The sequence below is a fragment of the Roseovarius sp. BRH_c41 genome, from assembly GCF_000961715.1.
Taxonomy (GTDB): Bacteria; Pseudomonadota; Alphaproteobacteria; order Rhodobacterales; family Rhodobacteraceae; genus Roseovarius.
Genome location: NZ_LADY01000065.1, coordinates 1 through 112017, shown reverse-complemented (window position 1 = coordinate 112017; position 112017 = coordinate 1). Strand labels below are relative to the sequence as shown.

The window sequence follows — 112017 nt, the reverse complement described above, 5'->3', positions numbered from 1 at the left end:
TGACCACCAATGCGCTGATCATATTCTTGTCGACAACAGGAATGACGAACTGGTTGTTCAGTTTTACAATTTCAGTTGGGTCTTCTTGAGGCGACGCTTGCTCCGAGTGGTCCGGGTGTGCGGCGTCTGGGGCATGCGACGTGTCTGTACCCGGAGACTCCGGATCTGGCTTGAGAAAAATTCCCGCCCCGGCGCCCGCCGCGACTCCGATGGCAAGCAGGAGGATCGGTAGCAATTTTGCACTCATCGTCTCGTTTCCTTTGAGAAAGAGTCAGAATGGTAAAATGGCGTCGAGAACTTGTTGGCCAATCCGGGGTTGCTGCACATCAGTGATCTGACCGCGCCCTCCGTAAGAAATCCGCGCGGCGGCAATCTTGTCATAGGTGATCTCATTCTGCCGTGAAATGTCCTCGGGGCGGACAAAGCCAGAGACCAGCAACTCGCGCAGTTCGAAGTTTACCCGCACCTCTTGTGATCCTTGGATTTCCAATACGCCGTTTGGCAGGACCTGCATCACCGTGGCTGCTACCCTAAGGGTCAACTCTTCGCTCCGGCTGACCGACCCATCCCCGCCTGATTGGCTGGAAGAGCTTATGTCGACCGCAGACTCAAGGCTGGCCCCTTCAGGCAAGCTCCGATTGATCCGTTGTGGGAGGCCAAAAAGACCGGGGATTGCAAGGTCCTCAGTGCTTCCGCGGGAGCGCGATGTAGAGTTCGAGATTTCCGCCGCTTCGTCGATCTCTATCACGACTGTCATGATGTCGCCGCGCTGTGCCGCGCGCCTGTCGCCCAAAAGGGATTGCTTGCCCCCACTCCAGAGTGACGCGCGTTGGAACGGCGTGTCGTGCGGTGCCGTGAGAGGCAAGCCGGGATTAAGCATTGCAAGCTGCTCGGTGGAATTCATTGTTGGAGTGAAACTGGGAGGCTTGCCTATGTGATCCATACGGTCGCAGGCGGCAAGGAACGAAAGCAATCCGATTAGAATTGGATATCTAAGGTCAAGCATCGCCGCTCCTATCGTGAGACCAGGATGTGACCGGTCTGAGTGACACGGCCCGAGACAGTGGCGCGCGACGCAAGGTTCATCACGCGGACATAATCACCGACCCCTGCGCGCGAGAGAGAGCGGCCTTCCGTCTCGATTCTCAGGCCACTGTGTGCGTAAACCAGTGGCACGATCTGGTTGCGTTCGATGACGGTGGGCGGTCCCACGTCCACCGCCCGGATTTGACGCCCGGGATACAGAGCGACACGGACTTCCTGACCAATCAGATCGTGCAGCGTGACATCGGAGATGCCTTCGCCTGGTTTCAGTAAAAGATCGGCGGGGCCAAGAACCTCCTGAGCGCGGATCGTGCGGGTGGCCACGACCATATCGGCGAGAGCTGGGTTGGCGATTATAAGCATCAGAAAAGACGTGAGAAACCGCATCATCGTACCTGCGTTGTCGCGCTGAGCATCTGGTCTGCAGCGGTGATCACCTTGGCGTTCAACTCGTAACCACGCTGCGCCTCGATCAGTTCGGTAATCTCGCGCACCGGATCGACCGAGCTATCCTCGAGGTAGCCTTGGCGCAGGGTGCCAAGCCCGTCTTGTCCCGCGGTGGTGACATTTGCAGGGCCAGAGGCCTCAGTTTCGACAAAGAGGTTACTGCCGATCGCCTCAAGCCCTTTGGGATTGCTGAACCCGGCTAGATCCAATTGGCCAAGTTGTTGCGCCTCGGCATTGTCTTGAAAGAACGCGAATACTTCGCCTTCGGCGTTGATGGTGATACTGCGGGCATCCTCTGGGATGGTGATTTCAGGCGCGACAGGAAAACCCTCGGAGTTGACGATAATCCCGTCAGCTGAGCGTTTGAGCGCGCCGTCACGGGTATATGCGGCCTGGCCAGAGGGCAAAGTGACCTCTAGATAGCCATTGCCTTCGATCGCCACGTCCAGATCGCCGTTGGTCTGCGAGAGTGATCCCTGAGCAAGTTGTACGGAAATCGCCGCAGGACGTACGCCAAGCCCAAGCTGCACACCGGTGGGCAGGACCGTGCCATCGGTGGCATTTATGGTGCCCGCGCGGGCCAGTTGCTGATAATGCAGATCAGAGAATTCGGCCCGTCGTGCATTGTAGCCGGTGGTGGACATATTGGCGAGGTTGTTAGAGATGGTCTCGACCCGCATCTGCTGGGCGGCCATGCCGGTTGCGGCGATCTTGAGGATATGCATGATGCGTTCCTTGGTTAACGGACAAGGGAGTCGAGCGCGGTCATCACCCGCTCGTTTTCAGAATCAAGAAAGCTCTGGCCCATCTCATAGGCGCGCTGGACCTCGATCATGCGGGCGATCTGGCCGATTGGATCGACATTGGCACCTTCGAGAAAGCCTTGGAGCACGCGTCCGTCTTCGACCGGCTCAAAACCGCCGTTGGTGCGGAACAAGACACCGTCCTCGCGGATCATGTCCAAGCTGTCGATCGGGCGCACGAGGCCAATCTGGGCCAGGGGGCGGCCATTATCGCTGAGCGTGCCATCCGGCGAGAGACCAATGCTCTTGGCGTCTGGTGGTACAAAGACTGGCGCGCCGCCCGCATCCAGAACGCGGAACCCGTCCGGCGTCACAAGATCACCCTGCGCAGAAAGCGTGAAAGCTCCCGCGCGTGTGAGGCGTTCGCCCGAAGGCGTTTCAATCAGAAAGAATCCCTCGCCCTTAATGGCCAGATCAAGCGTGCCGCCGGTCGGCGTCAACGGCCCTTGCACTGTCGAGGTCATCCGCACATTGCCCTGCGCCATCGAGAGAGACGGGCCACCCTCGGAACGCTTGACGAACTCGGAAAAAATCAGCCCCTCCTGACGGTAGCCGGTGGTCGCAGCATTGGCGATGTTGTTGGCGACCACCTGCAATTCGCGCAACAGGCCCGATTGCCGGGTGAGGGTCGTATAGCCTGCAGTTTCCAACTCAGCCTCCTGTAATGATCGGGATCAGCCGGTCCTGAAAGAACCTCACCAGCGTTTGTGTCATGAACCCCATGGTGACCCAGAACACGACGATGATGGCCCCGAGTTTGGGGACAAAGGTCAGCGTCAGTTCCTGAATCGAGGTGAGGGCCTGAAAGAGCCCGACAACGAGGCCCGCCAGAAGTGCAACGGTCAGGATCGGAAAGGATATGATCACTGAAATCCAAAGCGCCTCGCGCAATGTGTCAAAGAACAGAACCTCGTTGAGCATGGGATCACACCGGCATCCGTAGGATTTCCTGATATGCTTCCACCACTCGATCACGCACCGTGATCACAGCCTCGACCGCCAGTTCTGTTTGTGCCAGTGCCTGCACGAGACTATGGGGATCGGCTTTGCCGATCATGGCTGACTTGGCGACTTCCTCGCCCTCTTTGAGCGTTGCGGCAAAGTCCTTGGCGATGTTCTGAAATGCCGCTCCTCCGGTTCCCTGTCCAAGTGCCGGTTCTGTCGCGGTGCGTGTGGCAGTGTACTTTTGGGCGGCAGTCAGTGCTGTGATATCCATTCTGGCTCTCCTTTAACGGCGTAATAGGTCCATCAGCCCGGCAGACATTTGCCGGACTTGATCGAACATCTTGAGATTGGCCTCGTAGCTGCGCTGCGCCTCGCGCGCGTCGGCAATTTCGATCATCAAATCGACGGTCGACCCTTGATAATGGCCGGTTTCATCCGCGAGCGGATGACTGGGATCATAGATTTTCTGAGGCTCCTGCCTGTCGAGGTTGACGCGGCTCACCTCTACGGCACCAGTACCCTCCGATCCTGCAAAGGCCGTCTCGAAGGAAACGGTCTTTCGGCGGTATCCGGGGGTGTCGGCGTTGGCGATGTTTTCAGACACATGAACCAGTCGCTGTGCCTGAGCCTTGAGGCCACTGGCAGAAACTGAGAGGGCGTTGGAGAAATCGCTCATCCTGCGCTCCTATCGCCGCCCGATCGCCGTGCGCAGCACGGTGAGCGAAGACTTGTAGATCGCAAGTGCGCGGTCGTGTTGACGTTTGACATCGACCGCCCGCAACATCTCAGTTTCAAGAGAGACAGAGTTGCCATTGGGGTCTTTGATCGCGGTTGGGTCTTCAACCACGTCAAATCCGAGACGATGATCTTGTCCAAGAAGATGTCCGTTGCGGGTAGCACGGGAAACATGGGTCGGCTTGTCCGTCTCATAGGACTCCGCGAAGGCGACGATATCTCGTGCGGCGTAATGCGGAGTATCGGCATTGGCCATGTTCTGTGACACGACAGCCTGACGCGCTCCGGCATGGCGGGCCATGGCATGGGCCATGCGAAAGATCTCAAGTTTTTCAAACATCGGGGCTTCTCCCTCGATTGGCTTCAACCAAGGCTTAACCCTGATTCCTTTAGAAATTGTTTTCAGGACATGATTGGAGCGTTCGATGATCAGACAGGACATGGCAGGCCTCCGGGCAGAAATATCGGCGCTTCGGCCGATACGGATGATGGGGCGGGTCTCTGCGGTGCAAGGAAATGCTTTGCAGATCAGTGGTTTGTCTTCCGAGGCCCGGCTCGGGGATCGGGTCGTGGTCCAACGCCGATCTGACGGGGAATTGCACGGAGAGGTGATCCGGCTAGAGGCCGCGTCCCTCGTTGTGTTACCTGATACCAGTCCGGATGGTGTGGCGCTCGGGGATCGGGTGATCTTGGGCCAAGAGAATTCCGTCGCACCGTCACACTCGTGGTTGGGCCGGATCATCGATCCGTTCGGGCAGCCACTTGATGGGCGACCGCTGTTGCGTGGGGCAAATATCCGAGCGTTGCGCGCTGACCCGCCAGCCCCTACGCGACGACGCACGCTTGGCGCGCGGCTGGAAACCGGAATGGTGGCGTTCAATACCGTGCTACCAATCGTTCGGGGGCAGCGCGTTGGATTATTTGCCGGATCAGGGGTGGGAAAATCCATGCTTCTGGGACATTTGGCGCGTCACATGCAGGCTGATGTCGTCGTGATCGCATTGATTGGAGAACGCGGGCGTGAGCTGCGGGAGTTCGTCGAGACTGTGCTGGGGCCGGAGGGAATGCGGCGTTCTGTGATCGTGGCCGCGACATCTGACCGGTCACCCCTCATTCGCCGACGCTGCGCCTGGACCGCGATGGCGGTCGCGGAGTTCTTTCGTGACGAGGGGAAGCAGGTTTTGTTTCTTGCCGATTCGATTACTCGGTTTGCCGAAGCGCATCGAGAGGTCGCGACAGCGGCTGGTGAAATGCCTGCCCTGCGTGGGTTTCCATCATCGACATCACATCTGATCATGTCGCTCTGTGAACGGGCGGGGCCAGGTGCCGAAAGCATGGGTGATATCACCGCTCTCTTGACGGTGCTGGTGGCGGGGTCTGACATGGACGAGCCGATTGCCGATATTCTGCGCGGAGTGCTGGATGGGCACGTGATCCTGGATCGTCAGATCGCCGAGCGGGGGCGATATCCTGCGATTGATCTATTGCGCTCCGTGTCGCGGAGCCTGCCGCGTGCTGCAAGTGACGAGGAGAATGCGTTGATCGCGCGCGCGCGCGCGCTACTGAGCAGCTATTCCCGCTCTGAGACCATGATCAGGGCCGGGCTCTATGCCGAGGGAAGCGATCCGGAATTGGATCAGGCGATTCGAATCTGGCCAGACCTAGACGGATTTCTCGCAGATAAAGAGGCGGTTTCGGTCAAGAACAGTTTTGCCCGCCTCGGTGTCATCCTGAGGCGGGCTGGAACGCCGGTTGTGCGGGCTTCGTCGCGGTGAAGGCGCTTAGGCTGTCATGTGCCGCGCCCGCGCGCCCCGCTCGATGGCCGCAGCATGGAGGCGGTCGATGTCGAGCTCGTAGCGGATTTCTTCGAGCAGGCGCAACTCGCGCTCATTGAGTGTCCCATCTGCGGCGGCCACATCGCAGGCGAGCGCATAGGCGGTTTCGAACAGCCGCTCGGGAAGGTTTGCTCGCACAAGCCCAAAGAGCGCATCGAGCCCCTCTTCGACCGTGAAGAGATCGAGCACGGTCTGCGACATCACTCGGAGCCGGTCGAGGTCGTAATCGGCAAAGATCGGCAGGTTGTTCACCGTGCTCTCGATCTTGATGAGTTCTGCGGTGCGCATATCCTCATCCGAGGCCGAAACGGCGATCATCACCGCCACAAGGCAATCTTGCGGTGTGAGGGGATGTGGGATCGGATCAGACATCTGCGGGCCTTTCGCACGGGGCTATGTTGCGGCGCAGAATATTGACTGTTCGGTCCCCCGGCAATAGGTAGCGGCGATGCCTTGCCGGTGTTTCGGCCAAGGGAAACTGGAGAGTGACCAATGTCCGATCTGCGCGATGCCGCTATGAATTCGAAAGCCTGGCCTTTTGAAGAGGCGCGCCGCGTGCTCAAACGCTATGAAAAGGCCCCGCCGGAAAAGGGCTATGTGCTGTTTGAGACGGGTTACGGGCCGTCTGGCCTGCCGCATATTGGAACCTTTGGAGAGGTCCTGCGCACCACGATGATCCGGCGCGCGTTTGAGGTGATCAGCGATATTCCTACGCGTTTGATCTGCTTTTCCGACGATCTTGACGGGATGCGCAAGGTGCCGGGGAACGTGCCGAACCGCGAGATGCTCTTGGAGCACCTGCACAAGCCGTTGACGAGCGTCCCGGACCCCTTTGGCACGCATGAAAGCTTTGGTCATCACAACAATGCGATGCTGCGGCGGTTCCTCGATACGTTCGGCTTTGAGTATGAATTTTACTCAGCGACGGATTTCTATCGCTCTGGTCAGTTCGACGAAGTCCTGCTGCGCGCGGCAGAACGCTATGACGACATCATGAAAATCATGCTCAAGTCGTTGCGAGAAGAACGACAGCAGACCTATTCGATCTTTTTGCCGATCCATCCGGAAACTGGTCGCGTCCTCTATGTTCCGATGAAGGAGGTGAATGCCAAAGACGGCACCATCACCTTTGATGATGAGACAGGCCGTGAATGGAAGCTGCCGGTGACAGGTGGCCACGTCAAGCTACAATGGAAACCTGATTTTGGTGCCCGATGGGCCGCCCTTGGCGTCGATTTTGAGATGTATGGCAAGGACCATTCGACCAATACGCCGATCTACGACGGCATCTGTCGGGCGCTCGGCGCGCCTGCGCCAGAACATTTCACGTATGAACTGTTTCTGGATGAAGGCGGGCAGAAGATTTCCAAGTCTTCCGGAAATGGTGTCTCGATCGACCAATGGCTGACCTATGCCGCGACCGAGAGTCTGTCCTATTTCATGTTTCAAAAGCCCAAGACCGCCAAGCGGATGCATTTTGACGTGATCCCCAAGGCCGTCGATGAATATCACCAGCAATTGCGCGCTTATGCGGATCAGACGCTGGACCAGCAGCTGGCTAACCCAGTTTGGCATATCCACGGCGGGGCTGTGCCAGAAAGCCGGATGGTCGTGCCATTCTCGATGCTTCTCAACCTCGCCTCGGTTTCGGCCGCGCGGGACAAGGAAACTCTCTGGGGCTTTATCCGTCGCTATGCGCCTGACGCAACGGCACAGACACATCCTGATCTCGACGCAGCGGCGGGGTATGCGGTCAAGTATTACGAGGATTTCGTCGCACCGGCCAAGACCTACCGCGCGCCCACGGATCTGGAGCGTGAGGCGCTGATGGATCTGCGCAACCACCTCGCCGCCTATGATGGCCCAGCTGAGGATGAGGCACTTCAATCCATCGTCTATTCGGTCGGACGTGATCGGTTCGATCCGCTGCGCGACTGGTTCAAGGCGCTCTACGAAGTGCTGCTCGGCGCGTCTCAGGGGCCACGGTTTGGGGGGTTCATTGCCCTCTATGGCGTGGCCGAGACTGTGACGCTCATCGACAAGGGGCTTGCGGGCGAGTTGTCGTAATCAGGATCGTTGCGCGGGTGGGATGCGCTTGCTACCCTTGCCGAAAAACAAAGGGGCGAGCGATGCGTACAATGACAGTTCTGATCGCATTGGCTGTGGCGGCCTGCGCCCAGACGATTTCGATGCCGGATGCCAGCGAAGGCGCGGTAATTTACAATGCCAATTGCGCACAATGCCATGGGGCATCAGGCAAGGGCGATGGTCCTTGGGCGACCGATCTGTCGCCGCGTCCTGCGGACCTGACACAGCTCTCCAAGGCCGGTGTCTTTCCGCGTGCGCGTGTTTTGTCGGTGATTGATGGCTATGACCGCACAGGTCTTCCGGGACAGGAGATGCCCGAGTTCGGTCTCTTACTGGAAGGCGATACCGTACCCGTGGATGTGGGGGATGGTGTTTTCACTCCGACGCCACGACCGTTGGCTGCTCTTATGGCCTATCTTCAGAGCATTCAGGCTCAGTAACGCAGAATGTGACTGACCAGAGGGCGATCAGTCACATTCTTCGATCTCACTTACCTTTAGGCATTCGGCAGAATAACGATCTCGACCCGGCGATTCTGCGCCTTGCCTTGGGGCGTCAGATTCGAGGCGACCGGTTGATCTTCGCCTCGACCGAATGCCCGGAGCCGGCCATAGGACACGCCCCCGCTCGCCAGGACATCCGCAACGGCGTTGGCGCGACGCTCTGACAGGCTCTGGTTATAGCTGGCGGCACCGTCGCTGTCGGTGTGGCCCACGACCTGCACTGTCGTATCGGGATAGGCTTGGAGGCTTTGAGCCACTTTGAGGAGGTCATCTCTCAGGACGGATGCCACGGTAAAGCTATCGACCGGGAACAGGATATCCTGTGGCATTGTGAGGATTAGGCGATCCCCTGTGTTGACGATCTGGACGTCATTGTCGAGTTGTTGGCGCAGTTCCGCCTCTTGGCGGTCGAGTGCGTTGCCGATAGTGGCACCGCCTGCTGCGCCAAGAATACCACCGATCAGCGCGCCTTTTCCTTTGTCGTCGCTGACAATCGCACCTGTGCCAGCACCAATGATACCACCAAGGATGGCTCCCTGCTTCGTCTTTTGGTTGGTATTGTTACCGGTGACATAGCCTGGTTCGGTGCAAGCCGCAGCCAGAAAAAGGGATGCGCCTGAGAGCAGCAGAAGGGATTTTTTCGCTCGGATCATTGGATGTTCGCCTCTTTGATTACACTGGCCCTAGGTTTCGGGTGTTGGGCGATGATATGCAATAACATGAGCTCACCCAAGATCAAACGAGGGGAAAACGGGCGGGAAGTCGCGCAGATTTCCGCCTACACGTCGGCTCTGGCACTCTCCCATGCGAGAATGGCGCGTTTGACCGGCAAGCCCCAATGATAGCCGCCAAGTGCGCCGGATTTGCGCAACGCACGGTGGCACGGGATGAGAAAGCTGACAGGGTTGCGTCCCACCGCAGTCCCCACAGCACGTACCGCACGCGGATGGCCGACGGCAGATGCGATTTCTGAATAGGTGGTTACATGGCCTGATGGTATTTGAAGAAGGGCCTCCCACACCTTGATCTGAAAGGGCGCGCCGATCATGTGCAACGCGGCCTCTCCCTTGCCCCCAAAAGCTGCGTGAACCCACGCTGCGATCCGGTCAGGGGCTTCGTTGTAGATTGCATTCGGCCAGCGAGACTGCATATCGCTCATTGTGACCGTCCGACCGAATTCCCCGACAAAGGCCAGACCGCAGAGTCCACGCTCGGTGCCCATAGCGAGGGCTTCGCCAAATGGGCTGTCGAACCAGCCGAAATTGATCGTCACCCCGGAGCCCTGACGGGCGAACTCACCGGGGCTCATCGCTTCCCACCGCAAGAACAGATCGTGCAGCCGCCCCGACCCCGAAAGCCCTGCTGCATCAGCCGCTTCAAGTGTGGTAAAGCGCTGTGCCAGCATTTCCTTGGCATGGCCAAGCATCAGATACTGTTGATAGCGTTTTGGAGAAACGCCGACCCACTGTGAGAAAAGTCTTTGAAAATGGGCCGCACTCATGCCCATTTCCCGTGACAATTCTTCCAGCGTCAGCGTCTCCCCGCCGCTATCAATCAACGCGATGGCGCGTCGCATGACGTGATAATGATAGCTGGGTTCGGAATGAGCGGTCATGTTGGTGTTCCTGTCGTTTCACCCTCAAGATAAAGCGGTGGTCCTGAGCATGCGACCCGAATGTTGCGCATCCGTATTTTTCCCGGCATAGAGCAGCCATGGCAGGCCAACTCGATTACCACGCGATGTGCGAAATATTTACCCGGTTTCAGGCCGCAGAGCCTGAGCCTATGGGTGAGTTGGACCATGTCAATGCTTATACCCTCGTCGTGGCTGTGGCGTTGTCGGCGCAGGCGACGGATGTGGGGGTGAACCGCGCCACGCGGGATCTCTTCAAGATCGCCGACACGCCCCAAAAGATGCTGGATTTGGGCGAAGAGGGGCTGATCCAGCATATCAAGACCATTGGTCTTTATCGCAATAAGGCCAAGCATGTGATGAAACTCAGCCGTATCCTTGTTGAGGACTATGGCGGCTGCGTACCCAATTCCCGCGCCGCGCTACAATCGTTGCCGGGCGTCGGGCGCAAAACGGCCAATGTGGTGCTCAACATGTGGTGGCACTATCCGGCGCAGGCCGTTGATACGCATATTTTCCGCGTAGGCAACCGCAGCGGCATCTGTCCGGGTCGCGATGTGGTCGCCGTCGAACGCGCCATCGAAGACAACGTGCCGGTGGGTTTTCAGCGCCACGCGCATCATTGGCTCATCCTGCATGGGCGCTATACCTGCAAGGCACGCAAACCCGCCTGCGGCACCTGCCTTATTCGTGATCTCTGCTTATTCGAGGACAAGACCCTATGACCAAATATCAGGCCGTCGGCATCGGCAATGCCGTGGTGGACGTGATCAGCCAATGCGATGACACCTTTCTGGAGCGCTTGGGCATCGACAAGGGCGTGATGCAATTGATCGAGACCGAGCGCGCCGAGTTTCTTTATGAAAACATGGCCGACCGGCGGCAGATGCCGGGGGGTTCGGTCGCCAATACCATCGCGGGACTGGGCGCGCTTGGCCTCTCGACCGGGTTTATCGGACGGGTCAGTGATGACGAGCTGGGGCGCTACTATGCGGCGGCCATGGCCGAGGTCGGCACCGATTTCGTCAACCCGCCGCGGAGCAATGGCGCGCTGCCCACTTCACGCTCGATGATCTTTGTGTCGCCCGACGGCGAGCGGTCGATGAACACCTATTTGGGTATCTCGACCGAACTCGACGATGCGGATGTGCCCGAGGCGGCGGCCGGGCAGGCAGAGCTTTTGTTCCTTGAGGGCTATCTCTTTGACAAGCCCAAGGGCAAGGCGGCGTTTCAAGCGGCGGCGCGGGCCGCACGGGCAGGCGGCGGCAAGGCCGGGATCACCCTCTCTGACCCGTTCTGCGTCAATCGCCACCGCGACGATTTCCGGGGTCTCTTGCGCGAGTTGGATTACGTGATCGGCAACGAGCACGAATGGTGCGCGCTCTATGAGACCGAGGATCTGGGGGCGGCGCTGGAACAGGCGGCATCTGAGAGCGGGCTGATTGTCTGCACCCGATCGGGCCATGATGTCGTGCTTGTGCAAGGCGATGAGACCGTCACCGTGCCGGTGCACCGCGTGACCCCGGTTGATACGACCGGCGCGGGCGATCAGTTTGCCGCGGGCCTGCTCTACGGCCTGGCGACCGGCCAGTCCTTGGCTGTGGCCGGGCGTATGGGCTGCATCGCCGCCGCCGAGGTGATCGGCCATTACGGCGCGCGGCCCGAGGCGGACGTCAAGGCGCTCTTTGCGGCAGAAGGGCTGATCTGAGGCGTTTGTCTACTCAACCAGCGTCGGATTTGAGTATTTCTGCCAAGAAAAAGCGCAAGGCTTTGTTAACCCTGACATGCGATGCTTGTGCTGCAGTACAGGCTGGAGAGCTGATGACCGCCCAAGGACAAGTCGCGCCCGGGTGTTGCGTGTGTCAAACCCGGGCGCGCATTGCGCGCGCCAAACGGCGTCACTTGTCGCGGAACTGTGCCTCGCGTTTTTCGGCAAAGGCGGCCATGCCTTCTTTCTGATCTTCGGTGGCAAAGAGCGAGTGGAACACGCGGCGCTCAAAGAGCAGTCCCTCGCGCAGCGTGGTCTCATAGGAGCGATTGACCGACTCTTTCGCTGCCATCACCGAAATCTGGGATTTCTCCGCAATCTTCTGAGCGGCGCTTAACGCTTCTTCCATCAGCTTTTTGACGGGCACGACCCGGCTGACCAGCCCAGAACGCTCTGCCTCTTCGGCATCCATGAAGCGGCCTGTGAGATTCATGTCCATCGCCTTGGATTTGCCCACCAGCCGTGTCAGTCGCTGCGTGCCTCCAAGGCCCGCGATCACGCCAAGATTGATTTCGGGCTGGCCGAATTTGGCGGTATCAGAGCAGATGATGAAGTCACACATCATTGCCAGTTCACAGCCTCCACCAAGCGCATAGCCCGACACGGCGGCGATAATCGGTTTGCGCACCCGGCAGATGGCGGCGCTGTCAGCGGTAAAGAGATCTTCTGTGAAGACATCGACAAAACTCTTTTCGCTCATCATCTTGATGTCGGCCCCGGCGGCAAAGGCTTTTTCCGAGCCGGTCAGGACGATGCAGCGCACCTTTTCATTCTGTTGCGCTTCGCCCAATGCCTCTGCGAGTTCCGACATCAACTGCGCATTGAGCGCGTTGAGCGCATCGGGGCGGTTGAGCTTGATGAGGGCGACGTGGTCTTCTATTTCGACGATGATCGTCTCATAGGCCATGAAATCAGCTTTCATTTGTTTGCATCAGGGGTGATTCATTACCACTGTTGGCTGCGCGTTCAACCTATCTTTGACACTTCGGGCAATAGAAGCTGGATCGGCCTGCCTGAATGACGCGCGTGATCAGGCCGGTGCATCCCGAGTTGCGGCATAGGTCGCCCTCACGCCCATAGACGTCAAAACTATGTTGAAAATAGCCTAGTTCGCCATCGGTTTGCCGGAAATCCCTCAGCGAAGAGCCGCCCGCGGTAATGGCGTCCCGGAGAACGTCTCGGATGATTGGCACCAGAGATGCGGCGCGTTTGGCCGAGAGCGTCCCGGCGCGTGTCAGGGGCGAAATGCCTGCGCGATAGAGAGTTTCACAAACATAGATGTTACCCAAGCCTGCGACGATTCGCTGATCCAAAAGCGCGGATTTGATCGGGGTATTGCGACCCTTGAGTGCGGCGGTCAGATAGAGTTCGTTAAAGTCGTTGCCCAGCGGTTCTGGACCGATCCGAGCTAAAAGTGGATGCGATTCTGCCGTGATCGTGGGCATCAGGTCCATTGCCCCAAACCGGCGCGGGTCATTGAACGTGATCCGCGCGCCGCCCGCCATATCAAGCACAACATGGTCGTGCTTTTCAGGGGCTGGATGCGCGTGAACAAACTGGCCGAGGGGATCACCCGATATCAGCATCCGACCTGACATGCCCAAGTGAATGAGCAATGTCTCACCCGAAGCAAGGTCTGCAAGAAGGTATTTTGATCGCCGCCGCAGCGCCAGCACGCGCTGACCCGTCAGGCGTGCCGACATTTCGGGTGGAAAGGGCCAGCGCAGGTCGGGGCGGTTCACGGTGGCGCGGGCGATCACCTGTCCCTCCATGATCGGGGCAAGGCCGCGGCGGACTGTCTCAACCTCGGGTAATTCGGGCATATCGGACCTCGATGGGCACAAGGGGCGCATTGTAACCCCCTGTCATAGCCCTATAAGAAAGGCGAGACACAAGAGCGGCAAGGCCCATGATCGAAAAAACCACGCATTTCGGGTTTCAAGACATCCCCGAGTCAGAGAAGGCCGGGCGCGTGCGCGGCGTTTTTGGCAGTGTTGCCAGCAAGTATGACGTGATGAACGACGCAATGTCGCTTGGCATCCATCGCGTATGGAAAGATGCGATGATGGATTGGCTGGCACCACGCTCGGGTCAACGTCTGCTCGATGTCGCGGGGGGAACGGGGGATATTTCCTTTCGCTTTCTCAAGCGGGCAGGGCAGGCGCACGCGACAGTGTTGGACTTGACCGAGCCGATGCTCATTGAGGGGCGCAAGCGTGCCGAGGCAGAGCAGATGGCTGAGAGCCTCGATTGGGTGGTGGGCGACGCGATGGCGCTGCCGTTTGAGAACAACAGCTTTGATGTCTACACGATCAGTTTTGGCATCCGCAACGTGACCCGCCCGCAAGAGGCGCTGAACGAGGCGTTTCGCGTGCTCAAGCCCGGCGGGCGGTTGATGGTGTTGGAATTCAGTCAGATCCCCAACGAGTTGATGCAAAAGGTCTATGACCTTTATAGCTTCAACATCATCCCGCGTTTGGGGCAGATGATCGCGGATGATCGCGACAGCTATCAGTATCTGGTGGAATCTATCCGACAGTTTCCTGACCAAGCGACATTTCTGCAGATGGTGCGGGCGGCAGGATTCGAGAATGCAAAGTACCGCAATTTGAGTCTCGGAATTGCCTGCTTGCACTCCGGTTGGAAGATCTGAGATGCGCGGACCGCACAATATTCTGCGGCTGATCCGTACGGGTGCGACGCTGGAACGTACGGGTGCCATGGGTCTGATCATGGATGCATTCGAGGCTCCGCCGATGGTGCGTGGGACGATGCGGTTTCTGGCCTGGCCGTTTCAATGGTTGGGCTACAAGGGAGACCCCTCGACGCCACCTGCACCTCGGGCGCTGACCGCCCTTGGGCCTGCTTATATCAAGTTCGGGCAGATTCTGAGCACGCGGCCCGATCTTGTTGGTGACAAGCTGGCTGGCGAGTTGCGCGTGCTGCAGGACAAGCTGCCGCCGTTTTCGGTTGAGCTTGCAAAGGGCAGCATCGCTTACGAACTCGGGCGGCCGGTTGAAGATATGTTTGACGATTTCAGCCCACCGGTTGCTGCGGCTTCTATTGCGCAGGTCCACAAGGCGCGGCTGCGGGATAGCGGCGAAGCAGTGGCGGTCAAGGTCCTGCGCCCCGGGATTGAGCGGGCTTTCCGGCGCGATATAGACGCGTTCTATTTCGCCGCGCGGATGATCGAATTGCTGGCCCCGGGTGCGCGCCGACTTCGCCCCACGGATGTGATTGCCCATTTCGAAGGTGTGGTGACGGGCGAGTTGGATTTGCGACTTGAGGCGGCTTCGGCCTCTGAGTTCGCGGCGAATACGGCGCAGGATGCGGGATTTCAACTTCCCACCGTGCAATGGAACCTGTCGTCGCGGCGCGTGATGACCATGGCTTGGGCGGATGGGCTGCCGTTGGGGGACAACGCCGCTCTGGATGCTGCCGGACACGACCGTTCTGAACTGGGTGAGCGGGTGCTACAACTATTTCTCAACCATGCTTTGCGGGATGGCTATTTCCATGCCGACATGCATCAGGGAAATCTCAAGGTGGCCGCCAATGGCAATGTCATCGCCTATGATTTCGGTATCATGGGGCATATTGATGAATATACCCGTCGGGTTTATGCGGAAATCCTCTACGGATTCATAAAGCGGGATTATCGACGTGTAGCCGAAGTACATTTCGAGGCAGGCTATGTACCTGCAGATCGCGATGTCGATGCCTTTGCGCGTGCATTGCGGGCAGTTGGCGAGCCGATCTTCGGCATGGATGCGAGCAAGATTTCGATGGGGAGCCTGCTGAGCTATCTCTTCGAAGTGACCGAGCGTTTCGGCATGGAAACGCGCACTGAACTGATTCTGCTTCAGCGGACCATGGTTGTGGTTGAGGGGGTGGCGCGTAGCCTCAACCCTCAGATCAATATATGGCAGGTCGCCAAGCCAGTGGTCGAAGATTATATAAAACAGACCATTGGTCCGCGGGCCGCTCTCAGGGATTTGGGGCGGACAGCGATGGTTTTGTCACGCTACGGCCCGAGGTTGCCGGGGCTGGTAGAGGCGGCTCTTATTCGTCAAACTGCGCCACAGGTGCCGCCTAAGCGCTCTGTTTGGCCTGAGCGCGCGCTCTGGTCAGGTCTGGGCGTTGTGATCGGTATTTTGGGCGTGGCGATTGCCGCGACTCTGATCTGAATGTGCGATGTTCGCGCTTTTGTGGGTCAAAGCCGATTGATTTATAAACGCACATTGCTGAGTTGCACTGTGACGGTTATTGTCCCCCAAGAGAAAAGTGAAGGCGCTCGGAGCAGGTGAACAGTCGATGACAGGCAGATTGCGGAACATGTTCGGCGCGACGGTGGTTTTGGTCGCTGCTTCGAGTGCGTCGGCGAATGATCTGACAACAACCGTGACAAACAATTACGGAACACCCGGTGGTCTTTGGGATATGCCGACGGCGGAAATGGCCCCGGATGCGCAGCTATCCACGACAGTTGCCTATTTCGATGGCTTCAGTAAGACCACGCTCAGCTTTCAGATTGCACCTTGGATCACAGGCAGCTTTCGCTACTCGGGCACGCGGGATCTTACGCCACAGTTCAGCACCTTCTATGACCGTAGTTTTGATTTGCGGTTCCGACTGTTCAAGGAAACCGACTATTCACCGGCAATCGCGATCGGACTTCAGGACTTTCTAGGGACGGGGGTTCTCGGAGGCGAGTACCTGGTTGCCACGAAATCCTATCGAGACCGTTTGCGTGTAACTGCGGGCTTGGGTTGGGGGCGGTTTGGCTCGAGCAATTCAATTGGTGGGTTCGGAACCCGCACGCCCTTTAACTTTGCCGGTGTCGGAACCGGTGGCGATGTGAGCATCTCAAACTGGTTCAAGGGGGACATCGGCTTCTTCGGTGGATTCAGCTACGATATCAGCGAAAAGCTGGCTTTTGCTGTCGAGTATTCATCCGATAACTACGACACGGAGAAGACGGCGGGCATCTTTGATCAAAGCACACCGATCAATTTTGGATTGACCTACAAGCTGGGCCAAGATGCCACCATGCGGGCCTTTGTCCTGCACGGTGAGGAAATTGGTGTGAACCTTTCCATAGCGATCAACCCGCGCCGAATGCCAATTCCTGGCGGGTTGGAACCTGCACCATTGCCTGTTGCGGTTCGTGATCCGGACGCGGCGCGTGACCTTGGTTGGGCCACTGTGCCAGCCGCGCGGGCGCAAGTCAGCAAGGCGCTTGATGAGACCCTTGCACAGGATCAAATTGACCTGATCAGGTTGCGGCTAGAAGATCGCGCCGCCTATGTTGGAATTCAGAACGAAACCTATGACCAGACCTCGCAGGCACTTGGCCGAACAGCCCGCGTGATGACACGGGTTTTGCCCGCCTCTGTCGAGGACTTTCATATCACCCTCTACGTAAAGGGAATTCCCGCCAGCACGGTCAGTTTCGCACGCAGTGATATTGAGCGGCTGGAACATACGGCCGCTGATGACGCTCTGGCGGCGGCAACTTTCAGCGACAGTCTGCGATTTGGAAATCTGCCCGAACCTTTGCCGGGCAAGTTTCCGCGTTACGGTTGGGGGATCAATCCCTTTACGCGGATCAGCTTGTTTGATCCTGATAATCCGGCGCGGATCGATGTTGCGCTTCGGTTTCAAGGTCAGGTGGAATTTGGGCGAGGATGGGTGGCGCGTGCGGCGACATCCGTCAAACTCTTTGGCAACCTTGATAAATCGAACCGAGTCAGCAATTCGCGCATACCGCGGGTGCGCTCCGATGCGGCGCTTTATGCAAAATCGGATGCGCCTCGTCTCGACTGGCTGACCCTGAGCAAGTATCAGCGCCTTGCTCCGGACGTCTACGCCCGGGGGACTGTGGGGTATCTGGAGCAGATGTATGCTGGGGTCTCGACAGAGGTGCTGTGGCGGCCAGTAGACAGCCGGATCGCAATAGGCGCTGAGTTGAACTATGTCCGACCACGTGATTTTGATGGTGATTTTGGCTTGCGCGATCGGAACACGATCAGCGGCGCGATCCCCGAGTTCAATGGGCATGCGTCGGTCTATTATGATTTCGGTGGCGGATATCACGCGCAGGTTGATGCCGGGCGCTATCTGGCAGGGGACTGGGGTGTAACGCTAGGCCTCGACCGCGAATTCGCCAACGGTTGGAAGGTGGGTGCGTTCGCGACGAAAACTGATGTTTCGGCTCAGGATTTCGGCGAAGGATCGTTTGACAAGGGCATTCGCATAACTGCGCCAATCTCTTGGATCTTGGGCAAGCCGACACAGCAGGCGCCGACGGCCGTCATCCGCTCGCTAACCCGCGATGGTGGTCAGCGTTTGAATGTCAGCGGGCGTCTATATGAAACAGTTCGGACATCGCACAGACGCGACGCGGCCGCGAGTTGGGGGAAGTTCTGGAGATGATGTGCCGATCGCTGCCCCAAGTTTTCCTATTGGGAGGTCTCATGGTGCTGGCTGCGTGCTCCAATCAGCGGAGTTCGGAGAACGTTTTTTCGGTCGCCAAGAGCTTGATCAATCAACAAAGAGTCAAACCTGTTGCCCCTGACCCTCAGCTCGTCTCGTCGGTTGCGATGAAAGCCTTGGCGAATACCACAGGCCCAGTTGCGCTCTATGCCTTGGAGGATCGTAAGGCGGCTGCTGTTTTACGCCCAATCGAGCAGAATGGGCCGCACCAGACGTGGGCCTCTTATGGCAGTTCAGATCGGCGCAGTGCGACGACACGCAATGGTGTGTTGGTTGCGACGCGGGGGCTTGGGAATGATCTGATGTCGTCACGGATTGAGCCGTTGCTTGATGTTGTGACCCGCCGGGAGAACGGCGTCGCAAAGATTCAGCAGCGCTATCTCGATGGGGAAAACAAAATCGTGACCCTGAAATCAGATTGCAAGATCACGCGCGGTGACACAGAAACCTTGGCGGGTGCCAATGGCACTGCATTCGTGGTTCGAATGACAGCAGAGTGCTGGCAATCGGATCGAAGTGTGGTCAATTCCTATCTGGTAGATTCAAGTGGCAGGATATTACAATCTCGCCACTGGGCTGGTCCAACTATGGGATATAGCGCCATCCAGAGACTACGCTGACGGTTCAGGCCACGCCAGTCGGGAGGTCGGGCTGTGGTGGGCGCGTGAAGTACTCGTCATCTGTTGGCAATGCACGCCGTCCTGCAAGGTAATCGCGTGTGGTTTCGCAGCGTATGCCACCATAGAATTTCGCCAGAACATCGGAGAAAATTTGCTGACCTCCAGCCTCTGCAAACAAGGTGGCGCAGGATTGTAGCTTGAGTGCGTCTATGCCGCCCAAGACGCGTTCTGCGGAGGTGTTTTGCAATGCCAACATGGCCGCGCAGGTTTCGATCAGACGGGGACCAAGGACCGGATGCGCCAGGTAGGCGCGCGCGTGATCGAGATCGTCGATTGCAAAGGATTTCGCAAACTCGGACCGACCCAGCCCTTTGACCTGTGGCAACACGAACCACGCCCAATGCTGGCGCTTTTTGCCGCATGCGATCTCTTGGAGTGGGAGCGGCCATATTTTGTTCTGTGCTAGTACAAACCGCTCTAAAGTCATCATGTTATCCTCAATGCGTCAATCATGGGTCAGGTTAAAATGCTCGGGAGATTTAACCCGTGTTCCCTCGCGCAATCCAGTGCAATCTCATATCCCGCATCGGCATGGCGCATTACACCAGTCGCGGGATCATTCCAAAGCACCCGTGCAAGACGCCGGTCCGCCTCTTCGGATCCATCGCAGCAGATCACCATGCCGGAATGCTGGCTGAATCCCATTCCCACGCCGCCGCCATGGTGAAAGCTCACCCAAGTGGCGCCTGACGCGCAGTTCAGCAGCGCGTTGAGAAGCGGCCAGTCGCTCACGGCGTCAGATCCATCCTTCATGGCTTCGGTTTCGCGGTTGGGGCTTGCCACTGAGCCGCTATCGAGATGGTCGCGGCCAATGACAATCGGGGCGCTCAACTCACCGCTGCGCACCATCTCATTGAACGCGAGACCAAGTTTGTGTCGCACGCCAAGTCCTACCCAGCAAATCCGTGCTGGCAGACCTTGAAACGCAATCCTCTCGCGCGCCATGTCGAGCCAGTTGTGCAAATGTGGATCGTCAATCAGTTGCTTTACCTTGGCGTCGGTTTTGTAAATATCCTCGGGGTCGCCGCTTAGGGCACACCAGCGAAACGGCCCAATCCCACGACAAAACAGCGGTCGGATATAGGCGGGTACGAATCCGGGAAAGGCAAAGGCAGTATCCAACCCTTCCTCAAGCGCTACTTGGCGAATGTTGTTGCCATAGTCGAGGGTCGGAACACCAGCGTTCCAAAAATCGACCATGGCCTGCACCTGCACCCGCATGGAGGCACGCGCGGCACGTTCAACCATTCTAGGATCGCTTTCTTGACGCGCGCGCCAATCGGCGACGGTCCAGCCCTGAGGCAGATAGCCATGCAGGGGATCATGCGCACTTGTCTGATCGGTCACGATATCGGGCTTCACGCCGCGCCGCACGAGCTCTGGAAAGATGTCGGCGGCATTGCCAATCAAGCCCACGCTCTTGGCCTCGCCCGCTTTGCACCATCGGTCGATCATGGCGAGCGCCTCGTCCAGATCATGGGTGATTTCGTCCACATAACGGGTGCGCTTGCGAAATTCGGCGCGGGTCTCGTCGCATTCCACGGCCAGACAACAGGCTCCTGCCATCACCGCCGCCAAAGGTTGCGCGCCACCCATGCCGCCAAGGCCCCCGGTCAGGATCCAGCGACCAGTCAGACTGCCATGATAGTGCTGTCGGCCCGCCTCAACAAAGGTCTCATAGGTGCCCTGCACGATCCCCTGAGATCCTATGTAAATCCACGAACCGGCGGTCATCTGACCGTACATCATCAGCCCTTTCTTATCGAGTTCGCTGAAATGATCCCACGTGGCCCAATGCGGTACGAGGTTGCTATTCGCAATCAAAACCCGTGGCGCGTCCTTGTGAGTGCGAAAAACACCTACCGGCTTTCCGGATTGGACCAAAAGTGTTTCGTCCTCTTCAAGCGATCGCAACGCGGCGACGATGCGGTCGAAATCCTGCCAGGTGCGCGCCGCGCGCCCAATGCCGCCATAGACCACAAGTTCGTGTGGGTTTTCAGCCACATCCGGGTGAAGGTTGTTCATCAGCATCCGGAGTGGGGCTTCGGTCAGCCAGCTCTTGGCGGAGATTTTTGTGCCTGTGTCCGGATAGATGTCGCGGGTATTGTGACGCGGATCGGTCATTTCGGTTCCTTCCCAGTCGGATAGTCAGGTGGTGAAGATTGTGGGTCGACTGCCGAGGAGGGTCCACTGACCCAAAGCGTACGGTAGCGTATGTTCAATGTTGATGTGCGCAATGCGAATGACATCAGCGCACAAGGCGGGTGTATTCGGGCTCAAATCCATCATTCTCAAGACACCCGGGTCTGCGCCGGACCACTCAGCGGCAGATCCAGCCCGCTCGCCACGACTAGTTCCCCGGCACGCACCATCTGTGCTGCTGCGTTCAAATCGGGAGCAAGGTAGCGATCTTTGGTCAGCGGAGGTATCTGCTCACGCAGACGGGTGATAACTGCTTGGAGTGCGGCGCTTGTCTGCATTGGCGAGCGAAATCCGATGCCTTGCGCCGCGCAGATTGCCTCGACCCCCAGTATCACACTCAAGTTGTCATTCATGCGCTTGAGGCGTCGCGCGGCATGTGCCGCCATGCTGACGTGATCCTCTTGATTGGCAGACGTCGGCGTGGAATCGGTCGTGCAGGGATTGGCCAGATGCTTGTTCTCGCTCATCAACGCGGCGGTCGTCACTTCTGCAATCATGAGACCTGAGTTCAGACCCGGATCAGGAGTCAGGAAGGGCGGGAGATCAAAACTCAGCGTCGGATCGACCATCAGCGCCACGCGACGTTGCGAAATCGCCCCAATCTCTGATATCGCCATTGCGATCTGATCAGCGGCAAAGCCGACTGGTTCGGCGTGGAAATTACCGCCCGAAACGATCATGCCACCCTCTGGATGAGTTGGGTCCACCAGAACCAAGGGATTGTCGGTTACGGCGTTTGCCTCAATCTCCAACACCGCGCCAGCTTGGCGCAACAGGTCGACAGCCGCGCCGGAGACCTGTGCCTGACAACGAATGCAATAGGGGTCTTGGACACGCGTATCGTTTTCGCGGTGGCTTTCACGAATCTGGCTGCCTGTCATAAGTTCAGATTGGGCGCGGGCCATGTCAATCTGACCCCGATGGCCGCGTAATTCATGGATCATTGCCACCAATGGCGCCGTGGACCCCATGATGGCATCGGTCGAGAGTGCTGCCGTCACCACACAGTTCTGGGCGTTGCGCCACGCCGTCCAGAGTCCGGTCAGCGCGCAAGCCGTTGAAAACTGGGTGCCATTGATCAGCGCCAATCCTTCTTTTGGGCCGAGGGTTATTGGGCTCAGACCGCAAAGGGCAAGCGCCGTGTCACCGGGCATTCGCGTATCGTTCACCCAGGCTTCGCCCGCACCAATCATCACCGCCGCCATATGAGCCAAGGGCGCCAGATCCCCCGAGGCGCCAACCGACCCCTGATCCGGAACAACAGGTGTGACGCCGCGTGCGAGCATGGTTTCGAGCAACGTGATGGTAGACCACGCCACCCCAGACGCCCCGCGCCCAAGGCTGAGAAGTTTCAACACCATCATCAACCGAGTGGTCGCGATATCCAACGCCTCTCCGACGCCGCAACAATGTGACAGGATAAGATTGCGTTGTAACTCGGCAGTTTTTTCCGGTGGTATCTTTACGCTGGCGAGCTTGCCAAAGCCTGTGTTGACTCCATACACAGCCGTATGTCCGGATGCAGCCCGTGCAACGAGCGCGTGTGCGGCCTCGACATCGGATTTGACGCCGCGATTCAGTTCCACTGCAAGGTTTTTCCGCCAGATACTCTCAAGTGCGGCGAGCCGTTCTTGTCCTGGTGTTACGATAACTGTCACGCCCTGCCTCCGGAAATGCGCCGCCAGAGCGGGTTGTACCCAATGCGATATGCCAATTCGGCTGGATGCTCGACGTCCCAAACGGCAAGGTCTGCGCGCATGCCCGTCGCAAGCATCCCGCAATCATCAAGCCCCAAAGCGCGCGCTGCATGTCGCGTTACCCCCGCGAGCGCCTCTTCGGGTGTCATCCGGAAAAGGGTGCATCCCATGTTCATCGTCAACAACACTGACGCCAAGGGCGACGAACCGGGGTTGCAATCGGTGGCCAAGGCCATTGGCACGCCCGCGGCGCGAAAGGCGTCGATCGGTGGCATTTGCGTCTCACGAAGAGTGTAGAACGCCCCTGGCAGAATGACCGCCACGCTGCCAGACTGTGCCATTGCCTTGGCATCCTCATCGGTCGCGTATTCCAGGTGATCCGCAGACAAAGCCCCGTAACGCGCGGCCAATTGCGTGCCGCCAAGGTGGCTCAACTGCTCTGCGTGAAGTTTGATTGGCAGGCCAAGGGACTGCGCCCTTGCGAAGAGAGGCTCCAGATCCTCGGGCGAGAATGCAATTCCCTCGCAGAACCCGTCCACAGCATCGACGAGGCCGGCCGCATGCGCTGCATTGAGTGCGGGAATGCAAACCTGCTGAACATACGTGAGCGTACGTCCATCAAATTCCTTTGGAACTGCGTGGGCTCCGAGAAAGGTGGTTTTCACACGAATGTCACGCACATCCTCGATGGATCGCGCCACACGCAGCATTTTCAACTCCGTGTCGATGTCCAGCCCATAGCCGGACTTCACCTCTAGGGTGCAAACGCCCTCGGCAATCAGCGCGTCAACAAAGCGTAAAGCCCCGTTGAGCAGCACCTCTTCCGAGGCTGCGCGAGTCGCGGTAACGGTTGAAACGATCCCTCCGCCAGCGCGGGCAACGTCCTGATAGCTCGCCCCGTTTAACCGCATCTCAAATTCACCAGAACGGTTGCCGCCATGGACGATATGGGTATGACAGTCGATCAACGCAGGGGTGACGAGACGTCCTTCAAGATCTTCTTCCGGTCCTTGGTATCCCCTCCGGACATCCGCGTCTTTCCCGAGCCAGACAATACGACCAGCATCAACGAGGATTGCTCCCTGAAGAACCAGGCCATAGGGGTCATCCCCGTGCATTGTTGCTAAAGTTGCGTTGCGCAGAAGCATGCAGAGCACCCTTGTGATTTTCTGAACCGCAATTGAATATTATGTCTATACATATTAATCTGTCAAGACGGTATGCGCTGACACATCCACGGCCTGGCTGAGGGGGACTTGCCTTCTGTTCGGGGTCGTGGCGTAACAGACAAGGCTTACCGAGAAGGGCGCGCAATGCTGCGGAACGGCAAAGTTGCCGTCCTTGCCAGAGTACGAAACCGCGTTGGAATGCCCCATGACAGAACCACAGTTCAAAAGTTGGCAATCGATTCAGGACGAGGTCTTGCGCCGTATCCATGCGCGTGAGTGGCCGCCAGGTGCCGTGATTCCGAACGAGGCCGATCTAGCACAGGAATTTGGGTGTGCGCGCGCCACCGTCAATCGCGCTCTGAGAGCATTGGCAGAACTTGGACTTGTCGAGCGGCGGCGCAAGGCGGGGACACGCGTTGCTTTGCACCCTGTGAGCCGCGCGACCGTGGACATTCCGGTGATCCGGCAGGAAGTCAGCGCCCTTGGGAAGATATACGAGTATCGTCGTCTGAGCCGTGCCCGTGCCGCGCCGTCGCTTGGTCTGGCGCGTCGGTTCTGCGCCGAAGGCTCCATCCAATGTCTGCATGTGACGGCCCTGCATCTGGCCTCAGGTGAGCCCTTTGTCTTTGAAGATCGCTGGATCAATCTTGAGACAGCCCCCGCCGCTGATGCTCAGGACTTTAAGGCGCTGAACGCCAATGAGTGGTTGTTGGCCAATATCCCCTATACCCATGGTGAAATCCGTTTGGCGGCCCAAGCTGCAACCGAGGCTGAGGCCATGATCCTGGACACGCGTCCCGGCGCACCTCTGTTTGTGATTGAGCGCCTGACATGGGATCATGCGCGGGCCGTGACCTTTGCTCGCCTGTGCTATGCACCGGGGCACAGCATCGTGACCCAACTGGGTGCCGCTCCATAAAAGGCGGCGCGGCAAAGATCATGGACGGGTGCCCCAGCTTGGGCTATTGGGCGGATAACACAGACTATTCAAGAGGCACATCATGTCTGGCCACGGCACTCCGACCCCAATGACATCGCACCGCTCTGGGCCTCTTTCCGGTGTTGCTGATGTGCCGGGAGACAAGTCGATCTCGCATCGTTCACTGATCCTTGGGGCGCTGAGCGTGGGAGAGACCGTGATCACGGGGCTGCTTGAAGGTGAGGACGTGCTGGATACGGCCAAGGCGATGCGGGCCTTTGGGGCCGAAGTGACGCGCGACGAGACTGGCTCTTGGCATGTTCACGGCGTTGGCGTTGGAGGCTTTGCCGAACCTGATCATGTCATTGATTGCGGAAATTCGGGCACAGGGGTGCGCTTGATCATGGGCGCGATGGCGACCTCACCCATAACCGCAACGTTCACTGGCGATGCCAGTTTGAACAAACGGCCCATGGCGCGCGTGACGGACCCTTTGGCGTTGTTTGGAACACGCTCTGTTGGACGGGCGGGAGGCCGGCTGCCGATGACCATCGTGGGCGCTGCTGATCCGGTGCCGATACGCTATGTCGTGCCTGTGCCCTCGGCGCAGGTCAAGAGTGCCGTGCTTTTCGCGGGGCTGAACGCGCCCGGACAGACCGTGGTGATCGAGCGGGAAGCAACGCGCGATCATACCGAGCGGATGTTGGCTGGGTTCGGGGCCGAGATTGTCACAGAGGAAACCGCCGAAGGGCGGGTGATTACGCTGACCGGGCAACCCGAACTCAGGGCTCAGACCATCGTGGTGCCGCGCGACCCAAGCTCTGCGGCCTTCCCGGTCTGCGCGGCGCTCATTGTCCCGGGGTCCGATGTTCTGGTTCCAAATATCGGCCTGAATCCAACGCGCGCCGGGCTCTTTACAACCTTGCGCGAGATGGGGGCCGATCTGGAGTATGAGAACCTGCGCGAAGAAGGCGGTGAGCCGGTAGCCGATCTGCGCGCCCGGTTCTCTCCTGACCTCAAGGGAATAGAGGTGCCTCCCGAGCGCGCGGCAAGCATGATCGACGAATATCCCGTTCTGTCGGTGGTCGCTTCATTCGCGACAGGTGAGACCGTCATGCGCGGGGTCAAGGAACTGCGTGTCAAAGAAAGCGACCGGATCGAGGCAATGGCGGCCGGATTGCGCGCGGGGGGCGTCGAGGTCGAGGACGGTCCAGATTGGTGGATTGTGCATGGGCGAGGACACGGAAATGTTCCAGGCGGGCAGACCTGCGCCAGTCATCTCGATCACCGGATCGCGATGTCGTTCATGGTGATGGGCATGGCGACAACGGCTCCGGTCAGTGTCGATGACGCAAGCCCGATCGCAACCTCCTTTCCGATTTTTGAGCATCTGATGGCTGGTCTAGGCGCTGACATTCGAAGGGTATGAGTCACACTGGCTGACATAACTCCGGTCTGAGTGATCAGAGCAGGTTGAATGGGCTGAGATAGATCTGCAGTTCGCCCGTTGAAGCAAATGCGTGTGATCTCGGTCCGCGGGCCATTGTGGAGACCGGTGATTGAACCATAGACTCGGCTATGGACAAAAACGATCTACCAATTCTTGAAACGCCGGTCCCGCCCCCTGTCAAAATCGGGCTGTTCCGGACTGCGCTGCGCCTTGTGGCGCTCGTGATCCTGGCCATCTTGCTGCACGCGCTTTTTGTCTGGGCGCAAGACTGGATCACACAAAATAACTTTGGCTGGGCGATACCGAGCGTTCTCGCGGCGGCGCTCTTGATCTATGCGGTTCTGATCGCCATTCCGTTTGTGCCGGGCATTGAAATCGGTCTCATGGTTCTGGCCGTCGGTGGCCCGGATATTGCGCCATTGGTGTGGCTTGCAACGGCATCTGGTCTCGTTTTGGCCTATATGGTCGGATGCAAGGTCCCCTATCGTTGGCTTAGCCGCATTCTGCTCGATCTGCATCTTACGCGGGCCTGCGTGATGTTCGAAAGGTTTCAGGCACTGCCCCTCGATGAGCGGGCCAGCTTTGTGCAAGCGCAGTTGCCCGCGCGCTATTTGGGCTGGGTTGTCAAATATCGCTACGTCAACCTCGCGCTCCTTATCAACATTCCGGGAAACTCGATGATCGGGGGCGGAGGTGGTATTGCATTTGTGTCCGGGTTATCGGGCGTGTTTCGGGCGCATTTGGCAATCCTGACTCTTGTGATTGCGACCGCACCTGTGCCTCTCGCAATCTGGCTCTTTGGCTGGACTCTCTCTTAGGGGCTTTCTCATTCTCAGGTCATGCCGCGCGACGACGATTTTCTGACGCTTGTGGGCTGTCGGGCAAGCGCCTATGCCTTATGTTCCGCGCAAGCGCAGCGTCAGAAGCAGGATATTCGTTATGTCGACAGACCCTCTCGTCGTATTCACCCCGTCCGGCAAACGTGGGCGATTTGCCATAGGCACCCCGGTCCTGACGGCCGCGCGGCAGCTTGGTGTCGATCTTGATTCCGTTTGCGGTGGGCGTGGGATATGCTCGAAATGCCAGATCTCGCCGGGCTATGGTGAGTTCTCAAAACACGGTGTTACCGTGCATCAGGACGCGCTGTCGGAATGGAACGCCGTTGAAGAGCGGTATGACCAGAAGCGTGGCCTGAAACCGGGACGTCGGCTGGGCTGTCAGGCAAAGATCATGGGCGATGTTGTGATCGACGTGCCCCCTGAGAGCCAAGTCCACAAGCAGGTGGTGCGCAAAGCTGCTTCGGCCCGCGTGATCGAGATGGACCCGGCAACTCGGCTCTATTTCGTTGAAGTCGAAGAGGCCGACATGCACGAGCCAACCGGAGATTTCGAACGCCTCAAGCGCGCGCTCAAATCGCAATGGGAGATTGACGATATTCGTGCTGATCTGAGCTTGCTGTCGAAGCTGCAACCCGTTCTGCGCAAGGGCAAGTTTCAGGTAACAGTGGCGCTGCACCGCGGTCACGCTGACGCGGCTGCGCAAATTCTGGAGATATGGCCCGGACTGCACGAGGGTGGGCTATTTGGTCTTGCGATTGATCTAGGCTCGACCACGGTCGCCGCGCATCTGACGGATTTGGAAACCGGCGAGGTCAAGGCCTCGTCTGGTATTATGAATCCGCAGATCCGCTTTGGCGAGGATCTGATGAGCCGTGTCAGCTATTCCATGATGAACCCCGGCGGTGACAAGGAAATGACGGCGGCCGTGCGCGATGCGCTCAACCTGTTGGCTGAGGAGATCGCCAAGGAGGCGGGAATTGATGCAAAACTCATCGTCGAGACGGTGTTTGTTTGCAATCCGGTCATGCATCACCTGCTTTTGGGCATTGACCCGGTTGAGCTCGGGCAGGCGCCCTTTGCGCTTGCGACGTCGGGAAGCCTGACCTTGGGCGCCAAAGAATTGGACCTCACGGCGGTAAACCCGCGGGCGCAGGTCTATGTGCTGCCCTGCATTGCGGGACATGTGGGCGCGGATTGCGCCGCTGTGGCGCTGAGTGAAGAGCCCGGCAAGTCCGAAGACCTGGCGCTGATCGTCGATGTCGGCACCAATGCCGAAATTTTGCTGGGCGACAAGACGCGGGTTCTGGCCTGCTCGTCGCCCACCGGACCGGCCTTTGAGGGCGCGCAGATTTCCAGCGGGCAACGGGCAGCACCCGGCGCGATTGAGGCTATCCGCATTGATCCCGTGACCAAGGAACCAAGGTTTCGGGTTATCGGATCTGACAAATGGTCGGATGACGATGGTTTCACCGAAGAGGTGGGCGACGGCGGTATCACCGGCATTTGCGGCTCCGGCATCATCGAGGCGGTTGCCGAAATGCGGATGGCCGGTCTCTTGGACGATTCCGGTCTGATCGGATCGGCGGCGGCCACGGGCACCGCGCGGATGATCGAAGACGGCCGCACCCATTCTTATTTGGTCCACGATGGGAGTGCCACGGGCGGTCCGGTCATTACCGTAACCCAAGGCGATATACGAGCGATCCAGCTCGCCAAATCTGCGCTTTACGCCGGCGCGCGCCTCTTGATGGATGAGCGCGGTGTGGACAAGGTAGACCGGGTGGTTCTGGCTGGGGCATTTGGAGCGCATATCTCGCCGCTACATGCGATGGTGCTTGGCATGATCCCCGATGTACCGCTCGACAAGGTGACATCGGCGGGCAATGCAGCGGGCACCGGGGCGCGCATCGCGCTCTGCAATGTTGCGGCCCGGCGCGAGATTGAGCGCGTGGTGGGCCAGATCACCAAGGTCGAGACCGCCATCGAGCCGAAATTCCAAGAGCATTTTGTTGCGGCAAACGCGATCCCACACAAGACCGACCCGTTTCCCGAATTGGCCAAGATCGTGACCTTGCCAAATCCGAGTTTCAACACCCATGGAGATGGAAGCGATGGTGGGCGCCGCAAGCGTCGGCGAGGCTAAAGTGAAATTGCTGCTTTTCATCGTCTTAGGAGCCGGGTACTGACGCGAACACTCTGTTAAAAGGTAATCAGATGAACCAGTTGTTAGCTCCTGCCCTCCTGTCCATTGTCGTGTTGAGCGGTTGTGGTGGTCGTGCCCCCGATCCTGTTGACGAAATTCAGTCCGGCGACGGCGCGCTCTCTTGCTCCCAGTTGCGCACCGAGATCACGGCCAATACCCATGCTATTCAAGGCCTCATCAAAGAGCAGCAGGCCAAAACCACGCAGAACATCGTTGCCGGGACAGCGGGTGCTTTCCTTCTTGTTCCTTGGTTCTTTATGGATCTCAAGGGGGCTGCGGGCGACGAGGCTCGTGCCTATCAGCGCCGTAACGAATCGTTGGTCGGCCGCTACAACGGCATGGCGTGCAAACCCGAAATGAAGCTCGAAAAGCAAGCGGCGAAGACCGAGTGATCATCCTCTGACGGCAAGCCCGTGGTCGATGATTTTGGCTCAATGGGCTTGCTCTTGGCTACCCTCCGCGCGACACTCGCTGCATGTCGCGGGGGGCGTAAACATGTCAGATCTCGAACAACGGATCGCACAGGGGCTGGGTGATGACCCCGCTGATCTGGTGCTGCGTGGGGCGCAGGTGCTTGACCTCGTCACGGGGGATTTGATCCCCGGTGATGTCGCGGTCTGCGGCAATACCATCGTGGGCATCGGGGCCGCCTATGAAGGGTGCGCTGTGATCGACGTTTCAGGCCTCATCCTTGTGCCGGGCTTTATCGACACACATCTGCACATCGAAAGTTCGCTGGTCACACCTTATGAATTCGACCGTTGTGTCACGCCGCGTGGGGTGACCACGGCTATTTGTGACCCGCACGAGATCGCCAATGTATTGGGCCTCGACGGAATTCGCTATTTTCAAGCCGCCTCCGAGCAAACCTTGATGGATATTCGGGTTCAATTGTCGTCCTGTGTGCCCTCGACGGATATGGAAACCTCTGGCGCCGAAATTGCGGCAGAGGATCTCTGCTCTGTGATGGGTCATCGTTCTGGCATCGGGTTGGCCGAGGTGATGAATTACCCGGGCGTCATCCACCGTGATCCGGGCATGATGGCCAAACTGCGGTTGTTTGAAGGGGCGCATGTCGACGGACATTGTCCGCAGCTCTCGGGTCGCGATCTCAACGCCTACTGTTCGGCCGGCATTCGCACCGAACATGAGGCGACAACGCCAGAGGAGGCGCGCGAGAAACTGCAGCGCGGCATGCGCATTCTGATCCGCGAGGGCTCGGTCAGCAAGGATCTGGATGCTCTACAAGCGCTATTGACGGATGTCACAGCCCCCTACATGTGCCTGTGTACGGATGACCGCAACCCGCTCGATATCGCCGAAGAAGGGCATCTCGATCACATGATCCGACGTTTGATCGCGCTCGGATCTTCCCCATTGGCAACCTATCGTGCGGCGTCGCTGTCCGGAGCAGAAGCATTTGGGCTAAAAGATCGCGGTTTGATTGCGCCGGGGCGACGTGCCGATATCGTAGCCGTTGGGACGTTGGAGGCGTGCGATGTGCGATTGGTGCTCTGCGGTGGTCGAGTGGCCGATGCCAGTACATTCGCCGCGCGTTACGAGATACCACCAATCGGGCGGAACTCTGTAAATGCTCCCAAAGTTCGGCCAGAGGATTTTCGTCACGCGGGCAATCGGGCCGAAACCGATGTGATCGGTATCTTGAATGGCAAAATTCTGACGGAGCATCTGCACGAAGAAATCGCCCCGCAGAATGGTGACAAGTGTCCAGACGTCGCGCGGGACCTGGTACGGATTGCGGTTGTCGAGCGGCACGGAAAGAATGGCAACATCGCAACAGGATTTGTGCAGGGTTTTGGCTTGCAGGCCGGGGCAATTGCCTCGACTGTCTGTCACGATCATCACAATATCGTTTGTGTTGGCGTTGATTATGCGGACATGGCTGTTGCCGTGAACCGACTCGGAAAAATAGAAGGTGGTTTTGTAGTCGTCGAGGGGGGGCAGGTGCGTGCAGAACTGGCGTTGCCCATGGCTGGGCTGATGAGCCTTGAGCGCTTCGAACTCGTGCGTGATAGGCTCATTGGTTTGCGCGCGGCGGCTAAATCCCTGGGGGTCACGTTGCAAGAGCCGTTTTTGCAACTGGCGTTTCTGGCGCTACCGGTCATTCCGGCACTCAAGATCACCGATCGTGGGTTGGTCGATGTCACGCGGTTCGAGATCCTCAGCTAGAAGGCCTTGAATGTCAGGGTCGTTTCGGTTCTTTCGATGCCTGCGATATCGAGCACGTTATCGTTGATGTATTTCCCGATATCCTCACTCTCGGGAACGTAAAGCTTCATCAAAAGGTCAAACGGGCCGGACGTGGAATAAAGCTCTGAATGAATCTCGCGCAATGCAATCGCCTCAGCAACGCGGTACGAATGCCCCGGTTTGCAGCGAATGTTGATAAAGACGCAGCGCATTTAACTTTCCTTCTGTGTAGACGCAGAGACTGTTTTCGAGAAAGTCGAAAGACCTTTTCGGCTTCAGGCTGCGCCAGATCATAGGGCTATAGGGCCGTCATGTCCTTACAATTGCAATGGGAAATTTGAAATGACGTTTGGACCTGACCTGTGAAACCCACCTCACGGTCTGCGACTCAAGATCGGGGAGGGACCGATTGCAGCAGGGTCAGCGCGATGGACTGTGATGATTGCACGTTGATGCTCGCCATCTGATCACGCAGTAAAAAACGCCGGAGCAATTGTTCCTGAACATCTGTGTCGGCAAGGTCTGATAGCGAACCGATGTTCAATTGGCGCGCCGCCCGAGATTTTATCTCGTCCAACTGTCGATCCAGATCCGCTTGTGCAAAACTCTCAGGTAATCCTAGCGCCACCTCGAATACGCGGCGCAGCGGGGTATTTCCAAGAATACGGAACCACCGCGTATCCTCTGCCGCATCGTCGCCTGCGATATCACCTAACTCGCGCCGCGCGTTCAGGGCGAGGCGTAGGGATTGATCCTGATCACCGACCGCCACCTCAAACTCCCTGCGGCGAAATTTTTCAGTGATCTCGGAGCCGAAAGCGGACAATTGAGTGCGAGGGATGGGGCGATCTGCAAATGCAAAGGCTTCGGCCAGCTGTTTATAGCGATCATCGGCGAGGCGATTGGCCAATGAATCCTCGTTGATCGTGCCGCCCTCAAGGATAGCGCGGATGAAGGCACGGCTGTCGATGTCCTCCTGAAGCCCGAATGCCCCAAGCGCGACCCGCAACAAGCGGCGGTCAGACACGAGATCCTCAGCGGTGGTGATCTTGCCGATGGTTTGCTCGAAATAGTCTGTATCCCGAACAATCTGCGGGGATTTATTGAAGAGATCTGACTGGCGCTCAAAGGTGCGAGCCAAGAGTGCCCATCCTGACAATCCGCTCAGGGGAAGAACCGGCGCAAAGTTCATGACATTCGATGCGCCAATAGCCGTTCTTCTCGTGGAATTAGTCTACGAAGGGCCTTGAGACATTGATAATACTCCCCGCCTAACAGGGCTCTTGTTGCGAGTGTCAGCTGGATTCGACTGTCGGAATCGCGCAGGACCTGACTTAGCTCCTCAATGTGTCGCAAGAGTTGGCGACGCGCCTGTTGCGGATCGCCGTCTCCTGACAGGAGAAGCTGTGTGACATAGCATGCCCGACGCACCGGCGTGGTCGCACTTTCAGGGTGTATTGCGTCACGCAGGCGCAAAATATGTGCGTTCGGGGTCATAATTGACAAACGCGAGCGACGATCCCCGTTTTCAACCACCGCTCCGTTGATCAGCACGCGCTCTTTGGGACCAAGCTTCAGTACAAGACCGCTCATTATACGATCTGCCTGTTACTCAGCCCGCGCATCATGGCTGTATTGATGTCGATGAGAGGCTGGATAGACGCGTCGCCATTGAGCACCATAGTGCTGTGATGGTGCGAAAACTGCGCCAGATAGACAATTCTCGCGCGCAATTCTTGTGGCAAGGGGTTTTCCGGATCTGCGACGTCTGTCGCTAGAATTGTCCAAAGGCGCCGGTTGTCATGTAGCGCTGCGGCAAGGTTGTGAATATCCTCACGACCCTTGGCTGCAGCTAAGCCGAGGCGATGCGTTATCCGGGCAAAGGCGTCGTACTCCAGCCCTCGCTCAGTCCGAATGGTCTGCGCTTGGTTTCGATAGGCGGTCTGCGCCAGCTGGGTCGCGTTCACGTCATGTCCTTTCAAGTAGGCGGTCTGTCACTGAGCGGAGGTTGGGGGGCCCTGAGGGCGCCCCCAGTTGAGCTTAGTTTCTGAACAGCGAGAGGATCGCCTGTGGTGCCTGATTGGCAATGGACAGGGATTGGGTTGCCAACTGCTGCTGTACCTGAAGAGCCTGAAGACGCGCCGAGGCCTCTTCCAGATCGGCATCGACCAGTGCGCCGATTCCGGACTTCATGGCGTCCGTGACTTTGCTGACAAACTCGTTCTGATCAGATATCCGTCGCGCCGAAGCGCCAAGGGCGGCTGCCCCGTCAACGGCCGTCTGGATATGGACTTCGATCGCAGCCAGCGAACTGTCTGCTGCAGTTGCGCTCGACACGTCAATATTGCTCAGGTCAAGGTTGGTCTCGAAATCGACGGACGCCACGGAGATATTCGATGCTGTTACCGTTCCAGTCGCGTCCCGATCAAGCGAGGACAGCACCGTAATGCCAGCATTGCCTGCCGTGTCGAGCAGGTTCGCCCCGTTGAACTGAGACGCGCCAATGATCGAATTGACCTGATTGACCAGTTCATCAACATCGTTCTGTATTTTGGCATGATCGACGTTTTCACCGGTAGCGGCAACGACCTTTTCCTTGATGTCATTGAGAATATTGGTGATTTGTTCCGCTCCGGCAGAGGCAACGGCCACGGTCGATTCACCCAAGGACAAGGCGTCAGAGACGGCCTTGAAGCCACTGACGTCGGATTCCATCACCTTGGAAATTGCAAAGATCGCCGAGTTATCTTTGGCCGTCGCAACAGCTTTGCCTGTTGAGATCATATCCTGCGTCTTGGCTAGATTCGAGTTGACCGATTGCAGGGTTTGAAGCGCCACCATGGCACTGTTGTTGGTCAGAATACTTGACATTGTATGTTCCCTTTGATTTTGACGCTTTTCGCCATTTAATGTCCCACGCCCGTATCGGGAGCGGTCTGATGTCATTCTGACATGTGCAGCGAAGGGTATGATCCGTCTGCGCCATCCGGTGTGGATGCAAGACCGAGAGTGCCGCCAAGGTCCTAATGGAGTGCTAAACGCGGCATGAGATAAGCGGCGAATTTTAACGAACCCTGCCTAGGCGCGTTTTTCGATGGTATGGACGACCTCGCCGCGGATACAGAATTTGCGGCCATGTTGGTCGTATGTCTCCGTCGAGCGGCGAATGCTGCGGTGAGCTGCGAGCCGCGCGGCGACGGTTCGAATACCTTGTAAGGTGCCGTTGAGCAGGTCCTGATTGCGCGACAGCTTTTTCTGGAGGCTGTTCAATGCATTGACCGGTTGATGGTCGAGCGCATTGAGACGTTCAATCAGGCGTTCCTTTTCTGGAATGAGCGCGGTGATCCTTGCAATATCACTCGCCAGCAGCGCGTTGCGCTCGTCTTCCAGAATCGCATCGAGATCAGTGATAATCTGGGCTTCAATTTCATGAGCCATTGGAGCGCTCCATCATGGACTGAAAAAAGACGTCCGCCAGTCCGATACCGCCTGCTTTGACCATCTCGCGTGCCAATGCCTCTCGATGGAAGGAAGCAAACTGTGATTCTCCAGTGCTGCCAGCAAAGCTGCTTTCTTTTGGTTCGAGTCCTCCAAACTTGAACATCTCTGCCAGAAAGCTGGCTTCCAGGCGCTCTGCGACGATGCGGGTCGGGTTTTTGAGGGGGGTGTCTGAACCCCTTATTCCCGACGGTAACGATACTGGGTTGGGCATGGGTATTCCTCAAATTGATCGAACTAATCACCAGAAGACTCGAAATCGGTAAAGAAGCAGTAACCGGTTTCGCCATATTCAGGGACATGGTCACAGACAACTGGAGGGCGCAGATGTTCGAATCACTTTCCACTGGGCCAATGCACTCCAACACGCGGACGTCTGCGCCGCCGATGACCGTGAGGGGCATTGAGACTAAATCGTCCGATGCTGCGCGTGCGCCGCAGGATTTTGGAGAAGTGTTCGAGAAAGTTCATGATTTGTCTCGCGATGACATCAGTGACGACGAGGCGACGACATTGATTGAGAGTGACACACCAGAATTAGATGTCTCGCTATCAGAGGCGATGCAGAGTGGGCGGCCAGAAACCGTTTCGACCAAAGACATCTTGATGTCCTCATCGGTGGGCCTCGATGAGGGGCGGCAGGATAGCGGGGCGGAACATGTCTTGGTGCCATTGGATGATGTGCCGGAGTTTCCCAAGACCCACGGTTTTGATGGAGAGTTTGATGAGCAATTGACCACGTACGCACGGCCAGAAGCGGCGGCAGGGGTTAACAAGGCGCTTATCATGGCGTCCGACGGTGGGAGGGTGCCGGTTCTGAATGGCCTTGACGAAAGTTTGGACCCTGTGGTCCCCGATGGTGCAATTTCGCGACTGGGGGGAAAACACTCTGTGGCTTTACCAGATGGGCCGGACGGGCTGTCATCTCTGGATCAGGGGCGCGATCTCGGACAGAAGACCCATGTGCGCCAGACCATAGATGTCGCGGGAAAGATCCTGATAGCTCCCGAGGCACCGATTATTCCAGGCAAGGCCACCGGTGCCGCGACTGTGCAAGAGATGCCCGACGTTGTTCATAACGCTCCGGCTATCATGCAAGAGAGGGTGATCGCCTTGGGTCTAACCGCATCTGCGTCAAAGTCGGTCCATGAAGACCTGAGTTCTCGCGACGCCGGGCTGGCAAGGAACGCATATAGTGTTGAGCGCGTTTATCCTGACTTGTTTGATCCGACACGCGCCGTCTCGCGACCTGAGATCAGATTTCCCCTTAGCCAGAACCATGAAATACTGACTGACGGTCTTGTGGACCTTGTCCTGAACCTTGATGTTGAAATCGGTCAGGACGGTCAGAATGATGTCATGGGTTCGGAATTCCCTGTGGCGACATCACAAGAGAACCCCAGCATGTTCCGAAACAGTGCTCTGTGGCATCGTTCGGAGTTGCCTTCGGCTCTTGCGCAGCACATCGCGACCGCTGTGCATCAATCAGGGGATGGTGAACGCTCGGTAGAATTGCTTTTGTCCCCCGATGAAATGGGCGGGATACGTCTGAAACTGTCATCTCAAGATGGCGTGATGACTGTCAACCTTTTGGCCGATCGACCGGAAACTCTCGATCTCTTGCGACGCCATATTGATACTCTGGCCCGCGCCCTCCTCGACGTCGGATATGAGCGCACGCATTTCTCATTTGGCGGCCAAGACTCGGCCAACGGCTCCAATACTAAGTTGCACCACCGACGAGACCCTGCTCAGGAATCGGTTCAGTTCGATACTGCCTCAGGGGCTGCCGCAATTCCCTTGGCCTCTCCGCAGTCAATGCACGGAGAGCGGCTTGATGTTCTGATATAAAGGAAACCTAGATGGACGTGACGTCTGCCAGTCAACCCAGCTTCGAGGCGGGCGCTCTACAGCGCGGCGCGACAACCTCGGACAATTCCCTTGAGAAAGCGACTGGTGGCTTCAGCACCGATTTTGAAACCTTTCTCAAAATGCTCACAACTCAGTTGCGCAATCAGGATCCGCTCAACCCCATTGAGTCGTCGGATTTCGCTGTGCAGCTGGCGACATTCTCGACGGTCGAGCAGCAGGTCCTCACCAACGATCTCCTTACTGATCTGGGCGCGCGGATTGGCGCGCAGGGTCTGTCACAGGTATCTGGTTGGATCGGGATGGAGGCGCTCTCAGAGCTGCCCGTCACCTTTAGCGGTGAGCCAGTTTCGCTCTTGGCTACGGTTGACCCGCAAGCAGAAGCGGCCGAGATTGTGGCAACCAACGCCCAAGGCATTATTGTTAATCGACAACCCATCCCGACCACCTCCGGACAGGTTTTGTGGGCTGGGCTTGATCCTATAGGTCTGCCCCTCGCCCATGGGGACTACGCTCTTTCGGTCCACTCGCTGGTGAATGACGACATCATCGCCCGGCATAACGCGCGTGTGCCTAGCCGCATCGTTGAGGCCCAATTCGAGGCTGGTGAGGCAGTTTTGGTACTCGAAAGCGGGCAGCGGATTTCACCAGACCAAGTTCTAGGCCTGCGTCCGAGTTCTCAGTAATCCTGGACTTGTCGAATGGGCCCAATCCCTCTAGCGTCACTCGACCCATTTCCCTGCAACAGGTGACACACCATGCCGTTCGGTTCGGCAATCGAGACACAGACAGACTTGTTGCGGGCGCTGAAAGGCCGGGGCTTTGATGTCGCAGCCGCGGCTTGGACCCAATTGGTCGGTGGGCGAACGAACAGGAGTTGGAAAGTGGAATCCCACGACCAATGCATTGTCGTCAAACTGTTTAGCCCCGGTGGACACAACCCCTTGTTTCCGAATGATCCGGATGGAGAGGTGGCGGCCTTGCGGCATCTCGCTGGCCGAGACCTTGCTCCAGCTTATGTCGATGATTTTCCGACCGACCATGGGCATTGCCTGATCTATGAGCATGTGCCCGGCCGGACATGGCAGGACGGGCCGTTACAAATTGCGGAACTCTTGTACCGTGTTCATTGCGTGACCGGCCCCCCTCATCTCCGCATCACACCTGATGGAAGTGGCGAAATTGAACATCAGACCAAGAGTATCCTCGCTCTTTGCCCTCAATTCCGTGCGCAGAGTCTCTTGGGTCTCAGGCCAAAAGGTGCCGTTCAACCATCCGGAAGGCTCTCTTTTCTGCATGGTGACCCGGTTCCGGGGAATATTGTTGGCATGCAAGGCGCATGGCGGCTGATCGACTGGCAATGTCCGGCATTGGGCGATCCCTGTGAAGACCTCGCGCTCTTTTTGTCACCCGCGATGCAACTGGCGTATCGCCAACAGCCTCTTACAGAAACCGAACGAGAGACATTCCTCTTGAGCTATCCTGATCAGGATCTGGTCCCTCGCTACCTGTCCCTTGCGCCCTGGTATCACTGGCGCATGGCGGCCTATTGTCTTTGGCTCGAATCGCGGGGTGACTGCTCCGCCAGCAGTGCCGGAGCGGCGGAAATCGCTGCAATGGCGATGGTAGTGAGTTGAAACTGCCTAAAAATCATCCAAAACGTGGCAAGTTTGCGCCGATCCAGCGAGATTGCGTTGTGGCTGCAATTATTGGTTCCATTGAACCATGAGGTATGGCATAACCGGACCAAGTCCTTGTAGGGCGTTATGGTCCATTATGGATAGGAGAATGGTATGAACAAGATTTCGATGTTTGTTGCTGCGGCTGCAATTGCATGCTCTGCGGCTGCCCCTGTGTTCGCTGACGACGCAAAAGTGAATGCTGACCCCTTTGTGTCGACCCAAAGCGAGTCGACGACTCCGGGTCTTGGTGTGACTGCGGCAACGGCTACAGCTATCGTTGTTGGCGCGATCATTATTGGGGCTGTAGCTGGGGGCTCGGACGATAGCTCCAGCACGACCACAACCACCAACTAATACATCTCTGCGCTGCCAAGAGGCACGTGAGATGCACAGAATAAGAACGGGCCTTAGGGCCCGTTTTTTGTATCGGCGATACAGATCGAGCGACACGTCTGTCTGCCGCAATTTCTCTCGATTGAGTGAGAGCGCGGTCTCGCACTTGACTCACGCAAGCCAGCCGCATTGATGCCGATGTTCAAGTAGATTGCTTGCAGTCAACAAGCAGATGAGTTCGGATTTAAGTTTGTACGGCTGCTGATAGGGTTCGATGATGAGGCACCGCCCTAAATCAATCCGTTGCGTACCACCTTTGTGGTCTGCGTTGCTTGGACAGGCGTTCTGATCGACACGTCCAGCAAAGGGATAGAGGCGTTTGTCCTGATAGACTTCTTAATGTCGGTGTCTTGATCTTCGGCCACAAAAGTGGTGCGTCTCTTTCGGATTTGGGAAAGAGCGAAATGGTTCTCTTTTCCACCGGGCATTGGAGTAGGGGTGTATCCCGTAAACTTTTTTGATGGCGGGCGGGGCCACGCCGAGCCAGACCTGCGTCTAGGAACCAACACGCCGCGCATCAATCCTATGACGACCTACATCGTTGTCAATGAAACCGTTTTGAACCGTCATGTCCTACGGTCGTCAAGACTTTGGCCCCGGAGAAAGCTTGCCGGGGCCGCCAGACTTTATATCAGGGCGAAAATTCGTGCCGGTCCGCCCGAACCACCGCGATGTTTGGGCGCTCCGATCACAATCGTCGCCCCGGCCGCGGGTACCTTATCCAGGTTGGCCAGACATTCGATGCCAAACCGGCCGGTGGGGAGCCAAGCATAATGGGTGGCAAAATCTGCCGAGGGCCCATGGTCGAGCGAGAGCGTATCGCTGGCAATCGAACGTGCGCCGGTCTCCTCAATCAGCATCTGCGCCGACTCGATATGAAAGCCGGGGTAATGTTGCTTTTCGCCGTCAAAGCCGCGGAAGGCCTCGGTTCCGGTCTTGGATCCCCAGCCAGAATGGAGCGCCACACAGGCCCCATCCGGGATCGGCCCATGCGTTGCAATCCAGGCTTTGAGATCGTCAGGTGTCAGCAGCGTGTCGGCGTCGTTAGCCGCGCGCGCCGCGATATCCACGACACAGAGCGGGGCCACCAGATCTCCCACCGGGATTTCATCGACCGAGGCGCCGTCCGCAGAGAAATGCAGCGGCGCATCCACATGGGTGCCGGTATGTTCGTTGATCGTCAACGTCATAAGATTGAAGCCATGTTCGGCGAAGTTGAAAGTCTGCTCGGTTGAGATGCCGGGCGCGCCGAAATAGGTCGGGAAACTGGCGTCATAGGCATGGGTCAGATCCTCGACCGAGGAATGACCTGAGGCCATCGCACGAGTTGTGCCCCCGGTTGTGAGGGCCGCAGCCGCACCGGATGCCGCGGCCGTGCTAAAGAAAGCGCGGCGAGACAGCATCCGGTCTTTGACTGCGTTGATGATACAGGCGTCACACATGGGGTAGTCCTTTCATTATTTGAGGGATACGGGGTGCAGCCTAGCATGATTCTGAGTTATGCAGAGCGTGGCTTGATCTGCGGAAACCAAAAGGGAAGACTGTTATGCTGGCGTTGATGCGATTGCTGATTTTTGGGCTGATCGTGCTGACGCTGCTCTATCTGGGGATATCGTGGTACTCGCGATCGCAGCGCCGCCAGAAAATGGAGCATGATTGGGAAGAGGCCGGTCGTCCGGGTGATCGTGAGGCCTATATAGAGGCAGGAATGATCCAATATCAGCACTCCCTGCGGCGGCGTCTGATATTGCTGGTCTATATCGTTCCGGTGACGACGGTGGCTGTCGTCATCTATATGACGAATTTCAGGTAAGGAGCCGGATATGGTCTATGTCAAATGGGTGTTCTGGGGTCTGTTCTGGACCGTGTTGATTGCGTTTCTGCATTATACGTTGCCACAGCATGACGTGGTGCGGATCACAGACACCTATGAAAAGCGGGTCAATCCGGGCGATAACTCGCTCTTTTGGTCCAATGCCGATACTGGTGAGCGCACGGATGTTGCGGAGCGGGATGTGTTTTTCATCCAGACCTTTCGCGCCAATGACAAGCCCATGATCTATCGCAATGAGGATACTGGCTGGGGCTGGCCACCCTATTTCAAGTTCGATACATCGAACTTGCAGGCGCAGGCGTCAGACATGATGTCAAAGAAGAACGCCGAGAATGCGCAATGGGTCGTGGTGCGCCATTATGGATGGCGTAACGAATTCTTTTCGATCTATCCCAACGCCGTCACGATCTGGGCCGTTGAGGGCCCGGACGTGCAGATCATTCCTTGGGTCAAGATTGTGATCTTGATCCTTTTGGCCGCACTATTTTGGGCCATCCGCGCGCGGTGGAAACGGTTCTGGCATGGGCGAGGAGAGTCTGTCGACGAAGAATGGAGCACCGGGCGCTAACGCGCCCGCGCCCTAGCGTTTCCCGTAATAGAGGCCCACGACATGCTCTGCCTCGGCGAAGAACAGCCAACGCGACGCGGCGATACCAGCGACGTGGGCGATCACTGCGATGAGGGCTAATATATGAGTGAAAGGCGCGAGCAACAGCAGCACGGGCAGTGCGTAGCCAAGGCCGAAGGCGATACCGCGTAGCTTTAGCGAATGTTTGCGCCCCACCTGAAACACAAGTTCGCGCAATAGGTAATTGGGTCCGGTGTGCGGCGCCTCAAACGCGCGGACTTGGCCGATTTGACCTAAGCCAGTGGCTGTAGCCATGGTCGTACCACTTTGCCCAAAGGCCCCGTCGCCACGAACCCACCATAGAATTTGCAGCACACCGGCAACGGGGATGAGAACCAAGGCGGCGCTGACTTGACCTGCCAAGAGCGCACCGCCTGCCAAAGAAATCGCAATCAACAACGCGGGCGTCAGGGGGGTTTTCCAGCGCGGAACGGTCGTGAGTTGCGCGTAGATCATCGAGGTCGTGAAAACAGTCGCCACCGAAAGGAGCGCCCCGATCAAGCCCACCACCGCAAGCCGGATGTCAAAAAACACCAATCCCGCCGCATAGACCCCCATGACCAAGAGAGCGGCAACCGCACAGACGCCTTCTCGGCTGAGCCAGCTGGAACGCCATTGGCTAAAGGCCTTCCAGGCTCGTTCAGGGTGGCCGAGGTGAAATGTCGAGGCCATCAGGCCGCCAACGGCAAGAGCATAGGCAATGACGAAGAAAACAAAGGCCACCCAGCCTGAAACGGCAGGCAGGCCTAAACCAAGCCAGACAAGTAGGCCAAAACCCAACCCAGAGAGCGTGGTGAAGACGATGACGGATGGTGCGGGGTGCATCAGAGCTTCTCCAAGGTCTTGTCGAGCCATCCAAGAAAGCCCTTGGGTTCTTGGATTACAGGGGCGAGAAAGGGGGCGAGAACGTCGATTTCGCCGACTGGTTTAGGCTGATCGAGCTGATCCTTGAGGCGCGGCGGTAAGTATTTGTTGACCGGTTTGGTGGCCTGCTCGGGCATGAGATCGATCCCACCGCGCTCTGCGGTTAATTTCGACACATTGCTCTCAGGATCCGCGAAATCGCCGAAATGCCGGGCACCCGCAGGGCAGGTGCGCACGCAGGCGGGCACGCGGTCCACCTCGGGGAGGTTTTCGTTATAGATGCGGTCGACGCAAAGGGTGCATTTCTTCATTACCCCTTCGGCCGCGTCCATTTCGCGCGCGCCGTAGGGGCAGGCCCAGGCACATAGGCCACAACCGATGCAATCGGTTTCGTTGACCAGAACGATCCCATCCTCCACCCGCTTATAGCTGGCCCCTGTCGGGCAAACCGTGACGCAGGGCGCGTCCTCGCAATGCAGGCAAGACTTGGGGAAGTGGATCAATTGTGCGGCAGGGTGCGGCATCGTCGAGGTTGCCAACGGCTGCACCTCGTAGCTGTGCACGCGGTTGAGGAAGGTGCCCGAGGGGTCAGCTCCGTAGGGCTGCTGATCGCTCAGCGGAGCACCGTAGTTTTCGGTATTCCAGCCCTTGCAGGACACGACACAGGCATGACAACCTACGCAGGTGTCGAGGTCGATCACGAGGCCCATCTTGCGCTGTGTCGATTTTGGAAGCGAGGTCATGTGATGCGCTCCTCAATGGTATATGCCGGTGCAATCAGAGTGACCGGTTCTTCCTTGGCCTTATCCCATGTGACAATGAACCAGACGAATGATCCGACCGTCACCGCGACAAAAGTCAGAATTGCGAGCAATGTCAGGGTTTTTCCGCTCATTTGCCAACCTTCCATTCAAGATGTGAGGGCCCTTGGGGAACGGGGGATTTGAGTGGGGCGAAGATGGGCTTCGCCTCTGATGGGGTGTCGGTCCTGGTGATCTTGACCCGCAGGTCAAACCATGCGGCCTGTCCGGTGATCGGGTCAGAATTCGACCAGCGCAACCCGTCGCCCTTGGGTGGCAAAAGCTCATGGATGAGGTGGTTGAGTAGAAAGCCACGGGTGGCCTCTGGGGCATCCTCACTTAGAGCCCAAGCGCCTTTTCGTTTGCCGATGGCGTTCCATGTCCAGACGGTATTCTCATTGAGCGCGGCCATGTGGGCGACCGGCACAGTGATTTCGCCATGAGCAGACGTGACGCGTGCCCAATCGCCGTCGGTGAAACCGTGCTGTTGCCAGATTTTCGTGGGTAAATAGAGTGGGTTATGCCCGTGGATCTGGCGCAGCCATGCGTTCTGCGTGCCCCATGAGTGATACATCGCCATCGGGCGTTGGGTCAGAGCATGGACCGGGAATTCATCCGTACTGACGCTGTCGTCTTCAAACGGCGGATACCAGATTGGCAGGGGATCGAGCGTGGACTTGATCCGTTCGCGCAGGTGGTCGGGCGGTTGACGGTCGCCATGACCCTCAGCGGCAAGCTGGAATCTGCGCAGCGTTTCAACATAAATATCAAAGACATAGGGCTGCGGCGTGTCAAAGAGTCCCATGCCGACTGCCCAATCCTGATAGGCCATATTCCACGGTTTGTAGTAATTCGCCCCCTCAGGAATATGGCTGACATAGAAACCCCCGTTCTCGATATAGCGGTCAAGCTGCGCGGGATTGGGTGCGCCGCGCCCGGTCTCGGTTCCATCGCCGCGAAAGCCTGCGAGTGGGCCAATTCCCGGTTTTCGCTCGTGGTTGACAATGTAATCGGCGTAATCGGCGTATTTCGCCGAGCCATCCTCAGTGGTGAAGCCGGGCAGCTTCAGCTTATTGGCCAGTTGCACAAGGACGGTCTGAAAGCCGCGCACATCACGGTCAGGGGCGATCACAGGCCAGCGTATCGCATCGGCGGCTGCATCCGCTTCGCATATGGGGCGATCAAGCAGCGAAATGCAGTCATGCCGCTCCAGATAGGTCGTATCAGGCAGGATCAGATCGGCATAGGCAACCATTTCCGAGCTATAGGCATCCGAATAGATGATGCGGGGAATGACGTATTCACCCGTTTCGTCGGTGTCCGTCAGCATGTCCATCACACCGCTCGTGTTCATGGATGAGTTCCAGGACATGTTGGCCATATACATGAAGAGCGTGTCGATTTTGTAGGGATCCCCCGCGTGGGCGTTGGAAATCACCATATGCATCAGCCCGTGGCTGGACATCGGGTTTTCCCATGTGAACGCCTTGTCTATGCGGGCCGGCGTGCCGTCTGGCTTGAGCGCCAGATCTTCGGGACCGCGCACGAAGCCCAGATGCGGTCCGTCGAGCGGGCAATCAGGCTGCACGCCGCAATGCGGTTTGGGATGTGCGCTGACGGGTTTCGGATAGGGCGGTTTGAAGCGGAAACCACCGGGCACCTCGATCGTGCCGAGCAGGATTTGCAGTACGTGCAAGGCGCGGCAGGTCTGGAAACCGTTGGAATGGGCCGAAATCCCGCGCATGGCGTGAAAGCTGACGGGCCGCCCAATCATTGTCTTATGGGTTTCGCCGCGGAAATCGGTCCATTCGTGATCTAGGGCGATCTCCTCCTCGAAAGCCACACGCGCGATTTCGGCGGCGATGCGGCGGATTTTGTCGGGGGTGATGCCGCAACGCTCGGCCACCGCTTCGGGCGCGTATTGCGGATCGAGATAGCGCTCGGCCATGAGGTGCATCACCGGGCGATGCGTGATGCCATCGGAATCGTATGTGGCGCTGAGATCGGGGCGCACACCGGGTTTGTCGAAGGCCGTGAGCTGGCCCGTCTCGCGGTCGATCACCAGAGGTTTGCCATCGGTGTCGCGCAGGAAGAGGCCATGATCGGGCGAGGCGGAATCGGCATTCACCAGGACCGGCGCATTGGTGTAGCGGGCGAGATAATCGAGGTCGATCTTGCCTGCGCGCATGAGTTCGTGAATGAGTGACAGGATGAAAAGCCCATCGGTTCCGGGGGTTATGCCCACCCAATCATCGGCCACGGCATTATAGCCCGAGCGGATCGGGTTCACGCCAATGACGCGCGCGCCACGCGCCTTGATCCGGCCAATGCCCATCTTGATCGGGTTTGAATCGTGATCCTCTGCCACGCCGAAGAGCATGAATAGCTTGGTATGGTCCCAATCCGGCTGGCCGAATTCCCAGAAGGCGCCGCCCATGGTGTAGATGCCCGCCGCAGCCATATTGACCGAGCAAAAGCCGCCGTGTGCTGCATAGTTGGGGGTGCCGAAATTCTGCGCCCAGAAGCTTGTGAAAGACTGCGATTGGTCGCGGCCAGTGAAGAAGGCCAGCTTTGATGGGTCCTCATGGCGGATCGGTTCGAGCCAGTCGCAGGCGATTTGCAGCGCCTCATCCCAGGATATTTCCACGAATTCGCCGGAGCCGCGCGGGCCGACCCGCTTGAGTGGAGCGCGCAGGCGTGAGGGGGCGTTGACCTGCATGATACCTGCCGAGCCCTTGGCACAGAGCACGCCCTTGTTCACCGGGTGGTCGCGGTTGCCTTCGATGTAGGCGACATGTTTTTTGCCGTCGGGGCCGGCCTTCATATGCACATTGATCCCACAGCGACAGGCGCACATGTAGCAGGTGGTTTTGCGGACCTCATCCGAGACATGCGGCGAGGTGTCGATGCGGGGCTGATGTGTCATGGCTGGCCTTTTCCTCCGTCGGCGTCACGTTATGGCAGGAGAACCCAATTCGCGACCATCTTCTCGTTTCTTTTCATTTCCTGAAAACATGTCTCGGAATTTCCGAATTTACAGGTCTGTTTTCCCGATATGAAACCTCATTAGCGAGACAAAAGACGCTGTGCGCCGCCTGCGATCATGCGTTCTTCTTGGGCCGGGATGATCCAGCAGGCGATGCCAGAGCTGGGGGCGTGCAAGCGGGTTTCGCCCGTAGCATTGGCGCGGGCGTCGATCTGTGCCCCGAGCCATGCCAGTCCGTCCATGATCCGGGCGCGCACGGGGGCGGCGTTTTCGCCGATGCCGCCGGTAAAGGCCACGGCATCCAGCCCCTGCATCGCGGCGATGAGCGATCCGGCGTGGCGGATGGCCCAGTAACAGAAATGTTCGACGGCGAAGGCGCTTGCCTGGGATGGATCAGCGAGCAGAGCGCGCATGTCCGAGAGGCCGCCCGAGAGGCCGCGCAGCCCGCTTTCCTTGTTCAAGAGGTGGTGGGTGGCGGCGATACCGTCCTCCTCGGCCAATCGCAGCACCGCGTTGCCGTCGATCATGCCGGTGCGGGTGCCCATGGTCAGCCCCTCAAGTGGCGAGTATCCCATTGATGTCGATATGGATTTTCCGTCGCGAATGGCGCAGATCGACGCGCCGTTGCCAAGGTGAAAGGCCAAGAGCCGTGCGGGCAGCGGCGTGCCGGTCAGGGCGGGCAGGCTGTCGATGAGAGAGGCATAGGAGATGCCGTGAAAGCCATAGCGCCGGATGCCGCGCGCCTCGATTCTTGGTGGCAGGGCGTAGCGGGTGGCGACCTCGGGGTTGCTCGCGTGAAAGGCGGTGTCGAAGCAGGCCACCTGCGGTAGATCAGGGGCGAGGGCGGCCAATGTCTCGATCGCGGCGATGTTGTGCGGGTTGTGGAGGGGGGCGAGCGGCGTGCAGGCTTTGATCGCGCTGAGCACCTCAGGCGTGATGCGCGTGGGTTGGGTCAGCGCAGTGCCGCCATGCACCACACGATGCGCGGCGGCAGCAAAGCGGCTGATTGGAAATCCTTGATTTTCAAGCACTTGCAGGATGACGTGCAGGGCTGTTGCGTGGTCGGGGAAGGCTTGGGTCGTTTTCACATGGCCCAGTTTGAGCGTGCCGGGGCCGCCGATACCATCGGCGATCCCGGTCAGGATCTGGGTCAGTGCGCCGTCAAAAACGGCCAGCTTGATCGAGGACGACCCGGCATTCAGGACCAGAACAAGATCGCTGTCGCCGGGTCCCGACATGGATCAGACCTGCTGCTCGCGCATGTCGGCGGGGTCGATCCCCGCGACGGCCACGGGTTTCTTCATCGCGTCACGGCGGAAGGGCTCGCCCAGTTCCTGATTGATCATGGCCTCGATGAGCGTGGTCTTGCCATGCTCCATCTGGTCCTTGATCGCGGTGTTGAGCGCGTCTGTCAGTTCCTCCATCGTGCGGGCAATCACGCCCTTTAGGCCACAGGCCTGCGCGATGCCGGCATAGCTGACCTGTTGATCCAACTCTGTTCCGACGAAATTGTCGTCAAACCAAAGGGTTGAGTTACGCTTTTCGGCGCCCCACTGGTAATTGCGGAATACGATCTGCGTCACAGCGGGCCATTCGCCGCGCCCGATTGCGGTCAATTCATTGACCGCGATGCCAAAGGCACCGTCGCCCGCAAATCCCACGACCGGCACGTCAGGTTGGCCGATTTTCGCGCCAACGATGGAGGGCAGGCCATAGCCGCAGGGGCCAAAGAGGCCGGGGGCGAGGTATTTGCGGCCCTCTTCAAAGGACGGGTAGGCGTTGCCGATGGCGCAGTTGTTGCCGATATCCGAGGAAATGATCGCCTCGCGCGGCAGGGCGGATTGGATCGCGCGCCAGGCCATGCGGGGGCTCATCCAGTCGGGTTTGTCGGCGCGGGCGCGCTCGTTCCAGCTTGTGCCGGGATCGTCATCCTCGTGATCCATCGAGCTGAGCTGTTGCGCCCATGTCGATTTTGTCTGTGCGATCAAAGCCTTGCGATCTGCGCGGTCGGTATCGCCTGCACTCTCGCTCAAGTGGGCGAGGATCGAGATCGCGACCTTTTTGGCGTCGCCGACGATGCCAACGGTCACTTTCTTGGTCAGGCCGATGCGGTCGGGGTTGATATCGACCTGAATGATCTTGGCCTCTTTGGGCCAGTAGTCGATGCCATAGCCCGGTAGGGTCGAGAACGGGTTGAGGCGAGTGCCGAGGCAGAGCACGACATCGGCGCGGGAAATCAGCTCCATCCCGGCCTTGGAGCCGTTATAGCCCAAGGGACCGGCGAAAAGCGGGTGCGAGCCGGGGAAAGCGTCATTGTGCTGATAGCCCACGCAGACCGGCGCATCGAGCCGTTCGGCCAGTTGCCGCGAGGCGTCGATACCATCGGCCAAAACGACGCCCGCGCCGTTGAGGATGACGGGAAACTTTGCCTCGGTCAGCAGTTTGGCCGCCTCGGCAATCGCGGTCTCGCCGCCCGAGGGGCGCTCGAACTCGACGATGGCGGGCAATTCGATGTCGATGACCTGGGTCCAGAAATCGCGGGGGATGTTGATCTGGGCCGGTGCTGAGGCACGTTTTGCCTTTAGAATCACACGGTTGAGGGTTTCAGCGATGCGTGTGGGATCGCGCACCTCTTCCTGATAGGCGACCATATCTTCGAACAGTTTCATCTGTTCGACCTCTTGGAAGCCACCCTGACCGATGGTCTTGTTGGCCGCCTGTGGGGTGACGAGCAGGAGGGGGGTATGGTTCCAGTAGGCGGTTTTGACGGCGGTCACGAAATTTGTGATGCCGGGGCCGTTCTGGGCGATCATCATCGACATCTTACCGGTGGCGCGGGTGTAGCCATCGGCCATCATGCCGGCAGAGCCCTCATGTGCGCAGTCCCAAAAGGTGATTCCGGCCTTGGGGAAAATATCCGAGATCGGCATCATGGCAGAGCCGATGATCCCAAAAGCGTGTTGGATTCCATGCAGTTGCAGGGTTTTGACAAAGGCCTCTTCGGTGGTCATCTTCATCGGCTGGGTCCTCTGGATCGGGCGCACAGTGGCGGTTGAATGGGTGTCTGAGGCGAAACTAGCCTTCTGAGGGGCTTACTTCTAGGGCCAGACGGTTGTGGAGGATAATACCAGAATATATTAAAAATGAGAATGATGGTATCAAAAATGAATTTTCGTAGAAGAGGCGCTCTTGATTGTGTCACAAAGAAATTAGTCTATATATTTGTTTTTATTGATAAATGTTATACGTTTAGCCTAAAGAGCTATGTTCTGAAGCCAAGGCCAATTCGTGAGCGATATGGGCTATTCCTTGCGGGATGCGTTCTGAGGGGATCGAAGAATAGGCGAGGCGGTAGAAATTGCGGGGCCGGTCGGCACCGTGGAAGAACGGGTGACCCGGCTCAATCAACACGCCCGCTTGACGGAGGGCGTTGTCAATCAGGCCCATGTCGATGTGATCGGGGGCCTGCATCCAGATGGAAGATCCGCCAAAGACGCCGCGCCCGGCGACGTCGAGGCCGTGTTCGGTCAGTGCGCTCTCCATCACGCTGCGGCGGCGGGCAAAGACTTGACCCATCCGGCGCACGAGGCTGTCGTAATGCCCGAGCGAGAGGAAATAAGCGGCAGTGCGTTGGATATGGCCCGGCGGATGGCGCAGAACTGAGGCGCGCAGCGCCCGACACTCGCGGATAAATGATTTGGAACCAACGAGATAGCCAAGGCGCAGACCGGGAAAGATCGACTTGGAGAAGGAGCCGACATAGATCACCCGCCCTTCGGTATCGAGGGATTTCAGGGCGGGCAGGGGCGCGCGGAGGAAGGAGACCTCGAACTCGTAATCATCCTCGACGATCAGCGCCTCCATCTCGGCGGCGCGGGAGAGCAGCGCCTTGCGCCGGGCGAGGGGCATGGTGGCATTGGTGGGCGCCTGATGGCTGGGCGTCGTAAAGATCACGTCGGCCTCATCGGGCAGGTTTTCGGGCGGCAGGCCATCGCGGTCGACGTCCACCGGCATCAGATGACAGCGGGATTGCATGAGAATGTCGCGAAGGGCGTGGTAGCAGGGGTTCTCGATTGCTGCGGTGCGGCGTTGGGTCAGGAGCACCTGCGCGGTGAGCCACAAAGCGTTCTGGGCGCCCATTGTGACAAGGATTTCATCGGGTTGCGCGATGATGCCGCGGCGGGGCAGGGTGTGGCGGGCGATGAACTCTATGAGCTTGGGATCGTCCTGATCGTAGTAATCGGCGGTCAGGGCCTGAAAATCCTTGGCGCCGAGCGCCTGTAGCGCGCAATGGCGCCAGTTGGCATGGTCAAAGAGCGCCGGGTCTGTCTGGCCGTAGATGAAGGGATAGGGGTAGCGCGCCCAATCCTGCGGTTTCTCGGGCGTGTCGCCGCCAGTGAAGCGGCGGCCAAGCGCGCGGGACCAGTCAATCGTGTCGCCGCGCGGCGCGGGGGCCGTGAATGCCGGGGGTTCTGGTGCGTTTTCAGAGACATAGTAGCCAGAGCGGTCGCGCGAGGCGAGGTAGTCATTGGCCTGTAATTCGGTCAGCGCGAGGGTCACGGTGATGCGGCTCACACCCAAATGCGCGGCGAGTTTGCGGGAGGAGGGGAGTTTCTCGCCCTTGCGAAAACGGCCCGACAGGATGCCCTGCGCGATCATCTGCTGGATCTGCGCCTGAAGCGTGCCTTCGGCCTCGGGGGCAAGAAAGAAGGTTTCGACTGGAATCGCCATGTCGCGAGATTAGACTGGACTTATGTGCTGTGCAATCTGGTCTGGTGATGCGTCGAGGGCGCTGTGTACCGGATGTTCATTATGTACACGGCTTTTGTACACAAGCTCAAATCTGCGGAAAGGCGCTGTCAAAGGCGGACACGCCCGCCGGAGTGAAGCGGATGATCCGGGTGTCCGGAATGCGGCGGGCCCAGCCCACCCGCTCGATATGTGAGAGCAGGCCGCGCCCGAGACGCCCGGCGAGATGGGCGCGGCGTTCGGACCAATCGAGACAGTCGCGGCACAGGGGCGTGCGCGGCGACGGAAGCGTGGCAAGGTCGAGCCCGAGCGCCGTGATAAAGCGGTGGCCGCTGTCGGTGAGCGTGAGGGCCGCGTGATCGCGATGGAGAAATCCGCGTGCGAGCAGGCTGTCATACATCCGGGTGCCCATGTCGCCGGCAAGGTGGTTGTAGCAGACGCGGGCGCGGCGCAATTCCGGGTCGCGGGGACCGGGGCGGGTGCGCAGGTGGCCAGCACCGGCGGCAATGCCCATCAGGGTTTCAAGCAGATGCGCCACGTCATCCGAGGCGAGGCGGGTGTATTTGTGCCGCCCCTGCCGCCGCTGGATGACGAGACCGCCGGTTTCAAGGCGCGCCAGATGCGCGGAGGCGGTTTGTGGGGTCACGCCCGCCTCGGCCGCCAGTTCGGTGGCGGTCAGGGCCTTGCCGCTCATCAAGGCGGTGAGGATGTTGGCGCGGGCCGGGTCGCCGATGAGGGCGGCGATGCGGGCGATGTCGGGACCGGTTTTCATAGTTCGATGATAGCCGAAGCATTAACGCCGCGCAATCGGGTAGATTCGGGCTGCAACCATTTGGAAAGGAGTTCCGTGCCATGCTGACTTGTGTGATTCGCTATCATATCGACCCAACCAAGAGGGAGGAGTTTGCACAATATGCCCGCAATTGGGGTGAGGCGATCCCGCGCTGTGGGGCGGATCTGATCGGCTATTACGCCCCGCATGAAGGCAGCAGCACGCTGGCCTATGGCATTTATAACATCCCCTCTCTGGCGGCGTATGAGAGCTATCGCGCGCGGCTGGCCGATGATCCGCTGGGGCGCGAGAATTATGCCTTTGCGCAGCGCGAGCGGTTTTTGTTGCGCGAGGACCGCGTTTTCCTGAAGCTCGTGAGCGGAGGGGGATGATGGGACGTGCCGAGGCGGAGCGGTGGGATCCAAGCGGCGGGCCGGGGCAAGACGCGGAGGCTGAGACTTACTGCCCAAGCGGATTGCCGGGGCAAGATGCTGTGGAAGCCGTGGCGGAGAGCCGAGGGAATAGGCTAAGGCTGGCAGCCAAGGGAAACGGCGCAGCCAAGTGGGAGGGCGTGACATGATCGCGGTAATATTCGAGGTGATCCCCGGTGAGGGACAGAAGGAGCCGTATTTGGAGATGGCGGCCAAGATGCGACCGCTGGCCGAGGCGATCCCCGGCTTTATCAGCGTCGAGCGGTTTGAGAGTTTGACCCAACCCGGCAAGCTCTTGTCTCTGTCGTTCTGGGAGGATGAGGCGGCGGTGATCCGGTGGCGGCAGTTGGCGGCGCATCGCGGGGCGCAGAAGGCGGGGCGCGAGGTGATGTTTGACGACTACCGGCTGCGCGTGGTCAGCGTGATCCGGGATTACGGCATGCATGAGCGGGACGAGGCGCCCGAGGACAGCCGCGCGGCACATGGGGGCTGAGGCCGTTGCCGCAGCGGAGGATAAGGGGCGGCAGATGGCAAAGGGCTAAGGGTTACGGCCAGAGGAGGACCACGGCGGCAGAGGATGAAGGACACGAGGACCACGGCGGCAGCGGGCGGCGGATAGAGAAGGCGCATAGGCGGCGGGCGGCGGATAGGGAAGACGCATGGGCGACGGTGGCAGGGCTGAGCGCAGCTGACACAATCTTCGCCAAGCTGTGATTTGAATGTGGGAATTTATGCCGTTAGCCAGAAGCTGTTTGGAACGGGGATAGGTTCAGATGGCATTGCACGAGAAAATCAATCTGTCGCCGCAGGACAAGCTGGATGCGCTGGCGGTCTTGGTGTTGCGGATGGGGTTGGCATGGTTCATCTTCCTGTGGGCGGCGCATAAGATCATCACGCCGGGGCAATATCAGAGCCTTGCGCGCAATTTCGATGGGATCGAGGTGAGCCTGACCCAAGTCTATCTCGCGGGGGGCGCGCAGATTGCGCTCTGCGGTCTGGTGGCGCTTGGGGTCTTGCGGTATTTTTCCTATGGCGGCCTGCTGATTATGCATTTCTTTACCGTGACGCGGCGCTGGGAGGGGTTCTTTGACCCTTTCGCGGTCAATGCCCAAGGGTTTCCGATCCATCGCAATCAGGTGATTGATCTGGCGGTTCTGGCGGCGTTCATCGCCCTTGTGCTGCTCATTCGGCGGGATCATTTCAGCGTCGGTGGCTGGCTGGCGCGGCACGACCGGGCGCGGTGGTGGATGTAGCGATTGGCACTGGCGCGGGCTGGGCGGGCTGCCTAAAAGGGGCAGGACCACATCTGAAAGGACATCCCATGAGTGAGATTACCCGTCTTCATACCGGCCCCCGCATGAGCCAAGCGGTTGTGCATAACGGCATCGTCTATCTGGCGGGGCAGGTTGGCAAGCCCGGTGACACCGTGACCGAGCAGACCAAAAGCTGTCTGGCGCAGGTCGATGCGCTGTTGGCCGAGACCGGAAGCGACAAGACGCGCATTCTGCAAACCATCGTCTGGTTGGCGGATATGACGGATTTTGCCGAGATGAACGCGGTTTGGGATGCCTGGGTGCCGCAGGGGCACACGCCTGCGCGCGCGGCGGGGGAAGCCAAGCTGGCGACGCCGGATTATCTGGTCGAGTTCATCGTGACAGCGGCGCAAAAGTAAAGCCAAGCTTTGATGCTCGCATGTGAGGCCGCCCCGGAGCGATCCGGGGCGGTTTTTCATTGCGTCCTGTGGTGACTCAGCCGCGCAGGGCGGGCAGGCCGATGCCCGTGGCCTCGAACCCGCCATCGACGGCGATGATCTGGCCGGTGACATAGCTGGAGGCCGGAGAGCAGAGGAAGGTGATGACCGATGCGATTTCATCCTCGCTGCCATAGCGGTTGAGGGGGATCGCGTCATGGTAGGCCGCGACGATGTCGGGGGTATGCACGGCCATGGCAAGCTTGGTCGCCACCGGGCCGGGGCAGACGCAATTGGCGCGCACGCCGAATTCGCCCAATTCCGCCGCCTGTTGCAGGGTCAGGTGTTTGACGGCGGCCTTGGAGGTGCCGTAGGCCACGCGCAGGGTCGAGGCGCGCAGGCCCGAGATCGACGCGATGTTGACGATGGCCCCGCGTGCGGCACAGAGCGCCGGGCGCAGCGCCTGCGACATGAGAAACACGCCGTCGAGATTGGTGTCCATCACGCGGCGCCAGCGGGTGAAATCGGTTTCTGCCAAGGGGCCGAAATCGGCCACGCCGGCATTGTTGACAAGCGCGTCGATGCTGGGGGCGGTGGCGGTCACATGGGTGGCCATGCGGTCCACCTGATCCGGCTGCGAGACATCGCAGAGCACCGGGTCAACGCCGGTGAGCGCGCCTGCGGCCTCTTGCAGGGCTGGCGCGTCGCGGTCGATCATCACCACGCGCCAGCCCATGGCCAGAAATTGCCGGGTGGTGGCCAGGCCGATGCCGCGCGCGGCGCCGGTGACAACGGCGGTTTTTGGGGTATCGCTCATGGGATGTTCAGTCCTGCTGGGGGATCGTGTCGTGGCGGTAGGGGGTCCGCCCAACGCTGTCATAGGCGATGAAGCCCGCGCGTTTGACATCCTTGACCGAATAGATGTTGCGCAGGTCAGCCATGCGGGGGCTGGTCATCTTGCGGGCCAGACGTTTGAGATCGAGGGCGCGGAATTCGTTCCATTCGGTGAGGATGACCAGAAGATCCGCCTTGTTGGCGCATTTGTAGGGGTCGTCCTGCCAGACAACGCCGGGCAAGAGCGCCTCGCCTTCGCGCTTGCCCTGGGGGTCGGTAACGCGGACGCGTGCGCCGCCGCCGACAAGGGCGGGAATGATGGTGAGGGCGGGGGCATCGCGCATGTCGTCGGTATTGGGTTTGAAGGTGACGCCGAGAACCGCGATGGTCTTGCCGTTGAAGGAGCCGTCGCAGAGATCAAGCAGCTTGTCGATCATGCGGCGCTTCATTTCCTCGTTCACGGTGATGACCTTTTCGGTGATCTGCATCGGCAGGCCGTGATCCTGACCGATGCGGGCAAGCGCCCGCGTGTCCTTGGGAAAGCAGGAGCCGCCATAGCCGGGGCCGGCGTGCAGGAATTTGTTGCCGATGCGGCCATCGAGGCCGATGCCGTGGCTGACCTGTTTCACATCCGCGCCGGTGCGTTCGCAGAGCGCCGCGATTTCGTTGATGAAGGTGATCTTGGTCGCGAGAAAGGCGTTGGCGGCGTATTTGATCATCTCGGCGGATTCGAGATCGGTGGTGACGATGGGAAAGTCGCGCAGGTAGAGGGGGCGGTAAATCTCGGCCATGACATCAGCGGCGCGTTCGGTCTGGACGCCCACGACCACGCGGTCGGGTTTCATGAAATCGTCGAGGGCGGCCCCTTCGCGGAGGAATTCGGGGTTGGAGGCGACATCGAAGTCGAGGGCCGGGTTGGTCTTGTTGACCACCTTCTTGACGGCGCGGTTGGTGCCGACGGGGACAGTGGATTTGGTGACGATGACCACGTAATCCGATGCGGCGTGGGCGATTTCCTCGGCTGCGGCCATGACAAAGCTGAGGTCGGCGTGCCCGTCGCCGCGCCGGGTGGGGGTGCCCACGGCGATGAAGACGGCCTCGGCCCCGTCGATGGCCTCGGCCAGATCCGTGGTGAAGCGGAGGCGACCGGCCTCGACATTCTTGGCCATCAGGGCATCCAGACCCGGCTCGAAGATTGGCACCTCGCCGCGCAGGAGCATCGCGATCTTGTCAGGGTTCTTGTCGACGCAGGTCACGTCATGGCCGAAATCGGAAAAACAGACCCCCGAGACAAGGCCAACGTAGCCCGTTCCGATCATCGCAATTTTCATGTTACATTCCCTTTGACGCAAGACCTCTGCGTTTGACTGTATTGGGGGTCGAATCGGGTGTGTCAACGCGTTGCAGGGTCCTGTAGGGGAAAACAGGTCAAGCCTGTGGCGTTGAGTGGATAAGGAGAGACACGATGGGGGCAAAGCTGTTTGGGACCGATGGGGTCCGGGGGCAGGCGAATAGCTGGCCGATGACGGCGGATGTGGCGCTGCAATTGGGGGCGGCGGCGGGGCGGTATTTCCGTCGCGACAAGCAGGAGCATCGCGTGGTGATCGGCAAGGACACGCGCCGGTCGGGCTATATGATCGAATATGCGCTGACAGCCGGATTCACCTCGACGGGGATGAACGTGTTTCTGCTGGGGCCGGTGCCGACGCCCGCGATTGGCTATCTGACCCACTCTTTGCGGGCCGATGTGGGGGTGATGATCTCGGCCAGCCATAATCCGGCCTCTGACAACGGGATCAAGCTATTTGGGCCGGATGGCTACAAGCTGAGTGATGAGGTGGAGGCGGGAATCGCGCAGTTGCTGGATGAGGGCGCGCGCCTCGCGTCGCCGGAGAACATCGGTCGGGCCAAGCGGATCGATGATGCGCGCGGGCGCTATGTGGAATATGCCAAGACCACCTTTCCGCATCGGCGGCGGTTGGAGGGGCTGAGGATTGTGCTCGATTGCGCCAATGGCGCGGCCTATCGCACCGCGCCGGAAGTGTTGTGGGAGTTGGGCGCTGAGGTGATCACCATGGGGGTGGAGCCGGACGGGTTCAACATCAACCTCGATTGCGGATCGACGAAGCCTCAGGCCGCCGCCCGCAAGGTGCTGGAGACGCGGGCCGATCTGGGAATTTGTCTGGATGGCGATGCCGACCGGGTCGTGTTGATCGACGAGGAGGGCAAGATTGCGGATGGCGATCAGTTCATGGCGTTGATTGCGATGCGCTGGGCACGTGAGGGTCGGCTGGCGGGCAATACGCTGGTGGCGACGGTGATGTCCAATCTGGGGCTGGAGCGGCATCTGGAGGCGCAGGGGATTAACCTCAGGCGCACGGCGGTAGGGGATCGCTATGTGGTCGAGGCGATGCGCGCCGGCGGGCACAATCTGGGCGGAGAGCAGTCGGGCCATATCGTGATGACCGATTATGCCACCACCGGCGATGGGTTGATCGGGGCGTTGCAGTTTCTGGCGGCGATGGTCGAGACGGGTGAAAAGGCCAGTGGTCTGGCGCAGGTCTTCGAGCCGGTGCCGCAGAAGTTGATCAATGTGCGCTTTGCCAAGGGCAAAGACCCGATGGCGTCCGATGCGGTGCAGAGCGCCATGGCGGCGGCGGAAAAGCTGTTGGGCGGCGATGGGCGGCTGTTGGTGCGGCCCTCGGGCACGGAGCCGTTGATCCGGGTGATGGCGGAGGCGCTCAATCCGGCGGTTCTGGATCAGGTGATGGATGCGGTGGTGGGGGCTGTGCGGCAGGAAAGTTGAGGGGGGAATGCTGGCCTAGGCCGCATGCACCCCCGCGCGGAATCAAGGCGCGTAGCGCCGCCGCGCAGTGCCCGTCCGCCCCCTCGGGCGGGTGCTTTTGCAACGTCGTAGTCTCTTGATAACGCGGAAGTATTTTGCGGATATAAAATGCCAGCCGATAGCGTAGCAGCGCCCACCCGGCGGACGGGCACCGCGCGGCTCATCGGTGGTCGATAGATGTCCGGTCATTGATATCCCCCCCCAAACGCAAAACGGCCCCGCCGGATCGGTGGGGCCGCTTCGTATTTGCGAACCTGCAACCGGCGTGATGCCGGTTGCGGTCTGTTTAGCGGTCGCCCTTGAGGGCTGCGCCGAGGATGTCGCCGAGCGAGGCACCCGAGTCGGAGGAGCCATACTGTTCGACGGCTTCTTTCTCTTCGGCGATTTCGCGGGCCTTGATCGAGAGGCCAAGACGGCGGGTCTTGGCGTCGACATTGGTCACGCGCACGTCGAGCTTGTCACCGACCGAGAAACGCTCGGGGCGCTGATCGGCGCGGTCGCGGCTGAGGTCGGAGCGGCGGATAAAGGACTTCATGCCCTCGTATTCCACTTCGATGCCACCATCCTCGATTGCGGTCACGGCCACGGTGATCACCGAGCCACGCTTGACGCCACCGACGGCCTCGGAGAACTTGTCGCCGCCCAGAGCCTTGATCGAGAGCGAGATACGCTCTTTCTCGATGTCGACTTCGGACACGACGGCGTGAACCATGTCACCCTTTTTGTAGCTCTGGATGGCATCTTCGCCGCGCTCGTCCCAGCTGAGGTCCGAGAGGTGAACCATGCCGTCGATCTCGCCTTCGAGACCGATGAAGAGACCGAATTCGGTGATGTTCTTGACTTCGCCCTCGACCTCGGTGCCCTCGGGGTGTGTTTCTGCAAACACTTCCCACGGGTTGCGCATGGTCTGCTTGAGACCGAGCGACACGCGACGCTTGGCACCGTCGATTTCCAGCACCATGACTTCGACTTCCTGAGAGGTCGAGACGATCTTGCCGGGGTGGACGTTCTTCTTGGTCCAGGACATTTCCGAGACGTGAACAAGGCCTTCGACGCCCGGCTCCAGCTCTACAAATGCGCCGTAATCGGTGATGTTGGTCACGCGGCCCGTGTGGGTCGATTCCAGCGGGTATTTGGCGGCAACCAGATCCCACGGATCTTCTTGCAGCTGCTTCATGCCCAGCGAAATGCGGTGGGTGTCTTTGTTGATCTTGATGACCTGCACCTTGACGGTTTCGCCGATTGTCAGGATCTCGGAGGGGTGGTTGACGCGACGCCATGCCATGTCGGTGACATGCAAGAGGCCGTCCACACCGCCCAGATCAACGAAGGCACCGTATTCGGTGATGTTCTTGACCACACCGTCAACGGTCTGGCCTTCGGTCAGGTTGCCGATCACCTCGGCGCGCTGTTCGGCGCGCGATTCTTCGAGGATGGCGCGGCGCGACACGACGATATTGCCCCGACGACGGTCCATCTTGAGGATCTGGAACGGCTGTTTGAGACCCATCAGCGGGCCAGCGTCACGCACGGGGCGGACATCGACCTGAGAGCCGGGCAGGAAGGCCACGGCACCGCCGAGATCGACGGTAAAGCCACCTTTGACGCGGCCAAAGATCGCGCCATCGACACGCTCTTCGTCGGCATATGCCTTTTCAAGACGGTCCCATGCCTCTTCGCGGCGGGCCATCTCGCGGCTGATCACGGCTTCGCCACGGGAATTCTCTGCCGAACGCAGGAAAACTTCGACTTCGTCGCCGACGGAAATGTCGGGGGTCTCGCCGGGATTTGCGAATTCTTTCAGATCAACGCGGCCTTCCATTTTGTAGCCGACGTCGATGATGGCCTGTCCCGCTTCGATTGCGATGACGCGGCCTTTGACAACAGACCCTTCCTCGGGTGTGTCCATTTCGAAGCTTTCGTTCAGGAGGGCTTCGAATTCCTCCATAGATGTATGTTGAGCCATGTGGTCTCTGGTTTCCTTTTAACGGTTTTCTGGCCGCGCGGTTGTCTCCGCCGGTCTTTGCGGGTTTCATTGGTCGGGCGGGTCACAAAACAAAGAGGGCCGGTGGTCCCGACCCTGCTCGATCTCTTGTGTCCTGTGGCCTTATTCGCCTTTGGTGACAGGCGCGCGTATACAGCGGCTTGGTGGGATAATCAAGCCTGTGAGGATGGAATTTGGCGTGATCCAGCCTCTGGAGCGGGCCTATTGGCAGGAGTCGCGCGACAGTTCACCGTCGGGCATCACGGTATTGCAGAGAATCGCCCCGTCAAAGCGGGCATCGGTGATGTCGGCATCCTTGAGCCGCGCCCCCGAAAGATCTGCGCCGCGGAAATCGGCCCCGCGCAGGGACGCCCCGACAAAGGTGGTCGCCTTGAGCGAGGCGTTGCGGAAATTGACGCGGTCGGCGCGGGCGTCGTCCAACTGGGCCAAAAAGAGGTTGCTGGTGGAAAAGTCTCCGTCCTCCAGTGTCGCTCCGGTGAGGTTGGCACCGACCAAGGCCTGATCCGCAAACCCCGCCTTTGACAGATCGCACCCCGGGCAGGAGCCGGTCTCGCTGAGTTCAGTTGAGTCGCTGAGAGCGGGGCTGGCGAGCGCCATGAGGCAGGCGGCGAGGGCAAGGGGGCGGGTCATGGCGAAGTCCTTTGCAGCTTGCGGCAAGCGGTCCGGGGGCAGGGTTGCCCCCGGTTGTCGCAGTTTATTGAACGGCCGTGTCCTGCGCCTGAACGCGCTCGACGATCCGTTTGTTGAGGGCCTGATCCGTGCTCGCGGCCTGTGCAATCTCGAGATAGCTGTCCATTGTCAGCCCTTCGGTGCCCTCGATCACTTCGGTGATCTCGGTGTTGGCCTCTTCGACGATGGAGGCCTTTTGATCCTCGGTCTCCGCGCTTTGCACGAGAGGTGTGTATTTCTCGCGCACGCTTGCCACTTCGATCAGGGCGCTGGTGAAGGCGTCAAGCTCTTGGTCGGAATAGTCCCCGGCCTCTTGCGCCGCAGCGCTCTGGGCGGTGAAGGCGGCCATGGGGGCCGCTGCGAGCGCCAAGGCGATGGCGGTGGTGGATGCGGTCAGTGTCTTGCGGAAGGACATGGTGCCTCCTTTCGGCTCTGGTTTGCGGTTGGCAACAGGCGGGCCTGTTGCCAACAAACGTAAGAGCCATGCCGGGGCATGCAACCGGATGGGCGGCATCCTGCCAGTTGCGAGGGTCAGCGCAGTGCGGCGACGACGATCGCGATGGCGCGTTTGGTGGCCTCTTCGATGCTCATCTCGGAGGTGTCGAGCAGCACCGCATCGTCTGCGGGTTTGAGGGGGGCGGTGGCGCGGGCGCTGTCGCGGGCGTCGCGTTGTTGCAGGTCTTGGGCGACCTCATCCAGCGTGACGTTGTGGCCCTTTTGCGTCAGTTCGAGATGTCGGCGGCGGGCGCGCTCCGTGTCGGAGGCGGTGACGTAGAGTTTGACCTCGGCGTCGGGGCAGATGACGGTGCCGATGTCGCGCCCGTCGAGCACGGCCCCGCCCGCGCGCCGGGCAAAGGCGCGCTGAAAGTCGAGGAGTGCCTGGCGCACTTCGGGGATGGCGGCCACCCGGCTGGCGGCCTGACTGACGTCGGGGGTGCGCAGATCATCGGCGTCGAGATCCTCGGCGCGCAGGGATCGCGCTGCCTCGACCGGGTCCAGCCCGGAGAGCATGCGCCGTCCGGTGGCGCGGTAGAGCAGGCCGGTGTCGAGATGGGCAAAGCCGAAATGGCCGCTGAGTGCGCGTCCAATGGTGCCCTTGCCCGCCGCTGCGGGTCCGTCAATTGCGATGGTGAACGCCATGGGCTGCCCTTTCGTGATCGGACCCTCTGACTAGCCGATTGGGGCGGCGGTCTCAAGCGCCGCTTGACTGGAGGTCGGGGTCAAGGCATCACGCCTGCATGATGATATACAAGATATTGCGTGGCCCGGAATGGGCCGAGTTGCGGGCGGCGGGCGAGAGTGCTGGCGCGCCGGTCGATCTGGCCGATGGCTATGTGCATTTCTCGACTGCCGAACAGGCGGCGGAGACAGCGGCCAAGCATTTTGCCGGGGCCGATGGGTTGATGCTGGTCGCGGTTGCGGCGGACCGGTTGGGCGAGGCGCTGAAGTGGGAGCCGTCGCGCGGCGGCGCGCTGTTTCCGCATCTCTACCGCGAGATGAGACTGTCGGATGTGGCCTGGGCGCAGCCCTTGCCGCTGGTGGACGGGATGCATCAGTTTCCGGCAGGTCTCGAATGAGCGGGATGGAGCGTCTGGGTCTTGGCCTCTTGCACCGGGTCGATCCGGAGCGGGCGCATGGTCTGGCGCTCCGCGCGTTGCAACTGGGTCTGGTGCCCACGCCGGGCGCCTATACCAGCGCACGGCTGCGGACCAATCTGGCGGGGTTGCGCCTGCCCAATCCGGTGGGATTGGCGGCGGGGTTTGACAAGAACGCCGAGGCGCTGGGGCCGCTTGCCCGTGCCGGGTTTGGCTTTATCGAGGTAGGGGCGGTCACGCCGCGTGCGCAGCCGGGCAATCCGCGTCCGCGTCTCTTTCGGCTGAGCGAGGACCGCGCGGTGATCAACCGATTCGGTTTCAACAATCTTGGGATGGAGGCGGCGGCGGCACGGTTGGCGGCACGGCCAAGGGATGCCTTGATCGGCCTCAACCTAGGGGCCAACAAGGACAGCGCCGACCGGGCCGAGGATTTCGCCCGCGTGCTGGCGCATTGTGGAGCGCATCTGGATTTCGCCACGGTCAATGTCAGCAGTCCGAACACCGAGAAGCTGCGCGATTTGCAGGGGGCAGAGGCGTTGATGGGCCTCTTGAAAGGGGTGATGGAGGCGCGCGATTGGTTGCCGCAGCCGATCCCGGTCTTTCTCAAGATCGCGCCGGATCTGAGCGATGTGGACTTGAGTGAGATCGCCGATGTGGCGCGGGCGTCGGGCCTGAACGGGATCATTGCCACCAATACGACGCTGGGCCGTGAGGGGCTGGTAAGTGCCGCGAAGGGCGAGGCGGGGGGGCTGTCGGGGCAGCCGCTCTTTGAAAAGTCGACGCGGGTATTGGCGCGGCTGTCGCAGTTGACGGCGGGTGAGATGCCGCTGATCGGGGTGGGGGGCATTGCCAGTGCCGAACAGGCCTATGCCAAGATCCGCGCCGGGGCGAGTGCTGTGCAGCTCTATTCGGCGCTGGTCTATCAGGGGATGTCTTTGGTCAGCGAGATTGCGCGGGGGCTGGATCGGTTGCTGGCGCGGGACGGGTTTGGCAGCGTGGCGGATGCTGTGGGCACGGGGCGGGACGCGTGGCTGTGATCACCTATTGGCACAATCCGCGCTGTTCCAAGTCGCGCGCCGGTCTGGCGCTGTTGGAGGAGCGCGGGGTTTCAGTGGAGGTGCGGCGGTATCTGGAGGATGCGCCGGATCTGGCGGAGTTGCGGGCGGTGCTGGACCTGTTGGGCTGTGCGGCGGTCGAGATGATGCGCCCCTGCGAGCCGCAGTTCAAGGCGCTGGGGCTGCACGGCGAGAGTGCGGCGGAGGATCTGCTGGCGGCGATGGCGGCGCATCCGATTCTGATCGAGCGGCCGATTGCGATCGGGGCCGCGCGCGCGGTGATCGGGCGGCCACCGGAGGCGGTGCTGGGGGTGATTGGGGTCTAGTCCGTATTGAATGCCATCCGCGCGGAACAAGGCGCGGAGCGCCGCCGCGCGATCGCTGGGCCGTCCCGCGGCCTAGCGATTTTGACAGGGAGCGCTATCCTGTGAGGTTAGACAGACTTGGCAGGCATTAAGTGCCAGACAGTGCAGTTGCTTCGCTAGACCCCGGCCCAGCGACCGCGCGGCTCCTCAGCCGATGCTTGGCCAGACACAACGCTCAACAATTCGGGATATTGACCGCGAGACCACCCAAGGACGTTTCCTTGTATTTCTCGCTCATGTCGAGGCCGGTCTGGCGCATGGTCTCGATGCAGGCGTCGAGCGGCACGAGGTGGGTGCCGTCGCCACGCAACGCCAGAGAGGCGGCGGAGACCGCCTTGATCGCGCCCAAGCCATTGCGCTCGATGCAGGGCACCTGCACCAGACCGCGCACCGGGTCGCAGGTCATGCCAAGGTGGTGTTCCAGCGCAATCTCGGCGGCGTTTTCGATCTGGGCGGGGGTGCCGCCCAACACGGCGGCAAGGCCAGCCGCACCCATGGCGGCGGCAGAACCCACCTCGGCCTGACAGCCTGCCTCGGCCCCGGAAATCGAGGCGTTGTATTTTACCAGACCACCGATGGCGGCGGCGGTGAGCAGGAATTCCTCGATCTGGCCTTCGTGGGCGCCGGGCACATGCTCCAGCCAGTATTTGATCACAGCCGGCACCACGCCCGCCGCGCCATTTGTCGGCGCGGTGACAACCTGCCCGCCGGCGGCGTTTTCCTCGTTCACCGCCATGGCATAGGCGCTCATCCAGTCGTTGATCTTGTGCGGGGCGGTGAGGTTGGTGCCGCGCTCGGCCACCAGCGCGTCGCGGATGCCCTTGGCGCGGCGTTTGACCTTGAGACCGCCGGGCAGGATGCCTTCGGCGTTGAGGCCGCGCTCGATGCAGTCGTTCATCACCTGCCAGATGCGGGCCACGCCGGAGCGCAGGTTTTCCGGGCCACCGCGCGCGATTTCATTGGCGCGTTTCATCTGGGCGATGCTCTTGCCGGAGCGTTCAGCCATTTCCAGCATCTCGGCGGCGGATTTGAACGGGTAGGGGATGGGCGTGCCGTCGTCGGTGGCCTTGCCTGCGGCCAATTCCGCCTCGGTCAGCACAAAGCCGCCGCCGATGGAATAATAGGTCTCTTGCAGGATCACGTCGCCTTGCGCGTCGGTGGCCATCAGGATCATGCCATTGGCATGGCCGGGCAGGTTGGGGCCGAAGTCGAAGATCAGGTCTTCCTTTGGGTGGAGTTTGAGCCTCGGCAGGCCGGGGGGTGTCACGCTATGGGTTTCGCGAATGTCCTCTAGCGTGGCCTCGGCGCGGTCGTGATCATAGGTGTCGGGCAGATAGCCCGCGAGGCCAAGGATCGTGGCGCGGTCACTGGCATGGCCAACGCCGGTAAAGGCGAGGCTTCCGTGCAACGAGCCACGCAACCCGGCGTAATGGAAGGGCGAGGCGCGCATTTTGTCCAAGAAACGCGCGGCGGCGACCATCGGCCCCATGGTATGCGAGGAAGAGGGGCCGATGCCCACCTTGAACATATCGAAGACGGATAGAAACATGTGGCGCGCTCCCTGATTGCGGGTCTTATCGCCGCTTGCCCTTTGATCTACTTGTCCGAAAGCGACGATTCAAGGCCGCCGCATTGTCATCTGATCGGATCAGGTGGCGCTGCCCTCGGGCGGATTGCAATAGTCCGGGGCCGTGAAGGGCTGTGCGCCCAGACCTTCAGCCAAGGCGGCGCGCTGGGTGGCGGGCCGGGTTTCCAGATGCTCCAGCAGGCGGTAGAGGCGGGGCCATGCGTTTGCGTCATAGCCAGAGCACAGGCCCTCGGGATAGAGCGCGCGCCAGCGCATGAGGCAGGCGAGGTAGTAATCCAGAACCGAGGGGCAATCCGTGGAAAACCACGGCGTAGCGCGGGTTTCGAGGATATCCAGATGGCCTGCAAAACGCGCCTGCATCGTGGCGCGCAAGAGGTCTTGTGCGCCTTGATCTGGGCCCACGTATTTCTCTGGATAAAAGCTCATGCGCAGGGCGGTGTGGGCTGTGTTCGCGAGATAGAACAGCCATTTGAGAAAATCGCCGCGCGCGGGCGCATCGGGGGCAGGGGCAAGCCGCCCATGCCGGTCGGCGAGCCAGAGGAGAATTGCCCCCGTCTCGAATATGGTTCCCTCCGGGGTTTCCAGCGTCGGGATCAGCCCGCCGGGGTTGAGCGCCAGATAGGCGGGAGCCGCCTGCGCCTGTTTCGAGCGTTCGAGCAGCGCCGTTTCATAGGGCACGCCCAGTTCCTCAAGCGTGAGGCGGACAATCACCGAGGCGTTGTCGGGGGCGTAGTGCAGGCGGTAGGGCGCGGTCATCGGACACTCTCGGGCGGGGGCATTTTGAGTATTTGAAGAACGATGAAAGACGGGTTCAGTCCTTGGGGCCGACATTCTCGGCGAAGGATTTGGTGAAAGCCGCCTGTTTGTCGGCGCTGGCCTCGGTCTGGTTCTGCGCCTTCCAGTCATCATAGGGCATGCCGTAGAACATTTCGCGGGCGTCTTCCTTGGACATCTCGATGCCACGCGCGTTGGCGGCCTCTTGCACCCAGCGGCTGAGGCAGTTGCGGCAAAAACCTGCGAGGTTCATCATGTCGATATTCTGCACATCGGCGCGTTTTTCCATCAGATGCGCGCGCAGGGTGCGGAAGGCGGCGGCCTCTAGCTCAAGTCTGGTCTGGTCGTCCATTGTCACACTCCTTTGGGGGATGGGCCTTTGGGGGATGGGTCAGAGGCCGGTCTGGGCCGCGACCTCTTGCAGGATGGGGGCGAGGCGGAGCGCCCAAGCGGTCTGTTGCGCGGGGGTTTCAATCAGGTCGTTGCGCAGTTCAATCAGCACATTGGGCCGCTCGTAGGCGATGGCATGGCGGGCGATGGCATCGCCGGGCAGATGGCCGGTGTAAGGCTCGTTATCGCCGACGCAGAGGTCAGGCTCTTGGCTGAGGCGCGCCAGAAGCGGCTTGGCCAGGCGTGCATCGGCGGCATAGAGCAGGCCGATATGCCAGGGGCGGGGCGGGCGGGCGCGCAATTGCGGCGTGAAGCTGTGGACCGAGACAATGACCGTATCGGCGCGGCGCGCGGCCAATTTGGCCAAGGCCGTATGATAGGGGCGGTAGAGCCGGTTGAGGCGGCGGTCTATATCCTCGGGCGCCGCGTGGCGATTGGCGGGGATGATCGTGCCGTCATAGAGGCGCATGACAAGGGTCGGATCATCCTCGCCGCGGTTTGGGTCGATCACGAGGCGCGAGAAATTGCTGAGGATGGCGGGGCCGTTCAAGGCCTCGGCCAAGGCGCGGGTCACACCGGCGGCACCCACATCATAGGCAATATGGCGGGCCATGTCGGCAGGGGCCACGCCAAGGCAGCCGTCATTGACGAACTCCGGCACGCAATTGCTGGCGTGATCGCAGGTCACGAGCCAGCGTTCGGGACGGTCCTGCCCGTCGATCTGGAAGGGGTGATACATCATTGGCTTGGTTTTTCCTGTCATCGTCCTTTAGAACAGTTGCGAGACAATGTGAATTGCGCGATAAGGCGCGAAAGGGCGATGTTAGCGTTAACATTGCTGGCGATGCAAGAGATGAAGGACGCATGAAATGAGACGCAACCGCAATGTCAAGATCGTGGCCACGCTGGGCCCGGCCTCGTCCGATTATGATACGATCCGGGCGCTGCACGAGGCGGGGGCGGATGTGTTTCGTCTCAACATGAGCCATGGCACGCAGGCCGATATTTCCGAGCGGCATCGGATCATCCGGCAGGTCGAAGCGGATCTGGACAGCCCGATTGCCATCTTGGGCGATTTGCAGGGGCCGAAGCTGCGGGTTGGGGTGTTTGCCAAGGGCGAGGAAGAGCTGATCGCGGGGGCGGCCTTCCGCCTTGATCTGGACGAGGCGGAGGGGGATGTGACCCGCGTTTGCCTGCCGCATCCCGAGATTTTCGCGGCGCTGGAGCCGGGGGCGAACCTGCTGGTCAATGATGGCAAGATCCGGCTGCGCGTGACCGCCTGTGGGCCTGAGTTTGCCGATTGCGACGTGATTGCCGGCGGCACGATTTCGAATCGCAAGGGCGTGAACGTGCCTGATGTGGTGCTGCCGCTGGCGGCGCTGTCGGAAAAGGATTTGTCGGATCTGGAGTTCATCTGTGATCTTGGGGTCGATTGGCTGGCGCTGAGTTTCGTGCAGCGGCCCGAGGATGTGACCGAAGCGCGCGACCTGGTGCGGGGTCGCGCCGCGATCATGTCGAAGATCGAGAAGCCTGCCGGGGTGACGCGGTTTGATGAAATCCTAGCTGTCAGCGACGGGATCATGGTGGCGCGTGGCGATTTGGGGGTGGAATTGCCGGTGCAGAACGTGCCGCCGATTCAGAAGCGGTTGATCCGGCGGTGTCGGGCCGTGGCCAAGCCTGTGATCGTGGCGACGCAGATGCTCGAGTCGATGATCGACAGCCCGATGCCGACACGCGCCGAGGTTTCGGACGTGGCGACCGCGATTTATGAGGGATCGGACGCGATCATGCTCTCGGCGGAATCGGCGGCGGGGCATTATCCCGTTGAGGCGGTGCGCACGATGGATAATGTGGCGATCGAGGTTGAGGGCGATCCGATTTACCGCGAGGTGATCGAGGCGAGCCGCCGGGTGGATCGACAGACCGTGGCCGATGGCATCGTGGCCGCCGCGCGCGAGATCGCCGAGACCGCCAATATCAAGGTGATCTGCTGCTATACGGAGTCGGGCACCACCGCGCTCTTGACCGCGCGCGAGCGGCCGCGTGTGCCGATTCTGGCGCTGACCAGCCTTCTTGGCACGGCGCGGCGGCTGGCGCTGACCTGGGGTGTGACCTGTGTGATGACCGGGGAATTGACGCGGTTCAAGATGGCGGTGATCAATGCCGCGCGGGCGGCGCGGGCGCATGGCTATGCCACCGAGAGCGATCAGATCGTGGTCACCGCAGGTGTGCCCTTTAACGTGCCGGGGACGACGAATATCCTGCGCGTGGCCCCCTGTCAGGAAAGTTTGATTTACGCCACCGATCCGGGCTAAACTGTAACGGTTTAGTTAAAGATATTTTCCGGAGGTGTGGAATGGATCCTGATCTGGCGATGGCAATCGGCATGGTGTTGGGGGTGTTTTCGATACCTTCGATTCTGTCGGCCTTTTCCGAGGGTCGTCCGCCGCGGGTGGCGGCCTTTACGCTGATCGCATCGGGGGGACTCGTGGTCTGGGCGATCAACAACAAGCCGGGTGGTTACAGCTTTGGCGACTTGCCGGAGGTGCTTGTGCGGGTGATTGCGCGCTACGTGGGCTGAGCGGCCCGGCGTCGGGGTCAAAGCCTCTTGAACAATATTTCGTGGGCGCGTATACGGCGCGCTCATCCCGCACGACCGGCCCGATGTGGCATGCCGAGTCGTGTGGTCCTACCGACCTATTAGAGGAGCCGGAAATGCCCAAGATGAAGACCAAGTCGAGCTGCAAAAAGCGGTTCAAAGTGACGGCCTCGGGCCGCGTGGTGGCCGCACAGGCCGGCAAGCGCCATGGCATGATCAAACGCAGCAACAAATTCCTTCGTAACGCTCGCGGTACGACCACGTTGTCAAAGGCTGATGAAGGTATCATCAAGCCAATGATGCCCTACGCGCGCTAAGGAGGATTTAGGATATGTCACGCGTCAAAGGTGGGGTTGTCACCCACGCCCGTCACAAGAAAGTCATCAAGGCCGCCAAGGGTTACTATGGCCGCCGGAAAAACACCTTCAAGGTGGCTGCACAGGCCGTCGATAAGGCCAACCAATACGCGACCCGCGACCGCAAGAACCGCAAGCGCAATTTCCGCGCGCTGTGGATTCAGCGGATCAACGCGGCTGTGCGCGCGCATGATGAATCGCTGACCTACTCGCGGTTCATCAATGGTCTGGCACTGGCCGGGGTCGAGGTAGACCGCAAGGTCCTGGCCGATCTGGCCGTGCACGAACCCGCTGCGTTCGGCGCGATCGTGGATCAAGCCAAGGGTGCGCTGGCCGCCTGAGCCGGTTTGCATCGAGAGTGAAACCGCCGTTCGGATGTCTCCGGGCGGCGGTTTTTTCATGTGCGCAGGATGCTGGAATAGAGCAGGAGGCCGTGATCGGCCAAGTCGCGCTCGATCCCGGCCCAGAGGCTGCCAAAGGCGATGGGGTCGGTGCCGGTGGCCTGCGCGATCTCGGTCAGGTTGCGCCGTCCGTCGATGGCGGCAAGGAGGGGGGCTGCCTGTTTCGGCAGGGAGAGTCGGACCTCCAGCCCGTTGAACCGCAGCGTGGGCTTTTGTCCGGCGGCGACAGCGCGGGCCAGATCACTGGCGCGCAGGCCCTTGAGATGGGGGATGAGCCCACGGTTGCGTCCGTGTGCGGGTGCGCGCGCCTCGGAGGCGCGGCAGGCATAGCCCACATGTGTCTTGATCGTGCCGCGCAGTTTCTCGGCCACGGCCATACGCTGCGTCTGGTTGAGGTGATCAGGGGCTGTGGTGATCCGCGACAGGTCATAGAGGGCGGGCAAGGTAAAGCCGGTGAGGGTCCAGCCGGTTTGGGTGAGGGTCTCGGATAGGGAGGTGACGTCAAAGGAGCGGTCTTGTGAATGCAACAGCAGGTCGTAAAAGCCGGCGTCGCTGTCCTTGTGATCGCCAAGATTGGGGTTGGATGTGAACGGATGACCCTCGGGCAGTTTGGCCACGACAGTCTTGGCGGCCCTGAGCCGCGCCTCGGGGGGCAGGCCCGCGTAGAGCGCGCCGAACGCCTCTTGCAGCGGGTAGACGCCCGCGCGCCCGTAGGGGGCATAGACCATGAAGCCCATACCGCCGCCGGGGGCGAGCGCCGCAAGCAGCGCGGCAAACCCCGCCGCCGGGTCGGGCAGGTGATGCAGCACGCCGCAGCAATCTATGTAATCGAATTGCCCGAGCGTGGCCGCGTCGAGCAGACTGCCGGTGACAAAGCGGATTTCGGTAAGGTCGCGCACACGGGCGCGCTCTTGGGCAATGGCGCGCGAGGCGGTCGAGAGATCGAGATAGGTGATCTCGGTCTCGCGCCCTGCGTCCTTCATGTGCTGCGCCAGTTGGATCAGCCCGTCGCCGGTGCCGCCGCCTGCGATGAGCGCGCGCAGAGGCTTGCGCCAGTCGCGCTGGCCCTGAAAGAGAAAATGGTCAATCTCCAGCACATGCGAAGGCGAGCCGGTGATCAGGCGCTTGCGCTCGTCCTCGGGGTTGCGGGCGGGATAGGGATAGGTCTCGTATTGTGCCTTGACCTCGCTCATTGGCGCGGCCTGTGTTTCATCGTTCCAAAAATACTCAAAATCCCCGCGCGCCTCACTCGAAGAGTTTGCGCAGTTTGCGCGCCGCTTTTTCCTCGAGACTTTGCCGTAAGGCATCTTCGAGATTCTGGCCCTCTTGCGGGGTGACGTTCAGCCGTTCCTGAACCTCGCGTTCCAGCCGGTCCTTGGCGTCTTGTTCCAGCTTGTCGCGTTCGGCCTTGAGGTTCATGCGCACCGCCTTTTCCAGATCCGGTTTGATCCGAGGGTTGGCCCAGGGCCCCTCGATCCGCACCGGGATGGCGAGGCCGCGGGTGTTCTCGCCCTCGAGCAAGACAGGGGTAAAGAGATAGTCGATGTCGCGCGCCCCAAGGCCGACGCGTCCCTGACCCGAGGCGCGGGCGAGAGGTAGTTTCATGGCCAAGTCCTGATTAAAGAGATTTCCCTTGTCCATGGTGAAACTGGCCGTCATCGCGTCAAAGATCGTGGTGCCGCCCGTCACATCGCCCGCACGCATCAGGCGGTCGAGGTCAAACCCGGAAATCACCCCGCGCCCGGTGCGCAAGCTGCCCTTGCCCGAGAGCGATTGCATGATCGTCTGCATGGAATTGCCCACGCCCAAGAATTCCAGCTCGCCGCTGCCAGCGGCGGCAAAGCGGGTGATGTCCATCGCGTCCGTGAGAAAGCGTTCGAGGTTGAGGTCGCTCACCGCAAGGGTGCCACCGACCGAGAGGCCGGAGCGGTTGTTGGCGATGAATTTCCCGGTGACGAGGCCGTCATAGGCGCGCAATTCGCGCAGGTCGAACACGGCGCGGGCGTTATCCAGTGTCATCAGGCTGCGGGTCTTGCCGAGTTTCAGATCGCCCAGATTGATGCTGTCGGCGATCAGGGCGACCTCGCCATTGGCGAGGGCAAGGGCGCTGGCGTCAATCGGGCTGGTGGACCAGCCGCTGTCGGTGCTGCCGGAGGCGGTGCTGTCAGCCCCTGCAAAGCGTGAGAGGTCCAGCGCGCCTGCGTTGAGTTGGGCGTTGATGCGTGGCACATCGCCCGCGAGGGCGATATCCGCCGCCCCGGCAATCGCGTTGCCGCCCAAGTTGAGCGCGAGGTTGCGCAGCGAGAGATCGAGCGCATCCGTGAGGGTGAGATCCGTGCCGCCCTTGACGCTGGCGCCGAAGCCGGGGGGCAATTCCAGCCGGTCAAGGCCAAGCGCTGCCAGAAAGGCATCGGTATCGCCAAGGTCGATGTCGAGCCGCCCTTGGAGTTGCGGTTGCGCCCCGCCGCGCCCGGCAAAGGCCACGCTGCCGCCCGGCCCGGAGAGCCGCGCCGACAGGCCCGTCACCGCCCCGTCGATGAATTGCCCCACCTGATCGAGTTGGCCCGCGAGGGTCACGGGGTTTGCGGTCTGGCGCAGCACCGCCTCAAAGGTGGCGGTGCCGTCGTAATCGGGCCAGCGCAGATCGAAATCCATGTTGCGGAATGCTTGCACCGTGCCGGTGGTGTGATCGGTATAGCTGAGGCTGGACCCGGTGATGAGCGCGCGGTCAAGCGTGAGGGCGAGCCGGTTGGAGGTGGCCAATGTCTCGCCTGATTGACCGGAGGGGGCCACGCCTTCGACGCCCAACTCCCAGTTCACCCGCCCATCGCTTGCACGTTCCAGCCGGATTTCGGGATTGACCGCCTCGAGCCCGGTGATGCGGATGTCGCCGCCAAAGAGCGCTTGCGGTTCCACGCCGATCTTGAGGCTGTCGGCGCGCAGCATCGGACCCGCGTCGGACCAGTCGGCATTGGCCACCTCGACCGCCCCGGTGGAGACGCCGAGGATGGGATAAAAGCTGATCGTGGTGTCGCCGGACATGGTGACCTGTCGGCCTGTCGCCTTGGAGATCTGGTCGGCGGCGATGCGGGCGATGCGTTCGCCGGGCAGGAAAAAGAGCGCGCCAAGGATGATGGCCAGCATGACCACAACCAATCCCAACAGTCGAAACAGCCACCGCATGGCATTGCCCCCTTTGCCGCTCCACTCGGACGCAGTCTAGGCGTGTGGGGTGGCGGGGGGCAACCGATTTTGGGCCTCGGCAATTTCAGAAAAGCTCTAGGCGGGCGGGCGGCGGCAGAGTATAGCGCGCGCATGGCTCAGAACCCTCCCTCCCTCCGCCCCGATCTCGCGCCGCGTGCGCGTCTGACTGACACGCCCCGCGCGGGCCAGCCGACGATTGGCATGGTCAGCCTTGGCTGTCCCAAGGCGCTGGTGGACAGTGAGCGGATTTTGACGCGGTTGCGCGCCGAGGGCTATGGGATTTCAGCCGATTATGCCGGGGCGGATGCGGTGATTGTCAACACCTGCGGTTTTCTGGATAGCGCCAAGGCCGAGAGCCTTGAGGCGATTGGCGAGGCGCTCTCTGAGAATGGCCGGGTGATTGTCACCGGCTGTCTGGGGGCGGAGCCCGAGTATATCACCGGGGTGCATCCGCGCGTCTTGGCCGTGACCGGCCCGCATCAATATGAGCAGGTGCTGGATGCTGTGCATCTGGCGGTGCCGCCCAGCCCCGATCCGTTCATTGATCTTTTGCCCGCCTCTGGTGTCAGCCTCACGCCGCGGCATTACAGCTATCTCAAGATTTCCGAGGGCTGCAATCACAAGTGCAAGTTTTGCATCATTCCCGACATGCGCGGCAACTTGCAGAGCCGTCCGGCGCATGCGGTGATCCGCGAGGCGGCAAAGCTGGTGGAGAGCGGTGTCAAAGAGTTGTTGGTGATCTCTCAGGATACCTCGGCCTATGGCGTCGATATCCGCCATGCCGAGGAGCGGGGGCACCGGGCGCATATCACCGATCTGGCGCGGGATCTGGGGTCACTGGGAGCATGGGTGCGGCTGCATTATGTCTATCCTTACCCGCATGTGCGCGATTTGATCCCGCTGATGGCTGAGGGGCTGGTGCTGCCGTATCTCGATATTCCATTTCAGCATGCGCATCCGGAGGTGCTGCGGCGCATGGCGCGGCCTGCGGCGGCGGCGCGGACCTTGGATGAGATTGCAGCATGGCGGAGCGTTTGCCCGGACCTCACGCTGCGCTCGACCTTTATCGTGGGTTATCCCGGCGAGACTGAGGCGGAGTTTCAGACGCTCTTGGAGTGGCTGGATGAGGCGCAATTGGACCGGGTGGGCTGTTTTCAATATGAGAATGTCGCCGGCGCGCGGTCCAACGCCCTGCCGGATCATGTGGCGGCGGAGGTCAAACAAGAGCGCTGGGATCGGTTCATGGAAAAGGCGCAGGCGATTTCCGAGGCCAAGCTGGCGGCCAAGGTGGGGCAGCGGATGGAGGTGATCGTGGATGAGATCGACGCCGACGGCATCGCCACCTGCCGCACCAAGGCCGATGCGCCCGAGATCGACGGGAACCTGTTCATTGATGAGGGGACCGAGGGGGTATCGGTCGGGGATATCGTCACGGTCGTGGTCGATGAGGCGGGGGAGTATGATTTGTGGGGGCGGTTGGGGGAGTGATTTAGGGATCCACGGGTATAGTTTTGTGGATAAGGTTATTCATCTACCCCCTCTTCAGATTCGTCCTGTAATGCGGCTACGCTCACATCCCCGGCTGTTGGCTTGTCTTCTTTGATGCGCGGCGCGGGTTTTCTCCATTCTGAGAGGTTTTGTCCAACCTCGCGGTAGAAGAACGGCACCACGTCTTCCAACTCCTTTATGAAGTTCACCTGCTGAGTGAATTTCGCACCTAACCTGCGTGCCATGAAGACATGAAAGCTAAGCACTTTAAGGCCGGTCTTATCTTTTTCGCAAATTGAAGGATCTGATATCAAATCGGACAGTGAAAATTGCGTGGTTTCACTTCTGCCCGGCCAACCAATTCGCACAAAAAGCTCTCCGCGCTTTTCGGTTTTGATTTGGCGTAATAGCCAGTTCACGCGTGCCTTGGATGATACCTTGTCTTCTGGTGCTCGTATCGTCATGCCAATGTCGATCGTGCGCCTTGCAATATCTGCGACAATTTCCAATGGGGCGGCAGCACCTGGGATATCCACAGCTGATCTCAACTGCCCGACGTCTTTGAGAGTTAATAGTTCATCCCTGTGCCGCTCTGTCGGGTCTTGGCGATGTTTCCTTGGCAGTCTCTCTTGCACAGTAGTTTCTGTTTGGCGGCTCAAGATCAGCGAAAGGTCTCTCGTTTCCTGATGCCATGCATCCAAAACAATTGACGCGTCTGAAGACTTGGCAGGAATTTTTCCTCCTGCCGAGATAAGACGATTTATCTCGGCCCATTCTGGCGGCATGCGATCAAAGCCCTTAACGCCTGCGCTTTCGTGGGTAAGAAAACGCCGCAGTTCGTTCAAAAGGAGTTTTTGATCATTGTCCGCCACCGCGTCCTTGTTCAACAGAATGTCGGTCGTTGTAAGAATTGACATCCATGACCAATGATAAACCGGCACCTTGGAACGGCTTTTGCGGACTTCTTCAATCGGGTGACTTTCTGGAGTGGTTGCGAATTGATTGGAGATAGTGATTATGCAATCAACACCCTGTTCTTTTGCGATTTCACGGTATCTTTCAATCTGGTCGGCAGCGAGATCAACACTCCCAACCTTTGCTTCGACAAGGGCACGCCACTGCTTTGCGCCGTTTTGCATGACTATCAGACCATCGGGGCGATCTTTCAGTTTCACTTTCTCATTCTTGAAAACTATCTCTGTGAAGGTGTTTAGTGTCGTGCGTTTGCCCACACGTTGTCCAACGCTGGCAATCAACTCCGCACCGAATTCCTCCACTTTGGAAATACAAGCTAGAACGATAGAGGTTGTGCGGCCTTCTTTTGAAGTTGTAGCTAATACGGGAAAAAGACGAGCGGTCTCTCCTTGAATCAGATAATCAGGGCGATCCATTGGTAAAATCCTTATGACAACTCACGCGAGCGTAGGCGATGGATGGCTGGATGCTCAATTAAAATAGTTGTGTAAGTTCATCGTCGTTTACGCCCCCGCGCGGAACAAGGCGCGCGGCTTTGTTCATCTCACCGCGACATTCTGTGGCTCTTTCCCCCGCGCTTGTGCGTTCTACCTCCCACCCCACAGGAGGCCCGCCATGACCCTACCCACCCAAGTGCTTTATAATGCCCGCTGTCCGGTGTGCCGGGCGGAGATAGTGCATTATGCGGGGTATGTGGAGGCGAAGGGATTGCCGGTCACGTTTCATGATCTCAATGCGGGTGGTCTTGAGCAGTGGGGGATTGACCCGGATCAGGCGGCGCGGCGGTTGCATGTGCGGCGCGGGGGGCAGGTGCTCTCGGGGGTTGAGGCCTTTGCGGCACTCTGGGCTGCCTTGCCGCGCTATCGTTGGGCGGCGCGGATTGTGGCCTTGCCGGGATTGAAGCAGGTGGCGGGACTGATTTATGAGCGGGTGCTTGCCCCGCGTCTTTATGCCAAGCATCTGGCACGGGAAGCCGCGCGCGCCGCGCGCTGAGGGCTTTCGCAGGCGCGCGGGCCAAGCTAGGGTGCGCGCGACGTGAGCGGAGACCCCAGAGACATGACCGAACCCCAGACCCTGTTGCGCCGTCTCTTTGACCGCGCTGTCGCCGTGGCCGACCCGATGCAGAGCCTGGCCCCCTATCTGCCTGCGCGCCCTGAGGGCCGTGTCGTGGTGATCGGTGCGGGCAAGGCGAGCGCACGCATGGCCGAGGCGGTCGAGGCGGAATGGGGCCCCTGCGAGGGGCTGGTGATCACGCGCTATGGCTATGCCCGGCCCTGTCAGGGCATCGAGATCGTCGAGGCGGCGCATCCGGTGCCGGATGCGGCGGGGATGCGCGCCACGGCGCGGATGCTTGATCTGCTACAGGGCTTGGGCGACGGCGATATGGTGCTGGCGTTGATTTCGGGCGGGGCGTCGTCGCTCTTGGTGCAGCCAGCGGGGGAGATGACGCTGGCGGACAAGCAGGCGGTCAATGCGGCGCTTTTGGCCTCGGGTGCGCCGATCGGGCAGATGAACGTGCTGCGCAAGCATTTGAGCCGCGTCAAAGGCGGGCAATTGGCGGCGGCGGCCTATCCGGCGCGGATGCATGCGCTGCTGATTTCCGATGTGCCGGGGGATGATCCGGGGATGATCGGATCGGGGCCGACCGTGGGCGAGGGCAGCACGGCTGCGCAGGCGCTCGAGATCGTGGCGCGCTATGGGATTGATCTGCCGGCGTCGGCGCGCGACGTGTTGGCGGGGCAGAGCGGTGTGGTGCCGCCGGATGATGCGCGGCTTAGCCGGGTCGAGAATGTGATCTATGCCGCCCCAGTGCAATCGCTGGAGGCGGCAGCCGAGGTGGCGCGAGCCGAGGGGCTGACGGTGCGTATTCTGGGCGATGCGCTGGAGGGGGAGGCGCGGGACGTGGCAGAGGTGCATGCGGTGCTGGCGCGTGATGTGCAAGCGGGGCTGGCACCGGGGGATGCGCCGGTGCTGCTGCTCTCGGGCGGTGAGTTGACGGTGACGCGGCGCGGCGATGGCGTGGGCGGGCCCAATGCGGAATATGCGCTGGCTTTGGCGCTCGCCTTGAATGGTGCGGGCGGTATTCACGCGCTGGCCTGTGACACCGATGGCGTTGATGGGGCTGCCGAGGTGGCGGGGGCGGTGATCGGGCCGGAGACGCTGGCGCAGGCCACAGCCGCCGGGGTTGACCCAGAGCAAGCACTGGCGATCAATGACGCGCATGGGTTTTTTGGTGCCATTGGCGGACAGGTGGTGACGGGGCCGACGCTGACCAATGTCAACGATTTCCGGGCAATTCTGATTGCGCCAGTATAGTTAAAACTGATCCCAGATCGTGCGCCCCAGATTATCCAGCCGCTCGGGTGAGCAAAAGAGCGAGATCGTCATGGTCGCGGTCCAGTCGCGCCCGCCCAAGCGGACCAGCGTGCCATCGGCCAGTTCCTGACGGATCGAGAATTCCGGCAGCCATGCCAGCCCCGCCCCGGCCAGTGTACGGCGTTTCAAGGCTTCGGCCAGCGCATCCATGTAGCGCAGGTTGAGCGCCGGGCGGCGGTTGCCGATGGTCTGGTCCACCACGGTGCCGAGAAAGGTGTTGGGATCATAGCTGAGATAGGGCACCTCTTGGCCCGCGCGTGGCGGCAGAGACCAGCCGTGACGCGCGGCGGCCTCGTGCTGGGCGACGGGGATGAGGCGTTCTTCGCAGATATCCTTGCGCTTGAAGCGGGTCTCGTCGAGGATCGGGGCCACGTCCTGATGCCGGTAGTAGAGCAGGAATTCGCAGCCCCCTTCGCTCAGGAGTTGGCAACAGGCGGTGAGGCTGTCGGAGATGACGCGGGTGCGCATCTCGGGATACTCGCGCTCGAGCGCTGCCATGCGCGGTTGCAGGAAATTGACCGAGATGGCGTGCAGGGCGGCGAAGCGTTGAAAGCTGGCATGGCCGCGCGCGCGTTCGCGGATCGCTTGGCGGGTGTCGGTGAGGTCCGCCACCGTCTGTTGCGCCACCGGGAGAAATTGCCGCCCCGCCTCGGAGAGTTGCACGGGATAGCTGGCGCGGTCGATGAGGGGCACACCGATCCAGGTTTCCAGAGACCGGATGCGACGGCTGAAGGCCGACTGCGTAATGTTGCGTTCCTCGGCGGCGCGGGTGAAATTCAGCGTCCGTCCCAAGCACACGAAATCGCGCAGCCAGTTGATGTCCATATGCGCCCTCTCTTTGCCACCAGACTGCGCCAGTCGGGTCAACCATGCAACATCGGAATAGTTTTATGAGATGTTTGAATTGGCCGACTCGTGGGGGGCTGTCCTAGCATTCAAGCCAAGATCAAAGACGAAGGCCGCATGAACGGTCTCGCGCAGCCCCCAACAAGGAGAAAGACATGAAAACTTCGCTGAAAGGACTGATCGCCACCACAGCACTCGGGCTGACGGTGGCGCTGCCCGCCTCGGCCGAGACAACGATCCGGCTGTCCACCTATGTGAACGAGGCGGACATTCGCTATGATGGCTTTGTGCATTTCGCAGAGTTGGTCGCGGAAAAGACCGGCGGGAGCGTCAAGGTCGAGATTTTCCCCTCGGCCACGCTGCATGGTTGGTCCGAGGGTGTGGATGCCGTTCAGGGCGGTGTCTCGGACATGAGCTGGATGCCCGCGGACGAGCGGTTGCCCTGTTACCGCGTCACCTCGCTCTATCCGGTGGCGGTGGATCTGGACGGGCAGATCGAGATGGACGCCGCCTACGCCGATCTGGTGCGCGATGAGGCGGCGGCGATCAACCTCGTGCCGGTGTTCAATTCCAATTATTCCTATGATCAGGAATGGTGGTTTGAAGAGGCGATTGACGATCTGGGCAATCTTGCGGGCAAGCAGGTTCGGTCCATCGGGCCGCTGGTCAGTCTGATGATCGAGACATGGGGCGGCGCGCCGGTCTTTGTGGCCCCCAAGGAGGTGTTTCAATCGGCCGAGCGTGGTGTGGTGGACGGGATCAACATGGGCGTTGCCACCTATTCCAGTTGGAAGCTGTGGGATGTGATGCCCTATATGGTCAAGGCCAGCCTGTTCTATGGCAATATCCAATACATGATGAACAAGGAAAAGTTCGACGGCATGACCGCCGACGAGCAGGCCGCTGTGATGGCCGCCGCCAAGGAAACCGAGGAATGGTTGAAGCCCCGGTATGAGGATTGGGTGGATCAGCGGGTTGGCAATGCGGTGATGAAGGGCGGCGGCGCGGCGGTGGCGATCCCCGAGGAAAAGCGGATGGAGCTGATTGCCAGCGTGCAGGGCAAGTGGGACGAGACGGTCGATGCGGCCTGTGGTCCGGACCTGGCTGGCAAGGTTCGTGATCTCTTTGCACAGCACGCGCCGTGATCTGACAGGCCCTTTGCGCCAAGCGCGCAGGGGGCCGCCCGTTGCATCAACAGGGAGACACGCCATGCAAAGCGGTCTTGACCGATGGATTGCCCATGTGGAACGCGCGGTTGTCTGGCTCGCTGGGGCGGGGGCCGTGGTGGTACTCGTGCAGATGGTGTGGATCAGCTACGGAGTTTTCACGCGCTACGCGCTCAACGCGCCCGACCGGATGGTGACAGAGGCAACCGCGCTCTTGCTCTTTCCGGTGGCCTTTGCGGGCCTCGCCTATGCGATGCGCGAGGATGCCTATCCCAAGGTTACGATGCTGACCGATACCCTGCCTGCCGGTCTGCGCAAGGCGGTGGCGGTGTTCAATCTCTGCGTGATGCTGGGGGTCGGTCTCTTCTTTTCGCTGGCGGGGGTGAGCGCCACGATCCGGTCATTCCATTCGGGCGCGTCGTCGGAAATCCTGCTTTGGCCGCGCTATGCGTTCTGGGCGCCGGGGGCCTTGGCGCTGGTTCTGTTTTCGATTTACGCTGTGCTGAGGCTGATCCGTCTCATACGCACGCCTGCGGCGGAGGTTTGAGCGATGGAATGGTATGAAGTCGGTCTTGGGCTGCTTGTCCTCTTGATGTTCCTGATCGCGGTGGGGGTGCCGATCCCCTTTGCGTTGGCGGCGGCGTCACTGCCGTTCCTGTGGCAAATCCAGACGTTTGAGACCTCGATCGCCTCGGCGGAGTTGAAGCTCTGGGGGGTGTGGATCGACTATATCCTGTTGGCGGTGCCGCTCTTTGTTTTCCTAGGGGAATTGATTGGCAAATCGTCGATTGGCCCGAACCTCTATCAATTTCTGCACCAAGGCGTGCGCGTGCGCGGCTCTGCCGCCTATGGCTCGATCGGGGCCTGCGCGGGGTTTGGCGCGGTCTGTGGCTCGTCCATGGTGGGGGCGCTGACCATCGGCGGCGTGGCCCTGCCCGAAATGCTGCGGTTGGGGTATGGCAAGCGGCTGTCGTCGGGGGTTCTGGCGGCGGGGGGCACGCTGAGTGTGCTTCTGCCGCCGTCGCTCATCCTCTTGTTTTACGGTATCGTCACGGATCAGAGCATCGGCGATCTCTTTATTGCGGGGGTCATTCCGGGGCTTATCCTTGTCACCTCTTTTGCGGTGGTGGTGCTGGTCTGGGGTATTCTGAAACCGGGTGATATTCCGGACCGTGAAGTGGCCGTCAAGATGGGACTGGTTCAGATTGCTGCCACCATTGCACCGATTGCCCTGATCGGATTGGTGATCACCGTGGCGATTTATGCCGGAATCGCCACCCCGACCGAAGCCTCTGCGGTGGCGGCTCTGCTGACGGTGATCCTTGCCTTTGGTGTGGGCGGGCTGACCTGGCAGGGGTTCAAGGAAGCGCTCTTTGCCACGATGCGGACCATGGGCTATCTCGGGCTGCTCTTGTCGGCAGGGGTGCTCTTTGGTTTTGTGCTGACCTACTACCGGGTGCCGCAGCAATTCACGGAGTTGTTCCTGAGCTTTGATCTGTCGCCCTTTGTCGTGCTGACCATCGTGTTGATTTTCTACATCGTGCTGGGGATGTTTCTTGAGCCGGTCTCGATGACCTTCATCACCCTGCCCACGATCTTTCCGCTGATGTCCGCCGCCGGGTTCGACCTTATCTGGTTCGGCGTGGTCTATACGATCACCATGGAGATTGCGGTGCTGACGCCGCCTGTGGGGCTCAACCTCTATGTGATCCAAGGGATCGGGCGCGGGCAGGTCAGCATTGGCGATGTGATCATGGGATGTCTGCCCTTTATTGGTGCGCTTGTGCTCTTGATCGTCATTCTCATCCTTGTGCCGGAGACTGCATTGTGGCTGCCCGATCAGATGCGTTGATCAGCCAGCGCGGACTTAGCTATCGCCGGGCGGGTGTGGGCCTGCCGCTGGTGCTGGTGCATGGGTATCTGGGCGGATCGGCGCAATGGCAGGCTGAGATCGCGCGGTTCTCGGAGCGTTTTGACGTTATTGCCCCAGATTTGCCGGGCTATGCCGGGTCTGCCGCGTTGCCAGCCGCTGATCGAATCGCGACCTTTGGTGCGGCGGTGGTGGATCTTTTGGATGACCTGGGTCTGGGACAGATCATCCTGCTGGGGCATTCCATGGGCGGTATGATCGTGCAGGAGATCGCTGCGACCCATCCGGATCGGATCATGCGGTTGATCCTCTATGGCACCGGCCCGTTGGGGGCGATGCCGGACCGGTTCGAACTCTTGGAGACCTCACGGGAGCGTATTCGCAGTGAGGGCGTGGCACAGACGATCCGGCGGATCGGGGCGACATGGTTTCGGGCGGGGACGGCGGCCAAGGGATTTGACATCGTGGCCGATCTGGGCGCGCAGGCCAGCGAGCGCGCCGCGCTGGCGGGTTTGGACGCGATGAGCCTCTGGGATGGGCGTGCGGCGCTGGGCCGACTGACCATGCCGACGCTCGTGCTCTGGGGGGACGGCGATCGCTCCTATCGCTGGCCGCAGGTCGAAGCGCTCTGGCAGGGGTTGCCGGATGCCGTGTTGGCCGTTGTGCCGGGCACCGCCCATGCCGTGCATCTAGAAAAGCCCGCCCTTTTCCACGCGCTCCTTGAGGATTTCGTGATGGTGTCATCGTGCGAGGCGTAAGACTGGCGTGGGACGGGTGAAAGGTGCGCGGTCTTGAGACAGCTTGCTATTCCGTTTGACACCTCAAGCGCGTAGAACATGCGGCGAGCGAGCAAGGTGGAGACTGTGATGCGCAAGGCATTTTGGAGCGCGTTGGCGGCGGTTATGCTGCTGAGTTGCATGGAGGCTGATCCCGCGATGGCGGCCTCGCTCGGGAGCTTTGAGGTGCATGGGGTCGAGGGCGACGACATGCTGAAAATGCGGGGCGGACCGGGCATTGGGTATAGTGTGATTGTCGGTTTGCCGAATGGGACCGTTTTGCGGGTGCATAGCTGTCAGCAGACCGGTGGCACACGCTGGTGTGAGGTTTCGTTGGAGCGGGCGCGTGGGTTGCGGGGATATGTGTCCTGGGCCTATTTGCGCAAGCTCTGAGGCAGATCTGCGATGGGGCATTCCTGATAAATCGGGTGTGACCCCTGGACTTCTAACGCGGTGGTCTAGCTGATAGGGTGGCAAATAGGGTGCAGGCCGTCCTGTGTCCTGTGTCCTGTGTCAGAATGATCGTGGCGGCGTCTGGTGATGAGGGTGATGTGATGAAACTGATCCACGGCAGACAGGTGGCAGGGCTGATGCTTGTGCTGTTGCTTGGCGTGGTGGCACCCCTCGTGCGCGCCGAGGCCGACATGGCGCATCCTGTTCCCTCTGCCGGGCTGATGTGGAACAAGACCGGATTGCCTGCCGTGTTTCCGCTTCAGGTCAAGACCTTGCCGGGGCAGGACTATTTTTTGACCCTGAGTGATGACGAGACCGGCGCGGCGGCTCTGGCCGCCTATATCAAAGGCGGCGATTTCTTTAAGATTCTGGTTCCGCCGGGTTCCTACAGGTTGCGATTTGCCGCTGGAAACATCTGGCAGGGGGAGGATGCTCTCTTTGGTCCGGGGGAGAAAACGGATGTTTTCGAGTTGCGAGATCCCCTTGTATTTGAAACCCGAGGGTTGGGGGTCAAGGCGGGTCACATCGTCAACCTGCGGAACCGCAAGCCCGGCCAGTTTGCCGAGGCCACGCTGAGCGATCAACTGATTTGCCAGTCATTCAGACCTGGATTCCCGCGGCGGATCGAGTCTGCACAGGCTGGGGTGCGGGAGTGGGATCGGCAGCGGCACGGGCTGTATGAGACCCAGCGCAAGGATCTGCCGGGGGTGAGCGGAGATTTTCCGGGCAAAACCAGACCCTTTGAGCCGACGTCCTATGCGTATACAGTGCCCCGCCAAGATGTGCGGTCCCGGTACTGCGGATAGGCCTGCCTCAGACCGAGCGTGCGCCGGGCCTGAGGCGCTAGGGGCGGCATGGCTGGTTCGGGTTTCGGTGCCATGACGCCTTTGTCTTAGTCGCTTTGCGGTGCCACCTCGGGCTCTGCGTCGGCGGGCGCTGAATCGGCGGGCGCGGCTTCTGCGGGTTCCGGAGCGGTGTCGGGGCTATTGTCCGTTTCCACAGTGACCGAGACATCGCCGTCCGTCGGTGTGGCGGATTGCGTTGATGGCACCCCATCGCCGAAGACGAAAAAGATGATCACCGCGATGACCACGACAATACCGCCGAGCAGGAACCAAAGGGTCGCGCCGCTTCCCGATGATCTCTCGGTGGTGCGGGTGATCGTCGTGTGGGTGCTCTCGGGCGTCTTCTCCGTTTTGACTTCATCCATGTTGTGTCTCCTTAACATCTGGCACTGCACCAGCGTGCGTTCCAAGGTGATCCCTGTTCTGGAGGGCACCGCGTAGGGCCTCCGGTTTTGATAGGGTCAGGATCTTACAACCCGTTGAGCCTGTCTCTGGTTCCATTGATGCCGTGCGTGAGGGTTCGAGCTTTGCTGACAAGCCCATTTCTCCGGTGACGCTATCGCGCAAGTTTCCGCTGATTTTGGACGGCGCAGGGAACGGAAGAGGCTTGCGCGCGTTGGGTCCATGACGATCACAGATTCCAAAGTGAAAGGAGGTCGTCATGCCTGCTCCTCTTAGAACGTTCATGGTGCTGCTTTGGGTGAGTTCCATTGCAGGCGCCGGTGTCGTTGCGTTTCTCAGTATCGGATGGGTCACTTGGCCAGCCTTTGCGACGGCTGGCGTGCTGGGCGTAGTTCTTGGTGTGCCGGCTGGCATCTGGACAGCGCGTGCCGTCAAGCGGGACGATCCGAACTGGCCTCCAAACCGTGTGCGGACCCGCAAGCCCGACCGATCCTGACGATCGGTGATCCTGTGGTGATGCGGAATGCGTCGTGCGGACGCAAAGTCTGCGCTGGTTCCCAAGGACGGCGAATTTGGTGTTGAAATAGAGCACCAAAGGGCTGGTGTTGGTGCGTGTGTCATCCCAGATTAGGGCGATGAAACAGTTACAGGCCCTCTGGCAGGGCAGCTTGGATCTTGGCGACGCGTTTTGGACCTGGGCTATCGTTGGTGGTCTAATCGTCAACCTGACGACCAGCATCCTGTTTATCGGTCTGATGACCTTTGATCTTCCGTGGCTTGCGCTTTTGGTGGGCTATGGCTGTTCACTTCCCTACAACTTTGTGGCGCTCGTGGGTGTCTGGAGATCGTCGGCGCGGTATGAGGGGCCGAGCCTCCACGTGGAGTTGGCGCGTGGCGTCACAGCCATCCTCATGGTCGCATTGAGTGTGACATGAGGTCCGTCGTATCGGGGCGTGGCGCGACGCTTGCCGCAGATTGCCTTGACTCTGAATTGGTGAGAAGATCAGCGGCATGACCACAGGGAATCCATTCGCTCGCGTAACGCGCCACGTGCTTGTCACGTGGGCTATGGTGCTGTCGATGTTGCTGGTCTGGGCAGGGGGTTTTGGCGCAACCAATGCCACCTCTGAACCTTTTGCGAGAGGGGCCGCGATCAGCGGTGCTGAGGCGCCCGAATTTGCGGCGTTGGAGATCAAGACCAGCCTGTTGCCGCGCGCGTCCGATGACAGATATGCATCGGATGTGGACCCGATTCTGACCGTCCCCCCGTCTGCTTGGGAAAGCTGGTCGGTGTCAGGGGCTGGATGGGTTGCATGCGGGTCGGATGTCCCGGTTGACCGGGCGCACCAGCCGCATTCCCCGAGGGCACCGCCCGCCGCCTGATGCTCGGGCAGGATGGTGAGAGCTGTGGACAGCTCTGACTTCTGCCGCGTCATCGAAGCGGCTTTGTGATCTTTCGATCCGTTGCCTTGTGGTGCTGGCTCTGCTGGCGACAAGGGCTCTGGAGTGACTGTCCTGCCGATCCACAGTCTTTCCCCGATCTCGTCGATGTTGCCGGAGTGGGCGCGATGCCCGTCGGTCAGTGTCGGTTCAAGGACACGATCATGCTGAATACCATTTTCTGGAAACGCCTCTTGATATGGAGCGTTTGCCTCTGGGGCCTCGTCGTTGCGTTGCCTAATGCCTTTTACCCTCAGGTCGAGCGATACAACGATGCTGTCGCGCTTCAGGCTGAGACCGGGGCCGTGCCGTCCGAGCTGGCGGGCTGGCCGTCATGGCTTCCGTCAGACTTGGTCAGCTTGGGACTCGATCTGCGCGGTGGTGCGCATCTTTTGGCCGAGGTGCAGGTCGAAGACGTCTATGCAGCGCGGATGGACGCGCTTTGGCCACAGGTTCGGGATGCGCTGCGCGACGTCCGGGACGAGGTTGGACCATTTCGACGAGAGGAGGCCGCAGCGGATGAGTTGCGGATCGCACTGTCCGACCCTGTCGGGAGCGAGGCGGCACTGGCCGCAATCCGGGCTTTGGCCTCGCCCGTTGTTTCCTTGACCGGGGCGGGACAGACAGACCTCGACATTCACGCCGAAAGAGGCGTTCTGAGCGTGACCTTGTCAGACGCGGAACGCGCAGTGACGGATGAACGCACAGTGCAGCAAAGCCTCGAGATCATCCGCCGCCGGGTCGATGAGGTCGGCACCCGCGAGCCGACGATCCAGCGACAGGGGGCTGACCGCATTCTGATTCAGGTTCCAGGCATCGGATCTGCCTCTGAGCTGAAGGCGTTGATCGGCACGACGGCGCGGCTGACGTTTCATCCGGTCATCGGTCGTGCGGCGTCTGCGGATGCGGTGGCAGAGCCCGGCACGCTGATCCTGCCGTCGCTGGAGGATGCGGGGTCGTTTTATAGGGTCGATCAAACCCCGGTCGTCAGCGGTGACAATCTTGTCGATGCCAAGCCGATGTTTGACCGGAACAACCGCCCGGCCGTCAGCTTTCGCTTTGATCCCACGGGCGCACGCGCGTTTGGTGATTATACCGCCACTCATATCGGTCAGCCCTTTGCGATTGTTCTGGATAACGAGGTGATCAGCGCCCCGGTGATCCAGAGTCATATTGCCAGCGGGTCGGGGATCATCACGGGGCAGTTTACGGTTGAAGATAGCACCGAACTGTCCGTGCTGCTGCGCGCAGGAGCTTTGCCGGCAGAAATGACCTTTCTCGAGGAACGCACCATCGGTCCGGAACTGGGGCAGGACAGCATCGACGCGGGCCAGCGTGCGGCTGCTATCGGTATGGTGGCCGTGATCGTGTTTATGGTGGCGTGTTACGGCAGTTTCGGTGTCATGGCTGTTTTTGCCCTGAGCCTCAACATGGCGCTTCTCATTGCGGCGCTGTCGGTAATCGGGGCCACCCTGACCCTTCCGGGCATTGCCGGGATCGTGTTGACGATGGGCATGGCGGTCGATGCGACTGTATTGATCTTTGAGCGTATCCGCGAAGAGTTGCGACAGGGGCGCTCTGCCGGTCGCGCGATCGAGCTTGGCTTTCAACGGGCGCTCTCGGCCATTCTGGACAGCAATATCACCGGGTTGCTGACGGCACTGATCATGTTTGCCATTGGCTCGGGGGCTGTGCGTGGATTTGCGGTGACGCTGGGGCTTGGTCTTGTGACGTCGATGTTTACCGCCATCTATGTGACGCGCTTGATTATCCAGACATGGATGCGGTGGCGCAACCCGGGCTCCATCACCCTGAAGGGCTGGATCAAGCTGGCGCCCGACAGGACCACGATAGACTTTTTCCGAGCACAATGGGCCACCTTTGGGGTCTCGGTTTTCGCGGTTGTAGCCTCGCTGTTGCTGGTGGCGACACTGGGCCTCAACTTTGGGATCGACTTCAAGGGTGGTACGACCTTTCGGACTGAGGCTGCACAGGAGATCAATCTGGAAGCGTATCGGGCGGCGCTGTCAAGTTTGCAGCTAGGAGATGTGGCGATTTCCGAGGTGTTCGATCCGGGATTTCGGGCGGATCAGCACGTCGCCATGATCCGGGTGCAGGCGCAGGATGGCGGTGAGGCGATATCAGTCGAAACCGTCCAGCAGGTGCAGGCGGCCCTGCGCGCGGTCGATCCGGGCATTGCGTTCACTGCGGTGGAGTCCGTCGGCCCCAAGGTCTCGGCTGAGCTGATCTGGCTGGCGCTGATGGCGGTTGGGGCGGGGGCCTTTGGGATTCTCGTCTATGTCTGGATGCGCTTCGAGTGGCAATTCGCCGTCGGCACTGTGGCGGCGCTGGCGCATGACGTGATTGTCACGATTGGTGTCTTTGCGCTGTTCCAGTTCAAGTTCGATCTGACCATCGTGGCGGCGTTGCTGACGATTCTGGGCTATTCGGTCAACGATACGGTCGTGATCTTTGACCGGCTGCGCGAGAACCTCACGAAGTTCAAGATCATGCCGTTGCGCGAGTTGATGAACCTCTCGGCCAATGAGACATTGAGCCGGACGTTGATGACGGCGGTGACAACACTGATCGCGCTGATCGTGCTTTTGGTCTTTGGCGGCGATGTGATCCGTGGCTTTGTCTTTGCCATGGTTTTTGGTGTGATCATCGGGACTTGGTCCACGCTTTATGTCGCCAAGAACATCGTTCTATTCCTGGGGTTGGATCGCAGCGATGTTCCAAAGTGGAAGGCAAATCACAAGTTCGCAAAGATTGATGCCTGAGCGGTGCTGGCGGCACTAGCCCCAGTGCCGGTGTCGCCATCTGGTCCGGTGAATTTCTTTCACCGGGGCTTGAAGTGCCGTGAGAGGCACACGATTTCTTGATGACGGACCGGGCCCCTCTGACGATGGTCTCCCATCGTGATGTCGGACCGTAACATGTGAACACGTGCGCTTGAGACATGCCCGGTTTGGACCTCGTTCTGAGCGGTTGTTTGTCTGGCGCGTAACGCCGCTCGAGAGGGTCCTGTCTTGGAAATCCTGTTTCTGCTCTTTCTGGGCAAGCCGCTTTGGATGTGGCTTGTCTTTTTGACGATTGTCGTGGCCTTGCTGGTCTTTGACCTTGGTGTTCTGCACAAGGACGACCATGAGATCGGGGTGGCCGAAAGCCTCAGGCTGTCTGCGCTCTATATCACGCTCGGCCTTTGTTTTTCCGGTTTCATCTGGTGGCAGATGGATGCCACGGCCACGGCCCAGTATTTGACCGCCTTCGTGGTGGAAAAATCACTGGCGATGGACAATATCTTTGTGATCGCCCTGATTTTTGGCTTCTTCGCAATCCCGCGCGCATACCAGCACCGGGTGCTGTTCTGGGGCGTGCTTGGGGTGATCGTATTGCGGGGCATCATGATCAGCCTCGGCGCGACCATCGTCGAGCAGTATCACTGGGTCCTTTATCTTTTTGCGGCCTTCTTGATCTTTACAGGGGTCAAAATGCTCTTTGTCGCCGACAAGGAACATACGTTCGAGGAAAACGGGCTGATCCGGTTTCTCAAGCGGCGGATACCCGTGACGGAGGAGTTGCACGGCCATAGTTTCCTAGTCAGAAAGCCGCATCCCGAAACGGGCCGCATGATGCGATATGCAACGCCGCTGCTTCTTGCGCTGATCGTGATCGAAGTCGCTGACATCGTCTTTGCGGTCGACTCGGTTCCGGCGGTCTTTACCATCACAACGGACCCCTACATCGTCTATACCTCGAACATCTTTGCGATTCTTGGCCTGCGTGCGCTCTACTTTGCCCTGGCGGCGATCCTGCACCGCTTTGCCTATCTGAAATACGCGCTGTCGGTTCTGTTGGTGTTTATCGGGTCCAAGATCTTTGTCGCGGAGGCGATGGGCTGGGAGAAGTTTCCGCCCGCATGGTCGCTGGGCATCACCTTTGCCATTCTTGGCATCGGGGTAGCGTTCTCGCTGTGGAAGACCGGGTCGTCGGGTGGTGATCCTGTGGCCGTCGAAATCAAGGACCGTCGGACGCACATCTGAGCGAGATTTCAAACGCCGATCATGGCGGTCGCGGGGGGAGTTAGGGTGAGAGGCTGGACAACGACCCAAGCGGGGCTCGTTACGGCTGCTTCCTTCCGGACCTGACCGGGTTGGCGAGGTGCCTGCCCGCGCCAACCTCTCAGGGGTGCATATAGGCCGACGGTTCGAGATGTGCAAGAGTTGGCTGCTCTGTGGATAGAGGCAGGCTGAGGCGCAGAAATCCCGCGTGGGTGAGGCCAAGATCTGTGGCACCCATAGCGGTGATGTCCTCTGGATGGGCGCGCAAACCGGGGCCGGTTTCCACCGTCACGGTGGTTCCGGGTAGCGGAGCAAAGCGCCATGTGGGACGGGCATCGGGCGTGATATGCCGCCGCATCGCGATATGATCGGCCAGGAGATCACGCACCGGGCGGTTGTCCGAGTAGATCAATCCCTGTGCCGCGAGAGGGGCGAACGGTCCACCTCCGTGCGCGCGATAGCTGTTTGTGGCGATGATGAAGAACGCGTCGTCCCGGAGAGGGTGGCCCGCATAGCGCAGATCCTGGATGCGCGTGGCGTCGGGATGGCTCTGCGCGCCGCTCATGGTGTAGCGGGCGGGTTGGCTGACGTCGATGGTATAGCTGAGCCCGTCTATCACGTCGAAATCATGCCCCGGAACCGCAGGGTCGAGGAGCGGCTGGTTTGACAGGCCGGGGATGATCTGATGATAGCAGATCGCGGCGCGTTCCAGCCAGTCGCGCAGATCGGCCCCGGTCACGAGCAGACCGCAGAGCGTATTGGGGAAGCCGTAAAGATCGGCGACGTTGCGCAGGCGCAGCGGGCCTGCGGGGATATCGGTGAAATGTCCGGGGCCACCCCGGCCACCGGTCTTGAACGGGGCCGTGGCGGATAAGAGTGGCAGGTCGGCATAGGGGCCGCCCGCGAGGGCAGACGCAAGCGCGTGGCGTTGTGCGTCATTCACCAGTTGCAGGGAGGGATCGTTGCGCAGCAGAGCAAGATAGCTATGGAGCGGCGCGTCGGTCTGGCCGATGTCGCGCGCGGTGAGGGTGAGGGTCCGGGCATGCGCCGTTTCAAGCAGCGTGCAGAGCGCGGGGCAGGGGGCGGCGGCGGCGCTGGGCAGGAGTGTCGTTTGATGGGAGGTCACGCGCCAAGACCCGGCGGTATCGCGGGTCAGCGTCAGATCAAGCTGACCCAGATGGTCGCCGCGAAATCCAGCCATGAGGCAGGGTGTATCGTGCAGGGTGCCGCAAACGGTATCCACCCGGTCAATATCGCGATGCTCGGGACCTGGAAAGCTCTTGTGGCTGTGGCCTGCAAGCAGGGCGTCAATGCCGGGCAGGCGCGCGAGCGCCCGCGCGGCGTTTTCCATCATCGGGCGGTCGGGGCCCGGGTCGATGCCGGTATGGGCCAGCACGACCACGATGTCGACCCCGGCGGACCGCAGCGCAGGCAGCCAGGCGCGGGCGCTCTCGACCATGTCGCGCGCCTCGATCCGGGACGACAGGCGGGCGTGATCCCACGTCATGATTTGTGGTGGCACGAGGCCAAGAATGCCGACGCGCAGAGTGTGCACCTGCCCGGTCTCGTCGCGCATCTGTCGGGAGAGCAGGAGATAGGGCGGCAAAAGTGTGCTGTCCTCGGTCGGGATGTCGCCGCGCCGGGTGAGCACATTGCAGCAGGTCAGCGGAAAGCGGGCCTCTGCCAGGGTTTCCATGAGCCAATCGAGGCCAAAGTTGAATTCGTGATTGCCGAGCGTGCCCGCGTCATAGCCGATCTGGTTCATCGCGGCGATCACCGGGTGTGGGGTCTGCGCGCCGTGGTTCTGATGTGCGGTGAGATCCGTGAGCGGTGTGCCCTGGAGGAAGTCGCCGTTGTCGAACAACAGACAGTTGTCCGCGCCAGGTTCGGATCGGGCGTGGCGGATCAGCGTGGCAAGGCGCGCCAGACCCCACGGGCGGTCGGATCGGTTGGTGTAGTAGTCGAAGGGCAGGAGATGGCCGTGGACATCCGTTGTCTGCAAGAGCCGCAAGCGCAGGGGGGCGTCGCGGGACGGATGGCGGGGAACTTGAGTGGTAAACTCGGTCAAATTGTGAACGCTCTGCTGCCGGGTTCGTCGCCCAGCGTTATTTGATTTTGAACTCTATCCACTGGTTACAACTACATAATATGCCATGGGCTTGGGGAGCGTTGCATGTCGGATCATAGCGATCAATACACTATTAGTTGTAAAATGTGATTTACACACGTTTTCTGCCGCTTGGGGCTTGTTTTGCGACTGAGGGCATTGTGTAGAAGCGGCAGACAGGGGAGATGGGCATGCGGAACGCGGAGAGCGTGACATTCGGCGGATCGGGGCTTGATCGCGCGGATGAGATGCGCGGAGACGAGGCGGCGATTGCCGTGGCACTGGTCGAGGGTCGCGCACGGTCGATCGTGCTCTGGCGGGGGAAGCCGCTGTTGCGGGCAGACACGCTGGATACGGTCATCGACCTTGCGCCGGATCACCCCGTTCTGGCGCGCTACAAGGTGCCGCCGATCCTCTTGGGGCGTGACGCGAACGGTGACCTGATCCTTGCCCATGATATTTCCGCCTGGGTGCCGCCGGGGCTGGAACCTGATCAACTCGATACGTTTCTTGACGCCAGCGAACAGGTGCATCCCGATCTGCCGGAGGGCACCGCCTTTGCCGAGTTGCGGCGCGTGATGACCCGGCTCAGCCCGCGCGATGCTGAACTGGCAGCCACCGCCAAGGCGGTGTTCGGCTGGCATCTGACGCACCGGTTCTGCGCGCGCTGCGGCAAGGAAAGCCGGATGATCCGGGCCGGGTGGCAGCGCGCTTGCGATCATTGTGGCGGGCAGCATTTTCCGCGCACTGATCCGGTGGTGATCATGTTGATAACGCGGGGCAATTCGGTCCTGATGGGTCGGTCTCCGGGTTGGCCCGAGGGGATGTATTCGCTCTTGGCCGGGTTCATCGAGCCGGGCGAGACCATCGAAGCGGCGGTGCGTCGTGAGGTCTGGGAAGAGGCCGGGATCGAGGTGGGGCGGGTCAGTTATCTGGCAAGTCAACCTTGGCCTTTCCCAGCCTCGTTGATGTTTGGCTGCCGGGGTGAGGCCCTGAGCGACGAGATCACCATTGATCCCAAAGAGATCGAGGACGCGCTCTGGATGAGCCGCGAGGATATTCTGGCGGCCTTTGCCGGAGAACATCCGTTCCTGTTGCCCGCGCGCAAGGGGGCGATTGCGCATTTCCTGCTCGAGAACTGGCTTGCCGACTGTCTGGATTGACGCGACAATGGCACCGGGCACAAAGCGATAACAAAGGTCAAGGGGCAGTCTGGGGATGCAGTTTAGCGGTAAGGAAGATATCGAGGCCCCGATCGAGCGGGTGTTCGAGGAAATCACCGACTTTCAGGCATTCGAGCGGTCCGCCCTGCGGCGGGGCGCGGATGTCAAGCGGACGGACACATTGGGCGCGCCGGGCGTTGGCATGAGTTGGCATGCGGCGTTCAAGCTGCGCGGCAAGCAGCGCAAGGTTGATGTGAGCGTGGCCGACTACGATCCGCCGAACGGGATCACTCTTGGGTTGATGTCGGCGTCGATCGAGGGGCAGATGATTGCGGAACTGGTGGCGCTGTCGCGCGGCCGCACGCGGATGACCGTGACGCTGGTTCTGCAGCCGCGCAGTCTGGCGGCGCGGTTGATGATGCAATCGCTCCGGCTGGCGCGGGGCAACCTGACCAAGCGGTTCAAGGTTCGTCTGGCGGAATATGCGATGGACGTCGAAGAGCGTTACAAGCGGTCGGCCTGACGGAGATCACTCGGTGTCGTGCCTGCGCGGATCTGCGGGGTACACACCGAGAATTGTGATGTCCGATGTGAAGTAATCCAGTTCATCCAGAGCACGCGCAACGGATGGGTCATCGGGATGGCCTTCGATGTCGGCGTAGAATTGTGTCGCGGTGAACGACCCGCTGACCATATAGCTCTCGAGTTTGGTCATGTTGACGCCGTTTGTGGCAAAGCCGCCCATCGCCTTGTAGAGCGCGGCGGGGATGTTGCGCACCTGAAAGACGAAGGTCGTCATCATCCCATCATCGCCGCGTCGCGAGAAATCGGGCTCGCGCGCCATCACAAGAAAGCGGGTGGTGTTGTTGCCCTGATCTTCGATGTGCTGAGCAATCACGTCGAGACCGTAGATTTCGCCTGCCAGTTCGCTGGCCAGCGCCGCCAATTCCGGCTGTCCGGCCTCAGCGACATGGCGAGCGGAGCCTGCGGTATCGGCGCCGGTGATACGGTGGATGCCGTGTCGTTCCAGAAAGGCGCGGCATTGGCCCAAGAGCATGGTGTGGCTCATCGCGCTCTCGATTTCATCAAGGCGGACACCGGGCAGAGCCAATAGGTTGATATGCACCCGCACAAAGGCCTCGGCCACGATATGCAGTCCCGATTCGGGCAAGAGGTGGTGAATGTCGGCGACCCGGCCAAAGGTAGAGTTCTCGACCGGCAGCATGGCCAGATCGGCTTGCCCCTCGCGCACTGCTGCAATTGCGTCCTCAAAGGTGCGGCAGGGCAGCGCCTCCATGTTGGGATAGGTCTCGGCGCAGGCCTGATGCGAGTAGGCGCCGGGCTCTCCCTGAAAGGCGATGCGGTTGGTCATCTGCGTTTTTCCGTGTTTTTGGCCCGGTCGGGCGTTTGGTCGCGGAAACTACACCTTGCGCGCCGGTAGGGGAAGCGGATAGATACGCGGCCAACGACGGATTAAATGGAAACGGGCCGATGTTCGACACAATGACAATGACAAAGACCGCTGGCGCACTGTGTGGAGCGCTGTTGGTGTTCCTTTTGGGCAATTGGGCGGCAGAGTCGATCTATTCGATGGGCGGCGGTCATGGCGAAGATCACGCACAGGGTTATGTGATTGACACAGGTGAAGACGAGGCCTCCGAAGAGGCTGCGGATGAAGGTCCGAGCATCGGCGAGTTGATGGCTGCGGCTGATCCGGCGAATGGCGAAGGGCTGTTTCGCAACTGTGCCGCCTGTCACGCGGTGGCGGATGGCGAGAACAAGGTTGGCCCGCATCTTTACGGCGTAGTTGGTCGGGACGTTGGATCGGTGGCAAGCTACGGGTCCTATTCGGGCAGCTTGACTGAAGTGGCGCAGGTCTGGACGCCAGTCGAGTTGAACGCGTTTCTTGAGAACCCCAAAAGCTACGCGCCCGGCACCACGATGGGCTATGCGGGGATGCGCAAGGCCGAGGATCGTGCTGACCTGATCGCCTATCTCGATCAGACGGATGGCACGACATTCGAGATGCCGGCGGAAGAAGCGGCGGCTGAGCCTGCGGCGGAAGAAGCGGCGGCTGAACCTGCGGCGGAAGAAGCGGCGGCTGAACCTGCGGCAGAGGAAGCAGCGGCTGAACCTGCGGCAGAGGAAGCAGCGGCTGAGCCTGCGGCGGAAGAAGCGGCGGCTGAGCCTGCGGCGGAGGAAGCAGCGGCTGAGCCTGCGGCGGAAGAAGCGGCGGCTGAACCGGCGGCGGAAGAAGCGGCGGCTGAACCGGCGGCGGAAGAAGCAGCGGCTGAGCCTGCGGCGGAAGCGGGCGCATCGGATTTCGCCGCGCTGGTTGCTGCGGCGGATGTCGCCGAGGGTGAGAAGCTGTTCCGCCGCTGTGGCGCCTGCCACAAACTGGAGGATGGCAAGAACGGAGCCGGTCCGCATCTCTTTGGGATTGTGGGCCGTGACATCGCCAACGTTGACGGGTTCAGCTATTCGGACGCGCTCAAGGGGCTGGATGGAGCTTGGACAGTAGACCAGCTGAGCGCGTGGATCGAAAACCCGCGCGCGTTTGCGCCGGGCAACCGGATGGGCTTTCCGGGTCTCAAGGATGAGCAGGATCGCGCCAACCTGATTGGCTATCTGCAAAGCTCTGGCAACTGAGCCGGGCCGCAGTTTCAAAAGGCCGCTGCCCTGCATGGGCGGCGGCCTTTTTCGTGGGCGCAAGACAGGATCGGCGCTTGAACAACGCGCCCCCCCTCCTTAGCTTGCCACAGACGGATCAAGCACCAGATAATGGGTGCGGCAGGAGGATGATGTGATGACCAGACAGCAAGCCCCGGCCAAGGCCCGGACATATTCAGGATTTTCGCGGACGCGCGCGCTGCTGGCCTTTGCGGGGCTGTCTATTGCGACCTTGATGGCGCAGGCGGTGTGGGCGCAGGATGAGATCATCACATCGCATGGGTATTCGTTCTATGGCGATCTGAAGTATCCGGCGGATTATCCGCATTTTGACTATGTGAACCCTGATGCCCCGAAGGGCGGTGAAATCTCGCTCTATGCGCCGGGGACATTTGATTCGATGAACCCCTATTCGCGCAAGGGACGTGCCGGGCAATTGTCCTGGATGGTCTATGAGAGCCTGTTGGGCGCATCCGAGGCGAGCGGCGAGCCGCTGCCGGGGGATAGCTATAACGAGGGCTATGGTCTCTTGGCGGAGCGGCTGGAGTACGACGCGGGCAAGACTTGGGTGATTTTCCACTTGCGGCCCGAGGCGCGGTTTTCCGATGGCACGCCTGTCACGGCGCATGACGTGGTGTTTTCGCACAATCTCTTTCTGGAGCAAGGGCTGAAATCCTATGCGGATGCGGTCAAGCGCCGGGTGCTGAGCGCCGAGGCGCTGGATGACACCCGCGTCAAGTTCACCTTTGCGGAGGGCATCTCGCGCCGGTCGCTGATTGATCAGGTGGGCGGCACGCCGGTGTTCCCGCGCAAGTGGTATGAGGAAACAGGCGCGCGGCTGGACGAGCCACGGCTGGAGGCGGCGCCGGGTTCGGGGCCCTATCAGGTCAAGAGTTATGACGTGAACCGCAACATCGTCTATGAGCGCAACCCGGAGTATTGGGGATGGCATTTGCCGATCAATGTGGGGCGGCATAATTTCGACCGTATCCGGATTGAGTATTTCGCCGATGACAACGCCGCCTTTGAAGCGTTCAAGGCGGGAATTTACACGTTCCGCCCGGAGGGGAATTCCAAGACATGGGCCACGGGATACGATTTCCCGGCGGCGAATGCAGGCTATGTGGTCAAGGCGGAGCTGCCCGACGGCTTGCCGCCGACGCCGTCCGGTTTTGTGTTCAATCTGGGCCGCGAGACATTGCAGGACAAGCGCGTGCGGCAGGCGATTGCGCTGGGGTTCAATTTTGAATGGACCAATGCATCGCTGCAATATGATCTCTTCAAACAGCGGCATTCCTTTGTGCAGGATACGCCCCTAGAGGCCAAGGGCGCGCCGGAAGAGGCGGAGCTAGAGCTATTGAAATCCTTGGGTGATCTGGTGCCTGAAGAGATGCTGACCGCACCTGCGGTGATGGCGCATAGCTCGGATGGTGAGCGTCTGAATGACCGGCGCAATCTCCGCACAGCGATGAGGCTCTTGGATGAGGCCGGTTGGGCCGTGGGCGATGATGGCAAGCGGCGCAATGCGGCGGGCGAGGTGTTGACCATCGAGATCCCGATTTCTGCCTCTGGGTCCGCCACGATGTCGGCGGTGGTCGAGAGTTTCGTGAGCAATCTGCAATTGATGGGCATTGACGCCAAGTTCGACAAGATCGACGCCGCGCAATACACGGCGCGCGAGCGGGATCGCGATTATGACCTGATCTTTGACAGCTATATCGCCTTTCTGGAGGCGGGCACGGGCCTGCATCAGCGCTATGGCAGCAAGGAAGCGGCGTTCAGCCTGTTCAATCCCGCAGGGCTGGCGAGCCCGATGGTCGACACGATCATCGACAAGGCTCTCGAGTCGGGGAGCAAGGAAGAGCAGGACGTGGCCTTGACCGCGCTGGACCGGGCGTTGCGCTATGAGTTCTTTATGATCCCAACCTGGTATCTGGACAAGAGTTGGGTGGCTTATTGGGATATGTATGACTACCCCGAGCCGCTGCCGCCCTATGCGACGGGCGTGCTGGATTTCTGGTGGTATGACGCCGACAAGGCGCAAGCGCTTAAGGACGCGGGCGCGCTGTGATCCTGAGGGCCTGCTGAGATGGGAGCCTATATCCTGCGGCGGCTGTTGCTGATCGTGCCCACGCTCTTTGGCATCATGGTCATCAATTTCGCGCTGGTGCAATTCGTGCCGGGCGGTCCGGTCGAGCAGATGATTGCCAATATGCAGGGGCAGGGCAATGTGTTCGAGAGCTTTTCCGGCTCTGGGTCGGACACCGGACAAGAGATGGTGGGGGCTGCCGGTGGCAATGACCAATACCTTGGTGCGCGAGGTCTGCCGCCGGAGTTGATCAAGGAATTGGAAGAGCAATTCGGGCTTGATAAGCCGCCGTTGGAGCGGTTCGTCAACATGATGTGGAATTACATGCGGTTCGATTTCGGCGAGAGTTATTTCCGCAAGATCGAGGTGCTGGATCTGGTTCTGGAGAAGATGCCCGTTTCTATCACGCTGGGCCTGTGGTCGACGCTCATTGCCTATATCGTGTCGATCCCGTTGGGCGTGGCGAAGGCGGTGCGCGATGGCACCAAGTTCGACACCTGGACCAGTGGTGTCATCATCGTGGCCTATGCGATTCCGGCGTTTCTCTTTGCGATCATGCTCTTGGTCCTGTTCGCCGGCGGCAGCTATTTCCAGATATTCCCGCTGCGCGGCCTGACGTCGGACAATTTCGAGCAACTGAGCCTCTTGGGCAAGATCGGCGATTACCTCTGGCATATTGCCTTGCCGGTCATTGCCTCGACGATTTCGGCCTTTGCCACGCTGACGCTGCTGACCAAGAACAGTTTTCTGGACGAGATCAAGAAACACTATGTGATGACCGCGCGCGCCAAGGGGTTGTCGGAGCGCAAGGTTCTCTATGGGCATGTGTTCCGCAATGCGATGCTGATCGTGATTGCAGGCTTTCCGGCGGTGTTTATCGGGGTGTTCTTTGGCGGCTCTGTTCTGATCGAGACAATTTTCAGCCTCGACGGATTGGGTCGGCTGGGGTTTGAGGCTGCCGTGGGGCGCGATTATCCGGTGATGTTCGGCACGCTGTTTCTGTTTGGTCTCATCGGACTTGTGGTCGGTATTCTGTCCGACCTGATGTATGTGCTGGTTGATCCGCGGATTGATTTCGAAAAGCGGGAGGGGTGAGACAGTGATCCGCCTCTCGCCGCTCAATCAACGCCGCTGGCGCAATTTCCGCCGCAATAACCGGGCGTATTGGTCGCTCATCCTCTTTTCGGTGATCTTTACCGTCACGCTCTTTGCCGAGTTTGTGGCCAATGACAAACCGATCCTCCTGCAATATCGCGGCGCGTATTACATGCCGATTTTCAGGTTCTATCCTGAAACGGCGTTTGGCGGCGATTTCGAGACCGAGGCGATTTACCGTGACCCTGAGGTGCGGTGTTTGATTGCGTCGGGCGGATTGGACATCTGTTTTGACGATCCCGAGGCGATCATTGCGGATGCCGAAGATGGCGTGGTTGAGGGCGAAGAGATTGCCAAGGGTTGGGCGATCTGGCCGCCCATTCCCTATAGCTATAACACCACAGTGGATCGGCCCGGTGCGGCACCGCTGCCGCCCAATGGGCAAAACCTGCTGGGCACTGATGACACCAAGCGCGATGTGCTGGCGCGGGTGATCTACGGGTTCCGGTTGTCGGTGCTGTTCACGCTGATCGTGACCGTGCTGTCGTCGGTGCTTGGTATCGCAGCGGGGGCGGTGCAGGGCTATTTCGGGGGACGCACTGATCTGATTTTCCAGCGGGTGATCGAGATCTGGTCGTCCACACCGCAGCTCTATGTGATCATCATCCTCTTTGCGATCCTGCCACGAAGTTTCTGGCTGTTGGTGGTGATCACGGTCCTCTTTGGCTGGATGGCTCTGGTCGGTGTGGTGCGGGCCGAATTCCTGCGGGCACGTAATCTGGAATATGTGCGCGCGGCCAAGGCGCTCGGCGTCTCGAACCTCACCATCATGTTCCGCCATATGCTGCCCAATGCGATGGTGGCGACGCTCACGATGCTGCCGTTTGTGATTACGGGCACGATTTCTCTGCTCGCGGGTCTTGATTTTCTGGGTTTTGGTTTGCCGTCCTCAGCGCCCAGCCTTGGCGAGTTGACGCTTCAGGCCAAGCAGAACCTGCAAGCGCCATGGCTGGCGTTCACCGCGTTCTTTGCCTTTGCCATCATGCTGTCGCTCCTCGTCTTTATCTTTGAGGGCGTGCGTGATGCTTTTGATCCCAGAAAGACCTTTGAATGAGTGTGTTAGAGGTCAAGGACCTGCGGATCAGTTTTCGGCAAGACGGGCTGGTGATTCCGGCGGTCAAAGGCGTGTCGTTCAGCCTTGATCGTGGGGAAACCGTGGCGATTGTGGGCGAGAGTGGCTCTGGCAAATCGGTTACGGCGCTCTCGACCGTGTCGCTGTTGGGATCGTCGGCAGAGGTCACGGGATCGGTGATCTACGATGGCCACGAAATGATTGGCGCGGATGATCGGCGGTTGCGCAAGGTGCGCGGCAACGACATCAGCTTTATCTTTCAGGAACCTATGACATCGCTTAACCCGTTGCATACGTTGGAAAAGCAGTTGCGTGAGAGCCTGGAGCTGCACCAGGGGCTGACCGGTGTGACGGCCCAAACGCGCATCGTGGAATTGCTGGAGCGGGTGGGGATTCGCGAGGCGGCAAGCCGTCTGGGGGCCTATCCGCATCAGTTGTCCGGTGGACAGCGGCAGCGGGTGATGATCGCCATGGCGCTGGCCAACAAACCCGACATCCTGATTGCCGATGAGCCGACAACGGCGCTCGATGTGACCATTCAGGCGCAAATTCTGGAGCTTTTGGCGGAGTTGAAGCGCGAAGAAGGCATGGGCCTTTTGTTCATCACGCATGATCTGGGGATCGTGCAGCGCATCGCCGACCGGGTCTGTGTGATGAAGGATGGCGAGATTGTCGAGAGCGGGCCGGTGGCAGATGTCTTTGCCGCGCCGAAGCATGAGTACACCCGCAAGCTGCTCAGCGCACGGGCGGTGGGCCTTCCGGCTCCGGTGCCCAAGGGGGCGGAGGTGGTGGCTGAAACGCAGGATTTGCGGGTCTGGTTCCCGATCCAGAAGGGGTTTTTGAAACGCACCGTGGGGCATGTGAAGGCAGTCAATGCCGCCACGCTCAGCGTGCGGGCGGGCGAAACCTTGGGCATCGTCGGCGAGTCCGGCTCTGGCAAGACGACGCTGGCGCTGGCGATCATGCGGCTGATTGCCTCTAAAGGTGAGATCCGCTTTGTCGGGCAGGATGTGAACGGCTGGTCGACGCGAGAACTGCGCAAGCACCGCGCCAAGATGCAGATCGTGTTTCAGGACCCGTTCGGAAGTCTGAGCCCGCGCATGACTGCCGCGCAGATCATCGCCGAAGGTTTGGGCGTGCATGGCAATCCGGGGGGGCGACCGGCGCGCGTTTTGGTGGCCGAGGTGATGGAAGAGGTCGGGTTGAACCCCGCCACGATGGACCGCTACCCGCATGAATTCTCTGGCGGTCAGCGTCAGCGTATCGCGATTGCCCGCGCGATGATCCTGCGGCCCAAGCTGGTGGTGCTGGACGAGCCGACGAGTGCGCTCGACATGACCGTGCAGGTGCAGATCGTCGATCTCTTGCGCGATTTGCAGGTGAAATATGGGCTGGCCTATCTGTTTATCAGCCACGACCTGCATGTGGTGCGTGCCATGAGCCACCGGGTTCTGGTGATGAAGGATGGCGACGTGGTCGAGGCGGGCGAGGCCGAGGCGCTCTTTACTGCGCCACAGACAGAATACGCCCGCAAACTGCTGGCGGCAGCCCTTGAAGGGCGCGCCGAAGTCTGACGCCTCAGATTGCCGAACTGTGCCCCTTCTCGTCCATCTCATAGGCGTCGAAGTGGCGTGCGATCATCCGGGTCAGGGGGCGTGATTCGAGCGGGATCGAGAGGCCGGTGGCGTTGAGGGTCAGATGCCCCTCAAAGCGGCGATCCACGGCGGACAGCATCGCCTGCAACTCTGCGGCCGGGATCTCGAACTCGCGGAAAATCTCGGCGCTATCAATGCGGAAATCGCACATCAGCATTTCGATCATCCGCGCGCGCAGTTTGTCCTCGGCGGAAAAGACATGGCCGCGCGATGTGGAAAACCGTCCCTCGCGGATGGCGCCGGTATGGGCACCGGTGGCGGGGGCGTTCTGGGCGTAGCCTTGTGGAAAGCGCGAGATCGAGGAAGCCCCAACGCCGATCAGCACTTCGGCGGTGTCATCGGTGTAGCCTTGGAAATTGCGGCGCAAGTGCCCTGATTTTTGCGCCACGCTCAGCCCGTCTGACTTGGTGGCGAAATGGTCGATGCCGATTTCGACGTAATTGTCCCATAGGAACAGGTGGCGCGCGGTTTCAAACAGGTCCAGCCGTTCCTGCGGTGTGGGCAGGGCATCCGAGGGGATCATTTGCTGCCGCTTGGCCATCCAAGGCACATGCGCATAGCCGTAAAGCGCCACACGGTCCGGGCTGAGGGACAAGAGTTTTTGCACGCTTTCGGTGATGCGTGCGCGATTCTGATGCGGCAGCCCGTAGAGGATATCGGCATTGAGGCTCTTGACGCCGCGCGCTCGAATCTCGTCCACCGCCCAGCGGGTAATGTCATAGCCCTGCATCCGACCGATGCTCTTTTGGATATGTTCGTCGAAATCCTGCACCCCGATCGAAGCGCGGTTCATGCCAGCGCGGGCGAGCGCATCAAGACGCGCGCCGTCGAGTTCATTCGGGTCGATTTCGACCGAAAACTCTGTCGCGTCGGTAAAGGGGGCAATGTTGCGGATGGCGGCCGCCAATTCGGTCATCAGATCAGGAGAGAGCAGGGTCGGCGTGCCACCACCCCAATGCAGGCGCGACAGGCGCACGCCACGCGGCAGGCTGCGGCCTAGCATCGCGATCTCGGTCTTGAGTGTCTGAAGATAGGCAATGACGGGCGCGTCGGTCTGTGTGCCTTGGGTGCGGCACGCACAAAACCAGCAGAGCCGCCGACAGAACGGCACATGCACATAGAGGGACACCTCTGCGCCCTCTGGAATCGCACTGATCCAGTTGGTGAACTGATCCTGTCCCACGTCGCGGGTGAAGTGTGGCGCGGTCGGGTAACTGGTGTAGCGCGGCACTTTGGAGTCGAAGAGTCCAAGTTTGCCCAGTTGAGTTTTTGTGTCCATACGCATACGATGAAAATAAACGTATTGCCTTGCTTTGATTTAGATCAACCGGCACCTTTGGCCTCCCGAAAAAGTGAACGCCCAATGCTGAAAGAGAAAGCCTCGATCATACCTCACGAGTGCGGAGATTGTCCGATCCGCCATCGGGCGGTCTGCGCGCGCTGCGAATCGGATGAGTTGGAGCAGCTGGATCAGATCAAGTATTACCGCAGTTATGAGTCTGGTCAGACTCTGATCTGGTCGGGCGATACGATGGATTTTGTGGGATCGGTCGTTTCGGGCATCGCGACCTTGACCCAGACCATGGAGGACGGGCGCACGCAGATGGTCGGGTTGCTACTGCCGAGCGATTTCGTGGGCCGGCCGGGACGCGCCAGCGCGGCCTATGATGTGGTGGCCGTGACCGATATCGTCATGTGCTGCTTTCGCAAGAAGCCGTTTGAAGAAATGATGGCGCGCACGCCCCATATCGCACAGCGCCTGTTGGAAATGACGCTGGACGAGCTGGATGCGGCGCGTGAATGGATGCTGGTTCTGGGCCGCAAGACGGCACGCGAGAAAATCGCCTCGCTGATTGCAATCATCGCGCGGCGTGATGCCACGCTCAGCAAGAACGGGACACGCGGCCTGCTGGTGTTCGATCTGCCGCTGACGCGTGAGGCGATGGCGGATTATCTGGGCCTGACTTTGGAAACCGTGAGCCGTCAGGTGTCGGCACTCAAGAAAGACGGGGTGATCGAGCTTGAGGGCAAGCGCCGCGTCACCGTGCCGGATTTCAACCGCCTGCTGGAAGAGGCGGGCGATGACAGTGACGGCGGGATGCTGATCTGAGGGTGTCCGCCTTGTCCTGTGGTTTCATCTGGCGATAAAGACCTCGGTGGACTGGGGGCTAGCCCCCTAGCGTCGACTATCCCGGCCTGCAACGTGTCAGGGCCGCAGGGCTGTTCTGATTATCTCCAGCAACTCAGCAGCATGTGGAACCTGTTCAAAGGCAACGGGCACGGTCAGTTTCCCCCAGTGGACCGGCTGACCGGGGTGGGACAGGCCCAGTCCGAACGGCTGAACCTCTTGTTGATCCAGCAAGGTGCCAATCCTCAGAGAGGGGTTTGGGCGCGTTGGCAGGATTTCATAGGGATAGGTGGCGGAATGCGGGTTGAACACCACGTAGAGGCGGACGCCAAGCCGCCAGTTGCGTCCACGACGGCAAACGATGGCGCGTTTGGTGGTGAGAAAGTAAATGACGTTCGAGAGCACATATTGCCGGTTGCACGCCATGGTATAGGCTGCCGCGCCAAAGGCGAGGGTGGTTGCGCCGTAGATCCAATACGCCTCGATCTGGCCAAATGCAGATGTGGAGTCGAGAAAAGGCAACGTGCTCCACATCACCAGCGCGCCGACGATCATGGAAATCAAATAGGTCCGTTCCGCCCCGGTCGGTTGAAAGAACATGCGCCCGTAGGCGGGACGCCCAGTCCACAGAAGATGTTCATCCGGGGTGAGGAGAGTGTTCAGGTCCGCGTCGGAGAGTATTTCAATTGCAACGTGATCCATTCTCGATATCCGCCGCATGAACAGATCATATTGAAGCCTGTTCCTGAACGTCCTGCAACTGGTTAGCTCAGTTTCACCTTGGGCTTGGCATGGGTCTTGGTGCAGAGTCGGCGAGGCCCCGGGTCAAGCCCGGGGCGGTGGTGTTTTTGTGTCCGTGCGGCGCTATACACCCTCAATGGGCCATGAATACCGGCACGGTCGCCTGTTCCAGCATGTAGCGGGTGGCGCCGCCAAAGATCGCCTCGCGAAAGCGCGAGTGGCCATAGGCGCCCATCACCACCATATCGGCATCCATGTCGCGCACATGCCGCTGGAGCACGTCCGAGATGCGCGGCAAGGTCTTGGACAGCACGTCGATCTCGACCTTGACGCCATGGCGCGAGAGGAAGTGTGACAAGAGCCCGCCGGGATCTGACCGGTTTGGCCCGTGGGTGGGGGGGTCGATTACCACCACATGCACCGCGTCTGCCTGTTTGAGCAGGGGCAGGGCGGCGCGCACGGCGCTGAGCGCCTCGTTGCTTTCATTCCAGCCGATCATGATTCGGTTCGGTGCGGGCGACGTTTCGCCCTCGGATGGCAGGATCAGCACTGGGGTATGCCCTTCAAAGAGTGCCGATTCGGTCACAGGCTCGAGCTCGGCCCCGCGCCCCTTGCCATAGGGCTGCGGCAGAATGACCAGATCAGCGAAGCGCGCGCGCGCGGCGACATGGCGCCCCAGATCGGCGAGTTGGCTGACGCCACTCTCGATTCCCCACCGCAGCGCTGAATTTTTGAGCACAGCGCGCGCCTTGGCCTCGATGGCGGCGGCCTCTTGCTGGGCGCGGGCAATCGTTTCTTGCAGCACGATCGCGCTCGCGCCTGAATAATAGTATCCAGATTGGCTACGGTCCACGCCCAGGCAGAGCACGTCGAGATGGGCATCATGCCGGGTGGCTATGCTGGTGGCGTGGGCCAAGGTTTCCTCAACAAGGGACTCATCGGTCAAAACGGAAAACAGGCTGTTGTAGGTCATGTCGCATTCCTTTGACTGTGTCGCACGTTATGTCAGCGTAGGAGTGTATTGCCGGGGCTGCCTTGACGCGGATCAAACGATCATCGTCAGTGTTTTGACACAGATCAAGGATAGTTGAGTCCGACCCAAGCATTACGGTCACAGTCTAACGCGCCTGCGCGGGTCACGGCGACTCGGGTAGAAAAAGACGAAGGGACGCAACATGACGAATTACATCAAGCTGATCGTGCTTGGTCTGGTCACGCTTCTGGCGCTGATCGCGGCCAATTATGCGCGCGATCTGGCCTATCTGGTCAACGCACTGACAGTGGCGTTGGTCGCCGGTGGGCTTTTCCTGTGGACCTTGCGCCACACGGATGAACCGAGAACCCGGGTGGATCTCTCGGGAGAATACATGGACGGTGTCGTGCGCGCCGGGGTGATCGCAACCTGCCTTTGGGGTGTTGTCGGTTTCCTCGCGGGCACGTTCATCGCCTTTCAACTTGCCTTTCCGGGGCTCAATTTCGATTGGGCACAGGGGTATGCGAATTTTGGTCGATTGCGTCCGCTGCACACCTCGGCGGTTATTTTCGCCTTTGGGGGCAACGCGCTGATCGCCACGTCTTTCTACGTTGTGCAACGCACCAGCGCGGCGCGTCTCTGGGGCGGCAATCTCGCGTGGTTCGTGTTCTGGGGCTATCAGCTTGTGATCGTTCTGGCCGCAACTGGCTATTTGCTGGGTGCCACACAATCCAAGGAATATGCAGAGCCTGAATGGTATGTGGACCTGTGGCTGACGGTGGTCTGGCTGGCCTATCTGGCCGTGTTCCTAGGCACCATCGTCAAGCGCAAGGAGCCGCATATCTATGTGGCCAACTGGTTTTACCTGTCGTTCATCATCACGGTGGCGATGCTGCATGTGGTGAACAACCTGAGCATTCCGGTCTCGGTCTTTGGCTCCAAGTCGGTGCAAGTCTTCTCGGGCGTGCAGGACGCGATGACACAGTGGTGGTATGGCCATAACGCTGTGGGCTTCTTCCTGACCGCAGGTTTCCTGGGCATGATGTATTACTTTGTGCCGAAGCAGGCCGAACGCCCGGTTTACTCTTATAAACTGTCGATCATCCACTTCTGGGCGCTGATCTTTATCTATATCTGGGCCGGTCCGCACCACCTGCATTACACGGCGCTGCCTGACTGGGCCTCGACGTTGGGCATGGTGTTCTCGATCGTTCTGTGGATGCCGTCCTGGGGTGGCATGATCAACGGTCTGATGACGCTCTCGGGCGCATGGGACAAGCTGCGCACCGATCCGGTCATTCGGATGATGGTGATTTCCATCGGGTTCTACGGCATGTCGACCTTTGAAGGGCCGATGATGTCGATCCGCGCGGTCAACTCTCTGTCGCATTACACCGACTGGACCATTGGGCACGTGCATTCCGGTGCGCTTGGCTGGAACGGCATGATCACCTTTGGCGCGCTCTACTTCCTTGTGCCGAAGCTGTGGAACCGTGAGCGGCTCTATAGTCTGAGCCTTGTGAGCTGGCACTTCTGGTTGGCGACCATCGGCATCATCCTCTACGCCGCCGCCATGTGGGTGACGGGGATCATGGAGGGCCTGATGTGGCGCGAAGTCGATGCCAACGGTTTCCTCGTGAACTCGTTCGCCGATACTGTGGCCGCGAAGTTCCCGATGTATGTGGTGCGCGGTCTGGGCGGGGTCATGTTCCTCTCTGGTGCGTTGATCATGTGCTACAACCTCTGGATGACTGTGACACGTTCGCCGGCCGTCGCGCCTGTGAACAACGCAGTCCCGGCTGAATAAGGAGGGCCGGAGAGATGGCAATTCTGGACAAACACGCAATCCTGGAAAAGAACGTCACGCTTTTGGCGATCTTTGCCTTTCTTGTCGTCACGGTCGGGGGGATCGTTCAGATCGCCCCGCTGTTCTGGCTTGAGAACACCATTGAGGATGTAGAGGGCATGCGCCCCTACTCACCGCTGGAGTTGACGGGCCGGGATATCTACATCCGCGAGGGCTGTTACGTCTGTCATAGTCAGATGATTCGTCCGATGCGCGATGAGGTCGAGCGCTATGGCCACTATTCGCTGGCGGCGGAGTCGAAATATGACCACCCGTTCCAGTGGGGGTCCAAGCGGACCGGGCCGGATCTGGCCCGTGTCGGTGGGCGCTATTCGGATGACTGGCACGTGGACCACCTGCGAAATCCGCAGTCTGTGGTGCCGGAGTCGGTGATGCCGAAATATGGTTTCCTCGAGAACCGGATGATCGAGCCGGCGCATATCGAGGATCTGCTAAAGACGCATCGTCTGGTGGGTGTGCCCTATAACGATGAGATGATCGAGAATGCCAAGGCAGATTTCGCGGGTCAGATTGATCCCGATGGTGATACCGACGGTCTTCTGTCGCGCTACCCCAATGCACAGGTGCGCAATTTCGACGGGCAGCCGGGAGTATCCGAAGCGGATGCGCTGATTGCCTATCTGCAAATGCTGGGGACGCTGGTTGATTTCTCGACCTTCACCCCCGACGCAAGCCGATAAGGGGGCAGAGCGATGGAAACCTATTCCCTGTTGCGTGAATTTGCCGATAGCTGGATGTTGCTGGTGCTCTTTGCGTTCTTTGTCGGCGTCGTAGTCTGGGTGTTCCGCCCCGGCGCCACCAAGAGCTATGAAAACCCGTCAAACATCCCGTTCCGGCACGAAGACAAACCGGCCCGCGCCAATGGCGCCCGGCACGAGGAGGCATGAGACATGGCCAAACAACCCAATAAGAAGAACCAAGAGGTCGAAACCACCGGCCATCAATGGGACGGGATCGAGGAATACAACAATCCCCTGCCGCGCTGGTGGCTGTGGACGTTCTATGCCTGTATCGTCTGGGCACTGTGGTATGTGGTCGCCTATCCAGCATGGCCGCTGGTTCAGGGCGCCACCGCCGGTTACAAGGGCTGGTCGACGCGCGCCAATGTCGCGGTCGAGTTGGCCGAGGCCGAGGCCGCCAATGCCGCGATCAACGCCAAGCTGGAAACGGTCGAATTGACCGAGGTTGCAGGCGATCCCGAATTGCAGGGCTATGCCACTTCGGCGGGCAATGCCGTGTTCAAGACATGGTGTGCGCAGTGCCATGGTTCGGGCGCGGCAGGGGCCAAGGGCTATCCCAATCTTTTGGATAACGACTGGCTCTGGGGTGGCACGATTGAGGATATTCACACCACAATCGCCCACGGTATCCGCAACGAAGAAGACGCGGATGCGCGCTATTCGCAGATGCCGGCCTTTGGCGAGATGCTGGAACCGGCACAGATTGAGCAGGTGGTCAATTACGTCATGTCGATATCGGGAGAGCCGCAGGACGCGTCCTTGGTCGCCGAAGGTCAGACCGTGTTCATGGACAATTGCGCCGCCTGCCACGGCGAGGCCGGAGAGGGCGATATCTATCAGGGTGCGCCGAACCTTGCCGATGCGATCTGGCTCTATGGTGGGTCGTTCGACACGATCAAGGAAACGGTCACCTATTCGCGCTTTGGCGTGATGCCGCCGATGGGCGGGGCCGATCTAAGCGAGGCCGAGATCCGCGCCGTGGCGATCTATGTCCACCAGCTTGGTGGGGGCGAGTGAGCCGCCTCTGATACGGCTCTAAAGAACACCTCGGACCCTGCCGCATGACAGGGTCCGAGGCTAGGCACCGGTCTTTCCGTCCTGTTCGCGCGTTTCTGTGAAGGACCGGTGCCGATTACCTCTGAGATTGCATATGATGTCAACCACTGGCCCTTGACGGGGCCGTTTGCGCGTTGAACTCAGTCTCGTCTCCGAGCCACGAGATGTGCCTCAAGCTCTGCCCCAGAGCGTGAGTCAAACCGTTCGGCGGGGGGCCAATGAGCGCGGGCTTCATGCCGATGCCGGATGTCACGGCGCGTTGCGGTTCGGAATGTATCTGCAAGAATATTGAACATGGTGCCATCCTTTTTTGGTTCGGTTTCTTCAATCAGTATGGCAAATATGATGCATGTGCGCGACTCTGGAAAATTTCCAAATTGTAAGCTAAACTAACATTATGGATTGGCATTCACTCCCTCCCTTGACGGCACTTCGGGCCTTTGCTGCGCTCGCAGAAACTGGCGGCACAGCGGCGGCAGGCATCAAACTCAATGTGAGCCACGCGGCGATAAGCCAACAAATCAAACAACTGGAGGCGCATCTGGGCGTTGCGCTGGTGGATCGCACGGGGCGGCAGCTTCGGTTGACGGCTGAGGGGCGGGAGCTTGCCGATGCTCTGGCGCTGGGGTTCGGAGCGATTGCGCGCACCGTCGCGTCATTGACCGGGGCGGATGCAAACAGGCCGCTACAGATTTCGACCACGCCAAGTTTTGCCGCACATTGGCTTATGCCCTGTCTCAGTGATTTTCGTCAGTCGCACCCGCAGATCGACCTGATGATTGATCCGAGCCCCCATCTTATTCGCCTTGAGCCGGGCGGTATCGACGTCGCCATCCGCTACGGTGCCGGATCTTGGCCGGGGCTGCATGCGGAGTTGCTGTTTCACTCGCCCATAGTCGCTGTGGCTGCTCCGCAATTGGTCGCTGGGGTGCGGATCGAGTGTCCGGAGGATTTGGCAGATCTGCCATGGTTGCAGGAATTCGGCACCAATGAGGCAAGCGATTGGCTGCGCAGCCAGGGAGTCCTCAAGGAGCGGGTCGCGGGTCTTGTGCAGGTGCCGGGCAATCTCTTGCTCGACGGGCTGCGCAACGGACAGGGCGTTGCCGTTACCGTGCGCGATTGGGTGCGTCAGGATATCGCGGCGGGTCGGTTACGGCTTTTGTTCGAGGAAGACACACAAAGCGGATATCATATCGTCACCCGTCCCGGCGTTTTGCGGCCACCCGCCAAGTTCTTTGTCGCATGGCTTCGGAGAATGGCTCGACAGAGGGTGCAAGTGCAATAGATCGATTCAGGAGTCAGAATTTGATGCAGGTCAAAGCTGCATCGTCCGCATCCTGACAGAACACGATCAACAGAATGATCACATCGGAGTATGTCCGTGGCCGATTCCCACCCAACCGAACCACAATCCCTCTACGCCGCGCGCGAACCGGTGTTTCCCAAGAAGGTTTACGGCAAGTTCCGCAACCTGAAATGGGTGATCATGGTTATCACTTTGGGCATTTACTATGTCACGCCCTGGATTCGCTGGGACCGGGGTGCTGCGCTGCCGGATCAGGCGGTTTTGCTTGATCTGGCGAACCGACGGTTCTTCTTCTTCTGGATCGAGATTTGGCCGCATGAATTCTATTTCGTGGCCGGTCTCTTGGTCATGGCGGGGCTGGGGCTGTTTCTCTTTACCTCGGCTTTGGGCCGGGTGTGGTGCGGCTATGCCTGCCCGCAGACGGTGTGGACCGACCTCTTTATTCTGGTCGAGCGCTGGATCGAGGGGGATCGCAACGCGCGGCTGCGCCTGCACAGGCAAAAGAGCTGGGATCTGCGCAAGATGCGCCTGCGGCTGACGAAATGGGTGACATGGCTGTTGATCGCGGTGGCCACGGGGGGCGCTTGGGTGTTCTATTTCACCGATGCGCCGACGCTGCTGGTCGATCTCTTTACCCTCAACGCCCATCCCATCGCCTATACGACGATTGCGGTGCTGACCGGCACGACGTTTTTCTTTGGTGGCTTTGCCCGCGAGCAGATTTGCATCTATGCCTGCCCATGGCCGCGCATTCAGGCGGCGATGATGGATGAGGATACGCTGACCGTCGGCTACCGCGAATGGCGGGGCGAGCCGCGCAAGAACTCCGAGGCGGTCAAGGCGGGTGAGCCGCAGGGTGATTGCATCGACTGTATGGCCTGCGTCAACGTCTGCCCGGTGGGGATCGACATCCGCGACGGCCAACAGCTGGAGTGCATCACCTGCGCACTCTGCATCGACGCCTGCGATGACATCATGGCCAAGATCGGCAAGCCGCGCGGGTTGATCGACTATATGGCCTTTACCGATGAAGAGTCAGAGCGTGCGGGTGGCAAACCCAAGCCGATCATCAAACACGTGCTGCGTCCACGCACAATCCTCTATACTGCGCTTTGGTCGCTGGTGGGGATCGGGCTTGTCTTTGCGCTGTTCATCCGGTCGGATATCGACCTGACCGTGGCGCCGGTGCGCAATCCGACCTATGTCACACTCTCCGATGGCTCGATCCGCAATACCTATGAGGTGCGCATCCGCAATATGCAGCACGAGACGCGCGAATTCGAGGTCACCGTCAAGGGCGATCCGGCAATCAGGGTTGAGCTGGAAGGCGCGACCGATGGCAAGATCGGCGTCAACGCCGATGAAGTGTACCTGCAACGGGTCTATCTGGTGGCCCCGGCAGGATCTGAGCCCGCCACGGAAGAGCGCAGCGATGTCCGCATCTGGATCGAGGATCTCACGAGCGGTGAGCGGGCCTATAAGGACACCGTGTTCAACGGAAAGGAAGAATGATGGCAGAGCGCAGGATCACCGGCAAACATGTGTTGATCGGCTTTATCGGTGCCTTTGGCGTCATCATTGCGGTCAATTTGGTGCTGGCCTGGTCGGCGGTGCGGACCTTTCCGGGGCTCGAGGTCAAGAATTCCTATGTCGCGAGTCAAGAGTTCGACGAGCGCAAAGCCGCGCAAGAGGGGCTGGGCTGGACCGTAGTGGCGGATCACGCGGGCGGTGTCTTGATGCTGCATATCACCGATGCGGCGGGCAAACCTGTCGAGGTGGCAAAGCTGGAGGCCACGGTTGGCCGTGCGACCCATGTGCGCGACGACCAGACGCCCGAATTCCGCTATGATGGCCAAGCCTATGTTGCCCCGGTGGACTTGGGAGGTGGCAACTGGAATATCCGTATGAAGGCTTGGAACCCGGACGGCACCCTGTTTCAACAGCGCGTCGTTCTGCACAAGGAATAGACCATGACCGTCCCCATGCGCCCGTCCCCTTCGGCCTGTCCGGCCTGCGCCGCAGCCCCGGCGGCCGAGGCCTTGGCGGCCCGTG

116 protein-coding genes and 1 other RNA gene (1 of these 117 only partly in view) are annotated in these 112017 nt (G+C 60.1%); 61 read left to right on the top strand and 56 right to left on the bottom strand.

Translation table 11 applies throughout. The annotated features are described in order from the left end of the window. The 9 genes in view from VR71_RS22175 to VR71_RS22135 are tightly spaced (at most 24 nt apart) and all read right to left on the bottom strand, a layout consistent with a single transcriptional unit that may run on beyond the window. A protein-coding gene (locus tag VR71_RS22175; protein ID WP_045686527.1) for a hypothetical protein crosses the window boundary here: on the bottom strand, positions 1–247 show its 5' portion. It extends 245 nt beyond the left edge of the window; only the first 247 of its 492 coding nucleotides appear in the window; it begins with the start codon at positions 245–247; its stop codon lies beyond the left edge, outside the window. A 24-nt stretch (positions 248–271) separates the two neighbouring features. Further along, the gene (gene flgH / locus VR71_RS22170) at positions 272–1006 is read right to left on the bottom strand and encodes a flagellar basal body L-ring protein FlgH (RefSeq protein ID WP_045686526.1); all 735 of its coding nucleotides are present in this window, start codon (positions 1004–1006) and stop codon (positions 272–274) included. A gap of 8 nt (positions 1007–1014) precedes the next feature. Further along, positions 1015–1431, bottom strand: a complete 417-nt coding sequence (gene flgA / locus VR71_RS22165; protein WP_040651223.1) for a flagellar basal body P-ring formation chaperone FlgA — start codon at positions 1429–1431, stop codon at positions 1015–1017. Further along, positions 1431–2216 (bottom strand): flagellar basal-body rod protein FlgG, encoded by a 786-nt coding sequence (flgG, locus tag VR71_RS22160; protein WP_045686525.1) that lies wholly within the window; start codon positions 2214–2216, stop codon positions 1431–1433. Before flgG ends, flgA begins: the two co-directional genes overlap by 1 nt. Positions 2217–2230: 14 nt before the next feature. Further along, on the bottom strand, positions 2231–2944 hold the full coding sequence (locus tag VR71_RS22155; RefSeq protein WP_045686524.1) for a flagellar hook-basal body complex protein: 714 nt from the start codon (positions 2942–2944) through the stop codon (positions 2231–2233). Between the two features lies 1 nt (position 2945). Beyond that, the gene (locus VR71_RS22150; RefSeq protein ID WP_009817175.1) at positions 2946–3215 is read right to left on the bottom strand and encodes a flagellar biosynthetic protein FliQ; all 270 of its coding nucleotides are present in this window, start codon (positions 3213–3215) and stop codon (positions 2946–2948) included. A 4-nt stretch (positions 3216–3219) separates the two neighbouring features. Then, positions 3220–3510 (bottom strand): flagellar hook-basal body complex protein FliE, encoded by a 291-nt coding sequence (gene fliE, locus VR71_RS22145; protein WP_009817176.1) that lies wholly within the window; start codon positions 3508–3510, stop codon positions 3220–3222. A 12-nt stretch (positions 3511–3522) separates the two neighbouring features. After that, complete coding sequence (gene flgC, locus VR71_RS22140) at positions 3523–3915, bottom strand: flagellar basal body rod protein FlgC (RefSeq protein WP_045686523.1); 393 nt, start codon at positions 3913–3915, stop codon at positions 3523–3525. Between the two features lie 9 nt (positions 3916–3924). Further along, a complete protein-coding gene (locus tag VR71_RS22135; RefSeq protein WP_363301339.1) occupies positions 3925–4416 on the bottom strand; it encodes a FlgB family protein in 492 nt (163 codons plus the stop codon). On the opposite strand from VR71_RS22135, the gene VR71_RS22130 reads away from it, so the two are divergent. Next, on the top strand, positions 4400–5749 hold the full coding sequence (locus tag VR71_RS22130) for a FliI/YscN family ATPase (protein ID WP_296430754.1): 1350 nt from the start codon (positions 4400–4402) through the stop codon (positions 5747–5749). The genes VR71_RS22135 and VR71_RS22130 overlap by 17 nt on opposite strands. Positions 5750–5755: 6 nt before the next feature. On the opposite strand, the gene VR71_RS22125 is transcribed toward VR71_RS22130, so the two are convergent. After that, the gene (locus VR71_RS22125) at positions 5756–6181 is read right to left on the bottom strand and encodes a tellurite resistance TerB family protein (RefSeq protein WP_009817180.1); all 426 of its coding nucleotides are present in this window, start codon (positions 6179–6181) and stop codon (positions 5756–5758) included. A 120-nt stretch (positions 6182–6301) separates the two neighbouring features. Between VR71_RS22125 and VR71_RS22120 the strand changes: the two genes are divergently transcribed. Together VR71_RS22120 and VR71_RS22115 are read left to right on the top strand one after the other, a co-directional pair. Further along, positions 6302–7876: a lysine--tRNA ligase gene (locus tag VR71_RS22120; protein WP_045686521.1), complete on the top strand. Its 1575-nt coding sequence runs from the start codon at positions 6302–6304 to the stop codon at positions 7874–7876. Positions 7877–7938: 62 nt separating this feature from the next. Then, positions 7939–8337, top strand: a complete 399-nt coding sequence (locus VR71_RS22115) for a cytochrome c (RefSeq protein WP_040650445.1) — start codon at positions 7939–7941, stop codon at positions 8335–8337. A 56-nt stretch (positions 8338–8393) separates the two neighbouring features. Here VR71_RS22115 and VR71_RS22110 read toward each other — a convergent pair whose 3' ends face one another. Beyond that, on the bottom strand, positions 8394–9053 hold the full coding sequence (locus tag VR71_RS22110; RefSeq protein ID WP_009817183.1) for an OmpA family protein: 660 nt from the start codon (positions 9051–9053) through the stop codon (positions 8394–8396). A 125-nt stretch (positions 9054–9178) separates the two neighbouring features. Further along, positions 9179–10015, bottom strand: coding sequence for a bifunctional helix-turn-helix domain-containing protein/methylated-DNA--[protein]-cysteine S-methyltransferase (locus tag VR71_RS22105; protein ID WP_009817184.1), 837 nt, complete (start codon positions 10013–10015; stop codon positions 9179–9181). Between the two features lie 98 nt (positions 10016–10113). Between VR71_RS22105 and nth the strand changes: the two genes are divergently transcribed. Beyond that, positions 10114–10758, top strand: coding sequence for an endonuclease III (nth, locus tag VR71_RS22100; RefSeq protein ID WP_045686520.1), 645 nt, complete (start codon positions 10114–10116; stop codon positions 10756–10758). Further along, positions 10755–11741 carry an adenosine kinase gene (locus tag VR71_RS22095; RefSeq protein WP_045686519.1) on the top strand — a complete coding sequence of 329 codons (987 nt, stop codon included), beginning with the start codon at positions 10755–10757 and terminating at the stop codon, positions 11739–11741. The genes nth and VR71_RS22095 overlap by 4 nt, the downstream gene beginning before the upstream one ends. Before the next feature lie 190 nt (positions 11742–11931). Here VR71_RS22095 and VR71_RS22090 read toward each other — a convergent pair whose 3' ends face one another. Together VR71_RS22090 and mutM are read right to left on the bottom strand one after the other, a co-directional pair. Next, positions 11932–12708 carry an enoyl-CoA hydratase gene (locus VR71_RS22090; RefSeq protein ID WP_009817187.1) on the bottom strand — a complete coding sequence of 259 codons (777 nt, stop codon included), beginning with the start codon at positions 12706–12708 and terminating at the stop codon, positions 11932–11934. A 64-nt stretch (positions 12709–12772) separates the two neighbouring features. Beyond that, complete coding sequence (gene mutM, locus VR71_RS22085) at positions 12773–13624, bottom strand: bifunctional DNA-formamidopyrimidine glycosylase/DNA-(apurinic or apyrimidinic site) lyase (protein ID WP_045686518.1); 852 nt, start codon at positions 13622–13624, stop codon at positions 12773–12775. Positions 13625–13710: 86 nt separating this feature from the next. On the opposite strand from mutM, the gene ubiE reads away from it, so the two are divergent. From ubiE to VR71_RS22065, 4 genes are all read left to right on the top strand, one after another. Next, a complete protein-coding gene (gene ubiE / locus VR71_RS22080) occupies positions 13711–14454 on the top strand; it encodes a bifunctional demethylmenaquinone methyltransferase/2-methoxy-6-polyprenyl-1,4-benzoquinol methylase UbiE (protein WP_045686517.1) in 744 nt (247 codons plus the stop codon). 1 nt (position 14455) lies between these two features. Beyond that, complete coding sequence (gene ubiB / locus VR71_RS22075; RefSeq protein WP_045686516.1) at positions 14456–15988, top strand: 2-polyprenylphenol 6-hydroxylase; 1533 nt, start codon at positions 14456–14458, stop codon at positions 15986–15988. 127 nt (positions 15989–16115) lie between these two features. Next, complete coding sequence (locus VR71_RS22070) at positions 16116–18236, top strand: YjbH domain-containing protein (RefSeq protein ID WP_009817191.1); 2121 nt, start codon at positions 16116–16118, stop codon at positions 18234–18236. Between the two features lie 41 nt (positions 18237–18277). Beyond that, positions 18278–18916: a YjbF family lipoprotein gene (locus VR71_RS22065; RefSeq protein WP_045686594.1), complete on the top strand. Its 639-nt coding sequence runs from the start codon at positions 18278–18280 to the stop codon at positions 18914–18916. Between the two features lie 4 nt (positions 18917–18920). Here the strand turns inward: VR71_RS22065 and VR71_RS22060 are convergent, their stop codons facing one another. The 4 genes from VR71_RS22060 to hutI form a co-directional block, all read right to left on the bottom strand. After that, the gene (locus VR71_RS22060) at positions 18921–19406 is read right to left on the bottom strand and encodes a DUF1810 domain-containing protein (RefSeq protein WP_045686515.1); all 486 of its coding nucleotides are present in this window, start codon (positions 19404–19406) and stop codon (positions 18921–18923) included. A 26-nt stretch (positions 19407–19432) separates the two neighbouring features. Beyond that, complete coding sequence (gene hutU / locus VR71_RS22055; protein WP_045686514.1) at positions 19433–21100, bottom strand: urocanate hydratase; 1668 nt, start codon at positions 21098–21100, stop codon at positions 19433–19435. Positions 21101–21267: 167 nt separating this feature from the next. Next, on the bottom strand, positions 21268–22836 hold the full coding sequence (gene hutH / locus VR71_RS22050; protein WP_045686513.1) for a histidine ammonia-lyase: 1569 nt from the start codon (positions 22834–22836) through the stop codon (positions 21268–21270). Then, positions 22833–24023, bottom strand: a complete 1191-nt coding sequence (gene hutI / locus VR71_RS22045; RefSeq protein WP_045686512.1) for an imidazolonepropionase — start codon at positions 24021–24023, stop codon at positions 22833–22835. The genes hutH and hutI overlap by 4 nt, the downstream gene beginning before the upstream one ends. A gap of 226 nt (positions 24024–24249) precedes the next feature. Between hutI and VR71_RS22040 the strand changes: the two genes are divergently transcribed. The 4 genes from VR71_RS22040 (at position 24250) to VR71_RS22025 (ending at position 29395) form a co-directional block, all read left to right on the top strand. Next, positions 24250–24963, top strand: a complete 714-nt coding sequence (locus tag VR71_RS22040; protein WP_045686511.1) for a UTRA domain-containing protein — start codon at positions 24250–24252, stop codon at positions 24961–24963. Positions 24964–25045: 82 nt separating this feature from the next. After that, the gene (aroA, locus tag VR71_RS22035; protein WP_045686510.1) at positions 25046–26392 is read left to right on the top strand and encodes a 3-phosphoshikimate 1-carboxyvinyltransferase; all 1347 of its coding nucleotides are present in this window, start codon (positions 25046–25048) and stop codon (positions 26390–26392) included. A 149-nt stretch (positions 26393–26541) separates the two neighbouring features. Beyond that, a complete protein-coding gene (locus VR71_RS22030) occupies positions 26542–27231 on the top strand; it encodes a hypothetical protein (protein ID WP_009817199.1) in 690 nt (229 codons plus the stop codon). 121 nt (positions 27232–27352) lie between these two features. Then, the gene (locus VR71_RS22025; RefSeq protein WP_045686509.1) at positions 27353–29395 is read left to right on the top strand and encodes an ASKHA domain-containing protein; all 2043 of its coding nucleotides are present in this window, start codon (positions 27353–27355) and stop codon (positions 29393–29395) included. 67 nt (positions 29396–29462) lie between these two features. Here VR71_RS22025 and VR71_RS25610 read toward each other — a convergent pair whose 3' ends face one another. Then, positions 29463–29552: a phage DNA packaging protein J gene (locus VR71_RS25610; protein WP_157046670.1), complete on the bottom strand. Its 90-nt coding sequence runs from the start codon at positions 29550–29552 to the stop codon at positions 29463–29465. Positions 29553–29586: 34 nt separating this feature from the next. Here VR71_RS25610 and VR71_RS22020 point away from each other — a divergent pair, with 34 nt between their 5' ends. Next, positions 29587–29847 (top strand): hypothetical protein, encoded by a 261-nt coding sequence (locus tag VR71_RS22020; RefSeq protein ID WP_009817201.1) that lies wholly within the window; start codon positions 29587–29589, stop codon positions 29845–29847. Between the two features lie 103 nt (positions 29848–29950). After that, positions 29951–31645: an adenine deaminase gene (gene ade / locus VR71_RS22015; protein WP_045686508.1), complete on the top strand. Its 1695-nt coding sequence runs from the start codon at positions 29951–29953 to the stop codon at positions 31643–31645. Here the strand turns inward: ade and VR71_RS22010 are convergent. The 7 genes from VR71_RS22010 to VR71_RS21985 all read right to left on the bottom strand — a co-directional run bounded on the left by VR71_RS22010 (position 31642) and on the right by VR71_RS21985 (position 35378). Next, on the bottom strand, positions 31642–31878 hold the full coding sequence (locus tag VR71_RS22010; protein WP_009817203.1) for an Lrp/AsnC ligand binding domain-containing protein: 237 nt from the start codon (positions 31876–31878) through the stop codon (positions 31642–31644). The genes ade and VR71_RS22010 overlap by 4 nt on opposite strands. Before the next feature lie 176 nt (positions 31879–32054). After that, positions 32055–32807, bottom strand: coding sequence for a DUF1217 domain-containing protein (locus tag VR71_RS22005; protein ID WP_363301347.1), 753 nt, complete (start codon positions 32805–32807; stop codon positions 32055–32057). A 47-nt stretch (positions 32808–32854) separates the two neighbouring features. Further along, complete coding sequence (gene flbT / locus VR71_RS25390) at positions 32855–33259, bottom strand: flagellar biosynthesis repressor FlbT (protein WP_009817205.1); 405 nt, start codon at positions 33257–33259, stop codon at positions 32855–32857. Continuing rightward, positions 33259–33633 (bottom strand): flagellar biosynthesis regulator FlaF, encoded by a 375-nt coding sequence (gene flaF / locus VR71_RS22000; protein WP_045686506.1) that lies wholly within the window; start codon positions 33631–33633, stop codon positions 33259–33261. Before flaF ends, flbT begins: the two co-directional genes overlap by 1 nt. A 73-nt stretch (positions 33634–33706) precedes the next feature. Beyond that, positions 33707–34537, bottom strand: a complete 831-nt coding sequence (locus VR71_RS21995) for a flagellin (RefSeq protein WP_009817207.1) — start codon at positions 34535–34537, stop codon at positions 33707–33709. A gap of 207 nt (positions 34538–34744) precedes the next feature. Beyond that, the gene (locus tag VR71_RS21990) at positions 34745–35104 is read right to left on the bottom strand and encodes a flagellar protein FlgN (RefSeq protein ID WP_045686505.1); all 360 of its coding nucleotides are present in this window, start codon (positions 35102–35104) and stop codon (positions 34745–34747) included. Then, entirely contained in the window at positions 35094–35378 is a 285-nt protein-coding gene (locus VR71_RS21985; RefSeq protein ID WP_045686504.1) for a rod-binding protein, read from the bottom strand. Before VR71_RS21985 ends, VR71_RS21990 begins: the two co-directional genes overlap by 11 nt. A gap of 14 nt (positions 35379–35392) precedes the next feature. Here VR71_RS21985 and VR71_RS21980 point away from each other — a divergent pair, with 14 nt between their 5' ends. The 4 genes from VR71_RS21980 to VR71_RS21965 all read left to right on the top strand — a co-directional run bounded on the left by VR71_RS21980 (position 35393) and on the right by VR71_RS21965 (position 39069). After that, a complete protein-coding gene (locus VR71_RS21980; RefSeq protein WP_296430753.1) occupies positions 35393–37015 on the top strand; it encodes a flagellar hook-length control protein FliK in 1623 nt (540 codons plus the stop codon). An 11-nt stretch (positions 37016–37026) separates the two neighbouring features. Beyond that, positions 37027–37719, top strand: a complete 693-nt coding sequence (locus tag VR71_RS21975) for a flagellar hook capping FlgD N-terminal domain-containing protein (RefSeq protein WP_045686502.1) — start codon at positions 37027–37029, stop codon at positions 37717–37719. A 72-nt stretch (positions 37720–37791) separates the two neighbouring features. Further along, positions 37792–38670 carry a phosphotransferase gene (locus VR71_RS21970; protein ID WP_296430751.1) on the top strand — a complete coding sequence of 293 codons (879 nt, stop codon included), beginning with the start codon at positions 37792–37794 and terminating at the stop codon, positions 38668–38670. A gap of 156 nt (positions 38671–38826) precedes the next feature. Then, complete coding sequence (locus VR71_RS21965) at positions 38827–39069, top strand: hypothetical protein (RefSeq protein WP_045686501.1); 243 nt, start codon at positions 38827–38829, stop codon at positions 39067–39069. Positions 39070–39734: 665 nt separating this feature from the next. Here the strand turns inward: VR71_RS21965 and VR71_RS21955 are convergent. Beyond that, positions 39735–40550: a cyclase family protein gene (locus VR71_RS21955; protein WP_045686499.1), complete on the bottom strand. Its 816-nt coding sequence runs from the start codon at positions 40548–40550 to the stop codon at positions 39735–39737. Positions 40551–40654: 104 nt separating this feature from the next. On the opposite strand from VR71_RS21955, the gene VR71_RS21950 reads away from it, so the two are divergent. Together VR71_RS21950 and VR71_RS21945 are read left to right on the top strand one after the other, a co-directional pair. After that, positions 40655–40921 (top strand): hypothetical protein, encoded by a 267-nt coding sequence (locus VR71_RS21950; protein WP_009817217.1) that lies wholly within the window; start codon positions 40655–40657, stop codon positions 40919–40921. A 10-nt stretch (positions 40922–40931) separates the two neighbouring features. Then, positions 40932–41510, top strand: a complete 579-nt coding sequence (locus tag VR71_RS21945; protein ID WP_009817218.1) for a DUF1523 family protein — start codon at positions 40932–40934, stop codon at positions 41508–41510. Positions 41511–41522: 12 nt separating this feature from the next. Here the strand turns inward: VR71_RS21945 and VR71_RS21940 are convergent, their stop codons facing one another. The 8 genes from VR71_RS21940 to VR71_RS21910 form a co-directional block, all read right to left on the bottom strand. Next, positions 41523–42395, bottom strand: a complete 873-nt coding sequence (locus VR71_RS21940; RefSeq protein WP_045686498.1) for a DmsC/YnfH family molybdoenzyme membrane anchor subunit — start codon at positions 42393–42395, stop codon at positions 41523–41525. Further along, positions 42395–43177, bottom strand: coding sequence for a 4Fe-4S dicluster domain-containing protein (locus VR71_RS21935; RefSeq protein ID WP_045686497.1), 783 nt, complete (start codon positions 43175–43177; stop codon positions 42395–42397). Before VR71_RS21935 ends, VR71_RS21940 begins: the two co-directional genes overlap by 1 nt. Then, a complete protein-coding gene (locus VR71_RS25385; protein WP_296430749.1) occupies positions 43174–43329 on the bottom strand; it encodes a hypothetical protein in 156 nt (51 codons plus the stop codon). Before VR71_RS25385 ends, VR71_RS21935 begins: the two co-directional genes overlap by 4 nt. Beyond that, positions 43326–46160, bottom strand: a complete 2835-nt coding sequence (locus tag VR71_RS21930) for a molybdopterin oxidoreductase family protein (protein WP_045686496.1) — start codon at positions 46158–46160, stop codon at positions 43326–43328. Before VR71_RS21930 ends, VR71_RS25385 begins: the two co-directional genes overlap by 4 nt. 140 nt (positions 46161–46300) lie before the next feature. Continuing rightward, entirely contained in the window at positions 46301–47458 is a 1158-nt protein-coding gene (locus tag VR71_RS21925; RefSeq protein WP_045686495.1) for an acetate/propionate family kinase, read from the bottom strand. Between the two features lie 3 nt (positions 47459–47461). Continuing rightward, a complete protein-coding gene (xsc, locus tag VR71_RS21920) occupies positions 47462–49237 on the bottom strand; it encodes a sulfoacetaldehyde acetyltransferase (RefSeq protein WP_045686494.1) in 1776 nt (591 codons plus the stop codon). 232 nt (positions 49238–49469) lie between these two features. Then, complete coding sequence (locus tag VR71_RS21915) at positions 49470–50951, bottom strand: PLP-dependent aminotransferase family protein (protein ID WP_045686493.1); 1482 nt, start codon at positions 50949–50951, stop codon at positions 49470–49472. A 106-nt stretch (positions 50952–51057) separates the two neighbouring features. After that, complete coding sequence (locus VR71_RS21910) at positions 51058–51741, bottom strand: winged helix-turn-helix domain-containing protein (RefSeq protein ID WP_009817226.1); 684 nt, start codon at positions 51739–51741, stop codon at positions 51058–51060. Between the two features lie 80 nt (positions 51742–51821). Between VR71_RS21910 and VR71_RS21905 the strand changes: the two genes are divergently transcribed. The 4 genes from VR71_RS21905 (at position 51822) to VR71_RS21880 (ending at position 53844) form a co-directional block, all read left to right on the top strand. After that, a complete protein-coding gene (locus VR71_RS21905; RefSeq protein ID WP_009817227.1) occupies positions 51822–52133 on the top strand; it encodes an NIPSNAP family protein in 312 nt (103 codons plus the stop codon). Positions 52134–52317: 184 nt separating this feature from the next. After that, the gene (locus tag VR71_RS21895; RefSeq protein ID WP_009817229.1) at positions 52318–52665 is read left to right on the top strand and encodes an antibiotic biosynthesis monooxygenase; all 348 of its coding nucleotides are present in this window, start codon (positions 52318–52320) and stop codon (positions 52663–52665) included. A 280-nt stretch (positions 52666–52945) separates the two neighbouring features. Beyond that, positions 52946–53425 carry a hypothetical protein gene (locus VR71_RS21885; protein WP_045686490.1) on the top strand — a complete coding sequence of 160 codons (480 nt, stop codon included), beginning with the start codon at positions 52946–52948 and terminating at the stop codon, positions 53423–53425. A 68-nt stretch (positions 53426–53493) separates the two neighbouring features. Further along, positions 53494–53844, top strand: coding sequence for a RidA family protein (locus tag VR71_RS21880; RefSeq protein ID WP_045686489.1), 351 nt, complete (start codon positions 53494–53496; stop codon positions 53842–53844). Between the two features lie 76 nt (positions 53845–53920). Here VR71_RS21880 and VR71_RS21875 read toward each other — a convergent pair whose 3' ends face one another. After that, the gene (locus tag VR71_RS21875) at positions 53921–54679 is read right to left on the bottom strand and encodes an SDR family NAD(P)-dependent oxidoreductase (RefSeq protein ID WP_045686488.1); all 759 of its coding nucleotides are present in this window, start codon (positions 54677–54679) and stop codon (positions 53921–53923) included. Between the two features lie 7 nt (positions 54680–54686). Beyond that, entirely contained in the window at positions 54687–56027 is a 1341-nt protein-coding gene (locus VR71_RS21870; RefSeq protein WP_045686487.1) for a UDP-glucose/GDP-mannose dehydrogenase family protein, read from the bottom strand. A 134-nt stretch (positions 56028–56161) separates the two neighbouring features. On the opposite strand from VR71_RS21870, the gene glmM reads away from it, so the two are divergent. Further along, positions 56162–57502 carry a phosphoglucosamine mutase gene (gene glmM, locus VR71_RS21865; protein ID WP_045686486.1) on the top strand — a complete coding sequence of 447 codons (1341 nt, stop codon included), beginning with the start codon at positions 56162–56164 and terminating at the stop codon, positions 57500–57502. Between the two features lie 325 nt (positions 57503–57827). Here glmM and rpsA read toward each other — a convergent pair whose 3' ends face one another. The 4 genes from rpsA to cmk all read right to left on the bottom strand — a co-directional run bounded on the left by rpsA (position 57828) and on the right by cmk (position 61355). Continuing rightward, complete coding sequence (gene rpsA / locus VR71_RS21860; protein WP_083781522.1) at positions 57828–59507, bottom strand: 30S ribosomal protein S1; 1680 nt, start codon at positions 59505–59507, stop codon at positions 57828–57830. A gap of 240 nt (positions 59508–59747) precedes the next feature. Beyond that, a complete protein-coding gene (locus tag VR71_RS21855; protein WP_045686485.1) occupies positions 59748–60176 on the bottom strand; it encodes a pentapeptide repeat-containing protein in 429 nt (142 codons plus the stop codon). Between the two features lie 64 nt (positions 60177–60240). Further along, entirely contained in the window at positions 60241–60630 is a 390-nt protein-coding gene (locus VR71_RS21850; protein WP_045686484.1) for a DUF4168 domain-containing protein, read from the bottom strand. Between the two features lie 116 nt (positions 60631–60746). Next, positions 60747–61355 (bottom strand): (d)CMP kinase, encoded by a 609-nt coding sequence (gene cmk, locus VR71_RS21845; protein WP_009817238.1) that lies wholly within the window; start codon positions 61353–61355, stop codon positions 60747–60749. Between the two features lie 98 nt (positions 61356–61453). On the opposite strand from cmk, the gene VR71_RS21840 reads away from it, so the two are divergent. From VR71_RS21840 to arsC, 3 genes are read left to right on the top strand one after another with little or no spacing between them, the layout of a single operon-like run. Continuing rightward, a complete protein-coding gene (locus VR71_RS21840; RefSeq protein WP_045686483.1) occupies positions 61454–61792 on the top strand; it encodes a DUF952 domain-containing protein in 339 nt (112 codons plus the stop codon). Then, the gene (locus tag VR71_RS21835; protein WP_045686482.1) at positions 61789–62847 is read left to right on the top strand and encodes a quinone-dependent dihydroorotate dehydrogenase; all 1059 of its coding nucleotides are present in this window, start codon (positions 61789–61791) and stop codon (positions 62845–62847) included. The genes VR71_RS21840 and VR71_RS21835 overlap by 4 nt, the downstream gene beginning before the upstream one ends. After that, positions 62838–63191: an arsenate reductase (glutaredoxin) gene (gene arsC, locus VR71_RS21830; protein WP_296430747.1), complete on the top strand. Its 354-nt coding sequence runs from the start codon at positions 62838–62840 to the stop codon at positions 63189–63191. Before VR71_RS21835 ends, arsC begins: the two co-directional genes overlap by 10 nt. Before the next feature lie 214 nt (positions 63192–63405). Here arsC and VR71_RS21825 read toward each other — a convergent pair whose 3' ends face one another. From VR71_RS21825 to VR71_RS21810, 4 genes are all read right to left on the bottom strand, one after another. Continuing rightward, on the bottom strand, positions 63406–64779 hold the full coding sequence (locus VR71_RS21825) for an L-serine ammonia-lyase (RefSeq protein WP_009817242.1): 1374 nt from the start codon (positions 64777–64779) through the stop codon (positions 63406–63408). Between the two features lie 99 nt (positions 64780–64878). Then, positions 64879–65574 (bottom strand): glutathione S-transferase family protein, encoded by a 696-nt coding sequence (locus VR71_RS21820; RefSeq protein WP_045686481.1) that lies wholly within the window; start codon positions 65572–65574, stop codon positions 64879–64881. A 55-nt stretch (positions 65575–65629) separates the two neighbouring features. Further along, positions 65630–65944, bottom strand: coding sequence for a DUF1244 domain-containing protein (locus tag VR71_RS21815; protein WP_045686480.1), 315 nt, complete (start codon positions 65942–65944; stop codon positions 65630–65632). Between the two features lie 39 nt (positions 65945–65983). After that, positions 65984–66745, bottom strand: a complete 762-nt coding sequence (locus VR71_RS21810) for an N-formylglutamate amidohydrolase (RefSeq protein WP_296430744.1) — start codon at positions 66743–66745, stop codon at positions 65984–65986. Between the two features lie 106 nt (positions 66746–66851). Between VR71_RS21810 and pyk the strand changes: the two genes are divergently transcribed. The 4 genes from pyk to rplT all read left to right on the top strand — a co-directional run bounded on the left by pyk (position 66852) and on the right by rplT (position 69278). Beyond that, positions 66852–68297: a pyruvate kinase gene (gene pyk / locus VR71_RS21805; RefSeq protein ID WP_045686478.1), complete on the top strand. Its 1446-nt coding sequence runs from the start codon at positions 66852–66854 to the stop codon at positions 68295–68297. 41 nt (positions 68298–68338) lie between these two features. Next, positions 68339–68563 carry a hypothetical protein gene (locus VR71_RS21800; RefSeq protein ID WP_045686477.1) on the top strand — a complete coding sequence of 75 codons (225 nt, stop codon included), beginning with the start codon at positions 68339–68341 and terminating at the stop codon, positions 68561–68563. A 134-nt stretch (positions 68564–68697) separates the two neighbouring features. Further along, positions 68698–68898 carry a 50S ribosomal protein L35 gene (rpmI, locus tag VR71_RS21795; RefSeq protein WP_008279522.1) on the top strand — a complete coding sequence of 67 codons (201 nt, stop codon included), beginning with the start codon at positions 68698–68700 and terminating at the stop codon, positions 68896–68898. A gap of 14 nt (positions 68899–68912) precedes the next feature. Beyond that, entirely contained in the window at positions 68913–69278 is a 366-nt protein-coding gene (gene rplT, locus VR71_RS21790) for a 50S ribosomal protein L20 (protein WP_009817248.1), read from the top strand. Positions 69279–69334: 56 nt separating this feature from the next. Here rplT and VR71_RS21785 read toward each other — a convergent pair whose 3' ends face one another. Together VR71_RS21785 and VR71_RS21780 are read right to left on the bottom strand one after the other, a co-directional pair. After that, positions 69335–70531, bottom strand: coding sequence for a bifunctional 2-polyprenyl-6-hydroxyphenol methylase/3-demethylubiquinol 3-O-methyltransferase UbiG (locus tag VR71_RS21785; RefSeq protein WP_045686476.1), 1197 nt, complete (start codon positions 70529–70531; stop codon positions 69335–69337). A gap of 52 nt (positions 70532–70583) precedes the next feature. Continuing rightward, positions 70584–72521 carry an AsmA family protein gene (locus VR71_RS21780; protein WP_045686475.1) on the bottom strand — a complete coding sequence of 646 codons (1938 nt, stop codon included), beginning with the start codon at positions 72519–72521 and terminating at the stop codon, positions 70584–70586. A 132-nt stretch (positions 72522–72653) separates the two neighbouring features. On the opposite strand from VR71_RS21780, the gene rimO reads away from it, so the two are divergent. Further along, positions 72654–74030 (top strand): 30S ribosomal protein S12 methylthiotransferase RimO, encoded by a 1377-nt coding sequence (gene rimO / locus VR71_RS21775; protein WP_045686474.1) that lies wholly within the window; start codon positions 72654–72656, stop codon positions 74028–74030. A 35-nt stretch (positions 74031–74065) separates the two neighbouring features. Here rimO and VR71_RS21770 read toward each other — a convergent pair whose 3' ends face one another. Then, complete coding sequence (locus tag VR71_RS21770; protein WP_045686473.1) at positions 74066–75421, bottom strand: hypothetical protein; 1356 nt, start codon at positions 75419–75421, stop codon at positions 74066–74068. 199 nt (positions 75422–75620) lie between these two features. Here VR71_RS21770 and VR71_RS21765 point away from each other — a divergent pair, with 199 nt between their 5' ends. Together VR71_RS21765 and VR71_RS21760 are read left to right on the top strand one after the other, a co-directional pair. Then, on the top strand, positions 75621–75998 hold the full coding sequence (locus VR71_RS21765; RefSeq protein WP_045686472.1) for a thiol-disulfide oxidoreductase DCC family protein: 378 nt from the start codon (positions 75621–75623) through the stop codon (positions 75996–75998). Positions 75999–76061: 63 nt separating this feature from the next. Beyond that, positions 76062–77321 carry a glycerate kinase gene (locus VR71_RS21760; RefSeq protein WP_045686471.1) on the top strand — a complete coding sequence of 420 codons (1260 nt, stop codon included), beginning with the start codon at positions 76062–76064 and terminating at the stop codon, positions 77319–77321. Here the strand turns inward: VR71_RS21760 and VR71_RS21755 are convergent, their stop codons facing one another. After that, complete coding sequence (locus tag VR71_RS21755; RefSeq protein WP_045686470.1) at positions 77322–78206, bottom strand: LysR substrate-binding domain-containing protein; 885 nt, start codon at positions 78204–78206, stop codon at positions 77322–77324. It abuts the gene before it with no gap. Positions 78207–78382: 176 nt separating this feature from the next. Here VR71_RS21755 and dctP point away from each other — a divergent pair, with 176 nt between their 5' ends. The 6 genes from dctP (at position 78383) to VR71_RS21725 (ending at position 83298) form a co-directional block, all read left to right on the top strand. After that, positions 78383–79372 (top strand): TRAP transporter substrate-binding protein DctP, encoded by a 990-nt coding sequence (gene dctP, locus VR71_RS21750; protein WP_045686469.1) that lies wholly within the window; start codon positions 78383–78385, stop codon positions 79370–79372. Positions 79373–79436: 64 nt separating this feature from the next. Further along, complete coding sequence (locus VR71_RS21745) at positions 79437–79940, top strand: TRAP transporter small permease (RefSeq protein ID WP_045686468.1); 504 nt, start codon at positions 79437–79439, stop codon at positions 79938–79940. Between the two features lie 3 nt (positions 79941–79943). Further along, a complete protein-coding gene (locus tag VR71_RS21740; protein ID WP_045686467.1) occupies positions 79944–81245 on the top strand; it encodes a TRAP transporter large permease in 1302 nt (433 codons plus the stop codon). Continuing rightward, positions 81221–82021, top strand: a complete 801-nt coding sequence (locus VR71_RS21735) for an alpha/beta hydrolase (protein WP_296430742.1) — start codon at positions 81221–81223, stop codon at positions 82019–82021. The genes VR71_RS21740 and VR71_RS21735 overlap by 25 nt, the downstream gene beginning before the upstream one ends. A gap of 108 nt (positions 82022–82129) precedes the next feature. Beyond that, positions 82130–82432, top strand: coding sequence for an SH3 domain-containing protein (locus VR71_RS21730; RefSeq protein ID WP_045686590.1), 303 nt, complete (start codon positions 82130–82132; stop codon positions 82430–82432). Positions 82433–82593: 161 nt separating this feature from the next. Then, positions 82594–83298: a hypothetical protein gene (locus tag VR71_RS21725; protein WP_045686589.1), complete on the top strand. Its 705-nt coding sequence runs from the start codon at positions 82594–82596 to the stop codon at positions 83296–83298. A gap of 86 nt (positions 83299–83384) precedes the next feature. On the opposite strand, the gene VR71_RS21720 is transcribed toward VR71_RS21725, so the two are convergent. Then, a complete protein-coding gene (locus VR71_RS21720) occupies positions 83385–83702 on the bottom strand; it encodes a hypothetical protein (RefSeq protein WP_045686466.1) in 318 nt (105 codons plus the stop codon). Between the two features lie 296 nt (positions 83703–83998). Between VR71_RS21720 and VR71_RS21715 the strand changes: the two genes are divergently transcribed. The 4 genes from VR71_RS21715 to VR71_RS21695 all read left to right on the top strand — a co-directional run bounded on the left by VR71_RS21715 (position 83999) and on the right by VR71_RS21695 (position 89225). Continuing rightward, on the top strand, positions 83999–84235 hold the full coding sequence (locus VR71_RS21715) for a hypothetical protein (protein ID WP_296430740.1): 237 nt from the start codon (positions 83999–84001) through the stop codon (positions 84233–84235). Positions 84236–84374: 139 nt separating this feature from the next. Further along, positions 84375–84674, top strand: coding sequence for a hypothetical protein (locus tag VR71_RS21710; protein WP_045686464.1), 300 nt, complete (start codon positions 84375–84377; stop codon positions 84672–84674). Positions 84675–85343: 669 nt separating this feature from the next. Then, positions 85344–87962, top strand: a complete 2619-nt coding sequence (gene secD, locus VR71_RS21700; RefSeq protein ID WP_045686462.1) for a protein translocase subunit SecD — start codon at positions 85344–85346, stop codon at positions 87960–87962. A 249-nt stretch (positions 87963–88211) separates the two neighbouring features. After that, positions 88212–89225: a TerC family protein gene (locus tag VR71_RS21695; RefSeq protein ID WP_045686461.1), complete on the top strand. Its 1014-nt coding sequence runs from the start codon at positions 88212–88214 to the stop codon at positions 89223–89225. Between the two features lie 43 nt (positions 89226–89268). Here the strand turns inward: VR71_RS21695 and ffs are convergent. Both ffs and VR71_RS21690 read right to left on the bottom strand, forming a co-directional pair. Next, positions 89269–89367, bottom strand: an RNA gene (gene ffs / locus VR71_RS25380) — signal recognition particle sRNA small type. Then, positions 89365–91311: a bifunctional 2',3'-cyclic-nucleotide 2'-phosphodiesterase/3'-nucleotidase gene (locus tag VR71_RS21690; RefSeq protein ID WP_045686460.1), complete on the bottom strand. Its 1947-nt coding sequence runs from the start codon at positions 91309–91311 to the stop codon at positions 89365–89367. The genes ffs and VR71_RS21690 overlap by 3 nt, the downstream gene beginning before the upstream one ends. A 230-nt stretch (positions 91312–91541) precedes the next feature. Between VR71_RS21690 and nudC the strand changes: the two genes are divergently transcribed. Together nudC and VR71_RS21680 are read left to right on the top strand one after the other, a co-directional pair. After that, entirely contained in the window at positions 91542–92513 is a 972-nt protein-coding gene (gene nudC, locus VR71_RS21685) for an NAD(+) diphosphatase (protein WP_045686588.1), read from the top strand. 55 nt (positions 92514–92568) lie between these two features. After that, positions 92569–93036 (top strand): SRPBCC family protein, encoded by a 468-nt coding sequence (locus VR71_RS21680; protein WP_045686459.1) that lies wholly within the window; start codon positions 92569–92571, stop codon positions 93034–93036. Between the two features lie 6 nt (positions 93037–93042). Here the strand turns inward: VR71_RS21680 and VR71_RS21675 are convergent, their stop codons facing one another. Beyond that, the gene (locus tag VR71_RS21675; protein ID WP_009817276.1) at positions 93043–93885 is read right to left on the bottom strand and encodes a prephenate dehydratase; all 843 of its coding nucleotides are present in this window, start codon (positions 93883–93885) and stop codon (positions 93043–93045) included. 119 nt (positions 93886–94004) lie between these two features. Here VR71_RS21675 and VR71_RS21670 point away from each other — a divergent pair, with 119 nt between their 5' ends. The 5 genes from VR71_RS21670 to VR71_RS21650 all read left to right on the top strand — a co-directional run bounded on the left by VR71_RS21670 (position 94005) and on the right by VR71_RS21650 (position 101073). Then, positions 94005–95162 carry a cytochrome c family protein gene (locus VR71_RS21670; RefSeq protein WP_045686458.1) on the top strand — a complete coding sequence of 386 codons (1158 nt, stop codon included), beginning with the start codon at positions 94005–94007 and terminating at the stop codon, positions 95160–95162. Between the two features lie 157 nt (positions 95163–95319). Next, positions 95320–97254, top strand: a complete 1935-nt coding sequence (locus VR71_RS21665) for an extracellular solute-binding protein (RefSeq protein ID WP_296430739.1) — start codon at positions 95320–95322, stop codon at positions 97252–97254. An 18-nt stretch (positions 97255–97272) separates the two neighbouring features. Next, positions 97273–98367 (top strand): microcin C ABC transporter permease YejB, encoded by a 1095-nt coding sequence (locus VR71_RS21660; protein ID WP_009817273.1) that lies wholly within the window; start codon positions 97273–97275, stop codon positions 98365–98367. 7 nt (positions 98368–98374) lie between these two features. After that, positions 98375–99481, top strand: a complete 1107-nt coding sequence (locus tag VR71_RS21655; protein ID WP_040651237.1) for an ABC transporter permease — start codon at positions 98375–98377, stop codon at positions 99479–99481. Further along, complete coding sequence (locus VR71_RS21650) at positions 99478–101073, top strand: ABC transporter ATP-binding protein (RefSeq protein ID WP_045686456.1); 1596 nt, start codon at positions 99478–99480, stop codon at positions 101071–101073. Before VR71_RS21655 ends, VR71_RS21650 begins: the two co-directional genes overlap by 4 nt. Positions 101074–101077: 4 nt before the next feature. Here the strand turns inward: VR71_RS21650 and hemN are convergent, their stop codons facing one another. After that, on the bottom strand, positions 101078–102433 hold the full coding sequence (hemN, locus tag VR71_RS21645; RefSeq protein ID WP_045686455.1) for an oxygen-independent coproporphyrinogen III oxidase: 1356 nt from the start codon (positions 102431–102433) through the stop codon (positions 101078–101080). Between the two features lie 84 nt (positions 102434–102517). Here hemN and fnrL point away from each other — a divergent pair, with 84 nt between their 5' ends. Further along, on the top strand, positions 102518–103264 hold the full coding sequence (gene fnrL / locus VR71_RS21640; RefSeq protein ID WP_009817268.1) for a transcriptional regulator FnrL: 747 nt from the start codon (positions 102518–102520) through the stop codon (positions 103262–103264). Positions 103265–103360: 96 nt separating this feature from the next. On the opposite strand, the gene VR71_RS21635 is transcribed toward fnrL, so the two are convergent. Both VR71_RS21635 and VR71_RS21630 read right to left on the bottom strand, forming a co-directional pair. Next, positions 103361–103984, bottom strand: a complete 624-nt coding sequence (locus tag VR71_RS21635; RefSeq protein ID WP_045686454.1) for a hypothetical protein — start codon at positions 103982–103984, stop codon at positions 103361–103363. 172 nt (positions 103985–104156) lie between these two features. Further along, positions 104157–104996: a universal stress protein gene (locus tag VR71_RS21630; protein WP_045686453.1), complete on the bottom strand. Its 840-nt coding sequence runs from the start codon at positions 104994–104996 to the stop codon at positions 104157–104159. Between the two features lie 202 nt (positions 104997–105198). Between VR71_RS21630 and ccoN the strand changes: the two genes are divergently transcribed. From ccoN to VR71_RS21595, 7 genes are all read left to right on the top strand, one after another. After that, on the top strand, positions 105199–106803 hold the full coding sequence (ccoN, locus tag VR71_RS21625; protein WP_009817281.1) for a cytochrome-c oxidase, cbb3-type subunit I: 1605 nt from the start codon (positions 105199–105201) through the stop codon (positions 106801–106803). 14 nt (positions 106804–106817) lie between these two features. Continuing rightward, positions 106818–107543, top strand: coding sequence for a cytochrome-c oxidase, cbb3-type subunit II (gene ccoO, locus VR71_RS21620; RefSeq protein WP_009817282.1), 726 nt, complete (start codon positions 106818–106820; stop codon positions 107541–107543). 12 nt (positions 107544–107555) lie between these two features. Further along, complete coding sequence (locus tag VR71_RS21615) at positions 107556–107750, top strand: CcoQ/FixQ family Cbb3-type cytochrome c oxidase assembly chaperone (RefSeq protein ID WP_009817283.1); 195 nt, start codon at positions 107556–107558, stop codon at positions 107748–107750. A gap of 3 nt (positions 107751–107753) precedes the next feature. Beyond that, on the top strand, positions 107754–108620 hold the full coding sequence (ccoP, locus tag VR71_RS21610; protein WP_045686452.1) for a cytochrome-c oxidase, cbb3-type subunit III: 867 nt from the start codon (positions 107754–107756) through the stop codon (positions 108618–108620). Between the two features lie 436 nt (positions 108621–109056). Beyond that, positions 109057–109944, top strand: coding sequence for a LysR family transcriptional regulator (locus VR71_RS21605; RefSeq protein WP_009817286.1), 888 nt, complete (start codon positions 109057–109059; stop codon positions 109942–109944). 90 nt (positions 109945–110034) lie between these two features. Continuing rightward, positions 110035–111477: a cytochrome c oxidase accessory protein CcoG gene (gene ccoG, locus VR71_RS21600; protein ID WP_296430736.1), complete on the top strand. Its 1443-nt coding sequence runs from the start codon at positions 110035–110037 to the stop codon at positions 111475–111477. After that, a complete protein-coding gene (locus VR71_RS21595; protein WP_296430733.1) occupies positions 111477–111932 on the top strand; it encodes a FixH family protein in 456 nt (151 codons plus the stop codon). Before ccoG ends, VR71_RS21595 begins: the two co-directional genes overlap by 1 nt. Positions 111933–112017: the final 85 nt, after the last annotated feature.

Coding starts and splice junctions, on each gene's coding strand:
- flgH (WP_045686526.1), bottom strand. CDS start 1,006: ATGCTTGACCTTAGATATCCAATTCTAATCGGATTGCTTTCGTTCCTT.
- flgA (WP_040651223.1), bottom strand. CDS start 1,431: ATGCGGTTTCTCACGTCTTTTCTGATGCTTATAATCGCCAACCCAGCT.
- flgG (WP_045686525.1), bottom strand. CDS start 2,216: ATGCATATCCTCAAGATCGCCGCAACCGGCATGGCCGCCCAGCAGATG.
- VR71_RS22150 (WP_009817175.1), bottom strand. CDS start 3,215: ATGCTCAACGAGGTTCTGTTCTTTGACACATTGCGCGAGGCGCTTTGG.
- fliE (WP_009817176.1), bottom strand. CDS start 3,510: ATGGATATCACAGCACTGACTGCCGCCCAAAAGTACACTGCCACACGC.
- flgC (WP_045686523.1), bottom strand. CDS start 3,915: ATGAGCGATTTCTCCAACGCCCTCTCAGTTTCTGCCAGTGGCCTCAAG.
- VR71_RS22130 (WP_296430754.1), top strand. CDS start 4,400: ATGATCAGACAGGACATGGCAGGCCTCCGGGCAGAAATATCGGCGCTT.
- VR71_RS22135 (WP_363301339.1), bottom strand. CDS start 4,416: ATGTCCTGTCTGATCATCGAACGCTCCAATCATGTCCTGAAAACAATT.
- VR71_RS22125 (WP_009817180.1), bottom strand. CDS start 6,181: ATGTCTGATCCGATCCCACATCCCCTCACACCGCAAGATTGCCTTGTG.
- VR71_RS22120 (WP_045686521.1), top strand. CDS start 6,302: ATGTCCGATCTGCGCGATGCCGCTATGAATTCGAAAGCCTGGCCTTTT.
- VR71_RS22115 (WP_040650445.1), top strand. CDS start 7,939: ATGCGTACAATGACAGTTCTGATCGCATTGGCTGTGGCGGCCTGCGCC.
- VR71_RS22110 (WP_009817183.1), bottom strand. CDS start 9,053: ATGATCCGAGCGAAAAAATCCCTTCTGCTGCTCTCAGGCGCATCCCTT.
- VR71_RS22105 (WP_009817184.1), bottom strand. CDS start 10,015: ATGACCGCTCATTCCGAACCCAGCTATCATTATCACGTCATGCGACGC.
- nth (WP_045686520.1), top strand. CDS start 10,114: ATGGCAGGCCAACTCGATTACCACGCGATGTGCGAAATATTTACCCGG.
- VR71_RS22095 (WP_045686519.1), top strand. CDS start 10,755: ATGACCAAATATCAGGCCGTCGGCATCGGCAATGCCGTGGTGGACGTG.
- VR71_RS22090 (WP_009817187.1), bottom strand. CDS start 12,708: ATGGCCTATGAGACGATCATCGTCGAAATAGAAGACCACGTCGCCCTC.
- mutM (WP_045686518.1), bottom strand. CDS start 13,624: ATGCCCGAATTACCCGAGGTTGAGACAGTCCGCCGCGGCCTTGCCCCG.
- ubiE (WP_045686517.1), top strand. CDS start 13,711: ATGATCGAAAAAACCACGCATTTCGGGTTTCAAGACATCCCCGAGTCA.
- ubiB (WP_045686516.1), top strand. CDS start 14,456: ATGCGCGGACCGCACAATATTCTGCGGCTGATCCGTACGGGTGCGACG.
- VR71_RS22070 (WP_009817191.1), top strand. CDS start 16,116: ATGACAGGCAGATTGCGGAACATGTTCGGCGCGACGGTGGTTTTGGTC.
- VR71_RS22065 (WP_045686594.1), top strand. CDS start 18,278: ATGGTGCTGGCTGCGTGCTCCAATCAGCGGAGTTCGGAGAACGTTTTT.
- VR71_RS22060 (WP_045686515.1), bottom strand. CDS start 19,406: ATGATGACTTTAGAGCGGTTTGTACTAGCACAGAACAAAATATGGCCG.
- hutU (WP_045686514.1), bottom strand. CDS start 21,100: ATGACCGATCCGCGTCACAATACCCGCGACATCTATCCGGACACAGGC.
- hutI (WP_045686512.1), bottom strand. CDS start 24,023: ATGCTTCTGCGCAACGCAACTTTAGCAACAATGCACGGGGATGACCCC.
- VR71_RS22040 (WP_045686511.1), top strand. CDS start 24,250: ATGACAGAACCACAGTTCAAAAGTTGGCAATCGATTCAGGACGAGGTC.
- aroA (WP_045686510.1), top strand. CDS start 25,046: ATGTCTGGCCACGGCACTCCGACCCCAATGACATCGCACCGCTCTGGG.
- VR71_RS22030 (WP_009817199.1), top strand. CDS start 26,542: ATGGACAAAAACGATCTACCAATTCTTGAAACGCCGGTCCCGCCCCCT.
- VR71_RS22025 (WP_045686509.1), top strand. CDS start 27,353: ATGTCGACAGACCCTCTCGTCGTATTCACCCCGTCCGGCAAACGTGGG.
- ade (WP_045686508.1), top strand. CDS start 29,951: ATGTCAGATCTCGAACAACGGATCGCACAGGGGCTGGGTGATGACCCC.
- VR71_RS22010 (WP_009817203.1), bottom strand. CDS start 31,878: ATGCGCTGCGTCTTTATCAACATTCGCTGCAAACCGGGGCATTCGTAC.
- flbT (WP_009817205.1), bottom strand. CDS start 33,259: ATGAGCGGTCTTGTACTGAAGCTTGGTCCCAAAGAGCGCGTGCTGATC.
- VR71_RS21995 (WP_009817207.1), bottom strand. CDS start 34,537: ATGTCAAGTATTCTGACCAACAACAGTGCCATGGTGGCGCTTCAAACC.
- VR71_RS21990 (WP_045686505.1), bottom strand. CDS start 35,104: ATGGCTCATGAAATTGAAGCCCAGATTATCACTGATCTCGATGCGATT.
- VR71_RS21985 (WP_045686504.1), bottom strand. CDS start 35,378: ATGCCCAACCCAGTATCGTTACCGTCGGGAATAAGGGGTTCAGACACC.
- VR71_RS21975 (WP_045686502.1), top strand. CDS start 37,027: ATGGACGTGACGTCTGCCAGTCAACCCAGCTTCGAGGCGGGCGCTCTA.
- VR71_RS21970 (WP_296430751.1), top strand. CDS start 37,792: ATGCCGTTCGGTTCGGCAATCGAGACACAGACAGACTTGTTGCGGGCG.
- VR71_RS21965 (WP_045686501.1), top strand. CDS start 38,827: ATGAACAAGATTTCGATGTTTGTTGCTGCGGCTGCAATTGCATGCTCT.
- VR71_RS21955 (WP_045686499.1), bottom strand. CDS start 40,550: ATGTGTGACGCCTGTATCATCAACGCAGTCAAAGACCGGATGCTGTCT.
- VR71_RS21950 (WP_009817217.1), top strand. CDS start 40,655: ATGCTGGCGTTGATGCGATTGCTGATTTTTGGGCTGATCGTGCTGACG.
- VR71_RS21945 (WP_009817218.1), top strand. CDS start 40,932: ATGGTCTATGTCAAATGGGTGTTCTGGGGTCTGTTCTGGACCGTGTTG.
- VR71_RS21940 (WP_045686498.1), bottom strand. CDS start 42,395: ATGCACCCCGCACCATCCGTCATCGTCTTCACCACGCTCTCTGGGTTG.
- VR71_RS21935 (WP_045686497.1), bottom strand. CDS start 43,177: ATGACCTCGCTTCCAAAATCGACACAGCGCAAGATGGGCCTCGTGATC.
- VR71_RS25385 (WP_296430749.1), bottom strand. CDS start 43,329: ATGAGCGGAAAAACCCTGACATTGCTCGCAATTCTGACTTTTGTCGCG.
- VR71_RS21930 (WP_045686496.1), bottom strand. CDS start 46,160: ATGACACATCAGCCCCGCATCGACACCTCGCCGCATGTCTCGGATGAG.
- VR71_RS21925 (WP_045686495.1), bottom strand. CDS start 47,458: ATGTCGGGACCCGGCGACAGCGATCTTGTTCTGGTCCTGAATGCCGGG.
- xsc (WP_045686494.1), bottom strand. CDS start 49,237: ATGAAGATGACCACCGAAGAGGCCTTTGTCAAAACCCTGCAACTGCAT.
- VR71_RS21915 (WP_045686493.1), bottom strand. CDS start 50,951: ATGGCGATTCCAGTCGAAACCTTCTTTCTTGCCCCCGAGGCCGAAGGC.
- VR71_RS21910 (WP_009817226.1), bottom strand. CDS start 51,741: ATGAAAACCGGTCCCGACATCGCCCGCATCGCCGCCCTCATCGGCGAC.
- VR71_RS21905 (WP_009817227.1), top strand. CDS start 51,822: ATGCTGACTTGTGTGATTCGCTATCATATCGACCCAACCAAGAGGGAG.
- VR71_RS21895 (WP_009817229.1), top strand. CDS start 52,318: ATGATCGCGGTAATATTCGAGGTGATCCCCGGTGAGGGACAGAAGGAG.
- VR71_RS21885 (WP_045686490.1), top strand. CDS start 52,946: ATGGCATTGCACGAGAAAATCAATCTGTCGCCGCAGGACAAGCTGGAT.
- VR71_RS21880 (WP_045686489.1), top strand. CDS start 53,494: ATGAGTGAGATTACCCGTCTTCATACCGGCCCCCGCATGAGCCAAGCG.
- VR71_RS21875 (WP_045686488.1), bottom strand. CDS start 54,679: ATGAGCGATACCCCAAAAACCGCCGTTGTCACCGGCGCCGCGCGCGGC.
- VR71_RS21870 (WP_045686487.1), bottom strand. CDS start 56,027: ATGAAAATTGCGATGATCGGAACGGGCTACGTTGGCCTTGTCTCGGGG.
- glmM (WP_045686486.1), top strand. CDS start 56,162: ATGGGGGCAAAGCTGTTTGGGACCGATGGGGTCCGGGGGCAGGCGAAT.
- rpsA (WP_083781522.1), bottom strand. CDS start 59,507: ATGGCTCAACATACATCTATGGAGGAATTCGAAGCCCTCCTGAACGAA.
- VR71_RS21855 (WP_045686485.1), bottom strand. CDS start 60,176: ATGACCCGCCCCCTTGCCCTCGCCGCCTGCCTCATGGCGCTCGCCAGC.
- VR71_RS21850 (WP_045686484.1), bottom strand. CDS start 60,630: ATGTCCTTCCGCAAGACACTGACCGCATCCACCACCGCCATCGCCTTG.
- cmk (WP_009817238.1), bottom strand. CDS start 61,355: ATGGCGTTCACCATCGCAATTGACGGACCCGCAGCGGCGGGCAAGGGC.
- VR71_RS21840 (WP_045686483.1), top strand. CDS start 61,454: ATGATGATATACAAGATATTGCGTGGCCCGGAATGGGCCGAGTTGCGG.
- VR71_RS21835 (WP_045686482.1), top strand. CDS start 61,789: ATGAGCGGGATGGAGCGTCTGGGTCTTGGCCTCTTGCACCGGGTCGAT.
- VR71_RS21825 (WP_009817242.1), bottom strand. CDS start 64,779: ATGTTTCTATCCGTCTTCGATATGTTCAAGGTGGGCATCGGCCCCTCT.
- VR71_RS21820 (WP_045686481.1), bottom strand. CDS start 65,574: ATGACCGCGCCCTACCGCCTGCACTACGCCCCCGACAACGCCTCGGTG.
- VR71_RS21815 (WP_045686480.1), bottom strand. CDS start 65,944: ATGGACGACCAGACCAGACTTGAGCTAGAGGCCGCCGCCTTCCGCACC.
- VR71_RS21810 (WP_296430744.1), bottom strand. CDS start 66,745: ATGACAGGAAAAACCAAGCCAATGATGTATCACCCCTTCCAGATCGAC.
- pyk (WP_045686478.1), top strand. CDS start 66,852: ATGAGACGCAACCGCAATGTCAAGATCGTGGCCACGCTGGGCCCGGCC.
- VR71_RS21800 (WP_045686477.1), top strand. CDS start 68,339: ATGGATCCTGATCTGGCGATGGCAATCGGCATGGTGTTGGGGGTGTTT.
- rpmI (WP_008279522.1), top strand. CDS start 68,698: ATGCCCAAGATGAAGACCAAGTCGAGCTGCAAAAAGCGGTTCAAAGTG.
- rplT (WP_009817248.1), top strand. CDS start 68,913: ATGTCACGCGTCAAAGGTGGGGTTGTCACCCACGCCCGTCACAAGAAA.
- VR71_RS21785 (WP_045686476.1), bottom strand. CDS start 70,531: ATGAGCGAGGTCAAGGCACAATACGAGACCTATCCCTATCCCGCCCGC.
- VR71_RS21780 (WP_045686475.1), bottom strand. CDS start 72,521: ATGCGGTGGCTGTTTCGACTGTTGGGATTGGTTGTGGTCATGCTGGCC.
- rimO (WP_045686474.1), top strand. CDS start 72,654: ATGGCTCAGAACCCTCCCTCCCTCCGCCCCGATCTCGCGCCGCGTGCG.
- VR71_RS21770 (WP_045686473.1), bottom strand. CDS start 75,421: ATGGATCGCCCTGATTATCTGATTCAAGGAGAGACCGCTCGTCTTTTT.
- VR71_RS21765 (WP_045686472.1), top strand. CDS start 75,621: ATGACCCTACCCACCCAAGTGCTTTATAATGCCCGCTGTCCGGTGTGC.
- VR71_RS21760 (WP_045686471.1), top strand. CDS start 76,062: ATGACCGAACCCCAGACCCTGTTGCGCCGTCTCTTTGACCGCGCTGTC.
- VR71_RS21755 (WP_045686470.1), bottom strand. CDS start 78,206: ATGGACATCAACTGGCTGCGCGATTTCGTGTGCTTGGGACGGACGCTG.
- dctP (WP_045686469.1), top strand. CDS start 78,383: ATGAAAACTTCGCTGAAAGGACTGATCGCCACCACAGCACTCGGGCTG.
- VR71_RS21745 (WP_045686468.1), top strand. CDS start 79,437: ATGCAAAGCGGTCTTGACCGATGGATTGCCCATGTGGAACGCGCGGTT.
- VR71_RS21740 (WP_045686467.1), top strand. CDS start 79,944: ATGGAATGGTATGAAGTCGGTCTTGGGCTGCTTGTCCTCTTGATGTTC.
- VR71_RS21730 (WP_045686590.1), top strand. CDS start 82,130: ATGCGCAAGGCATTTTGGAGCGCGTTGGCGGCGGTTATGCTGCTGAGT.
- VR71_RS21725 (WP_045686589.1), top strand. CDS start 82,594: ATGAAACTGATCCACGGCAGACAGGTGGCAGGGCTGATGCTTGTGCTG.
- VR71_RS21720 (WP_045686466.1), bottom strand. CDS start 83,702: ATGGATGAAGTCAAAACGGAGAAGACGCCCGAGAGCACCCACACGACG.
- VR71_RS21715 (WP_296430740.1), top strand. CDS start 83,999: ATGCCTGCTCCTCTTAGAACGTTCATGGTGCTGCTTTGGGTGAGTTCC.
- VR71_RS21710 (WP_045686464.1), top strand. CDS start 84,375: ATGAAACAGTTACAGGCCCTCTGGCAGGGCAGCTTGGATCTTGGCGAC.
- secD (WP_045686462.1), top strand. CDS start 85,344: ATGCTGAATACCATTTTCTGGAAACGCCTCTTGATATGGAGCGTTTGC.
- nudC (WP_045686588.1), top strand. CDS start 91,542: ATGCGGAACGCGGAGAGCGTGACATTCGGCGGATCGGGGCTTGATCGC.
- VR71_RS21680 (WP_045686459.1), top strand. CDS start 92,569: ATGCAGTTTAGCGGTAAGGAAGATATCGAGGCCCCGATCGAGCGGGTG.
- VR71_RS21675 (WP_009817276.1), bottom strand. CDS start 93,885: ATGACCAACCGCATCGCCTTTCAGGGAGAGCCCGGCGCCTACTCGCAT.
- VR71_RS21670 (WP_045686458.1), top strand. CDS start 94,005: ATGTTCGACACAATGACAATGACAAAGACCGCTGGCGCACTGTGTGGA.
- VR71_RS21665 (WP_296430739.1), top strand. CDS start 95,320: ATGACCAGACAGCAAGCCCCGGCCAAGGCCCGGACATATTCAGGATTT.
- VR71_RS21660 (WP_009817273.1), top strand. CDS start 97,273: ATGGGAGCCTATATCCTGCGGCGGCTGTTGCTGATCGTGCCCACGCTC.
- VR71_RS21650 (WP_045686456.1), top strand. CDS start 99,478: ATGAGTGTGTTAGAGGTCAAGGACCTGCGGATCAGTTTTCGGCAAGAC.
- hemN (WP_045686455.1), bottom strand. CDS start 102,433: ATGGACACAAAAACTCAACTGGGCAAACTTGGACTCTTCGACTCCAAA.
- fnrL (WP_009817268.1), top strand. CDS start 102,518: ATGCTGAAAGAGAAAGCCTCGATCATACCTCACGAGTGCGGAGATTGT.
- VR71_RS21635 (WP_045686454.1), bottom strand. CDS start 103,984: ATGGATCACGTTGCAATTGAAATACTCTCCGACGCGGACCTGAACACT.
- VR71_RS21630 (WP_045686453.1), bottom strand. CDS start 104,996: ATGACCTACAACAGCCTGTTTTCCGTTTTGACCGATGAGTCCCTTGTT.
- ccoN (WP_009817281.1), top strand. CDS start 105,199: ATGACGAATTACATCAAGCTGATCGTGCTTGGTCTGGTCACGCTTCTG.
- ccoO (WP_009817282.1), top strand. CDS start 106,818: ATGGCAATTCTGGACAAACACGCAATCCTGGAAAAGAACGTCACGCTT.
- VR71_RS21615 (WP_009817283.1), top strand. CDS start 107,556: ATGGAAACCTATTCCCTGTTGCGTGAATTTGCCGATAGCTGGATGTTG.
- ccoP (WP_045686452.1), top strand. CDS start 107,754: ATGGCCAAACAACCCAATAAGAAGAACCAAGAGGTCGAAACCACCGGC.
- VR71_RS21605 (WP_009817286.1), top strand. CDS start 109,057: ATGGATTGGCATTCACTCCCTCCCTTGACGGCACTTCGGGCCTTTGCT.
- ccoG (WP_296430736.1), top strand. CDS start 110,035: ATGTCCGTGGCCGATTCCCACCCAACCGAACCACAATCCCTCTACGCC.
- VR71_RS21595 (WP_296430733.1), top strand. CDS start 111,477: ATGGCAGAGCGCAGGATCACCGGCAAACATGTGTTGATCGGCTTTATC.